General features: G+C 37.6%; 121 protein-coding genes, 4 tRNA genes, 1 other RNA gene, 3 riboswitches and 1 other annotated feature (1 of these 130 running past the window's edge). Of the genes, 23 read left to right on the top strand and 103 right to left on the bottom strand.

Annotation, left to right across the window (positions count from 1 at the left end; all coding sequences use genetic code 11):
- Nucleotides 1–126 precede the first annotated feature (126 nt).
- The 3 genes from QSJ81_RS18480 to QSJ81_RS18470 all read right to left on the bottom strand — a co-directional run bounded on the left by QSJ81_RS18480 (nucleotide 127) and on the right by QSJ81_RS18470 (nucleotide 1,371).
- Complete coding sequence (locus tag QSJ81_RS18480; protein WP_285718807.1) at nucleotides 127–549, bottom strand: helix-turn-helix transcriptional regulator; 423 nt, start codon at nucleotides 547–549, stop codon at nucleotides 127–129.
- Nucleotides 550–637: 88 nt separating this feature from the next.
- On the bottom strand, nucleotides 638–946 hold the full coding sequence (locus QSJ81_RS18475) for a LysM peptidoglycan-binding domain-containing protein (RefSeq protein ID WP_285718806.1): 309 nt from the start codon (nucleotides 944–946) through the stop codon (nucleotides 638–640).
- A 248-nt stretch (nucleotides 947–1,194) separates the two neighbouring features.
- Complete coding sequence (locus QSJ81_RS18470; RefSeq protein ID WP_285718805.1) at nucleotides 1,195–1,371, bottom strand: hypothetical protein; 177 nt, start codon at nucleotides 1,369–1,371, stop codon at nucleotides 1,195–1,197.
- A 222-nt stretch (nucleotides 1,372–1,593) separates the two neighbouring features.
- Here QSJ81_RS18470 and QSJ81_RS18465 point away from each other — a divergent pair, with 222 nt between their 5' ends.
- Together QSJ81_RS18465 and QSJ81_RS18460 are read left to right on the top strand one after the other, a co-directional pair.
- Nucleotides 1,594–1,788 (top strand): hypothetical protein, encoded by a 195-nt coding sequence (locus QSJ81_RS18465; RefSeq protein ID WP_285718804.1) that lies wholly within the window; start codon nucleotides 1,594–1,596, stop codon nucleotides 1,786–1,788.
- 13 nt (nucleotides 1,789–1,801) lie between these two features.
- Complete coding sequence (locus QSJ81_RS18460) at nucleotides 1,802–2,110, top strand: hypothetical protein (RefSeq protein ID WP_285718803.1); 309 nt, start codon at nucleotides 1,802–1,804, stop codon at nucleotides 2,108–2,110.
- 285 nt (nucleotides 2,111–2,395) lie between these two features.
- Here QSJ81_RS18460 and QSJ81_RS18455 read toward each other — a convergent pair whose 3' ends face one another.
- Both QSJ81_RS18455 and QSJ81_RS18450 read right to left on the bottom strand, forming a co-directional pair.
- Complete coding sequence (locus QSJ81_RS18455; RefSeq protein WP_285718802.1) at nucleotides 2,396–2,587, bottom strand: hypothetical protein; 192 nt, start codon at nucleotides 2,585–2,587, stop codon at nucleotides 2,396–2,398.
- 42 nt (nucleotides 2,588–2,629) lie between these two features.
- Entirely contained in the window at nucleotides 2,630–2,848 is a 219-nt protein-coding gene (locus tag QSJ81_RS18450; RefSeq protein WP_285718801.1) for a helix-turn-helix domain-containing protein, read from the bottom strand.
- Between the two features lie 316 nt (nucleotides 2,849–3,164).
- Here QSJ81_RS18450 and QSJ81_RS18445 point away from each other — a divergent pair, with 316 nt between their 5' ends.
- Both QSJ81_RS18445 and QSJ81_RS18440 read left to right on the top strand, forming a co-directional pair.
- On the top strand, nucleotides 3,165–3,749 hold the full coding sequence (locus QSJ81_RS18445; RefSeq protein WP_285718800.1) for a helix-turn-helix domain-containing protein: 585 nt from the start codon (nucleotides 3,165–3,167) through the stop codon (nucleotides 3,747–3,749).
- Between the two features lie 45 nt (nucleotides 3,750–3,794).
- Complete coding sequence (locus QSJ81_RS18440; protein ID WP_285718799.1) at nucleotides 3,795–5,249, top strand: recombinase family protein; 1,455 nt, start codon at nucleotides 3,795–3,797, stop codon at nucleotides 5,247–5,249.
- Here the strand turns inward: QSJ81_RS18440 and QSJ81_RS18435 are convergent.
- From QSJ81_RS18435 to QSJ81_RS18420, 4 genes are all read right to left on the bottom strand, one after another.
- Nucleotides 5,194–5,397 (bottom strand): sigma factor-like helix-turn-helix DNA-binding protein, encoded by a 204-nt coding sequence (locus QSJ81_RS18435; protein ID WP_502929668.1) that lies wholly within the window; start codon nucleotides 5,395–5,397, stop codon nucleotides 5,194–5,196. The two genes, QSJ81_RS18440 and QSJ81_RS18435, sit on opposite strands and share 56 nt — an antisense overlap.
- A 287-nt stretch (nucleotides 5,398–5,684) precedes the next feature.
- The gene (locus QSJ81_RS18430; RefSeq protein ID WP_285718797.1) at nucleotides 5,685–6,143 is read right to left on the bottom strand and encodes a ferritin-like domain-containing protein; all 459 of its coding nucleotides are present in this window, start codon (nucleotides 6,141–6,143) and stop codon (nucleotides 5,685–5,687) included.
- A 774-nt stretch (nucleotides 6,144–6,917) separates the two neighbouring features.
- Nucleotides 6,918–7,097: a hypothetical protein gene (locus tag QSJ81_RS18425; RefSeq protein ID WP_285718796.1), complete on the bottom strand. Its 180-nt coding sequence runs from the start codon at nucleotides 7,095–7,097 to the stop codon at nucleotides 6,918–6,920.
- Nucleotides 7,098–7,386: 289 nt separating this feature from the next.
- On the bottom strand, nucleotides 7,387–7,962 hold the full coding sequence (locus QSJ81_RS18420) for a hypothetical protein (RefSeq protein ID WP_285718795.1): 576 nt from the start codon (nucleotides 7,960–7,962) through the stop codon (nucleotides 7,387–7,389).
- 375 nt (nucleotides 7,963–8,337) lie between these two features.
- On the opposite strand from QSJ81_RS18420, the gene QSJ81_RS18415 reads away from it, so the two are divergent.
- The 6 genes from QSJ81_RS18415 to QSJ81_RS18390 all read left to right on the top strand — a co-directional run bounded on the left by QSJ81_RS18415 (nucleotide 8,338) and on the right by QSJ81_RS18390 (nucleotide 11,693).
- Nucleotides 8,338–8,460 carry a hypothetical protein gene (locus QSJ81_RS18415; RefSeq protein WP_285718794.1) on the top strand — a complete coding sequence of 41 codons (123 nt, stop codon included), beginning with the start codon at nucleotides 8,338–8,340 and terminating at the stop codon, nucleotides 8,458–8,460.
- A gap of 519 nt (nucleotides 8,461–8,979) precedes the next feature.
- A complete protein-coding gene (locus tag QSJ81_RS18410; RefSeq protein ID WP_285718793.1) occupies nucleotides 8,980–9,516 on the top strand; it encodes a hypothetical protein in 537 nt (178 codons plus the stop codon).
- A gap of 42 nt (nucleotides 9,517–9,558) precedes the next feature.
- Nucleotides 9,559–10,032: a CBO0543 family protein gene (locus QSJ81_RS18405; RefSeq protein WP_285718792.1), complete on the top strand. Its 474-nt coding sequence runs from the start codon at nucleotides 9,559–9,561 to the stop codon at nucleotides 10,030–10,032.
- Between the two features lie 235 nt (nucleotides 10,033–10,267).
- Complete coding sequence (locus QSJ81_RS18400; protein ID WP_285718791.1) at nucleotides 10,268–10,573, top strand: hypothetical protein; 306 nt, start codon at nucleotides 10,268–10,270, stop codon at nucleotides 10,571–10,573.
- A gap of 304 nt (nucleotides 10,574–10,877) precedes the next feature.
- A complete protein-coding gene (locus QSJ81_RS18395; RefSeq protein WP_285718790.1) occupies nucleotides 10,878–11,264 on the top strand; it encodes a hypothetical protein in 387 nt (128 codons plus the stop codon).
- Nucleotides 11,265–11,522: 258 nt separating this feature from the next.
- A complete protein-coding gene (locus QSJ81_RS18390) occupies nucleotides 11,523–11,693 on the top strand; it encodes a hypothetical protein (protein WP_285718789.1) in 171 nt (56 codons plus the stop codon).
- Nucleotides 11,694–11,847: 154 nt separating this feature from the next.
- On the opposite strand, the gene QSJ81_RS18385 is transcribed toward QSJ81_RS18390, so the two are convergent.
- The gene (locus tag QSJ81_RS18385) at nucleotides 11,848–12,021 is read right to left on the bottom strand and encodes a single-stranded DNA-binding protein (protein ID WP_502929669.1); all 174 of its coding nucleotides are present in this window, start codon (nucleotides 12,019–12,021) and stop codon (nucleotides 11,848–11,850) included.
- Nucleotides 12,022–12,232: 211 nt separating this feature from the next.
- Here QSJ81_RS18385 and QSJ81_RS18380 point away from each other — a divergent pair, with 211 nt between their 5' ends.
- Nucleotides 12,233–12,877 carry a CBO0543 family protein gene (locus QSJ81_RS18380; RefSeq protein WP_285718788.1) on the top strand — a complete coding sequence of 215 codons (645 nt, stop codon included), beginning with the start codon at nucleotides 12,233–12,235 and terminating at the stop codon, nucleotides 12,875–12,877.
- A 270-nt stretch (nucleotides 12,878–13,147) separates the two neighbouring features.
- On the opposite strand, the gene QSJ81_RS18375 is transcribed toward QSJ81_RS18380, so the two are convergent.
- Nucleotides 13,148–13,330 (bottom strand): hypothetical protein, encoded by a 183-nt coding sequence (locus QSJ81_RS18375; RefSeq protein ID WP_285718787.1) that lies wholly within the window; start codon nucleotides 13,328–13,330, stop codon nucleotides 13,148–13,150.
- Between the two features lie 588 nt (nucleotides 13,331–13,918).
- On the opposite strand from QSJ81_RS18375, the gene QSJ81_RS18370 reads away from it, so the two are divergent.
- Complete coding sequence (locus QSJ81_RS18370) at nucleotides 13,919–14,137, top strand: hypothetical protein (RefSeq protein WP_285718786.1); 219 nt, start codon at nucleotides 13,919–13,921, stop codon at nucleotides 14,135–14,137.
- A 178-nt stretch (nucleotides 14,138–14,315) separates the two neighbouring features.
- Here the strand turns inward: QSJ81_RS18370 and QSJ81_RS18365 are convergent, their stop codons facing one another.
- Nucleotides 14,316–15,170 (bottom strand): AraC family transcriptional regulator, encoded by an 855-nt coding sequence (locus QSJ81_RS18365; protein ID WP_285718785.1) that lies wholly within the window; start codon nucleotides 15,168–15,170, stop codon nucleotides 14,316–14,318.
- 293 nt (nucleotides 15,171–15,463) lie between these two features.
- On the opposite strand from QSJ81_RS18365, the gene QSJ81_RS18360 reads away from it, so the two are divergent.
- A complete protein-coding gene (locus QSJ81_RS18360; protein WP_285718784.1) occupies nucleotides 15,464–16,447 on the top strand; it encodes a tetratricopeptide repeat protein in 984 nt (327 codons plus the stop codon).
- 282 nt (nucleotides 16,448–16,729) lie between these two features.
- Here QSJ81_RS18360 and QSJ81_RS18355 read toward each other — a convergent pair whose 3' ends face one another.
- Nucleotides 16,730–17,884, bottom strand: a complete 1,155-nt coding sequence (locus QSJ81_RS18355; RefSeq protein WP_285718783.1) for an HD domain-containing phosphohydrolase — start codon at nucleotides 17,882–17,884, stop codon at nucleotides 16,730–16,732.
- Between the two features lie 366 nt (nucleotides 17,885–18,250).
- Nucleotides 18,251–18,336: riboswitch (cyclic di-GMP riboswitch) on the bottom strand.
- Nucleotides 18,337–18,666: 330 nt separating this feature from the next.
- Here QSJ81_RS18355 and QSJ81_RS18350 point away from each other — a divergent pair.
- Nucleotides 18,667–20,220: a recombinase family protein gene (locus QSJ81_RS18350; RefSeq protein ID WP_285718782.1), complete on the top strand. Its 1,554-nt coding sequence runs from the start codon at nucleotides 18,667–18,669 to the stop codon at nucleotides 20,218–20,220.
- Here QSJ81_RS18350 and QSJ81_RS18345 read toward each other — a convergent pair.
- Complete coding sequence (locus QSJ81_RS18345; RefSeq protein ID WP_285718781.1) at nucleotides 20,181–20,693, bottom strand: sigma-70 family RNA polymerase sigma factor; 513 nt, start codon at nucleotides 20,691–20,693, stop codon at nucleotides 20,181–20,183. The genes QSJ81_RS18350 and QSJ81_RS18345 overlap by 40 nt on opposite strands.
- A 359-nt stretch (nucleotides 20,694–21,052) precedes the next feature.
- Nucleotides 21,053–21,622, bottom strand: coding sequence for a spore protease YyaC (gene yyaC / locus QSJ81_RS18340; RefSeq protein ID WP_285718780.1), 570 nt, complete (start codon nucleotides 21,620–21,622; stop codon nucleotides 21,053–21,055).
- 218 nt (nucleotides 21,623–21,840) lie between these two features.
- Here yyaC and QSJ81_RS18335 point away from each other — a divergent pair, with 218 nt between their 5' ends.
- The gene (locus QSJ81_RS18335; protein WP_285718779.1) at nucleotides 21,841–22,770 is read left to right on the top strand and encodes a Na/Pi cotransporter family protein; all 930 of its coding nucleotides are present in this window, start codon (nucleotides 21,841–21,843) and stop codon (nucleotides 22,768–22,770) included.
- On the opposite strand, the gene QSJ81_RS18330 is transcribed toward QSJ81_RS18335, so the two are convergent.
- The 27 genes from QSJ81_RS18330 to QSJ81_RS18200 form a co-directional block, all read right to left on the bottom strand.
- On the bottom strand, nucleotides 22,747–23,598 hold the full coding sequence (locus QSJ81_RS18330; RefSeq protein ID WP_285718778.1) for a metal ABC transporter permease: 852 nt from the start codon (nucleotides 23,596–23,598) through the stop codon (nucleotides 22,747–22,749). The two genes, QSJ81_RS18335 and QSJ81_RS18330, sit on opposite strands and share 24 nt — an antisense overlap.
- Nucleotides 23,599–23,607: 9 nt before the next feature.
- Nucleotides 23,608–24,333: a metal ABC transporter ATP-binding protein gene (locus tag QSJ81_RS18325; protein ID WP_285718777.1), complete on the bottom strand. Its 726-nt coding sequence runs from the start codon at nucleotides 24,331–24,333 to the stop codon at nucleotides 23,608–23,610.
- A gap of 12 nt (nucleotides 24,334–24,345) precedes the next feature.
- Nucleotides 24,346–24,855, bottom strand: coding sequence for a Fur family transcriptional regulator (locus tag QSJ81_RS18320; protein WP_285718776.1), 510 nt, complete (start codon nucleotides 24,853–24,855; stop codon nucleotides 24,346–24,348).
- Nucleotides 24,856–24,870: 15 nt separating this feature from the next.
- Nucleotides 24,871–26,586 carry an ABC transporter ATP-binding protein gene (locus tag QSJ81_RS18315; RefSeq protein WP_285718775.1) on the bottom strand — a complete coding sequence of 572 codons (1,716 nt, stop codon included), beginning with the start codon at nucleotides 26,584–26,586 and terminating at the stop codon, nucleotides 24,871–24,873.
- A 246-nt stretch (nucleotides 26,587–26,832) separates the two neighbouring features.
- Entirely contained in the window at nucleotides 26,833–27,501 is a 669-nt protein-coding gene (locus tag QSJ81_RS18310) for a C40 family peptidase (protein ID WP_285718774.1), read from the bottom strand.
- Nucleotides 27,502–27,505: 4 nt separating this feature from the next.
- Nucleotides 27,506–27,651, bottom strand: a riboswitch (cyclic di-AMP (ydaO/yuaA leader).
- A gap of 126 nt (nucleotides 27,652–27,777) precedes the next feature.
- Nucleotides 27,778–28,716, bottom strand: coding sequence for a glycosyltransferase family 2 protein (locus QSJ81_RS18305; protein WP_285718773.1), 939 nt, complete (start codon nucleotides 28,714–28,716; stop codon nucleotides 27,778–27,780).
- 146 nt (nucleotides 28,717–28,862) lie between these two features.
- Nucleotides 28,863–29,225 carry a chorismate mutase gene (gene aroH, locus QSJ81_RS18300; protein ID WP_285718772.1) on the bottom strand — a complete coding sequence of 121 codons (363 nt, stop codon included), beginning with the start codon at nucleotides 29,223–29,225 and terminating at the stop codon, nucleotides 28,863–28,865.
- Between the two features lie 84 nt (nucleotides 29,226–29,309).
- Nucleotides 29,310–29,612: a hypothetical protein gene (locus QSJ81_RS18295; protein WP_285718771.1), complete on the bottom strand. Its 303-nt coding sequence runs from the start codon at nucleotides 29,610–29,612 to the stop codon at nucleotides 29,310–29,312.
- Nucleotides 29,613–29,713: 101 nt separating this feature from the next.
- Nucleotides 29,714–29,869, bottom strand: coding sequence for a DUF1540 domain-containing protein (locus QSJ81_RS18290; protein ID WP_071842018.1), 156 nt, complete (start codon nucleotides 29,867–29,869; stop codon nucleotides 29,714–29,716).
- A gap of 126 nt (nucleotides 29,870–29,995) precedes the next feature.
- Complete coding sequence (locus QSJ81_RS18285) at nucleotides 29,996–30,367, bottom strand: hydrogenase expression/formation C-terminal domain-containing protein (protein ID WP_285718770.1); 372 nt, start codon at nucleotides 30,365–30,367, stop codon at nucleotides 29,996–29,998.
- On the bottom strand, nucleotides 30,360–30,845 hold the full coding sequence (locus tag QSJ81_RS18280) for a HyaD/HybD family hydrogenase maturation endopeptidase (protein WP_285718769.1): 486 nt from the start codon (nucleotides 30,843–30,845) through the stop codon (nucleotides 30,360–30,362). Before QSJ81_RS18280 ends, QSJ81_RS18285 begins: the two co-directional genes overlap by 8 nt.
- A complete protein-coding gene (gene cybH, locus QSJ81_RS18275) occupies nucleotides 30,842–31,543 on the bottom strand; it encodes a Ni/Fe-hydrogenase, b-type cytochrome subunit (protein WP_038671511.1) in 702 nt (233 codons plus the stop codon). Before cybH ends, QSJ81_RS18280 begins: the two co-directional genes overlap by 4 nt.
- A gap of 24 nt (nucleotides 31,544–31,567) precedes the next feature.
- A complete protein-coding gene (locus QSJ81_RS18270; protein ID WP_285718768.1) occupies nucleotides 31,568–33,466 on the bottom strand; it encodes a nickel-dependent hydrogenase large subunit in 1,899 nt (632 codons plus the stop codon).
- 21 nt (nucleotides 33,467–33,487) lie between these two features.
- Nucleotides 33,488–34,588, bottom strand: a complete 1,101-nt coding sequence (locus QSJ81_RS18265) for a hydrogenase small subunit (protein ID WP_285718767.1) — start codon at nucleotides 34,586–34,588, stop codon at nucleotides 33,488–33,490.
- A gap of 70 nt (nucleotides 34,589–34,658) precedes the next feature.
- On the bottom strand, nucleotides 34,659–35,657 hold the full coding sequence (gene nirJ2 / locus QSJ81_RS18260) for a putative heme d1 biosynthesis radical SAM protein NirJ2 (RefSeq protein WP_285718766.1): 999 nt from the start codon (nucleotides 35,655–35,657) through the stop codon (nucleotides 34,659–34,661).
- Between the two features lie 90 nt (nucleotides 35,658–35,747).
- Nucleotides 35,748–35,906: a twin-arginine translocase TatA/TatE family subunit gene (locus tag QSJ81_RS18255; protein WP_071842019.1), complete on the bottom strand. Its 159-nt coding sequence runs from the start codon at nucleotides 35,904–35,906 to the stop codon at nucleotides 35,748–35,750.
- Between the two features lie 122 nt (nucleotides 35,907–36,028).
- Nucleotides 36,029–36,352, bottom strand: a complete 324-nt coding sequence (gene trxA / locus QSJ81_RS18250) for a thioredoxin (RefSeq protein ID WP_038671518.1) — start codon at nucleotides 36,350–36,352, stop codon at nucleotides 36,029–36,031.
- Nucleotides 36,353–36,598: 246 nt separating this feature from the next.
- Nucleotides 36,599–36,952, bottom strand: an RNA gene (gene rnpB / locus QSJ81_RS18245) — RNase P RNA component class A.
- Between the two features lie 83 nt (nucleotides 36,953–37,035).
- Nucleotides 37,036–38,154 (bottom strand): Nif3-like dinuclear metal center hexameric protein, encoded by a 1,119-nt coding sequence (locus QSJ81_RS18240; RefSeq protein WP_285718765.1) that lies wholly within the window; start codon nucleotides 38,152–38,154, stop codon nucleotides 37,036–37,038.
- On the bottom strand, nucleotides 38,145–38,834 hold the full coding sequence (locus tag QSJ81_RS18235; protein WP_285718764.1) for a tRNA (adenine(22)-N(1))-methyltransferase: 690 nt from the start codon (nucleotides 38,832–38,834) through the stop codon (nucleotides 38,145–38,147). Before QSJ81_RS18235 ends, QSJ81_RS18240 begins: the two co-directional genes overlap by 10 nt.
- Nucleotides 38,835–39,155: 321 nt before the next feature.
- Nucleotides 39,156–39,231, bottom strand: a tRNA-Val gene (locus QSJ81_RS18230).
- 4 nt (nucleotides 39,232–39,235) lie between these two features.
- Nucleotides 39,236–39,310, bottom strand: a tRNA-Glu gene (locus QSJ81_RS18225).
- A 19-nt stretch (nucleotides 39,311–39,329) separates the two neighbouring features.
- Nucleotides 39,330–39,404, bottom strand: a tRNA-Ile gene (locus QSJ81_RS18220).
- 54 nt (nucleotides 39,405–39,458) lie between these two features.
- Nucleotides 39,459–39,534 (bottom strand) — tRNA-Asn (locus tag QSJ81_RS18215).
- Between the two features lie 92 nt (nucleotides 39,535–39,626).
- Complete coding sequence (gene rpoD / locus QSJ81_RS18210) at nucleotides 39,627–40,760, bottom strand: RNA polymerase sigma factor RpoD (RefSeq protein ID WP_038671523.1); 1,134 nt, start codon at nucleotides 40,758–40,760, stop codon at nucleotides 39,627–39,629.
- Nucleotides 40,761–40,795: 35 nt separating this feature from the next.
- The gene (gene dnaG, locus QSJ81_RS18205) at nucleotides 40,796–42,607 is read right to left on the bottom strand and encodes a DNA primase (protein WP_285718763.1); all 1,812 of its coding nucleotides are present in this window, start codon (nucleotides 42,605–42,607) and stop codon (nucleotides 40,796–40,798) included.
- A 497-nt stretch (nucleotides 42,608–43,104) separates the two neighbouring features.
- Nucleotides 43,105–44,100, bottom strand: a complete 996-nt coding sequence (locus QSJ81_RS18200; RefSeq protein ID WP_285718762.1) for a deoxyguanosinetriphosphate triphosphohydrolase — start codon at nucleotides 44,098–44,100, stop codon at nucleotides 43,105–43,107.
- Nucleotides 44,101–44,305: 205 nt separating this feature from the next.
- Between QSJ81_RS18200 and QSJ81_RS18195 the strand changes: the two genes are divergently transcribed.
- The gene (locus QSJ81_RS18195) at nucleotides 44,306–44,782 is read left to right on the top strand and encodes an LptA/OstA family protein (RefSeq protein WP_285718761.1); all 477 of its coding nucleotides are present in this window, start codon (nucleotides 44,306–44,308) and stop codon (nucleotides 44,780–44,782) included.
- A gap of 38 nt (nucleotides 44,783–44,820) precedes the next feature.
- On the opposite strand, the gene QSJ81_RS18190 is transcribed toward QSJ81_RS18195, so the two are convergent.
- The 35 genes from QSJ81_RS18190 to gpr form a co-directional block, all read right to left on the bottom strand.
- Nucleotides 44,821–45,648 carry a pyruvate, water dikinase regulatory protein gene (locus QSJ81_RS18190; protein ID WP_285718884.1) on the bottom strand — a complete coding sequence of 276 codons (828 nt, stop codon included), beginning with the start codon at nucleotides 45,646–45,648 and terminating at the stop codon, nucleotides 44,821–44,823.
- Nucleotides 45,649–45,899: 251 nt separating this feature from the next.
- A complete protein-coding gene (gene glyS / locus QSJ81_RS18185) occupies nucleotides 45,900–47,963 on the bottom strand; it encodes a glycine--tRNA ligase subunit beta (protein WP_285718760.1) in 2,064 nt (687 codons plus the stop codon).
- 2 nt (nucleotides 47,964–47,965) lie between these two features.
- Nucleotides 47,966–48,841 carry a glycine--tRNA ligase subunit alpha gene (gene glyQ, locus QSJ81_RS18180; RefSeq protein ID WP_038671535.1) on the bottom strand — a complete coding sequence of 292 codons (876 nt, stop codon included), beginning with the start codon at nucleotides 48,839–48,841 and terminating at the stop codon, nucleotides 47,966–47,968.
- A 339-nt stretch (nucleotides 48,842–49,180) separates the two neighbouring features.
- A complete protein-coding gene (locus QSJ81_RS18175) occupies nucleotides 49,181–49,636 on the bottom strand; it encodes a DUF4342 domain-containing protein (RefSeq protein ID WP_285718759.1) in 456 nt (151 codons plus the stop codon).
- 112 nt (nucleotides 49,637–49,748) lie between these two features.
- Complete coding sequence (gene recO, locus QSJ81_RS18170; protein ID WP_285718758.1) at nucleotides 49,749–50,501, bottom strand: DNA repair protein RecO; 753 nt, start codon at nucleotides 50,499–50,501, stop codon at nucleotides 49,749–49,751.
- Between the two features lie 108 nt (nucleotides 50,502–50,609).
- A complete protein-coding gene (locus QSJ81_RS18165; protein WP_084159831.1) occupies nucleotides 50,610–50,741 on the bottom strand; it encodes a YqzL family protein in 132 nt (43 codons plus the stop codon).
- A gap of 89 nt (nucleotides 50,742–50,830) precedes the next feature.
- Nucleotides 50,831–52,219, bottom strand: coding sequence for a hemolysin family protein (locus QSJ81_RS18160; RefSeq protein ID WP_285718757.1), 1,389 nt, complete (start codon nucleotides 52,217–52,219; stop codon nucleotides 50,831–50,833).
- Nucleotides 52,220–52,482: 263 nt separating this feature from the next.
- Nucleotides 52,483–53,379 (bottom strand): GTPase Era, encoded by an 897-nt coding sequence (gene era / locus QSJ81_RS18155; RefSeq protein WP_285718756.1) that lies wholly within the window; start codon nucleotides 53,377–53,379, stop codon nucleotides 52,483–52,485.
- Complete coding sequence (locus QSJ81_RS18150; protein ID WP_285718755.1) at nucleotides 53,379–53,774, bottom strand: cytidine deaminase; 396 nt, start codon at nucleotides 53,772–53,774, stop codon at nucleotides 53,379–53,381. The genes era and QSJ81_RS18150 overlap by 1 nt, the downstream gene beginning before the upstream one ends.
- Before the next feature lie 13 nt (nucleotides 53,775–53,787).
- Nucleotides 53,788–54,129, bottom strand: a complete 342-nt coding sequence (locus tag QSJ81_RS18145; RefSeq protein WP_285718754.1) for a diacylglycerol kinase family protein — start codon at nucleotides 54,127–54,129, stop codon at nucleotides 53,788–53,790.
- A gap of 17 nt (nucleotides 54,130–54,146) precedes the next feature.
- A complete protein-coding gene (gene ybeY / locus QSJ81_RS18140; protein WP_285718883.1) occupies nucleotides 54,147–54,581 on the bottom strand; it encodes an rRNA maturation RNase YbeY in 435 nt (144 codons plus the stop codon).
- Nucleotides 54,532–56,715, bottom strand: a complete 2,184-nt coding sequence (locus QSJ81_RS18135) for an HD family phosphohydrolase (protein ID WP_285718753.1) — start codon at nucleotides 56,713–56,715, stop codon at nucleotides 54,532–54,534. Before QSJ81_RS18135 ends, ybeY begins: the two co-directional genes overlap by 50 nt.
- An 18-nt stretch (nucleotides 56,716–56,733) precedes the next feature.
- Nucleotides 56,734–56,913 carry a hypothetical protein gene (locus QSJ81_RS18130; RefSeq protein WP_285718752.1) on the bottom strand — a complete coding sequence of 60 codons (180 nt, stop codon included), beginning with the start codon at nucleotides 56,911–56,913 and terminating at the stop codon, nucleotides 56,734–56,736.
- A gap of 51 nt (nucleotides 56,914–56,964) precedes the next feature.
- Complete coding sequence (gene yqfD, locus QSJ81_RS18125; RefSeq protein ID WP_285718751.1) at nucleotides 56,965–58,191, bottom strand: sporulation protein YqfD; 1,227 nt, start codon at nucleotides 58,189–58,191, stop codon at nucleotides 56,965–56,967.
- Nucleotides 58,181–58,459 (bottom strand): sporulation protein YqfC, encoded by a 279-nt coding sequence (gene yqfC / locus QSJ81_RS18120; protein WP_285718750.1) that lies wholly within the window; start codon nucleotides 58,457–58,459, stop codon nucleotides 58,181–58,183. The genes yqfD and yqfC overlap by 11 nt, the downstream gene beginning before the upstream one ends.
- A gap of 199 nt (nucleotides 58,460–58,658) precedes the next feature.
- On the bottom strand, nucleotides 58,659–60,182 hold the full coding sequence (locus tag QSJ81_RS18115; protein ID WP_285718749.1) for an ATP-binding protein: 1,524 nt from the start codon (nucleotides 60,180–60,182) through the stop codon (nucleotides 58,659–58,661).
- 211 nt (nucleotides 60,183–60,393) lie between these two features.
- A complete protein-coding gene (locus QSJ81_RS18110) occupies nucleotides 60,394–60,741 on the bottom strand; it encodes a hypothetical protein (protein WP_285718748.1) in 348 nt (115 codons plus the stop codon).
- Between the two features lie 8 nt (nucleotides 60,742–60,749).
- Nucleotides 60,750–61,757 (bottom strand): flotillin-like protein FloA, encoded by a 1,008-nt coding sequence (floA, locus tag QSJ81_RS18105; protein WP_285718882.1) that lies wholly within the window; start codon nucleotides 61,755–61,757, stop codon nucleotides 60,750–60,752.
- Nucleotides 61,758–61,784: 27 nt separating this feature from the next.
- Complete coding sequence (locus QSJ81_RS18100) at nucleotides 61,785–63,065, bottom strand: NfeD family protein (protein WP_285718881.1); 1,281 nt, start codon at nucleotides 63,063–63,065, stop codon at nucleotides 61,785–61,787.
- Nucleotides 63,066–63,698: 633 nt separating this feature from the next.
- Nucleotides 63,699–64,151 carry a GatB/YqeY domain-containing protein gene (locus QSJ81_RS18095; RefSeq protein WP_285718747.1) on the bottom strand — a complete coding sequence of 151 codons (453 nt, stop codon included), beginning with the start codon at nucleotides 64,149–64,151 and terminating at the stop codon, nucleotides 63,699–63,701.
- A 31-nt stretch (nucleotides 64,152–64,182) separates the two neighbouring features.
- The gene (gene rpsU, locus QSJ81_RS18090) at nucleotides 64,183–64,356 is read right to left on the bottom strand and encodes a 30S ribosomal protein S21 (RefSeq protein WP_007936555.1); all 174 of its coding nucleotides are present in this window, start codon (nucleotides 64,354–64,356) and stop codon (nucleotides 64,183–64,185) included.
- Between the two features lie 94 nt (nucleotides 64,357–64,450).
- Nucleotides 64,451–64,798, bottom strand: a complete 348-nt coding sequence (locus QSJ81_RS18085; RefSeq protein ID WP_038671564.1) for a histidine triad nucleotide-binding protein — start codon at nucleotides 64,796–64,798, stop codon at nucleotides 64,451–64,453.
- Between the two features lie 151 nt (nucleotides 64,799–64,949).
- Nucleotides 64,950–66,257 carry a tRNA (N(6)-L-threonylcarbamoyladenosine(37)-C(2))-methylthiotransferase MtaB gene (gene mtaB / locus QSJ81_RS18080; RefSeq protein ID WP_285718746.1) on the bottom strand — a complete coding sequence of 436 codons (1,308 nt, stop codon included), beginning with the start codon at nucleotides 66,255–66,257 and terminating at the stop codon, nucleotides 64,950–64,952.
- A 2-nt stretch (nucleotides 66,258–66,259) separates the two neighbouring features.
- On the bottom strand, nucleotides 66,260–66,994 hold the full coding sequence (locus tag QSJ81_RS18075) for a 16S rRNA (uracil(1498)-N(3))-methyltransferase (protein ID WP_285718745.1): 735 nt from the start codon (nucleotides 66,992–66,994) through the stop codon (nucleotides 66,260–66,262).
- Between the two features lies 1 nt (nucleotide 66,995).
- Nucleotides 66,996–67,934 carry a 50S ribosomal protein L11 methyltransferase gene (gene prmA, locus QSJ81_RS18070; RefSeq protein WP_285718744.1) on the bottom strand — a complete coding sequence of 313 codons (939 nt, stop codon included), beginning with the start codon at nucleotides 67,932–67,934 and terminating at the stop codon, nucleotides 66,996–66,998.
- 136 nt (nucleotides 67,935–68,070) lie between these two features.
- A complete protein-coding gene (dnaJ, locus tag QSJ81_RS18065) occupies nucleotides 68,071–69,207 on the bottom strand; it encodes a molecular chaperone DnaJ (protein WP_285718743.1) in 1,137 nt (378 codons plus the stop codon).
- A 183-nt stretch (nucleotides 69,208–69,390) separates the two neighbouring features.
- Nucleotides 69,391–71,217, bottom strand: a complete 1,827-nt coding sequence (dnaK, locus tag QSJ81_RS18060; protein WP_285718742.1) for a molecular chaperone DnaK — start codon at nucleotides 71,215–71,217, stop codon at nucleotides 69,391–69,393.
- A 63-nt stretch (nucleotides 71,218–71,280) separates the two neighbouring features.
- Nucleotides 71,281–71,832 carry a nucleotide exchange factor GrpE gene (gene grpE / locus QSJ81_RS18055; RefSeq protein ID WP_502929667.1) on the bottom strand — a complete coding sequence of 184 codons (552 nt, stop codon included), beginning with the start codon at nucleotides 71,830–71,832 and terminating at the stop codon, nucleotides 71,281–71,283.
- A 35-nt stretch (nucleotides 71,833–71,867) separates the two neighbouring features.
- The gene (locus QSJ81_RS18050; protein WP_285718740.1) at nucleotides 71,868–73,433 is read right to left on the bottom strand and encodes a TCP-1/cpn60 chaperonin family protein; all 1,566 of its coding nucleotides are present in this window, start codon (nucleotides 73,431–73,433) and stop codon (nucleotides 71,868–71,870) included.
- 91 nt (nucleotides 73,434–73,524) lie between these two features.
- The gene (hrcA, locus tag QSJ81_RS18045) at nucleotides 73,525–74,553 is read right to left on the bottom strand and encodes a heat-inducible transcriptional repressor HrcA (protein ID WP_285718739.1); all 1,029 of its coding nucleotides are present in this window, start codon (nucleotides 74,551–74,553) and stop codon (nucleotides 73,525–73,527) included.
- Between the two features lie 103 nt (nucleotides 74,554–74,656).
- A complete protein-coding gene (gene hemW / locus QSJ81_RS18040; RefSeq protein ID WP_285718738.1) occupies nucleotides 74,657–75,793 on the bottom strand; it encodes a radical SAM family heme chaperone HemW in 1,137 nt (378 codons plus the stop codon).
- 16 nt (nucleotides 75,794–75,809) lie between these two features.
- The gene (gene lepA, locus QSJ81_RS18035; RefSeq protein ID WP_285718737.1) at nucleotides 75,810–77,606 is read right to left on the bottom strand and encodes a translation elongation factor 4; all 1,797 of its coding nucleotides are present in this window, start codon (nucleotides 77,604–77,606) and stop codon (nucleotides 75,810–75,812) included.
- 170 nt (nucleotides 77,607–77,776) lie between these two features.
- Nucleotides 77,777–78,193 carry a hypothetical protein gene (locus tag QSJ81_RS18030; RefSeq protein ID WP_285718736.1) on the bottom strand — a complete coding sequence of 139 codons (417 nt, stop codon included), beginning with the start codon at nucleotides 78,191–78,193 and terminating at the stop codon, nucleotides 77,777–77,779.
- A gap of 39 nt (nucleotides 78,194–78,232) precedes the next feature.
- A complete protein-coding gene (gene spoIIP, locus QSJ81_RS18025) occupies nucleotides 78,233–79,294 on the bottom strand; it encodes a stage II sporulation protein P (protein WP_285718735.1) in 1,062 nt (353 codons plus the stop codon).
- Nucleotides 79,295–79,429: 135 nt separating this feature from the next.
- Nucleotides 79,430–80,404 (bottom strand): GPR endopeptidase, encoded by a 975-nt coding sequence (gpr, locus tag QSJ81_RS18020; protein ID WP_285718734.1) that lies wholly within the window; start codon nucleotides 80,402–80,404, stop codon nucleotides 79,430–79,432.
- Nucleotides 80,405–80,626: 222 nt separating this feature from the next.
- On the opposite strand from gpr, the gene rpsT reads away from it, so the two are divergent.
- The gene (rpsT, locus tag QSJ81_RS18015; RefSeq protein ID WP_038671591.1) at nucleotides 80,627–80,893 is read left to right on the top strand and encodes a 30S ribosomal protein S20; all 267 of its coding nucleotides are present in this window, start codon (nucleotides 80,627–80,629) and stop codon (nucleotides 80,891–80,893) included.
- A 287-nt stretch (nucleotides 80,894–81,180) separates the two neighbouring features.
- On the opposite strand, the gene holA is transcribed toward rpsT, so the two are convergent.
- The 5 genes from holA to QSJ81_RS17990 all read right to left on the bottom strand — a co-directional run bounded on the left by holA (nucleotide 81,181) and on the right by QSJ81_RS17990 (nucleotide 88,346).
- Nucleotides 81,181–82,218 (bottom strand): DNA polymerase III subunit delta, encoded by a 1,038-nt coding sequence (holA, locus tag QSJ81_RS18010; RefSeq protein WP_285718733.1) that lies wholly within the window; start codon nucleotides 82,216–82,218, stop codon nucleotides 81,181–81,183.
- Nucleotides 82,219–82,354: 136 nt separating this feature from the next.
- Complete coding sequence (locus QSJ81_RS18005) at nucleotides 82,355–84,730, bottom strand: DNA internalization-related competence protein ComEC/Rec2 (RefSeq protein ID WP_285718732.1); 2,376 nt, start codon at nucleotides 84,728–84,730, stop codon at nucleotides 82,355–82,357.
- A 225-nt stretch (nucleotides 84,731–84,955) separates the two neighbouring features.
- Entirely contained in the window at nucleotides 84,956–86,314 is a 1,359-nt protein-coding gene (locus QSJ81_RS18000; RefSeq protein ID WP_285718731.1) for a VanW family protein, read from the bottom strand.
- 74 nt (nucleotides 86,315–86,388) lie between these two features.
- Complete coding sequence (locus QSJ81_RS17995; RefSeq protein ID WP_285718730.1) at nucleotides 86,389–87,168, bottom strand: PRC-barrel domain-containing protein; 780 nt, start codon at nucleotides 87,166–87,168, stop codon at nucleotides 86,389–86,391.
- 11 nt (nucleotides 87,169–87,179) lie between these two features.
- Nucleotides 87,180–88,346, bottom strand: coding sequence for a hypothetical protein (locus QSJ81_RS17990; protein WP_285718729.1), 1,167 nt, complete (start codon nucleotides 88,344–88,346; stop codon nucleotides 87,180–87,182).
- Nucleotides 88,347–88,850: 504 nt separating this feature from the next.
- On the opposite strand from QSJ81_RS17990, the gene QSJ81_RS17985 reads away from it, so the two are divergent.
- A complete protein-coding gene (locus QSJ81_RS17985) occupies nucleotides 88,851–89,711 on the top strand; it encodes a PstS family phosphate ABC transporter substrate-binding protein (protein WP_285718728.1) in 861 nt (286 codons plus the stop codon).
- A gap of 5 nt (nucleotides 89,712–89,716) precedes the next feature.
- Nucleotides 89,717–90,949 carry an ATP-binding protein gene (locus QSJ81_RS17980; RefSeq protein ID WP_285718727.1) on the top strand — a complete coding sequence of 411 codons (1,233 nt, stop codon included), beginning with the start codon at nucleotides 89,717–89,719 and terminating at the stop codon, nucleotides 90,947–90,949.
- 183 nt (nucleotides 90,950–91,132) lie between these two features.
- Here QSJ81_RS17980 and QSJ81_RS17975 read toward each other — a convergent pair whose 3' ends face one another.
- From QSJ81_RS17975 to leuS, 9 genes are all read right to left on the bottom strand, one after another.
- On the bottom strand, nucleotides 91,133–91,900 hold the full coding sequence (locus QSJ81_RS17975) for a 4-hydroxy-tetrahydrodipicolinate reductase (RefSeq protein ID WP_285718726.1): 768 nt from the start codon (nucleotides 91,898–91,900) through the stop codon (nucleotides 91,133–91,135).
- Nucleotides 91,901–92,045: 145 nt separating this feature from the next.
- Nucleotides 92,046–92,179: riboswitch (cyclic di-AMP (ydaO/yuaA leader) on the bottom strand.
- 274 nt (nucleotides 92,180–92,453) lie between these two features.
- On the bottom strand, nucleotides 92,454–92,990 hold the full coding sequence (locus QSJ81_RS17970; RefSeq protein WP_285718725.1) for a peroxiredoxin: 537 nt from the start codon (nucleotides 92,988–92,990) through the stop codon (nucleotides 92,454–92,456).
- A 117-nt stretch (nucleotides 92,991–93,107) separates the two neighbouring features.
- The gene (locus QSJ81_RS17965) at nucleotides 93,108–93,401 is read right to left on the bottom strand and encodes a hypothetical protein (protein ID WP_285718724.1); all 294 of its coding nucleotides are present in this window, start codon (nucleotides 93,399–93,401) and stop codon (nucleotides 93,108–93,110) included.
- Between the two features lie 157 nt (nucleotides 93,402–93,558).
- Entirely contained in the window at nucleotides 93,559–93,978 is a 420-nt protein-coding gene (locus tag QSJ81_RS17960; protein ID WP_285718723.1) for a hypothetical protein, read from the bottom strand.
- A gap of 94 nt (nucleotides 93,979–94,072) precedes the next feature.
- Entirely contained in the window at nucleotides 94,073–95,002 is a 930-nt protein-coding gene (locus QSJ81_RS17955) for a DMT family transporter (RefSeq protein ID WP_285718722.1), read from the bottom strand.
- Between the two features lie 108 nt (nucleotides 95,003–95,110).
- Entirely contained in the window at nucleotides 95,111–95,704 is a 594-nt protein-coding gene (locus QSJ81_RS17950; RefSeq protein WP_285718721.1) for a ComEA family DNA-binding protein, read from the bottom strand.
- A gap of 102 nt (nucleotides 95,705–95,806) precedes the next feature.
- Nucleotides 95,807–97,147, bottom strand: a complete 1,341-nt coding sequence (locus tag QSJ81_RS17945) for a nicotinate phosphoribosyltransferase (protein WP_285718720.1) — start codon at nucleotides 97,145–97,147, stop codon at nucleotides 95,807–95,809.
- A gap of 77 nt (nucleotides 97,148–97,224) precedes the next feature.
- A complete protein-coding gene (locus QSJ81_RS17940; RefSeq protein ID WP_285718719.1) occupies nucleotides 97,225–98,163 on the bottom strand; it encodes an NUDIX hydrolase in 939 nt (312 codons plus the stop codon).
- A 246-nt stretch (nucleotides 98,164–98,409) separates the two neighbouring features.
- Nucleotides 98,410–100,890: a leucine--tRNA ligase gene (leuS, locus tag QSJ81_RS17935; RefSeq protein ID WP_285718718.1), complete on the bottom strand. Its 2,481-nt coding sequence runs from the start codon at nucleotides 100,888–100,890 to the stop codon at nucleotides 98,410–98,412.
- A gap of 53 nt (nucleotides 100,891–100,943) precedes the next feature.
- Nucleotides 100,944–101,157: a binding site (T-box leader), on the bottom strand.
- A 117-nt stretch (nucleotides 101,158–101,274) separates the two neighbouring features.
- Between leuS and QSJ81_RS17930 the strand changes: the two genes are divergently transcribed.
- A complete protein-coding gene (locus QSJ81_RS17930; RefSeq protein ID WP_285718717.1) occupies nucleotides 101,275–101,670 on the top strand; it encodes a hypothetical protein in 396 nt (131 codons plus the stop codon).
- Between the two features lie 68 nt (nucleotides 101,671–101,738).
- On the opposite strand, the gene QSJ81_RS17925 is transcribed toward QSJ81_RS17930, so the two are convergent.
- Nucleotides 101,739–102,170: a hypothetical protein gene (locus QSJ81_RS17925; RefSeq protein ID WP_285718716.1), complete on the bottom strand. Its 432-nt coding sequence runs from the start codon at nucleotides 102,168–102,170 to the stop codon at nucleotides 101,739–101,741.
- 433 nt (nucleotides 102,171–102,603) lie between these two features.
- On the opposite strand from QSJ81_RS17925, the gene QSJ81_RS17920 reads away from it, so the two are divergent.
- Nucleotides 102,604–103,056 (top strand): hypothetical protein, encoded by a 453-nt coding sequence (locus QSJ81_RS17920; protein ID WP_285718715.1) that lies wholly within the window; start codon nucleotides 102,604–102,606, stop codon nucleotides 103,054–103,056.
- Nucleotides 103,057–103,090: 34 nt separating this feature from the next.
- Nucleotides 103,091–103,387: a hypothetical protein gene (locus QSJ81_RS17915; protein WP_285718714.1), complete on the top strand. Its 297-nt coding sequence runs from the start codon at nucleotides 103,091–103,093 to the stop codon at nucleotides 103,385–103,387.
- A gap of 50 nt (nucleotides 103,388–103,437) precedes the next feature.
- Here QSJ81_RS17915 and mglC read toward each other — a convergent pair whose 3' ends face one another.
- The 8 genes from mglC to QSJ81_RS17875 form a co-directional block, all read right to left on the bottom strand.
- Nucleotides 103,438–104,451: a galactose/methyl galactoside ABC transporter permease MglC gene (mglC, locus tag QSJ81_RS17910; protein WP_285718713.1), complete on the bottom strand. Its 1,014-nt coding sequence runs from the start codon at nucleotides 104,449–104,451 to the stop codon at nucleotides 103,438–103,440.
- A 20-nt stretch (nucleotides 104,452–104,471) separates the two neighbouring features.
- Nucleotides 104,472–105,989, bottom strand: coding sequence for a sugar ABC transporter ATP-binding protein (locus QSJ81_RS17905; protein WP_285718712.1), 1,518 nt, complete (start codon nucleotides 105,987–105,989; stop codon nucleotides 104,472–104,474).
- Nucleotides 105,990–106,120: 131 nt separating this feature from the next.
- The gene (locus QSJ81_RS17900) at nucleotides 106,121–107,149 is read right to left on the bottom strand and encodes a galactose ABC transporter substrate-binding protein (protein WP_285718711.1); all 1,029 of its coding nucleotides are present in this window, start codon (nucleotides 107,147–107,149) and stop codon (nucleotides 106,121–106,123) included.
- Nucleotides 107,150–107,272: 123 nt separating this feature from the next.
- Nucleotides 107,273–108,484 (bottom strand): ROK family transcriptional regulator, encoded by a 1,212-nt coding sequence (locus QSJ81_RS17895; protein ID WP_285718710.1) that lies wholly within the window; start codon nucleotides 108,482–108,484, stop codon nucleotides 107,273–107,275.
- A 179-nt stretch (nucleotides 108,485–108,663) separates the two neighbouring features.
- Entirely contained in the window at nucleotides 108,664–109,839 is a 1,176-nt protein-coding gene (locus tag QSJ81_RS17890) for a galactokinase (RefSeq protein WP_285718709.1), read from the bottom strand.
- A 229-nt stretch (nucleotides 109,840–110,068) separates the two neighbouring features.
- On the bottom strand, nucleotides 110,069–111,064 hold the full coding sequence (mgrA, locus tag QSJ81_RS17885) for an L-glyceraldehyde 3-phosphate reductase (protein ID WP_285718708.1): 996 nt from the start codon (nucleotides 111,062–111,064) through the stop codon (nucleotides 110,069–110,071).
- A gap of 27 nt (nucleotides 111,065–111,091) precedes the next feature.
- Entirely contained in the window at nucleotides 111,092–111,802 is a 711-nt protein-coding gene (locus QSJ81_RS17880; RefSeq protein ID WP_285718707.1) for a cytochrome c biogenesis CcdA family protein, read from the bottom strand.
- An 11-nt stretch (nucleotides 111,803–111,813) separates the two neighbouring features.
- Nucleotides 111,814–112,338 (bottom strand): TlpA family protein disulfide reductase, encoded by a 525-nt coding sequence (locus tag QSJ81_RS17875; RefSeq protein WP_285718706.1) that lies wholly within the window; start codon nucleotides 112,336–112,338, stop codon nucleotides 111,814–111,816.
- A 111-nt stretch (nucleotides 112,339–112,449) separates the two neighbouring features.
- Here QSJ81_RS17875 and lgt point away from each other — a divergent pair, with 111 nt between their 5' ends.
- A complete protein-coding gene (gene lgt, locus QSJ81_RS17870) occupies nucleotides 112,450–113,244 on the top strand; it encodes a prolipoprotein diacylglyceryl transferase (RefSeq protein ID WP_285718705.1) in 795 nt (264 codons plus the stop codon).
- A 131-nt stretch (nucleotides 113,245–113,375) separates the two neighbouring features.
- Here the strand turns inward: lgt and QSJ81_RS17865 are convergent, their stop codons facing one another.
- The 3 genes from QSJ81_RS17865 to QSJ81_RS17855 all read right to left on the bottom strand — a co-directional run.
- A complete protein-coding gene (locus QSJ81_RS17865; protein WP_285718704.1) occupies nucleotides 113,376–113,759 on the bottom strand; it encodes a RidA family protein in 384 nt (127 codons plus the stop codon).
- A gap of 105 nt (nucleotides 113,760–113,864) precedes the next feature.
- The gene (locus QSJ81_RS17860) at nucleotides 113,865–114,590 is read right to left on the bottom strand and encodes an NADH-quinone oxidoreductase subunit B family protein (protein WP_285718703.1); all 726 of its coding nucleotides are present in this window, start codon (nucleotides 114,588–114,590) and stop codon (nucleotides 113,865–113,867) included.
- A gap of 12 nt (nucleotides 114,591–114,602) precedes the next feature.
- Nucleotides 114,603–115,343, bottom strand: partial view of an NADH-quinone oxidoreductase subunit D-related protein gene (locus tag QSJ81_RS17855; protein WP_285718702.1) — the 3' portion only. Its footprint extends 765 nt past the window's final position; only the last 741 of its 1,506 coding nucleotides appear in the window; its start codon lies beyond the right edge, outside the window — the gene reads right to left on this strand; the stop codon is at nucleotides 114,603–114,605.

Below are 115,343 nucleotides of genomic sequence, written 5' to 3'. Positions count from 1 at the left end.
GTATACTACAGGTGTAAAAATTTATCTAATTCCCGAAAGCCGTCAGTCTGCAAACTGGCGGTTTTCACTTTTTTTTACCCATCCTCAATCACCAACATGATTGTCACCTCCCTTCACTGGAATGGTCTAATTAGTGGCGAATCTATTGGTTTTCCTAAACAGCGGTTGCCTTACCAGCATACCGTTGTTAGATACTGTTACCCCTGGAATAAACTTATTTCCATCCCATACCCACCCGCTAGCACTATAACTTCTTGGTCTTTGAGATAATGAACATACGGGTTTTTCCAGCCCCATTTGCTGACATACGTGTTCTGCCAACTCTTTATCTGCAATTATTTTTAACTCTGATTTGATGACTGGTGGCATCGGCTTATCAGTTTCAACATATTTGTCAGAAGCCAATTTTCTTGAAGCCCTTTTACTTCCGTAATAAACTACAGAGCCGTAACTTATTCCGGTAGCTTTTGCTATTTCATTCGTTGATTTGCCCTGAGCTTTCAATTCAGCAATTAATCTTTGCTGATCCGGGGTTACCTTCATGCACACCTTCTATTCCCTCCTATTGTTTTTAATGATTTTGTGATATAATTCAATTGATAGTTTTCCTGAGGCCGCTCTGCAAAGCGGTCTTTTTTTATTGCCAATAATTAATTTGGAGCTTATCTCCGGGGTAGATCATGCGATCCGGCCTATTAGCAAATACCGTCTCGTAATTTAGTTCTATAATCCCGTGGTAAAATTCGCGAATATCACGTGGTCCATATGTGTTCTTTGCCATATACTTTTCCGCTATAGTCCATAACGTGTCTCCCGATTGTACTATGTAAGTTTCTGTAATCAGCGTTCCTTTTGGCTCCGCGCTGCCACAACTAGCAAGGGATAAAATCAGTAGACCTACTAAAGCTACTACCATTAATGCCTTTCGTTGCCGATGCGTTAACAAATATATCACCTCCCTGTGCGGAATAATCGCCACTCCTTAACTTCATTGCATTCTGACGGTTTATTGCATGTATGAATTTGACCACAGACCAAAGCGCACTTCTTAGGTTGTCCGTCTTTGAAGCAGGATTGACAGGGGCATGGTTTCTCATGGCTCATAGATACCTCCTTAAAATTACGATTACCACTGACCAAAATATCAGACCCAATATTAATCCATTCATTATCCCTCGCGCTGGCCTTAAATCATCATTCATACACATACCTCACAGCCAATCTATGGACCATAACCATCTTGCCGTAAATCATTCTTTTAAAACAACTGCGATCATCTCTACATAGTGGCTTCGAATTATCATCATCTTCAGTGGTTGTCCAATTTACAGTGTCTTCGTTAATTGACTTGCCACATCGAGCGCAAATCATTTTTACTCGCTTCCTTCGCATCGTTTACCCATTTCAACCAAATCTTCTACCGTGATAATTTTGCGGGTATAAGGGAATCTTGCGTTGAAATCAGCGTCACATATTACAGCAATTGCATTTCTCAATATCTGCTCTACAGAGTCCATATTTTCACCTCACAATTTTTATTTACAGGAAATTAATGGTTTTCGTCGAAGTACGCCTCAAAGGGAGGTGATCTAGATGAAAAAAGTTTATGCTAATTTGTTAGGAACATGGATTGATATTACTGAAACTGGAACACTTCATAATCGCAATCCGTTAACCTACGTTGACGAAGAAATAACGGAAATGTTCAAATATGATTACATTAACGTAGGCTATAATAATAAAAACTATCGAATTCATCCTATGTTAATTCAAGTAGTTACTGAGTAGTGGAGGTATCGCTTTGTTTAAAACTAGAAATCCTGGTAAAAAGATTAAAGAAGTTTTGTTAAAACTTGGTGATAAATACACCATTAGAATCATTGACTTTGAAAATTGTATTTATTTAAAACTTAAAAACGGTTATTATTTTGAAGTTAGTGGTTTAGATAATGCAAAGAAATCATTTAACGCCACCCTTTACATATGGGATGATTCCATTAAGAAAATCGTTGAAACAATATCTAATATCACTTCTTTTGATATGTTGAAAGACTGTCTAGAAGTGGCTGAGGAGAAATACCTAAAGCTTCAAAATTCAGTCGAACAGTAGATAAAATCAAAGTTATTTGTTGTTTAGTAATTCCACAATAATACAGATTGGCAAAAGCTTGTAATTGTTCTTCATTATCTGTAAGTGGAATAAAATGATTTAATTTTTCGCCACTACTGGTAGTGGCGGTTTCTTTTTGCATTGACAATTTTTATTCACATCCTGCGTATAATTTTCGATTCATGGGCATACTCTATACTGGGGAAGTGTTTTTGCTTTTCGCAACTGAGATCAAAAAAAATTGAACTTACTTTTCTTCGCTTGTCCACTTTCTAAGCAGCCGGATTATCCGGCTGGATAAGAACTGACCCTTTCGTTGTACTTTTGGTTTAAATACTCAACATAATTAAAGTTAGGATCAACATTTTTAGTCCTTTTTGCTCCCATTGGAATTAATACTGCATCAAGTTTAGCTTCATGTTCTTTAGAAGGATAAGTATGCCATTCCCCATCCCAGAACCAACCTAGAAAAGCCATTAATCATCCCCTCCTAGTTATACTTATGCTGGCAATGGCAATCTATTGATTGATAATATTTAAATCCTCTTGACTATCTTTAAATAAAGAATCTATGGATACGCCAAAGTATTGTGCCACTTTTAAGACCTTAGATATTGACGGATCGTTTATATCCCATTTGTACATAGAACCTTTACTAAATCCGAGTTCCTTTTCTAATTTAGGAATTGTTGTATTTTTACTAGGACATAAATTTTGAATGTTATTGAGTAAGGACATTAATGCAACCCTCCTCCCCTTACGACATTTTCATTAAAGCGTCAACTACCGATTCGTTACATTAAACCCTCCTTATTTCATTGTTAAATTTCACAAAAACCTTGACAAATGACTGAAAATATTCTAATATTAAATGCATAGCAAATAAATCGTTACACAACGATTTCTCTAAAGGGTTCGCCAAAACCCTCTGGTTTTTTATTGCCTTTTGTCGTGATTTCTGTCGTTAAGGTTATTATAGTGTTAAATTTGCAGTTAGTCAATAGTGAATTGTTAAATTTAACAATAATAATCTTCAACCCAAAGGAGAGTTTGCATGTCAATAGTTGAAAATATGCAGTGTGCATGTAGGAAAAACGGTATAACAATTCCTGAAGTCGAGAAAGAATTAGGATTCGGCAAGGGATCTATGTATAAATGGGACAAAAATCTTCCGGCCTTTGATAAAATTCAAAAAGTAGCCAATTACCTTAAAGTAACTACTGATTATTTGGTTTATGGCCACAATCGAAGTCTTCTCGCTTCTACCTTACGTGTAATAATGAACGGGAGAACACTTGAAAAATATTCTAATGACACAGGTGTTGCAATTGCTGAATTAGCTTATTTGCTTGAGGAAATAGCCGAACAGCGGCCATCTATTGAAATTATTGAAAAAATTATAAAAGATAATCCACTTTCTTTTATGTTTACTGCCGAAGATATTTATAAACACGCTGGTTACGACGTACCGGAGAAATATAGAGATCAACCACACTTACCTGCCCCATCAACTTGTCAAAGCACTGAGATCGACCAAGACGAAGAAAAACTTTTAAAAATATTTAAAACACTTTCCAATAAAAATAAAGCTGCCCTTCTTCTTCGCGCCTATGAACTAGAAGAAGAACAAAACAAATAAGCCAGCACCTAAAAGGTACTGGCTAAAATATTTTGAGGTGGTAACATGTCTTATATCCCTTATAGTAATGAGCGCATCATTGCAATTTATGTTAGAGTGTCAACCGAAGAACAAGCAAAAAGTGGTTACTCCTTAGCTGATCAATTAAGGCGTTGCAAAGAAAAAGCAGGTTGTACCATTGTTAATGAATATATTGATGATGGATATTCAGGAGAATTTATGGAACGCCCCGCTCTTGATGAACTACGAAATGATCTGCACAAGGGGTTAATAAAAACAGTTATTGTTTATGATCTTGATCGATTATCTAGAGAGACAGATCACCTTCTTATTCTAGTAAAAGAAATAGAAAAACGAGCTGAATTAATATTTGTAACGAATGAATATGCTAAAACCCCCGCTGGGGAGTTGTTTATGACTATACATGCCGCCATGGCTAAATACGAAAAAGAAACAATAAAAAGCCGTACAATGCGCGGGAAACGTCAAAAAGCTTTATCAGGAAAACTTGTTTTTAATGATAAGGCTTATGGATACAATTTTAACAATGAAAAATCAATGTATGAAGTAAATTTAAAAGAAGCAGAAATAGTTAGGCTAATGTTTAATACTTATATTGATAGAAATTATGGAGTTCGTTCTTTAGCTTTCGAATTAAAAGCTATGGGAATAACCAATAGACTTGGTAAACCATTTACGATTAGCAATATTCATAGGATATTATCAAATGAAATGTATGCTGGAACTAAGTGGTCATTTAAGTATTATGAAAAAAAAGTCGGACAGTATAAGTCAGAAAGAACAATTCGTGATCAATCGGAATGGATACCTATTAGCGTCCCAGTTATTGTTGATGTAGAAATTTGGATGAAAGTTCAAGCTATGCTTAAACAAAATATGAATTTTTCTAAACGTAACACAAAACGAGAGTATTTACTTCGAGGAATAATCCGTTGTGGTAGTTGTGGATATTCAATGATTGGCTCACGAAAATTAATAAAAGACAAAGAATATTTATATTATACGTGTCCATCAAAAATGGAAAAGCGCGAATGTCACAATGGTACAGTTCGCGCAGATAAACTAGATAGTAATGTTTGGACATATATTGAAAATTGGTCAGCTGATGGTCACGATCTTAACAATTTAGTAACTATCAATTCACCCACTGATAACGGTATGATTACTAAAATAAGAGAGCAAATAAATGAACTAAACGAATCCAAATCGGAAATTTTGTATTTAATAAGAAAAAGGAAAATAACCATTGAAGAAGCTGATAATGATATTGATATTATTAATAAAGAATTAAATATAGCAAATGATACCCTAAATAAATTAACTAAAGTTGAACATCCTAAAACCACTGTAACACATCTAGATATATTAAATGCCGATACATTTGAAAAACGCAGAAAAGTTATACTGAGCTTAAATATATACATTAAAGCCATACGTACAGGTTGGAAGCCTGAAAATATAGATTGGGGATTTGAATAAAGTTTGTTGTTTGCGTCTCTTGTTTCTCAATTCTTGAGACATACGAACGAGAAATTCCTAACATTCTTGCAATGTCTCTTTGGGTCTTACGGTTACCATTTGGCATGCCAAACCTCATCTCTAGAACCCACTTTTCTCTACTACTCAAGCGATTTATTTGCTTATTTAATCGTTCATGTTCACATTGAGTTTCAACAGCCTCAGCTACTACATCAGGTGCAGTGCCTAATACATCAATTAACGTTATTTCATTTCCTTCACAAGTTTATCTGTAACGAATTTAATAAATTTTAAAATCTTGATTCTTATTTAATTTATTCCAACTTCAAGACGCAACATTATAGTACCACAAAATAAAAAAGCCCGCCTTACCAATTAAGGTAAGACGGACTCGGCATTTAAGCCATAGGAGCTTCAACAATTACCTACTCTTTACTAATCACAACATGCACATCTATTCATATTGTAAAGAAAGTTCCACTTTATTGAATGTTTCATTTCATCTGTGATTATTTCAAATAGCATATCTCTATGCCTTTGTGAGCATAAACCAAACATAATTTTCCTATAAAGTTCTACTGCCTTTAGCTCCCCGAATAAAGCCATTTCAATTGCGTTACAGTAGCTCTCTGGTCGCTCGAATTCTTCTCCTTGCTGTTTACAAGGTTGTTCACAAGTTATTTCTTCATAAATTGCTCGAAACATTTCAAAATGCTTAATCTCATCATTTCTGATACTTTCAATAATTTTACATTGTTTTCTATCAGGTACAATCTGTAACAAATATTGATAAAACATCCGGTCATGGGTTTCATCACCTAATGCTTCAATAATAAGACCTAGAGAACATTGAACAAGTTTAGGATCACAACAGAACTCAGTATTGCCGTACATCGCTGAATCCCCCCTTCAATTAACATATTCACTATACATTATTCAAAACAACGTATAAAAGTGACTTTATTGAACTTACTTTGTCAACCCTATAATAAAAGAAGAGCCTCGCCTTACCAATTAAGGTAAGAAGGGCTAAAATGTCCCAGTACTCTATTTATATATTGCTCAATATTTTTTCATAGGCAAGTACTCCCTAGGCATTTATGCCTAGAGCGTTATTATATACGTTTGGTACTTTAAGGTTTTGTGAATGAAAAGCAAGTAACAGTTGTTGGAAAAACAAAAAAACGCTCCCGAAGGAGCAGTTATCTATGGATAAAACGCGAGTTCTGGGAAAAGTGCGAGTGGAGAAGTTGCAAGTAAAAGTTCTGGGAAGAACACGAAACCAGGTTGTGGAGGATCGTCACTATTATTAAAGTTCGGTTTATCACCGCAATAAGGGCATACACCATGAAAGAAGTAATAATTGAATTCGCAATCGCACCATAAGCATACCTTATATAATCTAGTAAAATAAACTTCATATAATTTTAAGGTTAAAGTATAGGTATTGATGCAGTTTTTAGTGGACTTTGAGAAGTACCAATTTGGTACACCAGAATAGTAATCCACAAGGATGCCTCCCATATTGATTTTTAATCTATTATATGTAAACTTCCAACCGTCCGCCACAAAAAAGGCATAAAAAAAAACATCACCCTACCAATTAAGGTAAGATGACGCTTGGCTATATACCAGTATGGCAGATGGTTAACTGCGCTATACTGATAGTTAGCTTAAAGATGCAGGATCTATATAAATTCCCAAAGAAGCTTCATACAATACTAAAGCAGCTAAAGCTATCACGAATAAAATATAGCCACCAATTACAACTTTATCACTAATCTCTGTATCATTACTTTCTTTACCTGTGGGGTCACAGTATCCGTTATGACAATATGTATTCGCCATTATAATCATTCCCTCCGGCCAATATCTTATCTTTGAGCTTAATATATACTTTTTGATAATCGTTGTCAATTAGAAAATATATTCCGTTAAAAGGAACAATTGTGTTAATTATAAATATTAAATATTGCCGAAATTGTTTGTAAATAAAACAAACCCGCCCACCAATTTAGGTAGCACGGGGTTTGTTGTAGATAATCACTATGCTTTCCTATAATGTTTTAAAACTTAAATCCTATCCCAACATAAGCGGCCGATTGACTACCAGCTAACTGATAAGCATTTATTTTACCTAGACTGCCAGTGTATCCAGCGGCAGAACCTTACCTTTAGTAAACATCGCACCAACAGTAAGCACATTATGACGTGTGAGGTCAATTGTAGGTATTTCAGCTTGTATTTTTATTGTACTGGTTTGTTTTAAATCCAACATACTTTTATCAAAAATATATTGTTCATCGTCTGTTTTTGTAAATTTGCCAACTTTCCCATTCACTTGATAAACAAAATCTGGCTTACCAATATCAAACTTTCCATCTAATTTCGTAGATGCTGCACCAGGTGTATTTTTATCAACTGTCGAGACTGGTACTTCTCGAACTTCACTTGGTAAGTACACTGTTTCCCCTGGAACATAAGCAATTTTAGTATCAGTTACCGTTTTCACCGTCTCCTTAATTACAGGAGGCTTATTTTTTTCTATCGCGAGGGCTTGCCTATCACCCTCCCCTAAAACATGGCATATGGTATAGCCTGTAACAATACCAACAACAAACGAGCTTACAGCAACAATGATCATGTTTTTAATCGTATATTTTCCAGTTCCTAATTTTGAATTAATCAAATTTAATAATTCTTCTTCAGACATATTACACCCCACTCACAAAATCAGTAATCCCCCCTAGTAATAACTTCTGTAAACTGGTCACGCTTTGCTTCATCATATGCATTAGAAGTGAAGGCTGTTTCTATTAAGACTATTTGTATTTCGTAATACTGCGAAAATTATTTGGCTTTTCCCCAGGGACCAACTCCCATTGCCAAGTTTAATCATCTTTTGATTTAATACATTAAGAGGATGGTATTACAGCACATACCTCACTCGTAACTAAAATAGTAACAGCCACCGGCTTGTTTCATCCAGTGGCTGTTTAAATAATTCTATTAATTTCCATCTCAAATATATTCACCTCCCGAATTTAACAATCATACAATGTGCTATAAATATAAAGGAGGAATACATATGGGCTTCGGTGGTTTTGGAGGCGGTCGTCATGGCTTTGGGCATTCTGGTTGTATTATTATTATAATTATCCTTTTGTTATTTTTCTGCTGCAATGAAGAAGACTCTTCCACTTGTTGTTAAAACCCTAAACTAATCCACTAAAACTTCAACCTCTTGCCAACCACGCTTACGGTAAGCGTGGTTTGTTTTTATTTAAGAAAATCGTGCCGTGATTGAGACGTTTCAACATATAGCCCTTATGGCCACTCAATATAACCTTAATATTTTTTCTTATTATATATCCGATAATATACAATGCATATAAGTAAGGTTAAACTAACAAAATAAATCTTTATGGTTACAATAGACAATTCTATACCCTCCACTTAATATTCTTTACTATTAAGTATCTTATTATTTTATTAAATTTACCTTTAGTTAGTATAAAAATCACCCGTAATTTCGCATGTGGCTCGCTGTTCGTTCATAAAAGAAAATCCTATTCGGCCGGTCAGTTAATTGTCTTTTAAAATGCATAACCTTTATAACTCGCTCCTTGGGGTATACTGGTTGCAGAATCCATATCGATCCCCCCCTGTATATAATCAAAATGATAAGTTAAAACTAATTTATATTAAATAGTGATTGGAAGTGACTCTTTTGAGTACTAATGTTATTATGTGGTCAATGTTTTTCATTCCTTGGTTATCTCTCTTTTTCCTGAGGAAAGAAGAGGTAAAGCATTGGATGCCTGTTTCCATGTTTGCCATAGTCTTGACTACTATAATTCACGACGTAGGTACTACATTAGGATTTTGGGCCACTCGGGTATCAGTATTTCCTTTTTATCAATTGTTTCCTTACTACTTCGGTACTATGCCAGTATTAACAATATGGATTTTTAAGTTCACCTATGGAGATTTTGGGAAGTATTTAATCTCCAATACAATTCTAGACATTGGGTTTAATTTTTTTCTGCTAAATTACTTTTTACCTAGTATAGGTGTATTCGAGTTTAACCTATTGCCCTTTCTATCATTGCCAATCACTTTAATCCATGCAGTAGTAATTTACGGCTATCAAATGTGGCAGGATGATGTTCTCTTTGATGCTAGGCATATTATCGCTAATAATATACAACCTGCTGCAGCAAAACCTCCTTCTAATCATCAACAAGAGGATGAGGATCTCGACTAGAAAATTTTATTGTTTCTATTTCCCTAGTAAGGAGCAATTTACATGACCTTCTTCTATGTCCGTTTTGTATTATCTTGGGTTTGTTGGGTATTATTTGCTGATAAAAAACGTTGGAAAGAAATATTCCCCGTTTGTATTTTTGCATCATTTTTGAGTTTAATTGCAGACCAAATTGTCTATTTCTATATAACTTATTGGGAGTATTACGGATTTGAGCCTACTATTATAAGAAATCTTATGGATGATTTTGGGGTTTATATGGTTGTTACTTATCTTTTTATTCAGTGGCTGCCTCAAAAACAGACATTCATTCGTATGTTTTCTTATTGGTTTGCTTGGGCCGCCTTAGCTATTACTATAGAATATGTCCATTTGATAACTGGACACATGGCACATTATAACGGATGGTCCTTATGGCATTCTTATGTATCTGATTGGATATTGTATTGGATTTTTTATCAGTATCATAAGATTTTTCAACTAGAAAAATTATCTAAAAAGTGCAATCTCATCTAAGAAAAGAATGATTCTATGACGATAGATGGAAAGGGTCTTCTTTATTTTTTTGGATAGTAACGACGTTGAGTATATTCTTATTTATTCCTAAAGATAAGGTTCGCTTAGCATGTCAATTCTCATTTCCTCAGGAACTAATCTCATAGCATTTCCGATATTTTCCGACAAATTAGTGCACTTTTTCGTAAAATGCGATATAATGTACCTTAAAAAAAGACTGAGAGGTAAAATATAAATGGATATTTCACATTTTGAACATACATACAAAGAAAAAGCTAAAAAAATGTTAATCGCATATGACATATCAAATAAAAACTTCGCCGACTTTATAACAATTAAAAATGTACTTGAAAACGAATTAGGTTGTGTTCCTATCCAACAATCTTCATGGGTTGGGAATATTCAGCAAGAACCAGAAGAAGTTGTTAACAAATTATTAAACACGGTAGAATCTAGTCATATTATAGAAATCAAGAATCGCCTTTTTGTTGGATTACTTTCAGATAATGCAACTTGGTATAATGAACAATGCAACCTTTAAATGTTTAAAATAGCATTCTCCCAATTTAAGCTCTCTCTTTAGAGAGCTTTCTTTTTTATCATCCCGTCTAAAAGTAGCCAGCTTACCCTTACTCGTTATACTTACATTGACTATCACATCCGATTTTGAGTCTAATACTAGTTTCAAGGTTAAATAAAGAATAAACGTAACATGTTGCTATCACCATACATAAAATATACCAAACCTAAAAATATTGGAGGTATAATAATGGGATCCTACAAATCAAGAGGTAACTGTATGACTGGATGTGATTGTATGCCAAGTTGTGAGCCTATGCCTATGTGTGAACCCATGCCTAGGTGTGAAAGAAGGTGTATTGGAACCCATACCACAATGCACAGAATTTATCAGAACTGTTCTTATGAAATCTGCAAAGTCTGTTCTTGCTGCGGCAACGAATATGATGAACGCCGTTATGAGAAATGTCCAATGTGTGGCGCACCAACTTACGGCGCTGTTTCAATGGATGCTCCTATGGACGATCCCCCTCGATTTGGAGGGTTCAGCAGATTTGGTCGATTCGGTGGTTTTGGTGATTTTGGCAGACGCAGATTTAGTGGGTTTGGTGACTTTGATGACTTCGGTAGACGTAGATTTGGATTTTTCCCATTCTTCCCATTTTTCCCATTCTTCCCTTTCCGTCACTTTCGACGGTTTTGACAAAGAATAATTTATTTAAGGTCGTTGGAACCTAATGTTTCAACTAGATGACTACTGGAAAAATCACCAAAAATGTAATCATCTTACGCGGCTTTAAACTTGGCTGTTCTTTTAGAGCAGCCATTTTAAATTTATACCACTCTTATTTCAATTTCTGCCAAAACAACTCCACGTTATTTTCCTAGTTCACACTGTATAAAAATGAATAGGTGAATATGCCTTACATTTAATAAAAAACTAGGGGAAAACTATATTAGGAGGTGATTTTATGGATAAAAAAACTATAATTGATGGCTCATACACACGTTATAGAATGCCTAGTGAAGGAGGTCTTGCAAAGGACCTAGTAAATGGTGATATTGAAAAAGAAGTATCTAAAAAAACGAGTCCTAAAAGTGTTACAGAATCCTACGTCTTCGAACATAATTCTGTCGAGTGATTGTAATAAGGTCAGTCTTATGACTGGCCTTTTAATTATTTAAATTCCGCCCTTACATTTTACTTACCACGTCCCCGCCACATAAGCCTTTTTGCTTTCTTACTGCTCCGCTGCCGAGGCTGCATCAGCAGCACGCCTTTTTTGTCCATCCTTTTCAAATACCTGATTTGTAACCGCCTTCTACTAGGACCCGACACCTCTTAGTAAGATTATTACCACAAACTTCGCCTAGTTTTTCCCAGGAAATAACAGGTATGAAGTCAGCTATTTTGCAATCTCCATAGCCTGTATTTACTGCTACGGTGAAACTAGAAACTGCCTTACCTATTTGGGTATATCATACTTCTGGATCACGGATTAAGCGACAGACTATATCTTTTGTACATAAACACATGCTTCCCTACAAATTAATCAAATGCGTCAGAGTTACCCAACACTCAGTTTTTAGATATTGCAAGTTATTATATTGTTCGCTATTTCTCAAATCCCAGAATTACATTGCAACTATTGGATAAAATAAAGTACAAGGAGGCTAGGACATGACAAATCCCGAACTGATAGCTGCAACCAAAGGTGCTCTATGGAACGAACTTTATACATCCTGGATAACCACAGAACTTTTTTCTTTTACATGGTGGTTTACTGTACTATTTCTTATTACCAGTTATTTCGTTTGGTGGAAACTACTTGATAAATCAAGACTAGTAGAACTGCTCTTATTCGGCTCACTACTAGCAGTGATGTCGGCTGTTATTGACACGGTTGCTGATAACTTATTACTTTGGCAGTACTTAGTGAGGATTTTCCCCTTTACACCTGGCTTTTTCCCATATCATTTGACACTTGCCCCCATCGTCCTTATGGTTGTCTACCAGTATGCGAATACTTGGTCTAAATATCTTATTGGCACAGTGTTCGCAGGAACTATCTATTGTTTTGTTATTGCCCCTCTATTCGTTGCCATAGGTGAGGTACGACTCTTAAACTGGAATCATGGTTATACCTTTATTACCTTTATAACCCGTGCCATGATAGCTCGATGGATAGTTCTTCTTTGCAAACAAATTCAATATACATATGAAGGGCAATCGGAATCTTCGCACCGATTTATTCCAATCTTTCAACCTACAGCAAAACCTATGGCCGACAAGAAAGATGATAAAGAAGATCGGCCTGATAAATGAATAAAGGATAGATTATAAACACCTTATTGACCGCCAATTATATGGCGTGTTCTTTCAACACCTTTCATGTGATAATTTATATAAGCGGACAATATTCTTTACGTTCTCATCCCCACTTGCCGATCCACTGAACGGACATTCTTTTTTAAAATTGATAGTATCGTTAAATAAAGATTTCTTTACCGATTGGATTTATGATACGGAAGCGAATATTTTCAAATTGCCCCCACTGCACTGCTTGTACATAATTTAAGTACCGGAATTACCCGGCTACTCATACTCTGCATTAATCCTCAGGCGTTCCTCAACTGACAGTGAGTTCCAGGCATTCCAGGCATGATGATAAAACTCACGAAGTATCTTTTCCTTCTCCGCTTCTGACATGGGAGGAGGAGCAACTATATGAACGACAGTATTGCCTAGATGATATGTTGCATCATATTTCCGTTCCATAGAACCATCACCTCAACTATATATATGAGGATGATCCCGGGGGACGACCCTAGAAACTGGTCTTTATGATCACTCCTTTAGATTTTTTTTAGTTTATGTTTATATCCACTAATATTTCTTCGCCGTCTTAGCCAGTACGAAATCGGCAGCGGATTGTACGACTTGGGAACTAGCGGAAAACTTTAATATCACAGAAGAGTTTGCGACTTTTCGGAACGGAAAAATATCATGATGCAGCAAAAAGACACAGCACTATTCCATTACTAGGATGAATGGGCTATGTCTTTTATAATATGTTTTTACAAACGTTTGCCTTTGCTTATATTACCCTTTATCTAATCTACTCTCTGCAATACCTACCATAAGACTCACGTAGATGGTTCTGTTGAGTAATTTTTTACTTTTAATAACTTCTCTATATTCATATTGGGAACAGCAATCTGTCCATATCTAGAAATTACCAGTTTTCCCATCTCGAAAAGCAGGGCTGTATTTTGCTAGGTCTGGAGAAACTAAAGAATGGAGGTAATATCTTGGTAGAACTTCTTAAAAATCTAGAGTAAGCGATGCAAAAAAGGAGGAATCCTTATGTCCCAAAATCATATTAAATACGGCGGTGTAGGGTTTAATGCCAAAGTACCAACAACAAAGATAAATCGCTTCGTCAATAACCTGCCTGAGGCGAAAAAACAATCCTTATTTCAAGTAGCGGAAGAACTACAATCAGCAGGAATGATCGAAGAAACTAAAAATTTCACTCATAAGCATAATAAAGGTATCGACTACTTTGTTGAAGAATTCAAATAGCTTCCCGTAAGCCAAGAGATTCCTCTGAGTTTCACCTCTTTAGATAGATAAACAGCACCACTGTCTAAAGGGGTGTTTCATCTCACTAAGAATAAAGCCTCTAACCCCAGTTTCCTAAAATAAAGAGAATCTCATAAACAAAAAAACTCCTACCAACTTAGCAGGAGTTTTTTCGCTATTACTTCTTGATAGGAATCCAAATCTCACATCTGTAATCCGGAGAGTATATATCACCTTTAGGATAGACCTCAAGCTCTGGTGCACAATCATGTTGATATCCTGCAGCAGGCAACCACTCTGTAAATATCCTTCGAGTAAGATCCTGGATCGCTTCAGGCAGTGCTCCGACTGATTCAAATATAGCCCAGGTTGCTGCTGGTATCGTTGTCGAAATATATCCACTGGGAAGAGTTTCTTTGATGTTCTCAATTGCTATCATATAATTAAATTCATCTTTATACTTACCAAAATCCTTACATATACCTAACACGCCACGTTCACCGGCTCTTGAGTAAATCCACTCGTATGATCCATCGTTTATACAATCGTTCCAAAATTGAGGCACCTGTTTGAAATTTTCTCCGTCTACCATAGTTATCCTTCGTTGTTTACCTACTACTATAAAGCTTTCTTTCTCAACAATCTTATAATCCATATTTTTATCTCCTTTTATTGAAATGTGAAAGGAGAGCTTAGGATATGCCTTGAGATTCGCTCCCGGCTCGCGCGCAGCCGAAGGGCTTATTCCATGCATTTTCCCAAAAGCTTTTGTGAATGCTTCAGGCGTCTCATAGCCATACTTATAAGCCACATTAATGATCTTTTCGCCAGATACAATATCCTGAGCAGCAAGTGTGAGCCTTCTTCTGCGTATATATTCAGCTATTGTAATACCAGTAATCATGTGATACATACGCTGAAAGTGAAACGTGGAGGATAAGGCGATTTTCGCCACCTTCTCAATGTCAAGCTTTTCAGTAATGTTATCCTCCAGATACTCTACTGCCTTATTCATTGCATCAAGCCAATTCATCAATCCACCCCTCTCTATTTCTATATTAAATACTTTCTGCTTATCTGTCCTGTCTTTAAATGCTTTCTGATGACAGGTTTGAAAAAACGCTTCTTAACTTCTTTTCCCTAAAAACAAATAAACTCCTACTATAGATTAGAAGGAGTTTTTCTTTAGTATAAATAACAAAGATCCGCGTATCATTGCTAAAGGTGAACTATTTCAAAACTTCTAACTCTAATTTTTACTGCACTACAGTAGGACTTTTTTCCTTTTTATGGAATATTACTATTAAATTAACTTGGAGGTGTTTTATGTTTAATTTTAAATCTGCGACGTTCATCATAGCAATTGTCTTACTTCTTATATCACCAACTGCTTTCGCTACTAGTAGTCAAGACGTTACCCTATTATTAAACCTCGGTAATCAACAACTAAATGACAAACAATACGATGATTCAATCGCTACCTTCTCCCAACTTCTAGAACTCGATTCCACTAATCCAACAGCCTACAATCAACGCGGTTTTGCATATCTAAGAAAAAATAATTATTCCTTAGCCATTAACGATTTTACTAAAGCTATCGAGCTCAATCCACAATATTACCAAGCCTTTGCCCACCGCGGTACGGCTTATTCTCTCGTTGGTCAAAATGAACTGGCACTCACCGATTACGCAACCTCAATTCGGCTTAATCCTGGGTATCCTGTACCATATTTTTCACGCGGCAATTTTTATGTTTATTTAAAGAAATATGACTTAGCAATTGACGACTTTACCAAACTTATCGAAATTACACCAATTTCGATATCGTATTTATATCGGGCTAGGGTCTACTATTTTGAAACTAAACAATATGAACTTGCTCTCGCAGATGTGAATAAAGCAATCGAACTCGACCCTCGAAACATTCGTGCCTATGAAATTCGGAGCTTGGTTAATGGCCGACTAAAGAATTATGATCAAGACATATCCGATTGTTCAACAATTCTTGAACTTGATCCCTCCAACTTTGGGGCTCTAATTAACCGTAGCAACGCTTACGGCCTATTGGGCCAATATGACAATTCCATTACGGACTCTCTAAAAGCCATTCAACTTAACGATAAGATATTAATGGCTCATTTCAATTTGGCCCAAGGATATGAACTTAGCGGACAAAAAGAGGCCGCCCTGAAAGAATACCAAATTTCTCTCAATATTCTCCAATACTATCCCTCTCTTTACACTACAGAACGTCAAAAGGCTCAATCCCGACTAAACGGCGAGTGGAATACTTACAATGAATGGTTATAATTACTGAGAGTTTAAACGGCAACTGGGATTAACTATACTGAGTGGATTTAGTCTCAAATAAGATTTTCCTCACTCTCACAACTACTCTGACATACTCCACTCTAGGCAAAGGTTGAGGCCATTTTTCCGCCGTTACAAAAAATAAATTCCATGTCCCATAAAAAATAACTCCTGCCGACTTGGCAGGAGTTATTTTTTTAGAGGTGATATGGCTCTGCATACCACTTATAATGGCTCTTTAAAGAGTATTTCAAATATACTGGCCTAGTCCGTTAAGTAATGTTAGCTAATTTGTTTTGCCTTTTCCTTGTATACTAGCTCTAGCAATGCATCGACTACTCTTGGATCGAATTGTTGTTTCTTTCCTGCTTGTATTATGCCTAACGCTTGTTTGGGTCTCATTGCCTTACGATATACTCGATCAGAGGTAAGTGCCTCAAAAACGTCCGCAACGGTGAGAATTCTGGCAATCATAGATATCTCCTCATTCTTCTTACCGTTAGGATATCCTTCTCCGTTATAGTGTTCGTGATGGTCTCGAATGGCCTCGCTAACTTTTTGTAGTTGCTTGATATTCTTAATTGCATCGTACCCGATCTGAGGGTGACGCTGTATTATCGAAAACTCAAAATCCGTTAGGCGTCCCGGTTTGTTTAGAATTGATTCAGGTATCCCTATTTTTCCAATGTCATGTAGAATTGCTGCGATACTCAGTTCTTTGAGGTCCTTGTCATTTAATTCCATGATTTTACCAATGGATAAGGCTATACTTTGTACGTTGATACAATGGGCACCTGTTGACGGGTCTCTACTTTCAATAAGGTGGGCCATCGAGGTTACAATATCCATGAGAATCTCTAGATTTTCTCTCTCCAAAGCTACTTCTTGTGTCATATCTATTACTATCTCATAAAGATACTCAATATTTCCATATCGGTCTTTAATCGGAATAACTGTCTGTTTTCCGTATTTTTGTTTACCACCTACCTCGTATGTAAGCTGGGTGCCGCATTCTGGTTTTCCGGATATCAACGCTTTCTGCACAAGGCAATCATAACAAATATCTCCATTTCCTAACACGTCATAACACTTTTTTCCTTTTATGTCACGAGAATGGAAGCCTGTAACTTTACTTACTAATTCGTTCACATCAATAATAGTGAAGTCTTTCTCCAGAGTCATTACAGCGCCCGGCATATACTTAAATAGCGATTTCATCGCATCAGAAGATGCCAGGCTCTCAGGTTGAGTATCCTTCGTTGTTTTTCGATACTCTAAAAAAATAGCATAAGCAATGAACATAAGTAGCAGGAAGCTTACGCTAGGTTGTAATATGAAAAAATTAATCCCTTGGTACTCCGTTAATTCATGTTTAATAGTGCTGAGAATATTAAATGAGATCCCCATAAAACATACTAGCACTGCTATTTTTTTCACCTAATTCCATCACTACCCTTCTCAATCTAGGCTTATGAGTAACAACCTGACAATCATAGTCTCAAGGTCTTAGACCTAGTTCTTATTTATTTCAGCTTTGTTCTCACCAGATTTTCGAACTTTTAAATTCCCCATATTTTATAGATTGGCAAAAGCGAATTTTCTTATTTTTTCTTGGAAATACATAAATCAATATCATGAGTATTAAACTTAAAAAGAATATAGTTATCGGCATTATAAGTTCTTCCAATATAATCACCTCCGCTTTAATTTCTCCCAAGCTAGATTTCATCCCTATGTTCACTCCAGAAAAAACATAGCACTCATCTATACAGACAAGTGCTATTAATTACAATTCATAATCAAATTGGCAACCTGGCAGTCATAGACAATCCGTCCGTAGACCCATGGCTTTGCGTCCCTATCTTTCGACAAGTTTGCTAATATTCTATTCATCAATATCCTTTAATGTATTATTTTGGAATATTATACGTTTTATTGTACCAGTATTCAAATATTTGTCAATGTTTTTTTTAGGACCAATATCCCCAGCAACAGGACATTGGTACTACACATTAAAGGGGTCCACTTTGCAAGGCAGTTCGCTACTAACCATTTTTCGTCCTTAGAGATGATATGGTTCTCCTTAATTAATCGTAAACGCCCCCTATCTGCAACTCTGCAAACAAAATCTTTATAAGCTTTGAAGGATTTTTTCGATTATAATATAAAGTGAATGCTAAATATGTTTGAAGAGATATCACAGCAAGGAAGGTGCTAATGTGAGCAACCAGAATCATAAAGACCTAGAGCCTTCTTGTTTCTATCTCCGTAAATCAAGAGAAGATCAGGAAGCAGAATCCAGAGGTGAAGGCGAAACTCTCGCTAAGCATAAAAAAGCATTATTTAAAACAGCTAAATTATATGGTGTAAATATTTCTAAAGTCTTTGAAGAAGTTGTGTCAGGTGAGAGTATCATCCATCGGCCTGAGATGTTGAGCCTTTTAAAGGAAATTGAAGAAGGAAAATGGAAGTCTGTTTTTTGTATGGATATTGATCGTCTTGGTCGTGGCAAAATGCAAGATCAAGGTTTAATTATAGAAACTTTTAAACAAGCAAAAACTAAGATCGTAACTCCACGTAAAATATATGATTTAAACGATGAATGGGACGAAGAATATACTGAGTTTGAATCCTTCATGGCACGCAAAGAGTTGAAGATCATCACCAGACGCTTACAAAGCGGCCGAATTAGATCCTTGGAAGATGGTAACTACCTTGGCACCGTACCGCCATATGGATACCTAATTGATAAAAAAGACCGCAAGAGATACTTAATTAAGAACCCAGAACAAAGTGAGCCTACGACTTTAATTTGGAAGTTATACAGGATGAACATGGGAACCAATAAGATAGCCAATGAACTGAATGACATGGGATATCTATCTTATACGGGTAAGAAATGGTCTGCCTCATCGATTTTAGCGATTTTAAAGAATCCTGCCTACGCTGGTGTCAATGCATGGAAGAAAGTAGCTTCTAAAAAATCTACCACTCGCATTGGCAGAGAAACAAAATTGCGCCCCAAGGAAGAACAGATTTGGATTTACGATTGTCACGAACCTTATGTCACTCTTGAAGAATTTGAGCAGGTGCAACAAATGCTGTCAAAAAAATATCACCCACCCTATCAGCTTATTAACGGCATTACCAATCCCCTAGCTGGATTAATTAAATGCGATATATGCGGCGGTTCAATGATCTATCGCCCTTATCAGCATCAACAGTACCCTCACCTTATGTGCTATAATCGGCATTGTAGTAATAAAAGCTGCCGCTTTGAATATGTGGAGCAGAAAATAGTAGAGAGCCTGCAGCTATGGCTTAACGAATATCGAGCTCAGTGGGATAATTTTAAGGCTAGTGAACAGGATAATACCATTGACCTCAAAGAGAAAGTATATAAAAACCTCAAAAAGGAATTAAAAGAATTAGAGCTGCAAAAAGACAATTTACATGACTTATTAGAAAAAGGGATTTATAATGCTGATACCTACCTAGAAAGATCAGCAAAAATATCTGAGAAAATTGCTAATACACAAAAAAATATCGACAAGACAGAATTTGCCTTGTCGAATGAGATTCAACATGAGAAAGCTAAAAAGGATATTATTCCTAAGGTTCAACACGTTTTAGAAGTCTATGAAAAATCCAATAACCCTACTGAGAAAAATAATATGTTAAAGTCAGTGCTAGAAAATGTCACCTATCGCAAGGAAAAATGGCAAAAAGGCGATCAATTTACACTAGTGATAAATCCCCGTTTACCCCAGTAATTACGTGGCTTCAATGCCCAATACAGATAAGAATATGATGTAAATTCATTTCCTTCCTTATCCACCCCAATAGGATCGTATAAGCTAACTTCAGCACGCGTGCGACGTGTACTTCTAAGATGCATTAAAATTTCATTTTCAATACATCTAGCTGCGTAGGTTGCTAAGCGAATTTTTTTCGCTACATCAAAAGTATTAATCGCTTTTATTAGCCCGATTGTGCCGATTGAAATTAAATCATCAATATCTTCACCCGTATTATCAAATTTTTTAACAATGTGTGCTACTAATCTTAGATTTCTCTCGATTAATATGCTTTTCGCATTTTCATCTCCGTTTTTTAGCCGTTCCAAGTATATTTGTTCTTCCTTTTCTGAAAGAGGTAAGGGAAAAGTATTATTGGTTACGTAAGAAACCAGTAGGGAAAGGCCATTCACAATAGAGACTGCTAATGCCGCAAAAAAAGACACCACAACATTCACCCCCGCAAATCACTTGCTTCATTGTATGGTATAACATCTCTTCATGTGCCTGTTAATTTTTGTATATCATAGATCTTTTTGAAAATCCCCTTAAACTTCCAATTCTTACTCGTATTTTTTCCTCTCGTTCAATGAATGTATAACTCTACTGAATTCAGATATTGATGAAAGAGTACTGACTTTTTTAATAATAGACTTGCGTCTTTCTAGCACGTAGCATATAATCGCAAAAGGAGAGTGATATCATGGAACAATATGCTGGTGATTTCCAACTACTAATTGCCTGTATTCTTATTCTGGTCTACGTAATATGGGAAAGATTATTTCCAGATTGATAAGTTTTCCATAAGTTAAACTGCATCATAATCCGTAACGTAATTAATCACATCACTTATCACCTTACCAATGCAATTACTAAGTTTTATAACAATCGATAATGAGGCACTCTGTAAATCTAAATATCCCATATAGCCTCCCGCGTTTACTACACCAATAATCGAAATGGTGCCGATATAAGGTAATTTATTGCCAACAGCAATACCAGCCTCTATACCTCCCTCCCATATTTCCATATTGCCAATTTCATTATTTTTACCTAAACATGCGTCAACAGCAATAATAATAGGCTGATGATGCTTTTTTTCTATACTCTGAATTACTTCTACTAAATTTCCTGCATGAACAGGATTATCCAAGCTACCATAAACAATGCTTTTTGTGTTTTCTAGCAAATAAGAGCCCACTAAGGGACCAAGAGCGTCGCCAATATATCTATCCGATCCAATACATAAAATAATGATTTTTCTATTATTCAGTTCTTTCTGTTGTTTTAATAAATACAATAAATACGGATGCATTTTGTTATAAGCCACAGCATCATTTATATTAGTAACTAATTTTTCAGCGACAATCTTCTTCATTTTATGATCTCCTTTTATAATATTACCAATAATATCTATGCACCCTTCCTACAAAGAATACTTGATTCTGTCGAAGCACCTTGCTCCTAGCCAACCCATACTGCACCAAAAAACCGCCTTGCAATATTTGCAAAGGCGGTTTCCTATAAAAATTCTTTGTTTTAGAATCATAGCTAGTAACATACATTATATTGCAACTTGAAGATGGAGGTAATGCAATGTATGTTATGCTACTATTGAGTCTAATCGGTACCACACTGTTATTGGGTGGTATTTACTTCATGCGTCTTGGTCTACAAAAACTATTATGGACTAAATTACAATCACTCTTAAGCCAACTAACTAAAACTCCTTTGCGTGGTTTATTTGTAGGTATGTTTGCCGCTGCGATTATGCAAAGCAGTACTGCAGTTTCATTATTAACTATAGGCTTGGTCCATGCAGAGTATTTATCTTTTTATCAAGGCTTAGGGATTATTCTAGGAGCAAATATTGGCACATGTTCCACAGTACAATTGATGACTATCACAATACCAGAGCAAGTTATCTTACCATTATTTCTATTTACTTTATTACTTACAATCATATTTAAAAAACTTCGCTACCTGGGTATGGCAGCTTCAGGATTACTTAGTATGTTTATTGGCATGAGTATTTTATCAGAAGCCTTAAGCAGTCTTTCAGAATTTACAACTGTTGTTAGTTATTTGCTTGCCGCCAAAGAAAATTGTATTTATGGAATCTTTGGTGGAATGATCATTACTCTTTTATTTCAATCTAGCAGCGCCGCCACAGGTGTATTAATGGTCCTGGCTAACGACGGGATTATCGATCTAACAACAGCTACTTATGTAGTCTACGGCAACAATATTGGATCCTGTTTATCTTCCATTATTGTAGCATTAACAGCATCTTTATCAGCTAAACGTCTCGCTGCAGCCCATATCCTTCTTAATGTATTAGGTGTTTTTATTTTCTTACCATTTACAAATTTACTAGTGAAAATAGCCACCTATCTCACAGCAGACTTTGCTGGACAGGTGGCCATAGTACATACACTATTTAATATTATTTCTTCTGTGGCTGTATTACCAATACTACGCCAATACGCAAATCTAGTTATGTTATTGGTTCCCAAAAGAAGATGAAGTACCTACATCTTGTCTTTCCTTCCGATTCATACTCATTCTTACAATCGATATAAAAATATATTCCAAAACGGCAGTCATTACAATGGTACCACCGGGAGCAATATCCAAATAAAAAGAAGATGTTAGACCAATGAGTACAGATATTATAGAAAATACTACTGCCCATCCCATGGTAGCCTTAAATCCCACTCTGAGCAGATGAGCTGTTGCCACGGGTATTATCATTAACGCACTGACAAGTAAGATACCAACTATCGTCATGCCAACGACAACGACTAAAGCTGTCAATATGCTAAACAGCATATTAATCATTCCCGTATTAATCCCTGCAACCTTTGCAATATCTTCATCTAAGGCCATTAACACAAGCTTATCAAATAAAAAATAAACAATAGCTAATACTAGAGTTCCAGAACAAGCTATTGTTATCACATCAACAAGAGATACGGTAATAATACTCCCAAACAAAAAGCTTAATAATCCAGAACTGGGCATACGAGTCATCGTACTAAAAATAATAGCCATAGCCGCGCCCGCATAAAAGAATATTGCTAATCCCATATCAGCAAATTCCATATGGCGCCTACGAACTAGTTCAATCCCCACTGCACCCGCTATGGTCATAATCAAAGCTCCAACTACTGGATATAATCCTACCATATAGCCGCCTGTTACACCAGCAAAAGCAATATGTCCTAAGCCATCACCAATTAGAGATTGACGACGCACCACTACAAAACTTCCGATAAGTGGGCAAACAATCCCCGTTATGAGACCTGCCAATAGTGCCCTTTGAATAAAATCATACTGAAAAAATTCCATCATTTCACCTCATCACCCTGTATAATACCACAAATGCCGAGCCTGAGCATGAGTAGCTTCAAACTCTTCACTACTACCATAGAAACATAGTTTTCGATTGATACATGCTACTTTATTAGCCCATGATACCGCTTTTTCAATATCATGAGAAACCATAACTACTGTAATACCTAGATTTTTATTTAAAGTACCTAAGAGCTCGTAGATTTTTGCACTTGCTTCATAATCAATTCCGCTAGTGGGTTCATCTAATAATAGTAACTCTGGATTCGCTGCCAAAGCCATTGCCACCATAACCCTCTGTTGCTGCCCGCCTGAAAGCTCACCAATACGCCGATCGCGTAAGTTCTCTGCCCCCACCAACTCTAACATATGGCTAGTAATGTGCTTGGCAGCCTGATGATTATTCCGAGTAGCTGCTGAACCTAACGTTAATCCCAGTGCTACGACCTCTTTCACAGTTGCTGGAAATCCCATTATATTCTTTCCATAATTTTGCGGTACATAACCAATTAAGCCATGTCCTTTTGCGGTAAGTAAATCTTTTCCACCGATACTTACCTCTCCACGGTTGGGTTTTAAAAGTCCGGCTGTAACTCTAAGCATCGTACTTTTACCAGCTCCGTTTGGACCAACTACAGCAACAAAATCCCCTTTTGAAACCGTTAGAGATATATTTTCTAACGCAACCGTATTATTATAAGAAAAATTAATATCTACTAGTTTTACTTCACACATTTTCTATTCTCCTCACAGACTTTTACAATCCGTACATAGACCTAGTAATTCAACATTATGACGAATTAATTCATATCCATTCATCCTGAGCATTTCAATAAATTCTTGATTAATTGGACAATAATCAATACAAACCGCCTGCCCACACTTTACACAAACAACATGATGATGGTGATTGGCGTGAGCCAATTCATATCGTGTACTCTCTTTTCCCGTTCCGGAAATTGGTATAAGAATCCCCATCTCTGTTAACATACTAATATTTCGATAAATTGTGTCTAGCCCAATGTCGCTATATTCTTGACGCACTAAATTCCAGATTTCAGCTGCCGTTAACAATCCTGCCGTATGTACAATTTTTTCTATAATAACGCGCCGCTGAGGCGTAATTCGAAATCCTTTGTCTTTTAATTGTTTCATTACTTCATATATCATTTTATATTTTTCCTTTAAATAAGTAATAACATTCTTATTAGCAACATAAAAATAAGTAAAGAGTGCAAAGCCCTTGGCGAGTATCACTACCCGCCCTACTTTTTATGCCTGCAGCTCTTCATTAAATACGGCCTTAGCATACACTCCGCCTCGTTCTATAAGTTCTGCGTGTGTTCCTGCTTCTGTAATTCTGCCATTCATTAAACAAATCACTTTATCTGAATCTAATAAACTAGACAATCGATGGGTAATTAGAAACGTTGTACGATTTTCACTAACTTTGCGTATGGACTCCATAACCAATTTCTCAGCCTCTGTATCAAGAGCTGCTGTTGGTTCATCCAATAATAAAATTGGTGGTTCAACAATAATGGCACGAGCAATTGCAATACGCTGCCGCTGTCCCCCGGATACATTATTACCCAATTCACCAACAATATAATCATAACCACCAGGCAAATTCATTATAAAATCATGGGCATTCGCTAATTTTGCTGCTTTTTTTACTTCATCGAAGGTAGCATTTGGTCGTCCATATCGAATGTTCTCTAAAATACTTATATTAAATAAAATCGGTTGTTGTTGAATAAATCCGATCTGTTTACGTAAAAAACTCATCTTTATCTCTTTTATATTAAGATCATCCAATAAAATAACCCCGGAAATAGGATCATAAAAACGTAGGAGCAAATTCGCAAAAGATGATTTTCCGGCACCACTTGGTCCTACAATGGCCACCATATCACCTGGACGTATTATAAAATTAATTCCCCTTAAGGTCCCTAGTTCTGGGAGATATTCAAAATTTACATCTCTAAATTCAACCTTTCCCATAACGTTATCAATTTCTTGTTTTCCGTCAAACACTACCTTCGTTTCTCTTTCCAAACTACTAACCCTTTGCCAAGCAACAATGCCTAACTTCATACTAGAAACAGCTTCACTAATCTTTCTGATAGGCGTTGGAATATTAATAATATATACCAAAAAAGCAAACATGCCGCCTATGGTTAACTTATCATTAATTACTTCTCGACCACCATACCATATAATTCCCGTCAGGCCGATGGACGCTAGGAATTCTACTAAAGCAATTAAAATAGCCCTTAATCGCTGTACTTTAATAAAATCACCAGCTGCCTTACGCATATGCAAGCAAAATTTTTGTGATTCATACTCTTCTCGCACATAGCTTTGTACCACTTTTATCGATAATAATGCCTGATGCAATATGCTAGTCACTTCACCCAAAGTTTCTTCTACCAATTTGCCTAATCCACTAATTTTTTCATTAAAAAAGCTAGTAGCAAGAATAATAAAGGGCAAAGTAGCAAAGGTCACTAATGCCAGTTGCCAATCAAAGTAAATCATAATCATTAGGATAGCAATTAAATTAAGTGACTCCACTAACAAATCAGGTACCGCTACCGAAACAGATTGTTGAATTAGCCCTAGGTCATTCGTAAATAAAGAAATAATTTCGCCAGTTGGGGTATTAACAAAATATGCATAATCTAATTGTTGTAATCGTTCAAACATTCGCTGTCGCAGTTTCGCCAACATCAGATTACCCGCTTTGGCTATCTTTTGTCCATAAATATAAGAAAATATCCCCCGTAATAAATATAATCCAATGACACCTGCTATAATCAGATGTAAAAATTCCTCATCCCCACCAATTAATGCATCATCAATTAAAAACTTTATAACTAAGGGGGCCAATAAACCTGCAATACTGGCAATGATAAAGCATATCAATGCCAACAATACCATCGCCCAATGCGGTACTATAAATTTTTTCCAATATAATTTAAACATACAAGCCTCCGTGCTTAATAGAGGCAACTCTCTGGTGCCCAATTATACAAATGCTTATTTACTATTAAAATAAAAAGCCTTTAGTATAGTATAACTTATTTAATGATAAATATATATAAGATAAACATATAAAAACTAGGCCTCCCACCAAAGTATTGCACCGGCAGAGCCTAGTTTGGTTATATTGTGTTCCTGTAATACTAAAAATAAAAGCAAGGAGGCGTACTAGCCTCCCCCTACACTGCATTATAGCACCCGACGCGCTCCTAGGTAACGTGCTCCCCAGTAACCACTATCCAATCGATCAATTACTACTCCGCGACTTGAAGTAGCGCTAATAAACTGCCCATTGCCCACATAAATACCAGAATGGGAAGCACCAGCTTCATAGGTAGTAAAAAACACAGTGTCTCCTGGTTGTAGGCGACTGTAGGATACAGGTTGCCCAACTTCATACTGTTCATCAGCAGCTCTTGGCAAATAAACACCAGCTTGCGCGAATACATAGCGAGTAAAACCCGAACAATCAAAACCATTCGGTGTAGTCCCACCAAAAACATAAGGTACACCTTGATAACGCAATGCTGTCTGTATTACCCGCCTAGTTGCAGCACTAGAACTATCACGACTAACTGACATCTCTCTGCCCATGATCGCACGGTATGTTTGCATACCAATCACTCCATCAGCGTCTAGACCTCTGTCTCTTTGAAAGTTTTTTACTGCCTTAACTGTTACTTCACCAAAATCCCCATCTGGGCTACCAGCATTATACCCAAGTGCATTTAATTGTGCTTGAATACTAGCTATGTCATCACCCTGATCGCCTTGATGGTAAGCAGCTGCCGCGCAGGTTATGGTTCCTGCACTAACTAAAAATAGCAACAACACCACGACTCGAAAAAATTTAGTCAATATACATACCCCTCTCACTAGCCTCCGAGGTTAGCTGACGGGTTAGGGTTGAGATCCCCCTACCTCTAGGCAAATAAAACTCAGCCAAAAGGTTTCACCCCAAAACTTTGGTTCCCCCGGTCCTGTGCATTGATTAGGCTTTTATAAAACTGCACATTTTTTACTATTCGCTTTTTAAGTGAATATTCCTGCCATACATCTCATTATTTTACAATTAATATTCTCTTTTACAAGTTTGGTATGAATTATCCACTTTTAGCAAAATCATAATTTCATTTATTCTTTTTGTTGTTGCTTCAATTCTACACGCAACAAATACAAGGGACGTTGCTTTACTTCTTCAAATATGCGCCCTACATATTCCCCAATAATACCTAGCCCTAACAATTGTAATCCACCTAAGAATAATATACTTGCAGAAATAGTCGCCCACCCTGGTACTGCCTCTAGAGTAAACAACTTAATATATACAACATGCATTGTCACAGCAAAACTAATCAGCGCAAATAACAATCCCATAAAAAAGGCAAAACGTAAAGGTAATTTAGAATAAGCAGTAATTCCATCAAGAGCAAAATGCATCATTTTTCGCAGAGAGAATTTAGATGTACCAGCAAAACGTTTCGGCGCAACAAACTCTACCAATGCTTGCCGATAACCGATTGCTCCGATCATACCCCGAATAAAGCGAGCCCTTTCTTTGTAACGGCGAAAACTTTGTACAACAGCTTTATCTAATAAACGAAAATCCGAGCCACCTTCTTGAATATGCACTTTAGACATAGCATTAATTAACTTATAAAATAGACCAGAAGTAACAGACTTAAACCAGGAAACTCCTTCGGTACTAATTCTTATCGTTTGAACTACCTCAAATCCCTCTTCCCATTTTGCCAAAAGAACTGGCAACATTTCAGGTGGATGTTGCATATCTCCATCCATTGTAATAACTCCATCGCCATCAGCATGATCAAGACCACAAGTCAAAGCTAATTGATGTCCATAATTTCGCGCCATAATCAATCCTCTAACCCTGCTGTCTTGCTGCGATATTTTCTCTAATAGCAGGGGTGTCGCATCACTTGAACCATCATCGACAAAAAGTAATTCAAACTTATAAGGTAATGACTCCATATGTTTACAAACTTCCTGGTAAAAAAATTCAATATTCTCTTCTTCATTATATACAGGTACAACAATCGAGATGAATTTCATTATTTTCTCCTCTATTCCTAACTTGTCCTAACTTTATTATGATCATTCATAAAAGTAAGCCTTTGCCTCCCATAGCAAAGGCTTACTTTTAATTATTATTATAAGCCTATAGATTAAACTTATAATAATGCAATTAAAAGACAAGTCTATTTTTCTTTATTAATATCTTGCCGCAATACTACTGCGCCTCTTAAATATAAATGACTAATCGCTTTCTGTGGCAAATCGGTATTTAACAATATAAGTACACGAATACAGTGCGCTACCCCATTTGGGCTATCAATTTCCTGCGTACCGAACAAAGGTACTTCTGTCCATCCTAAATTCCTTGCAGCTATAGCAGGAAACGCCGAATTAACATCTGGAGTCGAGCTGAAAATTACAGCCCCAATATCTTCTATGTCGATTTTATTTGCCTCAACCAGAGCTGATAGAAGCTCCATTACGTTGCTAATAATCTCAGTTGACTCATTTTTCTCCACCGTAGTGGCACCTCGGATACCACGCACCAACCTTATCATCCTCTCTTGCTACTATTCTAGTAAATAATTCGTTATTCGCCACGTGATATCCTCTATCCTTTTAGAAAATCATCAGGATTTATTACAATAACAAGCTCCACACTGGTGGCATATCCACCATCCGCACCGAGGACAAATTGAATTAGATTCATTTAGCACGATATATTTGCCTTCATTATAATCCTTCCAACAAAAAACACTGCCTAAATCTTTATACAGTAACACTTCATAAGCATCCGCCCACGTTTTTTGATTATCTAAAGCAAATAGTACTTCATTATGCCCTGTACTGTTATTCTTACGATACTCCTCTATTTTGATTTTTTCCTGTTTATCATCCCGTATCACAACAACATATAAATTCTTAATATCCATACTCCCACCCCCATAAATATATATGGCTGCCTAGAAGTATGTATACCAAAAGGAATATAAAATCAGCATAGCCGAATTTTATATTCCCTCTAAAACTTTCTTTACTTTTGATAAAAAGTTTTACAGTTTGTTTGTTCACTTTGATTAGCGGCTTTACCACCACCATCTACATTGACCTCAATTGCAGAAGCATCACAATGTTCACCATTTCTCCAATATTTACAATTTGATACAGTACATTTTACACCTGATAGCATGTGCATTCACCTCCCTTTTTTCAAATTTAGTATGTAGACTTTTCTTTCTCTTTATCCATTGAAACTAGGAATATATAACAAAAATACTGAATGAGAAGGCTCCTAACTACCTTCTCATTCAGTATTTTACGCTAACTTTAGTGTTAATTTTTGCAACCCTATATTTATATCTTCAATTTGTGCAGAAGCTACTTGAGGATAATTGCCGATTTCGATCGTCTCAAGTATAGGGTTTTTTGTCTGATCATAAAATACACCGTACCATATTCCTGCTATACCACTTTCCATCCACTCCGCTGGTTCAGCAGTATCAGACAAGTGGACGGTAATACTCCCGAGACCGAGAAAATCTCGAATTTCTTGACGCTCATCATCAGTAAGAGACATCTTATTAATAAAGACACTCCATGTTTCACCAGTCAACGTAAAGCGTTTTAATGCCTCGTTTATCTCAAACAAGACTGCCTTACTCTTTTGCGATAATACTGCTTCATTCATGAATTTTCCCAACCTCTACCTGCCAATCTTTCAATACTTGCAATATCTCTTTTACTACATTATCCATTGTTTCTGCTACTATAGGTGTTAATTCTAGTCCAATATCAATCGCAAATGGTTGTACTCCCATTATCATGATTTCCTTAGCAGGTTTTTCTAATACTTCCATTATTGCGAGTACATCTTGAATACCAAGTTCATGCATCGATACTTTCTCTTTAAAGTATGCCTTAACTTCGTCATTTTCAAACCGATAAAAAGATCCGGGTGGTAATTGCCCTGACACAGCATCAATTAAAATTAAATTATCTGTTCCAACTAAAAAACGTAACAACTCCATACCTAGCGTACCGCCATCTAATACCTGTACGTTGGGAGGAAAGGAGTAGTGGCTAAGCAAACGTTCCACTACTCTTACACCAAACCCTTCATCCTGCATCAAAATGTTTCCTACCCCTAAAACCGTGATTTGCTTCATTCTTTTAGATCTCCTATATCATCCGGCTCTTTATCATAAAACTTAACTCCTGAAAACATTGCAGATATCTCACCATATTTTTCACTCATGTCAGCCCTTGTCGCCATATATACATGGATAATGACAAATAAAACAATCATCCACGCTACGTAATGATGAATTAGATGCACAGTATATTCATCAATTAATAAATGGTTGATAGGTCCAAACAACTTAGCAAGTCCGCTATTAGGATTAACTTGTGCATACATAGCAAATCCTGTAAAGGCTTCTAAAAAAATCATACCATACACGCCACCATATCCTGACCTGGCCATTGAATTTCTTAGGTATGGTCTATGAGCAGAACGCATAAAGCCATAATGCAGGCCCATATCAAGCATTCCTGTCCAAAATAGTTTCGTCCAAGGTTTCGGTAGCATACGATCACCTTTATGTATGATAAATCCATAAATCCGTAAAATAAAGGATGCCATTAATATGTACGCCGCAGAAAAATGAATGAATCGAATTGTAGACATCGATGCCCAGTTACTAATAGCAAACGTTGGTTCTACACCTTGGCTACCAATATAAAAAGGATTACCAATATATAGACCCGTAACAAACAGAACTAAAATAGCCCCCGCCATTATCCAATGAAAAATTCTCGTCCAAATTGTAAATACATAATAAACAGTTACTACACGAGTCTTCATTATACTCCTCCTTACCTACCATTCCTAGGCCTTCAAATAAGGATCACTATGTACAACTGCCAATTGACGACCTGAAGTATCATACAAGTGAGTAGCACAAGCTAAACAAGGATCAAAAGCATGTATTGCTTTTAAAATTTCAAGAGGCTTATCAGCAATCCTTACTTTAGTATCCATCATAGTAGCTTCATAAGGTCCATAACCAGACTTACTATCCCGTGGACAAGCATTCCAAGTAGATGGTACAACTGCCTGATAATTAGCGATTTTGCCATCTTTAATAACTACCCAATGGCTAAGACCACCACGAGGCGCTTCATGAAGGCCTACGCCCTTTGCTTCCTTAGGCCACATCGTAGGTTCCCATTTTTCCATATTTGCAACAGAAGTATCGCCAGCTTTAATATTATTTACTAGTTTATCAAAGTAATACTTGCTGAGATATGCCATGACTTGCGCTTCTAGTCCTCGTACTGCCGTACGACCAACAGTTGATAACATCCACTTTTCTGGTGCTATATTTAACACCTTTGAGACTCCATCTATTTGGTCAACCATCATTTTTTCAACCCAAGTCGGCTCTTTAATGATTCCTTGCTTTACTTTCGTGTATACTATAATATAACGCGAAAGAGGTCCTACTTCGGCCATCTTGCCTTTCCATTTTGGGGTCTTAATCCACGAATATTTGCCATTCTCATCAAGGTATTTCCAATCAGTTTTCGTTCCCTCTTTTGGTGCAGTGTACTCAGGTTTAGTCACACCACTCCACGGGTGCAAATCTATATCCTTTTCAGGATAATTGTACCAGGAGTGCTCAACACCTTCCGTTAATACTTCTGGATCCACTAAGTCTTTCGCTTCAAAAGTATGAAACACGGCTTTATCAACACCTTGAGAAAACTGTTCTACAACGCCATCAGAGCGCAGCAATAAATTCTTATGAAAATCACCATTTGAAGTTCCAGAATAGGTCTCTTCTGGATAGTCTCCAAAACCAAGAACCCTCTCTTTAGCTAAGCCACCGCCGTCAACATAACCCTTTTTAACGTATAACTCTCCAATTGCTAGTACATCGGGCACATAAAAAGAACTAGCAAGACTGATTGCCAGATTGATTGACGTATCCACAGCTGCCAAACGTTCTGTATTAATCGGTGCATTCATGTCATTCATCGAAATAGAGCACGGCATCCCCCCAACCACATAATGAGGATGAGGATTTTTTCCACCAAAGACGACATGGGAAATAACAATTTCACGTTGTTTATCAAGCATATTTAAATAATGGGATACTGCCATTAAATGTACCTCTGGCGGTACTACATCATAATCAGGGTGATCCCACCACTGAGCAGAGAAGATCCCTAATTGACCACTATCCACAATTTTTTTCACTTTATCTTGTATACTCTTAAAATAAGCAGTGGTAGCCTTAGGGAATTCTTTAGGATATGCACTAGTGTCAAATTCAACTGGACCTTTTAGGCCTAAATCATATTTTTCTAACACTGTATTTTGTAAAGCTGCGGTAGCTGCTGGATCTGCTTTAAGAGCAGCAACAGGACTAATCCAATCCAAAGCATGTAAATGATAAAAATGTACAATATGATCATGTACCATTTGTGTCGTTGCAATAATGTTTCGGATATAGTTCGCATTTTTAGGAATTTGGATCCCTAATGCATCTTCTACTGCCCGCAAGCAACCTAATGCGTGAACAGTAGTGCAAACGCCACAAATTCTTTGCGCAAAAAGCCATGCATCTCGAGGATCACGACCTTTTAAAATTAGTTCAATACCACGCCAGGCTGTGCCACTAGATAATGCATCTTGTACCTTGCCTGTAGTTTCATCAACCGTAACTTCTAATCGTAAATGCCCTTCAATACGATTTACAGGATCAACAACAACACGTTTCACAAAACATCCTCCTCATTTCTTCTATTCATTATCATTATCTCGTTCATTATTGTCATCCTTATGATGTCTTCTATGTTGAATAGCAGAAAGAGCACCATGAGCAATTACACCAGCTGTAAGGGCGCCTGCCGCAACCAAGCCAACTTTATCCGCATTCGCAATGACATTAGGAACAGGAATGTTAGGCATACGTTCATAAAACGGATCATTATCCCAGAAGTTATTAGAAGCACAAGCTACGCAGGGGGCTCCAGATTGAATCGGGTAAGAAAGCCCATTCCACCATCGCATGTTACCACAAGAATTATAAGCTTCCGGTCCGCGACACCCAACCTTATATAAACACCAACCAGCCTTACTGCCTGCATCATCAAACTTCTCGACAAACATACCCGAATCAAAAAAGGGACGACGATAACAAGTATCATGAATCCGATTGCCAAAAAATTGTTTAGGACGGCCTTTGCTGTCCAAAGGAGGAATTTGTCCAAATAGGGTATAATGCATGATCACACCTGTGATAACTTCTGGGATCGGCGGACAGCCTGGTACCTTTATAATTGTCTTGCCACTAATTACATCACTGACGGAAACAGATTTAGTAGGGTTTGGTTTAGCAGCTTGAATTCCTCCCCAAGCCGCACAAGAGCCAACTTCAATGATTGCAGCAGCACCTTTTGCTACTTCTCTAAGATTATGTACAAAGGGTTTACCACCTACCATACAAGAAGTACCATCATCATTTAATGGAACTGCACCTTCAATTGCAAGTAAATACTTTCCATTATACTTCTTCATAACTTCTTGTAGGTGTTGTTCTAACGGTTCACCTGCAGCAGCAGCTAATACGTCCATATATTCCATGGAAATCATGTTTAATAGGACATCAGAGGCCAAAGGTGTCTGTGAGCGAATAAAAGCCTCATCACACCCTGTACACTCATGTCCATGTAGCCAAATGACAGGCACTAGGGGCTGTTTCTCAGCTGCAGATACCACTTCTGAAATCATCATTGGCGATAATCCTAAAATTCCTGTAACTGTGACACAGGTTTTCAAAAAACTACGCCGACTTACATTTTTCTTTTGGAATAAATCCCACATTGACTCCAAATTATCCATAATTAACCTCCCATCTTATTACAAAAGGACTTAGCTTATGCCAAGTCCATAAGAACGCAGAAAGTGAGCCTTATTTTTTTACTTCTCTAACTCCACGATTACACCATGGCTCTTCTGCCATATAATCTCCATCATAATAGTAATAAGCGCGAGCCCGGCAGCCACCACAAATACCATCATAGCCACAAGTTCCACAGCCGCCTTTTAATGTTTCGTGCCGTAATTTATTAAACATTTCACTATCTCGCCAAAGGATATCAAAATCAGTTTCACGAACATTTCCGATCTTAATCGGCAAATAAGGACAAGCTTGTACGTCACCGTTTGGCAGAATTACACAATAACCAGTACCCGCTAAACAGCCACGCGTAAATCGCATTGGTATATTACGTTCCTTAGCTATACGCATAAATTGAGGCGCACAGGTAGGTTTAAGTTCAATTGGTACCTCTTTTTGTTTCTCTAATATGCGTGTTAGCACTGCTTCATATTGCTCTGTTTTTAGTGTAGTATCTTCAATATCTTTTCCCCTGCCTGTGGGCACTAAGAAAAAGATATGATGAGCCATAGCTCCTATTTTGACCGCTAAATCAGTAATATCAGTAACTTCCTTTTCATTCCACGTAGTTATTGTTGTGTGAATTTGAAAGGGAAGCCCCACCTTCTTACAAGCCATCATTGCAGCAATTGTTTTATCCCAAGCACCTTCCGACTGCCGAAACTTGTCATGAATGTTTTTATCAGTGCTATCTAGACTAATCCCCGCTGCTCCAAGTCCAGCCTCTTTTAGTTTAATAGCTACTTCTTCAGTAATTAGAATTCCATTCGTACCAAGTACAGGCCTTAGGCCAATACTTTTAGCGTAGCGAATTAATTCGTAAATATCAGATCGCATTAATGGTTCGCCGCCACTTAAAATAATAATTTTAAAACCAGCGCGAGCCATTTCGTCTAATAATTTCTTACCTTCTTCCGTACTTAATTCATCTGTTCTTTTCGTTCCTGCATCACGATAACAATGAACACAGCTAATATTACAGGCCTGAGTAGTATTCCATGAAATGATCATATAGAACTCCTTCCGGGTTTGCTAATCTAAGTTACTACATTACTTGCTATAAAAAACAGACTTCCATTCTCTAGTTAATAATGACCTATCCTAGGATTTGCGATTATCGTCCTCATTGGTAACAGCCGTTTTGAAATTACTAATTCCCTTACCTATTGCCTTACCAATCTCCGGTAGTTTAGCTGGTCCAAATACAACTAAGGCAATTGCCAAAATAACCACTAATTCAGACATACTAAAATTAAACATGACCAACCCCCTTTATACTCATATTATCGCAAATTAATAGCCGTTAGACAATATAAATTTCTAAAATATAGAATAACATTAAAGGAAAGGCTTAGCCACGGCTAAGCCTTTCCTTATTAATTTTATATAACCTTATCGATAGCATCCATTAAATCTTTACGTGGACGATATCCTACAATGCGCTCGACCTCTACACCATCTTTAAATAATAATAAGGTTGGGATTCCCATCACATTATAGTTACTAGCAAGTTGTTGCTGCTCATCAACATTTACTTTCATAACTACTGCTTTTCCTTCATATTCTTGCCCTACAGCTTCTAATTCAGGGGCAACCATTTTACATGGCCCACACCAGGAAGCCCAAAAATCCACTAGTACAGGTTTATCCTTCTGCGATATTTTTTCTTTAAATTCATTTTCATCGGCAATATTCAATACGCTCATTATAAAACCTCCTACTTTTTATGATTCTTATTATTAACTATTGTTTAGATTTTAAATCATGCTTATTTGCTAGCTTATTTACATTTTAGAAAACATTTAATTAAAAGTCAATAGTTAGTAGATATTTAAACTCATTTTACTATTTATAGTATGTAATAACAATTATCAATTCAATCAATAAGGCTTTCCTGACATAAGACAAAAACCCTCTACATTCTAAGAATATAGAGGGTTTATTTACATAAGGCTGTGAGTGATCAATAAGCCGAGTTCTGTTCCGCTCACGCGGTGATGATCATCTATCTAGTCTGGCAGTTACCTGACAGCTCTAGCGACGCAACCCGGAAGGTTCAGCGGGCAGCTTCATCCCTTCCCTATTCGGTCTTGCTCCAGGTGGGGTTTACCTAGCCAGCCAGTCACCTGACTGCTGGTGCGCTCTTACCGCACCGTTCCATCCTTACCAGCATAAGCTGGCGGTTTACATTTCTATGGCACTTTCCCTAAGGTCGCCCTCGCTGGACGTTATCCAGCACCCTGCCCTATGGAGCTCGGACTTTCCTCGTATGCTTTATGGGCATCCGCGATCATCTTTCCTACTCACAACAACATTTCAATATCGACTGAGATAATATCATATCATAAATTATTTGTTAAGTCAATGAATTTTTGCGGTTAATTATTTTTTAATATCGTTGTAGAATATTTTTGTTGATTTTATCAACCTCGACAATAACCGACCATTTACCTTGATCGGCACAGGAAGTGAGAAATTCCTTTACATGAGACAATATAGGTTGCTCCGTGGCAAAATGGCCCGCATCAACAATACCAATACCACTTACTATAGCATTCTGGGCTTCATGGTATTTTACATCTCCGGTTACTAATACATCGGCTCCAGCAAATACCGCTTTATGCAATAGCCCAGCACCAGCACCCCCACATACGGCTACCTTCTTTATCAACTTATCACATGCTCCTGCTATATTTACAGAATCTACTCCTAATGATTTTTTCACCCGATCCGCAAAATCTGAAAACAACATAGGTATTTCGAGCTTACCTATACGACCTAATCCAAATTCTTTACCTGAATTCATTAGTTGATATAAATCATACGCAACTTCCTCATAGGGATGGGCTTTAATCATCGCTTTAATTACCCTACGACTAATTTTTTCGGGCATAACTGTTTCAATGCGGCTTTCTTCAACAGATTCTAACTTGCCATTATTACCAATGAATGGTTTTGCATCTTCTAAAGGTAAAAAAGTACCTATACCATTTGCCGAAAATGTGCAGTTACTATATTTTCCAATATGCCCAGCCCCAGCCGCTGCTAACGCTTCTCGCACCACTTCTACATGAGTTTGCGGCACAAACACTACTAATTTGCATAACTTTTCAGTGGAGTTTACTGCTAAGGGTTCAATATCCTGCAAACCTAAACAGGCAGCTAAAGCATCATTAACGCCCCCCTCCGCTGAATCAAGATTAGTATGAGCTGCGTAGACCCCTATATTTGCCTTAATCAGACTAGATAAAACTTGCCCTTGCGGCAAATCTGTTCGTATTGATGTAATGCTTTTGAATATAAGAGGGTGATGAGCAATGATGAGATCTACATTATCGAGTATCGCTTGCTCTACAACCTCCTTCGTAACATCTAAGGTAATTAGTATCTTATGGATTGTTTGGGATGGGCTCCCAACTAATAAACCTACATTATCCCAACTTTCAGCTAAATGCCTTGGCGCTAACTTATCCATTGCATCCATAATTACTTGACATTTTACAGACATCGCCGTTTAGCCTCCAATTGTTGTAATCTTTCGGTATATTCATGATACTTTTGGCTCTTTTTTGCATTATCACTGAGTGACATCTCCTGTAAGACGCGTTTAGTCTGAGCAATGAGTTGATCAATGTGTACAGATAGAAGTTCCGGTTTATCTCTCCACAGTTTTTCCCCAATGTCGTACATAATAGGTTCACAACTAGTTGCCCTCCCTGGTTCGGCCACAACTATTTCGTACAATCGCCCTTCCTCTTGGACCAATCTTTCGTCAACAACATCCCATTGGTTTTCATTTAACCAACGTCTCACAGTATTCGCAGCCACCATAGGCTGCAAAATTAAACGTTTAAGCGACTTAGTAACTTCAGGCTTTCCTGTTAGTATCTCAATAATTGTCTGACCACCCATACCAGCAATAATAACAACATCCACTTCTTCTGGAGAAAGCACTGTTATTCCATCACCTAAACGGACAGAAATTCGGTGCGTAAGCCCGAGGGCATCTACATGTTCTTTTGCTGCCTTCCAAGGCCCCAGATGAACGTCACCAGCTATTGCTGAAGTAACAATATGCCCTTGCACTAATTCAATAGGTAAATAAGCATGATCAGTACCAATATCTGCCACACGCGATCCCTCCGGCACCAATTCCGCCAACGCAGCTAATCTTCCAACAAGCTTCAATGCATTACACCTCATCCTTTATTTTCTTTCTGTTATTATACAAAAATAACTTACAACTAATCAATAAACAAACATTTCAACGACTAAAATAAAAAAGCACACAAAGGATCATAAACGACAGTCAATCCCTTTGTGCAGCAATACAATATTCTTCCTTAGTAGTTGGAGCACATACTTATAAAAAAAGACTTGGCTTGTACCAAGTCATAAAGCTGCAGGCAAAAGCCTTAGTTACTTTACTTAGAATCGAAAAAATTGTAATAAGTTCTCTAATCCGTAAAAAAATGCAAAGCATATGCTGCTTTGCATTTCATTTTTAAATGGTGGGCGATGACAGGATCGAACTGCCGACATCCTGCTTGTAAGGCAGGCGCTCTCCCAGCTGAGCTAATCGCCCATTATGGTGACCCGTGGGGGAATCGAACCCCCGTTATCGCCGTGAAAGGGCGGTGTCTTAACCGCTTGACCAACGGGCCTTTATTGCGTAATATAAAATGGTGGGCCCACCTGGGATCGAACCAGGGACCAGCCGGTTATGAGCCGGCTGCTCTACCGCTGAGCTATAGGCCCTAGAGATATTAAAACAGGTTTTCCAAGGAAAGCCTGTTTGTAATCCATATAAGATGGCTCCTTGAGTAGGACTCGAACCTACGACCGATCGGTTAACAGCCGATTGCTCTACCAACTGAGCTATCAAGGAATGTCGTCAACATTGACAATTATAATACAATTTCAACATTACGTCAACAACTTTTTTTCATATTATAAGATTTTTATATTTTTTTTAGTTTTTTACTCTAAAAAGTCTTTTAATTTTTTGCTACGGCTAGGATGACGTAGTTTTCTGAGGGCTTTCGCCTCAATTTGTCGAATACGTTCACGGGTAACACCAAAGTGTTGTCCTACTTCTTCTAATGTGCGAGCCCGTCCATCATCTAAACCAAATCGCAGTCTAAGAACCTTTTCTTCTCGTGGAGTAAGAGTTTCTAATACCTCTTCTAACTGCTCCTTTAAAAGCATGAAAGAAGCTGCCTCAGCTGGTGCTGGTGCATCCTGATCCTCAATAAAATCTCCTAAATGAGAGTCTTCTTCTTCACCAATTGGCGTTTCTAAAGATACTGGTTCTTGAGCAATTTTCATAATCTCTCTTACACGCTCAACACTAATATCCATCTCTTTTGCAATCTCTTCAGGTTGAGGCTCACGCCCTAATTCCTGTAGTAATTGTCTAGATACACGAATCAATTTATTAATAGTCTCTACCATATGCACAGGAATACGAATCGTCCGCGCCTGATCGGCTATTGCACGAGTAATTGCTTGACGAATCCACCAGGTAGCATACGTACTAAATTTGTAACCTTTATTATAATCAAATTTTTCAACAGCTTTGATTAGTCCAAGGTTACCTTCTTGAATTAAATCTAAAAATAACATACCACGCCCAACATAACGTTTAGCAATACTAACTACAAGCCGCAAATTGGCTTCTGCCAAACGTCTTTTGGCTTCTTCATCACCTTGCTCCATGCGCTGTGCCAGTTTAATTTCTTCGTCAGCCGTCAGTAAAGGTACTCTTCCAATTTCCTTAAGATACATGCGAACGGGGTCGTCAATACTAATCCCCTCTGGAATAGTTAAATCAATATCAACTTCTTCAGGAGTTACTTCTTCTACCTCTACAACATCAGGCTCATCTGCTCTTTCAGTATCATCCGGAAGTTCATCAACTATTTCAATTCCCTTACTAGAAAAGACCTCATATATCTCTTCAATTTCATCAGGAGATAAATCTTCACTTTGGAGAGTATCCATGATTTCACTATAAGTTAGCACGCCACCCTGTTTTTTCCCTTTGTTCACTAATTTAGTTACATATTCACTCGAAATTGTCTTTTTTTCTGTCATTTTACTCCCCTCCTCCATTGGCCACTCCAATCAAGGCGTAGTTTTTTTTTTGATTAAACACAATGTAATTTATTAATTTCATCTTTTATTCGTTGACTTTCTGCTAATGCCTGCAGAAAACCACTATCCCCCAGACGTTCTAATTCATCAGCCCTTAATCGGGACTGTTCATACAATAACTTTAAGTTTGTTAGGCGCATATTTTTTATACAATCATCAACCATTTTTATACTATCACTATCATTGTATTGTATATCGATTAACATAATATGGGATAATTCCGCATTTGCTGTCTCACTTAGCATCATCGTCCAAGCAGTATCCGTAATATCTTTTCCCATATTATACTCTTTAAATATTAATTCGATTATTTCACGCCTGTGCTCTCCCTGTATTTCTGTAACAGAAAGTTCTTTTTCAATATATGGTATAAGGGAGCTATCTCCACACATCAAGCGAATAAGATGTTTTTCGGCCTGCTCTATCGCAATCGATGGTTTTCTCGTAACCAATATATTAGATATATTCTTTCCTACATTTACATTTTTATCCTTTTTATTTTGAAACAAATATTTACGAACTTCACTACGTATTGCACTTTCGTCAATTGCCAACATCTGAGATATACGCGCAATATGCGTGTTCACCTCTACAGCATTGTCCGCCGAAGCTAACACTGGAACTATTTTTGCTACTACGGCAACTTTACCTTCTAAACTACTATAATCTGTATTATCAAAAGCCTGCTTGATTTGATACTCCAAAACATCATTAGCTTCCTTAATCAATGTCTTAAAAGCTTTAGCACCATGCTTACGGATAAATTCATCGGGATCTTTTCCATCAGGGATTAATACCACTCTCACATTTGCTCCCATACTGCGCAGAATTGTCAAAGCTCTGACCGTAGCATTTTGACCAGCCGTATCACTATCATAAGCAAAACATATTTCATTTGCATTGCGAAGTAATAACTTTGCTTGTTCTGGAGAAAAAGCTGTTCCTAATGAGGCTACTACATTTTTTATGCCATATGCATGGGCAGTAATAGCATCCATATAGCCTTCTACTACGATGGCTTGCCCAGATTCTTTTATAAACTTATGAGCAGCATGAAAACCAAACAAAATATATCTTTTGTTAAAAACAGGGGTCTCTGGTGAATTTAGATATTTAGGCTGGCTATCATCAATCACTCTTCCACCAAAACCAACTACCCGACCACGTACATCAGAAATAGGAAACATAATGCGATTACGAAACCGATCATAAACACCATCACCAGAATTTCGTTCCACAATTAAACCAGCTTTTAGCATAATATCCTGCTCTATACCCCGTTCTAAGAAGGCATGCAATAATTTATCCCAAGCTGGGGGAGCAAAACCAATTTTAAAACTTTCAATAACTTCATTTGTAACTCCACGGGATTCTAGATATTCTTTTGCTTGCTTCCCATAGACTGTCTTTGTCAAACAAGCATAAAAAAACTCCCTAGCTAATTCATTAGCACGGTATAATTTAGTATGTTCCCGCTCCCTTGCCAGCTCTTGTGGTGTTTTGTTCTTTTCTGGCAAAGGAATATTCATTTTTTGAGCCAACATTTTCACCGCATCAAAGAAACTAACGTTTTCAATTTTCATCAAAAAATTGAATACATTACCACCGCTTTGACAACCGAAACAATAAAAAAATCCTTTTTCAGGTGTTACAGAAAATGACGGAGTATTCTCATGATGAAATGGACAGCAGCCCCAATAATTTTTTCCTTTTTTTTTCAAAGGAACATAATCTGATAGAATACTTACAATGTCACTTTCAGAACGTAATCTATCAATAAACTCATCATAAACCGCATCTTTCATAACTTCACCCTTAACCTACCCTATAGCAATTGTGGCTTTTTCTTCCGACTAGATACCATTACAGCAAATCCATACTATTAACCTATTTGTCATATTTTCGCTATTTTTTCTCATTTTCCTGCTAATAATAGCATATCCAATCTAATTAAAAGAAAATCTAATTTTGATTTTGTGATTTATTTCTACATAAATTCCCATAATCCTTCTAGAATATAAATATACAGTTATACTTACTATCTTATACTAGAGATAATCGGATTCTACTTAGCTTTTAATCCACCAATTTATTTATTAAATTCTTTCATAAACAATAGTATTCAAGATAACTTATAAATATCCTCTTTTGCCTATTGACAACACTTATATTATTTGATAATAAATTTAAAGTATGCCTCGACACATTACATTCTAAAAATTTATGTGTTTTTTTTAAATAAAAGGTAATCGAACTATCCGCCGATTACCTTTCTATTACTAGATTCATCTTATTATGCGATTTACCGAGCAATCCATTTTGAAGGTATAAATAATTCTTCAAATAAATGAACAGCATATATATCCGTCAAACCAGCTATATAATCAACAATGGTTGCTTCTAGCCCCCAATTTTCTTCTCGTTCTAAGAATTCCTGAGGTAAATTTTCTGGGTGAAGAGTAAAGTACTCGTAGAGTTTATGAATGATATATTTTGCTTTCTTACGATCAGATTCTAACTCCGCAGAATGGTAAACTTTTTGAAACATGAACTCACGAAATTCTTCCATTGCATTTTTAACTTTTGCAGACAATTTTATTTCATTATAGCCATCTGAATTCTTAATCATATCAGATACCATAACAGTAATCATATTCGAAGGATTTGTACCTAATATGTGAGCAACCTTTTCCGGTAAATCAACAGCTTTAATCATACCTGCACGAATACCATCGTCATAATCATGGCACAGATAAGCAATACGATCGCCAATACGGACAATATTACCTTCTAAGGTAAATGGTTTATTTGCACCTGTATGATTTAAAATTCCATCCTTTACCTCCAGTGTTAAATTTAACCCCTTTCCACTACGTTCAAGATGCTCTACAACTCTTAAACTTTGTTCATTATGATTATAATGTCCAATTAAATCACGTAGAGCGTACTCACCAACATGTCCAAATGGGGTATGTCCTACATCATGCCCTAAAGCAATTGCTTCTGTTAAATCCTCATTCAGCATTAGCCCTCTGGCAATTGTCCGAGATATTTGTGATACTTCTAAACTATGAGTCATGCGCATGCGATAATGATCGCCAGGAGAAATGTATACTTGTGTTTTATGTTTTAAACGTCTAAAAGACTTACTATGAATAATTCGGTCACGATCACGTTGAAAAGCGGTACGAAATTCACAAGCTTCTTCTTCTTTTTCTCTCATTGCATCCCTACTCTTACTTGCAAAAGCTGATAGCATCTTATGTTCTTGCTCTTCAATACGTTCGCGTATGTTCATAATATCGCCCTCCATTTTACAAATAATCTATTATATGGAATACTACCTTCTCTCCTTGTGACCTACTTCCATTATCCATTTTATTCTTATAATCATTTCATCATACCATCCATTTATCCCTCCATTTTTCTCTACATTTCTGTTATAATAAAAAAAGATCTATTTCTCAGCTTGCTAGCTATTCTAAAAACGAAAGGAAGTTACTATGAAAACTAAAGTTTTCCTACTCACATTGCTCCTTATGTTACTTTTTGCAGGCACTACTTTAGCTGCCAAACCAACCATCACAGCGGACCAACAATATTTTGATATTAATACAGGTTTATATGTATTAAACGGAAATGTTTACATAGAACTAAAAAACCGTATTATTACTGCTGGTCAAGCTAAAGTAAATATGGCTTCCTTAGAAGTTTGGGGAACTGGTGGCATAACAGTTAGCCAAGACGACATCTCCTTTACCGCTGATAAGGTATATGTATATGGCAGTCAAGATCATGCTGTCGTCGAAGGAAATGTGGTGTTCTCCCGTGAAAATCTTAAGGTTACTGCCAATCAAGTGGACTATAACTGGCGAGATAAAAATGCCGTATTTAGCGGCAATGTACAAATTAGACAAAATGACAGCCTCCTGACTACGGATACCGCAAGATATAATATAGCTACAAATACCTTTCTATAAGTAAAAAAACTCCAGCTCTTTTGCTGGAGTTTTTTTACTTATGAACAGAATTCGTTCCCATAGACAGCTGACTGTTTTTTTTTGCAAACAAGTTCCATAATTTTATTTGCAGTTTCTTCAATCGCCTTGTTTGATACATCAATAATCGGGCATTTCAACTTATACATGATACTTTTAGCGTATTCAACTTCCTCTGTGATTCGCTGGGAATCAGCATAACAGGACGCAGGATCGAGTCCCATGGATCGTAATCTTTCTGCACGAATGTTATTAAGCTTAATAGGATCGATAATTAGCCCTACAATACGCTCTGCAGGAATTTCAAATAGCTCTTTAGGTGGTGCTACTTCAGGAACCATTGGTACATTAGCCACCTTTAGCTCCTTATGGGCTAGATACATACTAAGGGGAGTCTTAGACGTGCGTGAAACTCCAACCAATACAACATCTGCCTTTAAGATACCACAAGGATTTTTACCATCATCATATTTTACCGCAAACTCAATCGCTGCAACACGTTTAAAATAAGCTTGATCTAGTGTATGAATTAGCCCAGGCTTTAATTGAGGATGGAGCCCCGACACATGCTGCACCGCATTTATCATAGGTCCCATAATATCTATGGTTGGAATACCATGACGCTTCGCTTGAGACAGCAACGCCTTCCTAAGTTCAGGGCCTACGATTGTATGGCAAATAACACTTGTATTATTTGCTGCTTCCTCAAGGATTCGTTCAATTTGATCAGTACTTTTAATATAAGGAATACGAATAATTTCAAAAGATCCAACTTGAAACTGACTGGCCGTTGCTCTAGCTATCATTTCCGCTGTTTCTCCAATAGAATCAGATAAAGCATAAATTATAGATGGTTTAGCTATGACACTTACCTCCTTGTATACAACAACTATTTATTGCAACTTTCGCTATATTTAATATCAATATATATACCTCAATATGTATCTAACTATAATGGCTCGACAAATACTATATTGTGTATTATACGCTAAAATCATACAAAATCCTCTTTCTAAAACCTTTGAGAGCACCTAGAAAGTAACCATTATTACAGCAAAATAAGCCTGTACAAATGTACAGGCTTATTTTCACTCGTTTATTATAAAGCAACGATTTTACTCAAATCTGCCATCTTTGTACTAAGCCCCATAATCGCTTTTAGTAATGCTAAACGATTATTTCGCACTTGCAAATCTTCAACCATGACCATTACCACACTAAAAAAAGCATCAATTGGCTGAGTCATATTAATCATAATCCCAATAACACCAGCATAATCTTTCGCTTCTGTCATTTTGCAAACCTCTTGACGAGCCAATTTGCATGCATGGTATAAAGCACGTTCTTCGTCAACCACAAATAGATTTTCTTCAATCAGTTCAACCGGTGCATTTTTAGCTAAATTACCAACACGGGTAAAAGCCTGTACAGCTTTTTGCATTTCACTGCTGCAACCATCAGTAGCCATCGCTTTAGCCCTTAGCCAAGTATCATAAATATCATCCACTCCGACTGCCATAACCGCATCAATCAGATCATAACGAATATTTTCATCCGATAAAACATTTTTAATCCTGAGTCGGAAAAACTCCTGTATTTCAGCTAGCAAATCCGCTTGTCGTTTATCATCATTAATACGTAGTAAATCCATTGCCTTAACCAGCATAGCATGTAAAGATACATGATATTTGCCATCAATTAAGATGTTAACAATTCCTAGTGCCTGACGCCGTAAGGCATACGGATCTTGGGATCCTGTTGGTATTAAGCCTCGACTAAAGGTTGCCACAATATTATCAAGCTTATCAGCAATACTAATAACTCGTCCTGCAACACTCTCTGGTAATACATCGCCAGCAAAACGCGGTAAATAATGTTCAAATATAGCCTGAGCCACTTCTGGCTGCTCTTTATTTAATAACGCATATTCTCGTCCCATGGTACCTTGTAATTCAGTAAACTCACAAACCATACCCGTAACAAGATCCGTCTTTGCTAAGGTAGCACCTCTTTCAATTATAGGATGCAAATCATCAGTAGCCCCAACTGATTCGGCAATATTAATCGAAAGCTCTCTAACACGTATTGTTTTATCATAGATTGTGCCCAAGCCTTCTTGAAAAACAATCGTCTTTAGTTTGTCTAATCGATCAATTAATTTAACTTTCTTGTCTTCTTCAAAAAAGAACTGAGCATCAGATAACCTCGCTTTAAGCACCCTCTCATTACCATGACGAACAATATCAATATGTTCAGATCCACCATTACGAACAGTAATAAATACAGGTAGAAGTTTCCCTTCTTTGGAGATTACAGGGAAATAACGTTGATGCTCACGCATAGGAGTAATTACAGCCTCTGGAGGCAGTGACAAATACTTATCTTCAAATTGTCCGTACAGGGCTGTCGGATATTCTACAAGATATACTACTTCTTCTAGCAAATCTTCATCAATCGCAGCAGTACCGCCTTGATTAAGAGCAATTTTTTCCACTTGTTCACGAATCACCTTACGACGTACATCTTGATCAACCATAACATAGTTTTTATGTAATGCTTCAAAATAATCATCAACAGAATGAATGACTATTTCTCCTTTACTTAAGAATCGATGCCCACGAGTAACATTACTTGTGGATACTTCTGCAACGGTAAAAGGAATAACCTCATTACCAAAAAGCGCCACCATCCAACGAATAGGGCGAACAAATTTCTTATCTAGATTAGCCCAACGCATATTTTTAGGAAAATTAAGGCTATCAATAATACTAGTTAACATAGCTGGTAGTAACTCTTTTACTTGCTTGCCTACTTCATGCACCATAGCATAAACATATCCATCTTTTACAACTAATTGAGTTGCATCTACCCCTTGCCCACGTGCAAACCCTTGAGCAGCTTTTGTAGGAGCACCATTATTATCAAAGGCGATCTTTATAGAAGGACCCTTATTTTCACTATTTTTATCAGCCTGCTCCTCCACCATATTACGTATAATCAAGGCCATGCGGCGAGGTGTACCGACAACTTTAATTTCACCATACCCAATTCTGAGCTCATCTAATTTACTTTTAGTAACACTTTCTAATTGCCGCAAAGCCCCTGGCATAAACCTGGCAGGAATTTCTTCTGTACCAATTTCGAATAATAAATCTTTTGCCATAATTATTTAACCTCCTTGAGCAACGGAAAACCTAATTTTTCACGCTGTTCTAAATACCCTTGTGCACAGAGCCTTGCCATATTACGTACCCTTCCAATAAAACCTGTACGTTCGCTAACACTAATAGCACCACGAGCATCCAATAAATTAAAAGTATGAGAGCATTTTAACACATAATCATAAGCTGGCAGTACAAAACCAGACTCAATAATACGAATGGCTTCTTTTTCATACATATCAAAAAGCTGGAATAATAAGTTAACATCGGCTATTTCAAAGTTGTAGTGGGATTGCTCTACTTCATTACGGTGAAATACATCGCCATAAGTAACACCATTTACCCATTCTAATTCATACACGTTTTCTTTCCCTTGTATGTACATAGCCAAGCGCTCCAAACCATAGGTAATTTCTACGGATACAGGTTTAACATCAATACTACCGACTTGTTGAAAATAAGTAAACTGAGTGATTTCCATACCATCAAGCCATACTTCCCAACCAAGTCCCCAAGCTCCAAGAGTTGGAGATTCCCAGTTATCTTCTACAAAACGAATATCATGTTGGCTAGGATCAATCCCCAAACGAACTAAACTCTCTAAATATAATTCTTGAATGTTAGCTGGCGAAGGTTTCATAATAACCTGGTATTGATGATGTTGCAGTAAACGATTAGGATTTTCTCCATAGCGACCATCAGCAGGACGACGTGATGGCTCCACATAAGCTACATTCCAAGGCTCAGGGCCTAAAGCCCTAAGGAAGGTAGCTGGGTTCATGGTACCTGCCCCCTTCTCCACGTCATAAGGTTGCATTAAAATGCAATTTTGTTCAGCCCAGAAATTCTGAAGTGTTAAAATCATCTCTTGAAAAGTCAATTATAATAGCCTCCCTCAATATTAAATAAAATAAAAACCCCTTCATCCACAGTAACATATCGTTACAGGGACGAGAGGTTTAATCCCGCGGTTCCACCCTGATTGACCATATAATATATGATCCACCTTATACTATAGCAAGCTTTACTCTCCTAAAAAGAATCTATTAATCCAATTTTAGAATTTCCTCTTGCAGCTTGGGAATGCCCTTCACCTTTTAAATGGCTAGGCTTTCACTCTCCCTAGCTCGCTATAACTATAGGCTACTATTTTCCCGCATTGCCGTAATTTAGTTAAAATCATAACAAACCTAACTTTATTTGTCAATGCTTATAGCAGCTAAATTCCACTATTATTGTGATGATTTTGTTTTTGCTCATTTACACTTTTATCATCTGAAACTTCTGTCTCAGTTGTACTGCCATCATTACGAACTACTTCAATACTACAACGCTTAAACATTGCTACTAATACGCCAAGTGCAGCAATCTGTGGCAATACTACAGCACCAATTGCCCCCAGTGCTACAGGAATTTCGACAACAGTACGTCCCTCACTCTTGATACTGATCTTATTCACATTGCCTTCATGAAGCAATTCTTTTACCTTATCAATCACATCGCTTGAATTCACAGAAAAGCTGTCTGTCCATTTTGTATTTTTCTTATCGTCAAGTTCAATTAAGGCCTCAAGTAAATTCCCTTGATTTCTTTCCAAAGCCTCTTTCGCCTCTTTGTAAGATATGCCAGTACGCTCCCGTAGGATGTCAATGTTCTCCAATGTTATTTCTTCCATTATTATACCCTCCTATCCACATTTTTCTTATTATCTCCCATTACAATCCTAGTTATTCGATAAACAACACCAATTCTATCTTACCGTCCACATAATTTTTAAAATGCTTTACTCATGTTCCGCTTTGCATTACTCCGGACACTTGTTTTATAAAGTTCATAGACTTTAAAGGTTTGTCCAAGCAATGAGTTAAATATTCCATAAGTATTCTTTCAGTTTGCATTAAAACGGTACCACTTACAGTAAACTCAACAGGGTTTTTCCAATCAATATGTAATAAACAAGTGATAAAATTATAAATTTTATCACTCACTTCTAGAAGGTCGTTATGATTGCAAGTAGCACAAACGCAGCCCCCGTTGGTTAAGCTAAAATAACCAGGCAAGGTTAATACTTGTCCACAACTAACACATTCTTTAAATTCAGGGTAGTAACCCATGATAAACAATAATTGCCAAGCCCAAGCCAGTGCCACCATACGAGGATTACGTAAGCTAAGTATGATAAGCACTTCTACTAATAAATCAAAAACTTGAGGTTCTGGCTGCCTCTCAGGACAAAGTTCTGCAACTAATTCGGCTATAAAAGTACCATATGCCATACAATTAAAATCTTCTTGCACATGCCGAAAAGAATGTTTTATTTCACACTGCTTAACAGAATCATAATTTTTCCCTGCCGCCAATCTTACATCGAGATGTGTAAATAGCTGCATTCCCCCAGCCAAAGGACTCTTTGGGCGTCTAGCCCCGTTGGCAAACGCCGTAATTTTTCCATACTCACGAGAAAATAAAGTTACCATTTTATCAGCCTCGCCCCAGTCACGCGTGGCCACTAAAATGGCTTCTGTTTGATATTGTGCCATATTTCCCTCAATTACCCTACTTAAGAATTAAAAATTATGTAAGGGGCGGCACATAGTAGCTCACCCCTATTGCGATTTGAAGAACTATCATATTCAATACAAGGACAATTAAAGTCCTACATTGCTATCTGGCGGTGTTTCAAGTTGATCTTTAGATTCAGTGCATGAACGATACATCAAATATGCCCCAATATGTCCGGTACTTTGGAAAACTTCCCACATTAAATCCCGTAACAACACTTGACATCATCCCTTCGCACATATTTTTATACGACCATCAAAGATTCTCGCCTAATAACCTCCCTCCTAGAATATCTAGTTCTATATATCTAAGCTTCGCTTTCTTCCTCTGGTGGAAGAGGTAAAGCTTTAACCCTAACAACACGAAAACCAGTTACCTGCAGTACACTGAAACTATATTCACCAATATTTACTTCATCACCAATCTCTGGGCGGCGCCCTAATAAACCAAATATATAACCGCCAATTGTGTCCTCTTCATGATCATCTAAACGTATATCTAATAATTCAGCCACATCGTCAAACAGAACCCGGCCATCAAACTCATACGTATTATCAGGCAAACGTTGAATTTCTGGTTGAATGATGTCATCATGTTCATCCTGAATATCACCAACAATCTCTTCAATGACATCTTCTAATGCAACTAATCCAGCTGTACCACCATATTCATCTACTACTACTGCTAGGTGGATTCGTTTGCGGCGCATCATTTGTAGTAACTTAGCAACGGACATTCCCTCAGGAATAACTAGTATTTCCCTCATAATTGTCTTTAAATCTTTTTCTTCCGCATTACACAAATCAAAGTCCATTAAATCTCGCAGATGAATCATACCCACAATGTGGTCTTTATCTTCAAAACATAAAGGAAAACGAGTATGGTGCGCTTCGCGAACCACCTTTAGATTTTCCTCATAAGAATCGTCTGCAAACAAACAAACCATATCCTGACGTGGTACCATAACCTCACGGGCTAAGCGATCAGCAAAATCAAATACATTATCAATAAGTTCACTTTCCATTTGATTTAGGATTCCACCCCGATGACTTGCACTAACAATCATTCTTAACTCTTCTTCTGAATGAGCTAATTCAGTTTCATTAGGTGCTTGCATCCCCATTACGGCTAACAAAGCTTTTGCCGCGCGGTTAAACAATATAATAATGGGATAGCCCATTTTATGAAAAACATATAAAGGCCATACACAAAACAATGCCATGCTTTCGGCTCTTTGAATTGCCATCGATTTTGGAACCAGTTCACCTACAACAATATGCAAGAAGGTAATAATGATAAATCCAATTCCAATACTAATGGTACTTAATAACCAAGTAGATCCTGGAAAATAATCATACAATATAGGTTCTAATAACGAAGAAATTGCTGGCTCTCCGAGCCAACCTAAGGCTAGTGATGCTAAGGTAATACCTAACTGAGTCGCCCCAAGATAAGTATCAAAAGAAGATACCACTTTAAGAGCCAGCTCTGCTCGACTATTTCCTTGCTGAACTAGCTCTTCTAAACGAGTCTTACGAATCTTTACTAGAGAAAATTCTGCGAGTACAAAAAATCCATTTAATAAAACGAGTAATAAGGCTCCAAATAATTTAAATAAGTCATATAAAGGCGAATCGAAAATAGCGCATCTCTCCCCAAAATCTGTTACCGTATCAAATTCATTACTATATAACAAACAATGCCCTTAAACATGGGCCTTAAATTTCTTTAAAATTTTCTTTAGCGGACAATAGACATTATTGTCCTTTTTCTCTACCATGACTTCACTGCAAATTTATTATGTCCCAGTTTGGCATAATAAATGAAAACAACCGTCCTAAAAATTTATTTTTACCCCTCTTTACAAATGATACCACCCGAAGACGCTTCGGTCAACAAAGAATGGCTATCGCTAAGCGATAGCCATTCAAAAAATTGGAATTATGTTAAGCTTTCAGGTTATTCATAACCAAAGGTACGTAAACTTCCTTCTTTATTACGCCAATCCTTTTTCACTTTTACCCAAAGATCTAGGTATATTTTAGAACCTAACAAGTTTTCAATATCAGCCCTTGCCAATCGTCCCACGTCTTTTAGCAGCTGCCCTTTGGCACCAATCACAATACCTTTCTGAGATTCCCTTTCAACATAAACAACAGCCCGAATATACAAATCTTCATTGGCTCTAGTTGTTATTTCTTCTATATCTACAGCAATGGAATGGGGAATTTCGTCTCGCGTAGCATGAAGAACTTTTTCACGAATGAGTTCTGCAATGACCAAACGTTCCGGTTGATCAGTAATCATATCTTCAGGATAATATTGAGGCCCTGGCTCTAAATATTTCTTAACTTCACTAACTAAACCATCTAAATTAGTATGCTCCATAGCGGATATTGGCACTACACCAGCAAATTTATAACAAGCAGAATATTTTTGTATAATTGGCAGTAATTTGGCCTTTTCAATTTTATCAATTTTATTTACTACCAGTATAACAGGAGTCTGAATGGCATTTAGTAACTCTAATATATATTTTTCACCGCCACCAATATCTTCTGTAGCATCCACAACAAAAAAGATAACATCTACTTCACGCAGTGTATTTTCTGCTGCTTTTTGCATATATTCACCTAACTTATGTTTAGGCTTATGTATACCAGGTGTATCAATGAACAAAATCTGTGCATCATCTAAGGTAAGCACACACATAATTTTATTCCGAGTGGTCTGGGGTTTATCAGACATAATAACTACTTTTTGTCCAATCAAACTATTAATTAAGGTTGATTTTCCTACATTTGGTCTGCCAATAACTGAAACGAATCCTGATTTATGATCTTTCTTAACTTCCATTATTCTTGTTCTCCTGACAAATGTTTTTTTTCGAATGAATAGGGTAATAAGTCTTTTAATGTTGCAACATATTCTTCGCCCTGTAAATTGCACATAATTACTTTTTCAATGTCAAATTCAGCCATTACTTGTCTACATGCACCACAAGGTGCTACAGGCTTGATCGTATCGGCTACAACGGCGATAGTCACTAATTCCCTTTCGCCTTCGGAAATAGCTTTAAATATGGCCGTCCGCTCCGCACAATTACATAGTCCATAAGAAGCATTTTCAACATTACAGCCCGTATAAATCTTACCTTCTTTTGTTATCACCGCGGCCCCTACCTTAAATTTGGAATAAGGCACATAAGCATGTTCACGGCTATCCTTTGCGGCTTTTATTATGTTTTCCATAAGCCCCCTCCTCCTAATTCCATATTCTATAAAAGAAGAGCATATAACCAACTAGTAATGAAACGATTGCCGTAATCAGAACAGCACCAGCAGCTACATCTTTAGCAATTTTTGCCATTGGGTGAAATTCTGGGGATATCATGTCTACTATCGTTTCCACCGCTGTATTCACCATTTCAGCGACCAATACACTTGATACCGTTATTACTAGTATAAGCGCTTCATGTTTTGTTAGTTTCGACCACCAAGCTAACAAGGCTACTAAGATCATTGCTCCAAGATGAATTTTCATATTGCGCTCATGTCGAGCGCAATATAATATACCTCTAAAAGCATTTCTAAAGGCGCATAACATATTTCCCTTTCTCATCACTACACACGAGTAATACCTAAGAAAGATAAAACATATTCCTCTTCTTGACGCATCTCTTTTTTATCCTCTTCCGACATATGATCATATCCTAGCAAATGTAGAATGCCGTGTACTGTTAAATAAGCTAGCTCACGTTCTAGGCTATGACCATATTCTTCAGCCTGGCGAGTAGCCGTCTCTAAAGAAATTATAATATCCCCTAACAAGACCTCTTCTGGTCCATCTATCATCAGAGGCTCCTCACCCTCATTTAGGGCAAAAGACAATACATCTGTAGAACAATCCTTATCTCTATACTGGCGATTTAAAACTCGTATATATTCGTCATCAGCTAACACAAGACTAACTTCAGTATGGGGCTCGATGCCATAGGCCTCAGCAGCTTTATTTAGTACTGCAATCACTATCTGCTCCATTTGAGGTGTTACTATCATCTTTTCCTGAACATTGCTTATTGCTACTTCCATTTTTTGTTTTTCTCCTTTCCAATTCCTTTAATGTTTCTGGGTATTCAATTCGAGTATGAAACATACTGGAAAGAACTCTAATAAATACGTCACCTATTACGTTTAAATCCTTTAATGTTACATTGCATTCATCTAGTTGCCCGTCATGCAAACGCTCACGAATAATCTTACGAACTGTGGCCTCAATCCGATTTACATTTGGTTTACCAATGGATCGCACGGCCGCCTCGCAAGCATCAGCTAACATAATAAGAGCCGCCTCTTTACTTTGGGGACGAGGCCCCTCATAGCGAAAATCAGCCTCAATAATACATTCACTATGTTCATTTTCAGTAGCCCTTTTATAAAAATAAGAGACTAACATCGTACCATGATGCTGTTGAACAATATCAACAATTACCTGAGGTAATTTGTAATCGCGACATAAATCAACCCCGTCTTTAATATGCGAAGTGACAATTAAGGTACTTAAGGAAGGTGCTATTTTGTCATGAGGATTTTCATTTACCACTTGATTTTCCACAAAGAAGTAAGGTCTTTTTATCTTTCCAATATCATGGTAATAAGCTCCAACTCTGACGGTAACAGGATCCGCATCTATCGATCCTGCGGCTGTCTCAGCTAAATTTCCTACCAGAACGCTATGATGATACGTTCCAGGAGCATCTAAAAGCAACCTTTGTAATAGAGGATGGTTTGGCTGAGCTAAATCTAATAATTTAAGAGGCGTAGTAATATTAAAAGCATTTTCTAAATAAGGAAGTAGCCCAGTCGTAATAACAGAGGCTCCAATCCCACTCAGAACACCCTGTACACCTTGCATTAAAATTTGAGAATTATTTAGTTGCTCGATAAAACCAGTAGAAGCAATCACTAAAAAATTTATACCAGCAATCCAAATTCCCGTTCTTGTCAAGCTATATCCATGAGCCATTTTCGAAACACTATAAACACCAATTAAACTACCAATTAACACTGTAGACACCGCTCTTAAATCATGTTCCACAATAATGCCAAAAAGCAAGGACAAGGCTATGCTAATGACTAGTCCGAGACGAGTATCTATCAAAATAGCAACAAGAAGAGCTCCTGCAGCAATAGGTGCTGAAAAGTCAGAATAGTAATGTGCAGCTTTACCTAATAGCAATGTTACTAACATAATCAACCCTAGTAACACTAAATACAAATCGTTTTCATAAATTGGATAAGCAAACTTATACATATATCCTAGAATAATTAGCATAGTCGTTAAAACAAAAATAGCCAGTCCAAAAATACGCATTTCATTTACATGCCCTTTAGACAATCCTAATTCTTCCATAGCGTGAATTTGTTCTGCAGTAACAAAATCTCCACGTCTGACCATAACCTGTCCCTTTTTTACCGTTTCACGAACAGGCTCAATGCTAGCCATAGCAGACTGCTTGCGTTTATCTGTTTCACGCACGTTTAATATAAGAGTTGGTCGTAGTAACGCTTGCCCAATGCCAGCAACTACAGTTTCAGTAGTCTTCCCTAATCCCATTTCTTCCGTTTCGATAACAATATGTTTCCTTGCTATATCCAAATCGTCATCCCGAATTCCACGCTGAAAGAATTTACGTAGAATCGCTTTCGACTGTTCTTCCGCATTTGCCATCGCTTTTTCATCAAGAGCGATTAATCCCTGAATGACACTATTAGGTAGGGGAACTGGTAAAACTTTCTGCAATTTTTCTATTTTTTGTTCTGTTGATTCTAATGTTTTGTTAGAAGTGGCCATTCGCGCTTCACTAAAAATCATACTAATACTTTCTTCAGCTTTAGTAATAACAGCAATATCCAAATCATATACGTTAGCTACGCTAGCTAACACTTCATCTTCAAATTTTTTCGTTTTAATTAGGTCTACATAGGCAACAGTTCTTGGCGCAATGACATCACGGTCACTAACTTGTCCTACTTCAAAAGAGACTTTTTCTGAAATAAAATCAGATGATAAGATAATCATAAATAAGAGAAAAAATGCTAGGCCTAATACAATCCTTCGTGCAATTGGCCTTGCATATACACTTGTCGGCTGGGCAAAAATCTCTCGTAACTTATTATTTAAAGATATCACTTATTTCAACTCCATCATTTAGAAGCATGCATTCACATGCAACCAGAATGTTAACTCATTTTTGTGGTAATAAATAACAATATCAGTTTTCCCCATTCCCCAGCGTCCTATTCTTGGCGGTATATCTACTACGTTAAGCGGCAATTCATTAATAAAAGAAGAAAGGGCTAGTAAGATACGTTTTGCTATATACTGCAAAACGTGAGCCCTTCCAACATCTTAGCAATGAATCAACAACAATGTACTCATTCACTGTATATTACTATCATACTTTGTGGTTATATTGACAATTTCTCCAATGTCTTCTACGGTTTCGACACTTACTTTAACACGTACCAGATTTTTCTCAGGCATTTGCAATACTTCAATATTCCTTGATAGCACATGCGCTGTTTCGGGAATCAAAGATTGTAATGCTGTCAAAGCTTTAATTTTTCCTTGCTCTTTTGCTTCTTCTATACCAATCTCAACTTTCTTGGACTTCAATTCATGATATGTACTTATAATAGATTCGACAGCAAGATCATGATTCCTCCACCAAGATAGCTTTTTATTGAAAACCTCAACTTCAACTAATCTTTCTGGTTTTTCTTCAACTTTTTTTAATAAGAATTCCTGTTGCCCTATTCGTAAGGCTACACCAATCTCTTGTTGTCCTGTTCGTTCATAAATTGTTGTAACCAACTCCGATTCTCCATAACTTTCGTACCATACACGGGCTTTTATAATTCCATTTGCCCTAATCAATTGAGGGGGGACTTTGGCAGTTTCCGGCATATCCACTGGGCCTTCGTAACTAATTCCTTTTATTAATAAATCCCCTTTTTTAACGGTATCTCCCTTTTTAACAATACTTTGACCCGTTAATGGAATAATTTCCGTAATAACACCATCTTTTTGTGCAACTATATTGGCAGGCGCCTTGTCTTGGGTTTTTTGCATTGTTTTTTCCACCACTTCTACTACTGCATGTATACCTGTAAAACTAATTCCTACCCAAGCAACTTCCGGTATTGTCACTGCTATTTGATTTTCAATCTGCTTTATTGGAATGGTATCTTTAAGCACGCCTGGCTTTAATCCACTTTCGTATACGATTTCTCTAATTCGCTGAACAGGGATAGATTTAGCACCTGTAATGTCAATAAACCAAATATATGAGACTAGAGTATTTAAAACAAGCAAACATACTGCAGCACCAATAACCATCATTTTCCTTCTTTTTACCTTTCTTGTCAAAAAAGGCAAGCCTGAATAACCAACCACTTTTATCTGATTTTTGCTTTGACGTACTAATGGTCGAATTGAAAAAAAATGTTCTAAGCTCATACAAACAAAAAGACCCTTACTATTTTTAGTCAATCCCCATAATGGAATATTTTGTATCACACATAAATTAATAAATTTCTCTGGCATAGCCCCGCTAACTTTAATCTTAACAGTACCACTTATATATTGGAACATATTACGTATCATACTTGACTTCCCCCACCGTGCCCTCAACTAAAATTTGTTCGATTTGTAAATTACTTAATACTAAACTTTTACCATGAATAATAAGCTCACCCTGTTCCAAATTTATACGTACTAACGAGGGAGTGTACTCAATAATCCCTTTATGATTTTCTACAAGTAGCTGTTTATTACCCAACATTGTTATACGGGGTAAATCCAGCACAATATCTTGGGGAATCTCTAAAATGCCAGCTAATCGTTGTAAATGCCTATTTTTATTATATTGCACAGTACCCCCTCCTCCATATAAAATATATGCCAAACATTGACCTTTAGTACGAAAATACCCAAAAAGCAAATAAGAAAAGACTTGGCTTCCACCAAGTCCTTGGACGCAGGCAGAAGCCTTAGTCCTTCTTACTTGGAATCAAGAAAGTGTTATACTTTCTTGATTCCGCAAAAAAGACGTGGAAAAAATTCCACGTCTTTTAGACAACTGAAATAGGTGATACATAATCCATCTCTCTCTGTTGTAAGAAATCTTCAAATTTGTGAACCTTTACAGGAGCTGCAAACCGCATGTAATTTGTTGCAACTATCATTTCACCACAATCTAAGTTCTTTATTTCATTGCGCTGTTGCAAAATATCTTTCCGACACATAGCTTCTAATTTGCTTCGATCCGCCTTAGATGCTAAGCCAAGGATAAATAAGGTATTTAGTTGAGACAACACCTTATCAGCCAACAACCGAGGTTGCTGATCCACTACACACATTCCTAAATTAAACTTTCGTGCTTCGCTTACTAAACGCGAAAATACATTATTACTACTATTCTCTTTCTTACCTAAGAATCTATGAGCTTCTTCTAAAACAATTAGTACTGGTTTTATCAAACTACGCTCTAAGTCTGTCTTGCTAGCGTAATTTGTTAATAACTTTTTAGATAGCAAGGTAGATAAGGCTTGTTCGCCTACGGCTGAGACATTTTTTAATTCAACAAGAACGACCTTCCCTTGCTCTAATTGGGAGATGATGTCAGCTACCACAGTAGCTTCTTGCTCATTTACATGAAGCTCCTGCTCTAAATTCCAGCAAATACTTTTAATTTTTCCAATGGTTCTAGGATGAAATTTTTGTCCCGTACAACCAGCGACCTCATCAATAATATCCTTCGCATCGTACTTAAGCACATAACGCATCCAGTCATCTTGCCAGACCGATGAAAGTTTATAGATTGCATCAAGTTGTGGTTCAGTAAAAGTTGCACAAGCAGTAATATCTTCTGGACCAACTTCTGAAAAATTAACTGTAATTGTTTTACCATACTCTTTTACATCTGTATGGTAAACGCATAAACGGTCCTTCGAAGCCGGGTGGGAAGATAAATCTTTGTAATACTCATTATGCACATCAAAAATCAACAGACCATAATTACCACTATCAATCACGGAACTGGCTAATACTTTAACAACATTACTTTTCCCTGATCCAGTGGTACCAAATATTCCAATATGCTCTGTAATGGCTTTTGATCCATAAATACCTACGGGCATATTTAATACCCCTCGACCACTCTTTAAGTATCCTATTTCCAAGTCGCCTTTTATTTCAGATAAGAGACTTGTATCTTCTGCATTCAATGTACGTATCTGACAAAAAAAGTCTGGGCATGTTTTGGGATTTAATAATTGTCCTTTATCATTCACATAACATAGCTGCTCAGCTAGGCCTATTTTAACTGTATGATTGCCTCCCATATAGAAATCTAGTTCTTCTTGATTCTCAACTTGTCCATTTTCATCCAATTTGCTCATTAAATAACCAACGCCATTTAAACCTGACCAGCGAGACTTGACTTTAAAGTCATAGGCTCGAATATAAAATTTATCCTTATTTGTACCTTCTACTACTAAAATATCACCAAAATCAACGTCCTGATTTGGCGCAACAACGAATTCTATTGACGTACCCTTTGCATAGGTTAATCTTCCTTTATACTCTGTTTCCATAGATTACGCCTCCCTTTATTTTATTAAGTTGGCAATCTCCTCTACTTCTTGAATTAGTAGTACTTTTTTAATTATCTTTCATTCCATGCATAGATAATTTATTTATTATTACTTATGTTGTGCTAAAAAACAAAAAAAAATAACAGGGTTTATTTACCCTGTTATTTTCTTTCTATTTCAAATCAATAATTTTTATCTTTATTGTTCAGACTTATTTAAATTTCCCTTTAAATGGTCTATACGCCCGTGGAGGTTGTAATATCTCGGCAAAAATCACACCATTTTGGATGACACTCTCACTTAGCTTTCCCTCCCAAGGGGATAATTCTTTCTCTATATTATTTACAAGCTCATTTTTATCAGTTACATTAGAGGATATTTGAGAACTATGTGCATGGGGTGTATCCATCAGTAAACTTTCTTCATACTCATTCTCCATAGGAGGTAACACTTGTTCTACAGATACCTTGCTTACTTTTTTTGGCTTTATGTAATGCCGCCATAAAGGAGGAATTAAGTACATAGCCGCAATTAATGCTAAAGGTAATAAATTATCCATAGTATCACCTATTTCCTTGGTTCTTCAATCTTATTTGAAGAAGGAGGTATTGCAGGTCCAGACTTACTAATTGTTTCCCGCATTTGAGTATCTGCCATAATATTGTTCATATTATAATAATCCATAACCCCAATACGGCCTTCTGTTAATGCTACAGAAAGTGCGTGAGGAATTTGAGCTTGGGCTTCTACCACCTTGGCCTGCATTTCCTGAGTATATGCTTTCATTTCTTGTTCATTGGCAACAGCCATAGCCCTACGTTCTTCCGCTTTCGCTTGTGCAATTCGCTTTTCCGCCTCTGCTTGGTCGGTCAATAATTCAGCACCAATATTACGTCCCACGTCCACATCAGCAATATCAATGGATAATATTTCAAACGCCGTACCTGCATCGAGGCCTTTTGCTAATACAGTGCGTGAAATATGATCAGGATTAGCTAATACGTCTTTATGATCATGGGATGAGCCAACTGTCGTAATGATTCCCTCACCTACTCTAGCTAAGACAGTTGCTTCTCCAGCACCGCCTACCAAACGATCAATATTGGCTCGCACCGTCACTCTTGCCTTAACCTTTAGCTCAATGCCATTTTTTGCTACAGCCGCAACGATTGGTGTCTCAATGACTTTAGGATTAACACTCATTTGCACGGCTTCCAATACATTTCTTCCTGCCAAATCAATAGCGGCAGCTCGTGCAAAAGGTAAGGGAATTTCAGCCCGATGGGCAGCAATTAAAGCATCAACCACACGGTCTACATTACCACCAGCTAAATAATGGGCTTCTAATTGATTAACATTTACGTCGAGCCCCGCTTTGTTTGCCTTAATTAACGGCAAAACGATATTTGCTGGAGGAACACGCCTTAGCCTCATACCAACCAATGTGATAATACCAACTCTCACCCCTGCAGCAATGGCTGAAATCCATAATCCAAGGGGGACAAAATGCAAAAATATACTAATACCAATAACAACCAATAGTACTAAAAACAAGGGACCAATCATACTAATCATGTTTAACATATTCATTTCCTCCTTTATTTAGACACGTCTTACAAGAATTCTGCTGCCGTTACAACTCACCACCTTTACCCGAACTCCTGGTTCAATATACTGACCTTCCGAAATAACATCTAGGTGGACACCTTCGATATCAACCATACCAGCAGGCCTTAGTAAAGTTATAACTACACCCTCTTTCCCGATATAGCTAGTATAATCTGCACTGCTGCTAAAACCATGCTCCTTTGTCTCTGCATCCGCAAGTGTCAGCTTAGTCCATAATTTACTTGTTGGTAAATATTTAAGTACTACAAGAAATATAATGATCGCTACAATTAAACTCATTGATAATGTGGCTAAAGCCGATCCATTCCCTCCTAGAGTAAGAAAAAGACTAACTAAAATACAGCTTGCACCGCTAATACCCCAAAAACCAAAACCAGGCACAAATAATTCTATTAAAATAAGTAAGGCTCCACTGATGAACAAAATAAGTTCAAGCCATCCAGCAAGGCCCGTCAACCATTGGCTGCCAAAGAACAACAATGCGGCAACTAGACCAGTAAAGGCCGCTACCCCCAATCCTGCTGTTTTAATTTCTGTAAATACAGCCAAAAATATTACAGATAACAAGAGTGACTTTACTGTAGGGTCGGATAACCAACCTGCAAATCTTTCTGACCAGCCAATCTGATATTCCCTTCTTTCATTCTCTGCTAACCCATAGTATGATAAAACCTCCTCCCTATCAGCAGCTATAAAATCAGCATAACCAACTTCTTTCGCCTGGTAATCTGTCAGAGCTAAAATTTGTCCTGGTTCCGCATAACCGGGAAAACCAACAGTTTTATCAACCATAGCTTCTGCTACCTTAACATTACGCCCACTTTTATTGGCGGTAGCGGCAAACTCGGCTTTTAGAGCAGCAACCGTTTTTTCGGTTGTCGGTATTGGCTCTGCAGCACCAATGCTCCCTCCGGGCGCGATCGCAATATGTTTATGAGAAATAGCAATCAGTGCCCCCGCTGACCAAGCCCTATTTTTTATATAACAAATAGTCTCAATTGGTGTCTGGCTTATCATATCACGAATCTTAACAGCAGAATCAACTAAACCACCAAAAGTATCAATTTCAATCATGATCGCCTTGGCGTCGAGACTTTCAGCTTCAGCCATTGCACGGTGTACTAGAGCAACTTGACTATTATCAATCTCTCCTTTTATCTGTATAAAAACGACTGGCTGCGCCCCAGCCACTAGTGGATAGTGGCCATAAAATAAAATTCCAAGAAACATACTTAACACAATTTTTATTAGCATACGTTTCACGCAAATCACCTCCAAATTTATTACTTATTTTTTCGACAAACCTCTTGACTTGTCGAAGCTTGTATGTTAATGTCTAATTGTAAGTATTAAGTGACATAAATTATACTTTAATTATACTCTACATTTGTATTATATGTTGTAACATTCATACTATATATTTAAACTATTTTACTAGGACTTATTATAATTTTTCTAGTTAAACTTTGCAAAACATATAGCTTCTTTTTAGTAATAACTATAACAAATAGGAAACAACAATCATTCTACTATTTGCATTAACTTTTTTTAAAACATAGATATTTTCGCACTCGATAAAATTACTAATTATGCTTCACTTAACTACATCAAAATAAGACAAGCTTAAGCTTGTCTTATTTTTTTTAATTTTATAGATCTTAGTCGCACTTATCCAGGGACTTAGCCGCTCTTAACTCCCACTTATATAAGTGAGCCTTGGATTCAAAAATCCTTAGAGCGAACTTACTTCGAGTTTTATAGACTGTTATCCTAACCAGAGGGCAGGATATTATAGGCTGTTAACGAGATGAAGATGGGTCTTAGAGCGGTTTAGTCATCGGATAAAATTAAAATCCGGTACTTATTTAAAATAAGTACCGGATTAACTCATTGATTTAGCAACTCACGTACAATGGTATTGACTAACTTTCCATCAGCACGTCCCTTAACTTTCGGCATAAGTACAGCCATCACTTTACCCATATCTTTAGGGCTAACAGCTTTGGCTTCCACTACAGCCTGCTCCACTAAAGTGCGAACTTCAGCTTCACTTAGTTGTTCCGGTAAGTAATTCATCAAGATAGCAACCTCTTGTTCAAGGTTTTCAACCAAATCTGGGCGATTACCTTTTTTGAACTCTTCAATTGAATCTCGACGCATTTTTACTTCCTTGGCAACAACATCTAAAACCCCATCATCAGAAAGCTCTTGTTTACTGTCAATCTCGACATTCTTTATGTTAGCACGTACCATACGTATAACAGAAAGGCGCAACTTACCTGCCTCTTTGTTCTTCATGGCCTGCTTCATATCTTCTGTCAATCTTTCTTTCAAAGACATATAAAAACCTCCGAAACTTGGAAAATCCTAACTAAAACTTACGTTTACGCGCTGCTTCGGATTTTTTCTTGCGCTTTACGCTAGGTTTTTCATAATGTTCGCGCTTCCTTATTTCAGCAAGAGTGCCGGCTTTTTGACAAGTACGTTTAAATCTGCGGAGTGCACTATCAATTGTTTCATTTTTTCCAACTTTAACTTCTGACATCTGATATCCCTCCCTCCACTGGACCGATATGGGAAGTGTATTTCTTCTACATACACCTAGAAATTATACACGATAAAGGTAAGCATTGTCAATATCAACCTGGTGGCCAAGTCATTGCCCTACCACCTAACAAGTGCCAGTGCAAATGATGAACCGTTTGCCCACCATTCTCCTTCGTATTTACGACCAAACGGAATCCATCTTCATCGATTCCTAATTTAGACGCAATCTTTGGTATGGTTGATAAGATATGACCCATTAGTGAAACATCTTCAGACGCCAGTTCTAGAAGATTAGCAATATGCTTTTTTGGAATTACTAACACATGGACAGGAGCAACGGGATTAATATCAGGAAAAACAATCATATGTTCATCCTCGTATATTGCCGTTACAGGTATCTCATTGGCCGCAATTTTGCAAAAAATACATTCCTGTGGCATACTACAACACCTCCCTTCTTCTGTTCACTACGAAGTAGCACGTCTGAAACACTAATAGGATAATATACTTTGTTTATATGTATCTGATCCTATAAAATGATTCTGCCTTTTTTATAGATATCCTGCTATAAAATAAATAAATTTCAAAAAGTTACTGTACTATTTCGCCCCACAGGCCATCCTGATACGTTTTTAGCAATAAAACTTTGTAGATTTTGCCTTGCATATTTTTATTTCCATTCACATATACCCTAATATAATTACCAGTTAGTCCATCAATTATTGCAGAATCTTTTTGGTTTTCTATCTCGAATAAAACATCTAATTGTTTATTTAAAAATTGCTCCTGAAACTCTACAGCTTTTCGGTCTGCCAGTTCCTGCATTTTGTTTACTCGATATTTTTTTTCGTCTTCACTTACCTGCTCACTAAATTGAGCTGCTGGCGTACCACTGCGACGAGAATAGGGGAAAATATGCATTCGCGAAAAATTCATTTTCTCTACAAACTGTAAAGCATTCTCAAACATTTCTCTTGTTTCTCCAGGAAAGCCAACAATAATATCTGTTGATATCCCGATACTCGGAATTGACATCTTAATATTATTAATAAGTTGTCGATATTCAGCCAAGTTATAATGCCGGTTCATAGACTTAAGAATTGTATCATCACCAGCTTGCAAAGGCAAATGCAAGTGATCGCATAATCTATCATCATACTGCATAATGGTAATCAGCTCATCGGATATTTCAATAGACTCTAAAGAACCTAGGCGAAGACGAGTAAGGCCGTCTCTACTAAGCACTGCCTTTACTGCATCCACTAATGTAATATTATCCTCCATACCACGGCCATAGGCGCCTAGATGAATACCTGTTAAGACAATTTCCTTAAAACCTGCCCCAATTAATTTTTCACTCTCGGTAATAATACTCTCTAATGGACGGGACCTTAACGGTCCACGAGCATAGGGAATAATACAATATGTACAAAAATTAGTACAACCTTCTTGAATTTTCAAAAAAGCCCTTGTACGACCTGGTGTATCAAATAATGGGATATCTTCAAAATGCTCTGCATTCATAATATTCGTCACTACATTAACTGGAGAAATGGAATTCACAGCTTCCTCCACCAGATCTACAATGCGATGCCGATCTTGCGTACCGACAATTACTCTCACACCTTCAATGGCTTCAATCTCTTCTGGAGATACTTGAGCATAACAACCAGCCACAGCCACTACAGCCTTGTCATTAAGGCGTATCGCTCTGCGAATAATTTGTCTAGATTTTTTCTCACCCAAATGGGTAACGGAGCAAGTATTAATCACGTAAACATCAGCAACTTGATCAAAAGGAAGAATTTCATAACCTCGTTGTTTAAAAAGTCCTTCCATTACTTCTGTTTCAAATTGATTTACTTTACATCCTAAGGTAGTAAATGCAACTCGTGGCACAATTAACCCCCCAAATCACCATACTCATACATAATCATTGCCACTCCCGCTAATGATGCCGTTTCAGTGCGCAAAATACGTGGCCCTAACGTAACAATCGAAGCACCTTGCTCTTGACATTGGGCAACCTCTTTAGCACTAAAACCACCTTCGGGTCCAACCAACAAAAGGTAGGAAGCAGCGGGCTTCTCCATCAATGCTTGCTTTAAGCCTTGGGATGTTCGTCCTTCATATAACATAATGATAGCCACATCGGAAGGAAGGTTGGCAAAAAGATCTGCTAACCCCTGGATAGGTTCTACAGTAGGCACAATGGTACGACCACATTGCTTTGCTGCTTCTACGGAAAGCTTTTGCCACCTATCTCGGCGAGAAAGTTTCTTAGCTGGATCATACTGGACAACCGAGTGCTCCATTTGTATTGGATATACCGCTTTTACTCCAAGCTCTACGGCCTTTTGTACGATGTAATCCATCTTGTCACTCTTTGGCAATCCCTGAGCTAAGTAAACATTTACAGGTGCTTCCTTTTGTTCTACGATTCCGTCTTGGAGCAGTAGTTTTACTTGTTCAGAAGCAAGTTCTTCTATCACGGCAGTACCAGCCAATCCATCAGGAGCCACCACTATGATCTTGTCACCAACTTGTAGCCGAAGCACTCGACAAATATGATGAGCATCCTGACCATGTATGAACATTTCTGCCGCTAATGGCGTAGCAATAAAAAAGCGACGCACCCTAACAGCCTCCCTTACGGGCTATGACCGCCACCCAGCCACCTTCTTCGATCACTTTATCAACAAGTAAATTATGTTCTAACATGACAGCAGCAACATCACTTAATCGCTCACTAATAATACCGCTGGCAATAAAAATACCATTTTCTTTTAAACGTGCTGGAATATCAACAATTAATTTAATAACTACATCTGCAATAATATTGGCAATTACAATATCAGCTTTACCTGTGACGCCTGTCAACAAATCTCCTTGGGCTACTTTTACAACATGTTCGACTTGATTAATTGCAACATTTTCAGCAGCTACCCTAACTGCAACACTGTCTAAATCCACGGCTTGCACACTAGCAGCACCTAACTTAGCCGCGGCTATGGATAAAATACCTGAACCTGTCCCCACATCAAAAACAAGACACCCAGGTTTAACGACTTCTTCTAGGGCACGACAGCACATTGCAGTCGTCTGATGGGTACCTGTACCAAAGGCCATACCTGGGTCTAATTCGATTACTAGATCATCAGAGGCGGCTTTATACTCTTCCCAAGATGGTTTTATTACAATATATTGACCCACTTTGATAGGATGAAAGAACTCTTTCCATGAGGACGCCCAGTCTTCTTCCTGTACTTCACGGCACCGCATATCCCCTATTCCTTTGTCCATACCACGAGAGGAAATCTGCTGAAATTCCTCTTCAAAATTACGCAACTTTTCATCTAATTGGTCATCAACAGGCAAATACGCTTTAACGGTTACAATTTCTGTATTACTTTCTTGCTCAATATCAGAATAATCCCATACACCTGATGTTAGGTATGAATTCACAAGCTCAGGATCTTCAATGACCACACCACTTGAACCTAATTCATGAAAAATATTGGCCACCGTTTCGGCAGCCTCGTGTGTAGTCTGAATACTTATTTCAGCCCATTTCATACCAATCGCCCCTTTTCCTCTTCTATCAAGGAAATATCCCATCCGAAAACGTTAAGTTCGGGCATGGCAATATCTCCATAGCCTATTATAAACTACCAATATACAAAAATTTGTATATTGGTAGTTTATTTATTTCCTATACCCCAAATACATCCTTCACTTTTTTGAAAAAATTCTTTTGCTCAGGATTAATATTCTCACCACTAGCTTTCCCAAATTCTTGTAAAAGTTCTCGTTGTTTTTCATTTAATTTTTGTGGTGTGACTACTTTGACCCTGACATGCTGATCACCACGACCATTTCCCCTTAAATGAGGAATCCCTTTTTCGCGTAAGCGGAAAATAGTACCTGATTGAGTTCCTTCGGTAATTTTCAGTTTCACTTTGCCATCTAGTGTGGGAACCTCAATTTCATCCCCTAATGTAGCCTGAACGAAGCTGATCGGAACTTCGCAGATCACTTCACTACCTTCCCGTGTAAACAGTTTGTGAGATTTTACAAAAATATAAACATACAAGTCACCAGGAGGGCCACCACGTAGTCCAGCTTCTCCTTCATGACTAACTCTAAGTCTTGAACCATTATCTACACCAGCTGGAATTTTGACTTTAATTTTGCGTTTTACACGAGTTTTACCTTGTCCATGACACTCTTTGCATGGCGTCTGTACAATTTTACCCTCTCCATGACAACGGTCACACACCCTGGTATTTATCATACGGCCAAACGGTGTATTTTGGGCCACTTGAATTTGACCGGTCCCTTTACACTGACCACAAGTTTCAGCATGGGTTCCAGGTGCAGCACCTGACCCGTTACATTTTTTACAATCTTCTGTTCTTGGAATCTGTATTTCTGTTTCTACCCCAAAAGCAGCTTGTTCGAAAGTAATTTCCATGTCATACCTAAGGTCAGATCCTTTTTCAGGCCCTGGTTGACGTCCACCAAAACCAGACTGTCCACCGAAAAACATGTCAAAAATATCGTTAAATCCACCGCCGCCGCCAAATCCACCAAAGCCGCCGCCACCACCACCGGCACCGCCTTCAAAAGCAGCATGACCAAATTGGTCATATTGCGCCCGACGCTCACTATTTGATAAAACTTCATATGCTTCATTTACTTCTTTAAATTGTTCTTCCGCTTCTTTAGTATTATCACGATTTACGTCAGGATGGTACTTACGGGCCATCTTACGAAAAGCCTTTTTTATTTCATCATCAGACGCACCTTTACTTACGCCTAACACTTCATAGTAGTCGCGTTTACTCACTTTACACCATCCTAAAAACTTTTTAGTTACAACTATAAAAAAACAATTGAACCACAAAAACACGATGTCACAATCGTGTCAGTGTGTTTTATAGTTATTACCGCTATCAATTATATAGTATTTGGCAGGGAAAGCAACCTATCCCTGCCAAATATCAGTGATTTTTCTTATGCCAGCTAGTACCTATTTCTTGTCTTCATCGACAACTTTGTACTCAGCGTCCACTACTTTTTCATCCTTGCCGGCCTCAGGTGCTTGTTGTCCTGCAGCTTCTTGTTCCTTATTATAAACAGCAGAGGTCATTTCATATAATGGTTTTGTTAATTCTTCAGTATCTGCTTTAATTTTTTCTGTATCCGTACCTTTAAGGCTTTCTTTCAATGTATCCGCTGCCTTTTGTACTTTTGCTAGTAATTCTTTGTCTTCTACTTTATCGCCCATATCTTTAATGGTTTTTTCAGCTTGATAGACCAAAGAGTCGGCATTATTGCGAACTTCTACTTCTTCCTTACGGGTTTTATCTTCCGCTGCGTGGGCCTCTGCTTCTTTTACCATGCGTTCAATATCCTCTTTGCTCATACCACCTGAAGAGGTAATAGTAATTTTTTGTTCTTTACCAGTACCCAAATCCTTGGCAGATACATGCACAATACCGTTGGCATCAATATCAAAAGAAACTTCGATGCGTGGCACACCCCGTTGTGCTGGTGGAATATCTTTAAGTTCAAAACGACCTAATGTTTTATTATAGGAAGCCATTTCTCTTTCCCCTTGTAGAACATGAATGTCTACAGATGGTTGGTTATCAGCGGCAGTAGAGAATACTTGGCTCTTAGATGTAGGAATTGTAGTGTTACGCTCAATTATTTTAGTGAATACGCCACCTAAAGTTTCAATCCCTAAGGACAATGGAGTAACATCGAGCAATAATACATCTTTTACTTCGCCTACTAGTACACCTGCCTGAATTGCAGCACCTACAGCTACACACTCATCAGGATTTACGCCACGGTGAGGCTCTTTACCTAAGAAGCTTTTAATTGCTTCTTGTACTGCAGGAATACGAGTAGATCCACCTACAAGAATTACTTTTTCAATATCTTTAGGAGACAATCCAGCATCACTCATGGCTTGACGAGTTGGCCCCATAGTTGATTCTACTAGATCAGCAGTTAACTCATCAAATTTAGCTCTTGTTAAGTTTACATCTAAATGTTTAGGACCAGTTTGGTCTGCTGTAATAAATGGTAGATTAATATTTGTTGTTAACACACCAGAAAGTTCAATTTTGGCTTTTTCAGCAGCTTCACGTAGACGTTGTTCTGCCATACGGTCTTTTGATAAATCAATACCGTTTTCCTTTTTGAATTCAGCTATTAACCATTTCATAACGCGTTCATCAAAGTCATCCCCGCCCAAACGGTTATTACCATTTGTAGCTTTTACTTCGAATACACCTTCACCAAGTTCTAAGATAGATACGTCAAACGTACCACCACCCAAGTCAAAAACAAGTATAGTATGATCGTTTCCTTTATCAATACCGTAGGCTAATGCTGCGGCTGTTGGTTCATTAATAATACGTAACACTTCTAGACCAGCAATTGTTCCAGCATCTTTTGTCGCTTGACGTTGGCTGTCATTATAATAGGCAGGTACAGTAATAACAGCTTGGGTTACCGTTTGACCTAAATAAGCTTCTGCATCGGCCTTTAATTTTTGTAAAATCATTGCAGAAATTTCTTGTGGAGTATATGATTTATCATCAATTTTTACTTTATGGTCAGTCCCCATATATCTTTTAATTGAACTGATTGTACGTTCTGGATTGGATACAGCTTGACGTTTTGCTAATTGACCAACTAAACGTTCATCTGTTTTTGAAAAACCCACTACAGAAGGAGTAATTCTATTTCCTTCGGCATTCGCAATAACAACAGGTTCCCCACCTTCCATTACTGCTACACATGAATTTGTTGTACCAAGATCTATACCAATTACTTTTGCCATTATGTATTCCTCCTTGAAATATGTAAATTTTTATTTTTAAATGAAGCTTCTATTAAGTAACTTCTAATTACTTACTACCTTTACCATACTAGGTCTTATTACTTTACCTCGTACAGCGTAACCCTTTTGCAATTCTTCAACAATAGTACCATCTGGTTGTTCAGCGTCTTCTACTCGCATTACAGCTTCATGCTGCTGAGGATCAAAAGCCTTACCAACTGCCTCAACTGTTGTCAAACCACTTTTTTCTAAGACTTGTGCCAATTGACGATAAATCATCTCCACTCCAGAAAGCATCTTATCCGCATCCTGAGTAGCAATACTGCCTAAGGCTCGTTCAAAATTATCAATCACAGGCAACAACTCTAAGATAACATTCTGCGCTACAATATTTGATAACTCTTCCTTTTCTTGACGAGTCCGTCTTCGAAAATTATCAAAGTCAGCCTGTAATCGCTTATAGCGATCGTTGGCTTCTTCTAAAAGACGTTCTTTACCAAGAAGTTCCGCTTCTAGTGATGTACCATCGGCATCTTCTATCACTTCTACTGTCGGTTCCGATGTTACAGCGTTATCTTCAACTTCTTGCTCTAATTTTTCTTTTGTTTCACTCAAATATATCACCCCATATATAAAATTCCATTGTTTTTTTAGTTCTTGCCAGCAAGATTAGCTGTTTTGCTGTTCTCTTCTTTTTTCTTAATAATTGTATCTATACGCAAAATAGCTACTGCCACTTCTCCAGCTGCTTTGATTGCATGTAGTTTCACAGTTGCTGGATCCACGACTCCAATGTCCAGCATGTTAACGATTTCACCAGTATCACAATCTATACCTAATGAGTCTTTTTTTTGATTTGCATGGGCTGCAATAACCTCTTCTACTTTTTCTAGCGGATTGTAACCAGCATTTTCTACGATTTGCGCTAAGGGCCTTCGTAAAGCTTGGGTTACACAATCGACGCCATATGCCGCCATACCTTTTACGGCTTCTCGCGAGGCATTAATCTCACGGCTAATGGCAACCTCAATGGAGCCACCACCAGGAACATAACCGCCTTTAATGGCAGCTTGCACACTAGAAGCTGCATCTTTGGCAATACGTTGTCTCTCACCTACGACTTCTTCTGTTGCAGCACCTACCAGAATAGTCGCCATTGGCTTACCAGCGCCACCTAAAATACGAATATGTTTTAATTTTTCATCCTCATGTACCCTTGCTGCTACGCCTAAATAAGCAGCGATATCGTTACAATCTTTTTTAAGACCTGTGCGTTTTATCATTCGGGCACCCACATGTTCAGCGGCACGTCGTAATTCCTCCGCAGCCACTCGCTGAATCACCATAATACCAGAATCAGTAAGTATTTCCTCAGCAATATCATGAACACCTCTGTCTACCAAAACGACCTTAACACCAAGCTCCACGATTTTATGTATATTATTTTTAAATTCATTTTGCAGTTCAAGATAACGTTTAAACCCAAGTTCGGTACGAAGGGCTTCATCCCCTATTTCTTCAGGTTCTAAAGCATCATCAATAACTAACACTTTTATCTGACTTACTTCTAGGGGCATCTCTGTTGTCATTCTTTTTTTATCAATAATAACACCCATGAATACTTCGTTCTCGGCACCTTCTTGAGATAGGATAATGTCTGCTAATTTAAAATTACTTTCGCATAATTTTTCAATCCCTATAAGGCCTGCAGCTCGAATCACTAGTTCAGCAATATCTTTATATTCACGCCCAGCAATCATGGCAATATTAAGTAACACAGGATCATGTAAGTCATGAATTTGGTGGGCTCGTTGTTTTATTCCTTCTAATGCTAGGGTAATACCGTGCTTAATGCCTTCAATAACTCGAGCAATGGGTACACCTCTTACTACTTGGTTTACCCCTTCCCCCACCAAGCCGCCAGCCATAATCGTTGCTGTCGTTGTACCGTCTCCTACTTCAGCTTGCTGGGCTCTAGCTATATTAATCAGCATCTTAGCGGCTGGATGATCTACATCCATTTTTTCTAGGATGGTAACACCATCATTTGTAATAATTACTTCACCAAAAGAACCAAGCAGCATGGTATCGAGCCCTTTAGGACCAATTGTTCCCTCAACAGCTGCCGTTACAACACGAATCGCATTGGCATTTGTCATAAGGGCTGCCAGCCGTTCATCCGCTTCAGAACCATTACCAGCTTTATTTAGCTTCATTCCTGGTTCCTCCCAATTACAGTTATATTATATGTATGATAGAGTTAGCAATACCTTATTATGGTGAAAAGTTATTTCTAACTCTATCGTTTTATACTTTATATTTTTTCAGTACTTCACCTAAATGATTATGCATAAACTCTAACACTGACATCACTTTCCCATAATCCATTCTTGTTGGACCTAACACAGCTACAGTTCCAACTACCTGCCCATCAATACGATAGGTAGCCTGCACCATGCTGCAGTCTTGAATGCCACTATATTTATTTTCATCACCAATTGTAACAATAACGCCATCATTTCTTTGATTCTGCAAGATATTTGCTAAGAGTTGCTCTTCTTCTAACATATCCAGAAATGATTTTACTTTGTCGATGTTCTTAAATTCGGGCTGGCTTAACAATTGCGTCGTACCACCAAGATACAACCGCTCGTTTTTTTCCACCACTAAAGCCTTTTTTAAGATCCCCATGGCAGTTTCAAATAAATCCACGTCTACTAACATATCATTTTGGATATCTCTCAAAATAGATGCTTCAATATTGTCAAAAGACAAACCAGATAAACGCCGATTGATATGTTCTGCAATACGTTGTAAATCATTAAAAGAAAGACCTTTCGGTATATCTATTACCTTATTTTCGACAAAGCCTGTGTCAGTTACGACTACTAAAATAGTACGACAATCATCAAATGGTAGGAACTTTAGGTATTTAAAAGCACACTGTGATACCTGAGGCACCAAGACTAACGAAATGTTACTAGTAATTTTCGATAAGATTTTCGCAGTTTCCTGAAAAACTTCCTCAACGTGACGAGTTTTTTCCTGATACCAGTTTTTTATTAATGCGATTTCTTTATCTGACATTTGGGTTGGTTCTAATAAAGAATCTACATAAAAGCGATAACCTTTAGCAGAAGGGATTCGTCCTGATGAAGTATGGAGTTGTTCAATATAACCTAATAGTTCAAGATCAGCCATTTCATTTCGAATAGTTGCTGGGCTAACACCCAAATCATGCTTTCTAGCAATCGTACGTGAACCAATAGGCTCTGCGGTGGAAATATAGTCATCAACAATCGCTTGGAGAATACTACGTTTTCTCTTATCTAACATACAAGCTCCACCTCCTATTGTTAGCACTCTACACTGTAGAGTGCTAACGCCTATTAAAAAAATACCACTCCTACGCTCGATTGTCAAGATATAATAATCAGTTTTACTCAGGTAAAAATGCACGAAATACTACGTTGCCATACTTCATGCCTATTGTTGTTAAATATATCTGATTTTCTTCTACTACAATCAACTTTTGTCTTGTTAGTTTTTCAAGGACATCTTGGTACTGCTCCATAAAGTTATACGGAAAATATTCGTCAAACTCATTCATCGATAATCCTTGTACTGTACGCAATGCTAAAAATACATATTCAGCCATAGCCACTTCTATAGCTGGTGTCTCTCGGTCTTTAATTGGCGATTTCCCCATTGAAAGACATGTTATATATTGAGATACATCACTTACATTAGAAACCCGCTCTTTGTACAAAAAAGAATGCGCTGCTGCGCCTACCCCCACGTAAGGCTGATATTGCCAATATTTTAAATTATGACGACACTCAAAGCCAACTTTCGCAAAGTTCGATATTTCATACCTCATAAATCCACTTCTTGGCAAAAATTCCGTTGTATATTGATACATGTCCTCATCAATTTCTTCATCTGGCAGCATAAGTTTTCCTCGCTTTTGCATTGCCGCAAAAGGTGTCCCCTCTTCTACCTTCAATCCATAAGCCGATATATGGGTAACATTAAGCTTAATTGCTTGACGTACACTAGCCTCTAAGTCCAAAAGAGATTGTCCTGGTAGTCCATACATTAAGTCAATATTAATATTTTCAAATCCTGCATTTTGTGCTTCCTGTATTGCTTGCATTGCTTCTTGTCCACAATGTATTCTACCAATTGACTGTAGTAGTTCATCAGAAAAGCTTTGCACACCAAAACTAATTCGATTCACACCACTTGCCCTTAAGGCCCGTAGTTTATTTTGATCAACTGTACCAGGATTCGCTTCTATACTTATTTCAGCGTTTTTATCAATAATAAAGGAACTGTGTACACATTCTAATATCTTCCGTAAGGAATCCGTTGCTAATACAGTAGGCGTGCCACCGCCAATATATATTGTATCAATAACATCCCCAGATAAAACACCGCCCTTGCCAGAAATTTCCTGGCACAAGGCGGCAACATAGGGCTGATATAAATGGGTCAAATTGGCCTCAGATGGAAAATCACAGTATAAACACTTTTGCTGACAAAAAGGAATGTGAATATATAGACCCATTTTCATTATCCTAATCACCTTTTTAATCAATCTTTAATATGGCCATAAAGGCTTCTTGCGGCACTTCCACACTACCTACCTGTTTCATGCGCTTTTTACCTTCTTTTTGTTTTTCCAATAATTTTCGCTTACGGCTAATATCGCCACCATAACATTTTGCTAATACATCCTTACGCATTGCTCTTACAGTTTCCCGCGCAACTACCTTATTGCCAATAGCTGCTTGAATTGGAATTTCAAACATTTGTCTGGGAATAATTCCCCTTAATTTTTCTACCAATATACGTCCTCGATAGGTTGCCTTATCTCTGTGTACAATGATGGATAATGCATCAACAGGTTCACTGTTGAGCAAGATATCAAGTTTGACAAGCAAGGATTGTCGATAACCAATTAATTCATAGTCTAAAGAGGCATATCCGCGAGTAGCTGATTTTAAACGATCAAAATAATCATAAATAATCTCACTCAAAGGTAAATGATAGGTGAGCATGACCCTAGTTGTATCTAGGTATTTCATATCCTTGAATTCGCCACGTTTTTCTTGGGACAACTCCATAACTACACCTACATAGTCATTTGGAACAATCACCATAGCTTTAACATAAGGTTCTTCAATATGTTCAATTTCTTGGGGAGTTGGTAATTTGGAAGGGTTTTCGATTTCAAAAATTTCCCCATCTGTCTTGAACACTTTGTAGATAACACTCGGTGCTGTCGTAATCAAGGTAATACTATATTCCCTCTCCAAGCGTTCCTGTATGACTTCCATATGCAAAAGCCCTAAGAAACCGCAACGGAAACCGAACCCTAAAGCGCTAGAAGTCTCAGGTTCAAATACCAGCGATGCGTCATTCAGCTTTAATTTTTCCAGAGCATCGCGAAGCAAATCATATTCAGAACTATCTACCGGGTACAAACCACAATAGACCATAGGCGTAACCTTACGATAACCTGGTAAAGCCTCCGCAACAGGACGCTCAGCATCAGTGATCGTGTCACCAACTCGAACATCTTTAACATTTTTAATACTACCTGCCACAAAACCAACATGACCCGGAGCCAGTTCACTAACATTGGTCATAGCCGGTCTAAAAACGCCTACCTCTGTCACTTCAACGATTTTATTGGTAGCCATCATTTTCATTTTCATACCAGGTCTAATTATGCCGTTTATAACCCTTACATAGGCAATAACTCCTTTATAAGCATCAAAATGGGAATCAAAAATAAGTGCACATAATGGCTCTTCCACCGTGCCAGTCGGTGGTGGAATCTTCTTTACAATTGCCTCTAGTACTTCTTCAATACCAATACCTGATTTTGCACTTGTTAACACAGCATCAGAAGTATCAAGACCAATTACATCTTCGACTTCTTGTTTCACTCTCTCTGGATCAGCACTTGGTAGATCAATTTTATTAATAACTGTAATGATTTCTAAATCATTATCTAACGCTAAATACACGTTGGCCAAGGTTTGTGCTTCAATCCCCTGAGCAGCATCTACAATCAAGAGCGCTCCTTCACAAGCTGCCAAACTGCGTGACACCTCATAAGTAAAGTCAACGTGCCCTGGTGTGTCGATGAGATTTAACATGTAAGTCTCACCATCTTTTGCCGTGTATTCTAACCTTACAGACTGTGCTTTAATGGTAATACCACGTTCCCGTTCAAGATCCATATTATCCAGAACCTGGGCTTCCATTTGCCTGGAAGATAGAGTGCCTGTATACTCAATCAACCGATCGGCTAGAGTAGATTTTCCATGATCTATATGAGCAATTATCGAGAAATTGCGGATATTCTTCGTCTTCATATAGGCCTCCTCTCGAAATCAATAGCATAATTACTGCTCTTGATTATATCACTTGGGACCTAACACCTGCAAGTATTACCTGAATTGTTGCTATAAACATTTATAGTTAGGAAGCCGCTTTGATAAAGGCGGCTTCCTTTTACTAGGAGACAACTATAATATATGCAAGATTAGAACTTGATGTGAGCTAATTCTTTCTTAATTTTTTGCCATCCCGCTACTATGTATGTTTCTACTTCTCTGCTTTCTAGGCTTAGCCATGCGATACCTTTTCGGCAATCAAAGTATATATATTTAGGAATTGCTAACGTATAATATGGTGTCTTTATTCGTAAGTTGTTCTCTTGATTCGTGATCTCTGCTACTTTATACATTGCGCTTACCTTATAACTGGTCCCCAATACCTCTAAATTGTAAACTCCCTCACTACTACGATTCATATTAAAGACATAAGCCTGATTCTCTCTCTCTGTTAAGCTATTTAACTGTTGTTCTGTAGCAGTTATACCTAATATAATCGCTACAACTAAAATTAATAAGCCACGTCCAATAACCATGGTATCGTTATAAGCTAAGCGGCAAAACATATCCTCACCTCTATTCTTACATGAGGAACAATTGGATTGCTATTGTTTGTTGCTCTCCTCAATAATTTCTGCCAATATATCACCAAACATTTCAATTCCACGCTCTGCTTCCTCTTTACTACTTTCCTGGCACCCTATTTCGATTAATAATGCCCGTGGGTGAAGATGTTGATTATAACGCCAATTTTCCATCTGAATTCCACGGGAAAGACCTGGATAACGTTGATTCAACTTGGCATCAATTAATTTAGCAAAGGCATGATTTTGTTGCCAATGGGGCTGTACTAAATCCTGTTGCCCTACACAAACGATGATCTTGATTTTTGCGACCTCTACACCATTTACAGTCGCTGTATAATTTTCTCGTTTATCGGCATCACGATGAATATCAAAAAGCATCTGAATGGACGGGTTTTCAGCTAACATCTTCCTCACAGTAACTTCTGAAGCATCATAAGCTTTCATAAAACTAGGGTAATCATGAATTGTAGTATTTTGTAGTGTGGAAATACCATAAGTACCCAATCTTTTTGTTAAGGCTTCTCCCACGTCTACAATATCTCCCCGCTGACCACCTGGCTTGTGCGCTGCTCCAGAACTAGGAATGAAGGACTCTGCTGTGTGAGTATAATATAACCCTACCAAAGGCTTGCCACTTGGCAAACTGTTTTTTGTTTCAAATTTTGGAAAATTAGGCAGACTCATCGCACTTACTGTTTGTGGCCCTGCTTTAAATTTTGCTAATATAGGAATTTCAGCCTGAAAGATAGATCTCATATCCTTAATATCTACACCGATAAAAAATAACAATGTCTCTCTGACGACTTGCTGTATACTAACTTCATTTTTTATGGTAACTGGATTTTTCAACTCTGTAGCAGTATTTAATCCTGGAACTCCCGAAAATAATATATCACGCCATTGTGGCACTCTATACTGTTTTTGTTGTATTGAACTACTGGCACTCACTGCTAAAGCTTCTTCAGATATCCCAAGATGAGGCCATATTGCTACACATAACAAAAATAACAATAAAAGAATTACTGCTATCCTTTTAGATGACTTATACTTTTTTCTATGGCGAGCGCGTCTTGTTAACATCCTTTCCTCCCACTGACATCTATGCTAAGAATAACAGCAAGCACAGGTTGTCACACTTTTTTGTTTACATACAATGTATATGCTTTGGAGGAGAAGGATAGTACTGATTACGATATAAGAAAACAATGAATCATCTTAACCATGTAAATAGGTATGTATGTTTTCATAGTCAATATGCGGGTGCATAGCTTGGTTGATCCCCCCAGCTAAAACGACGGCAATATCATCAATGAAACGATCTACTTCCTTAGGGGTAACCATTAAATCGCCCAACACTTCAGGTAGAACTTGGCCGACAATTGTACGGCGATCTGTATCTGATAAATGCTCCATACTTTTAAAATAACGTGCAAAAGGAGCATGTTCTTGCAATGTATTAATCGTATCCATCGCAATCGTAGAGGCATGAACAACAGTAGGTACTCCAATGGCAATAACAGGCACGCCTAAAGATTCCTTCGTTAATCCAAAACGTTTATTTCCTACACCTGAGCCAGGACTGATGCCTGTATTTGCCAACTGGACTGTAGTAATCACTCTGCGAGTAGAAGCCGCTGCCAATGCATCAATGGCAATAACTAAATTCGGTTTTATTTTACTAACTAGTCCTTGTACAATTTCCACCGTTTCCATCCCCGTAATACCCAAAACACCTGGTGCTATGGCACAAACTGATCGCACCCCACCCTTAAGTTCAGGTGATAACATTTCCTGCAAATGACGAGTCACTACTATTTTATCAATTGCTCTAGGTCCTAAGGCATCAGGTGTAATATTCCAATTTCCTAGACCGATAACCAATACAGTAGCATTTTCTCCCAAGTCCGCCATGTCAACCAGTTCTTTCGCTAAGAGTTTCATAATCTTTTGCTGTAAAGGAGTATTTTTATAACGAAGCCCCTGAGCTTCAATAGTCACATAAGTCCCTTTTCCTTTACCCATTATTTTCTCCGCCTCGGGAGTCGTAATATTAACCTTAGTAATAATAACTTCCTCATCCTCTGCCGTTTCCACTAGAACACCTGGAATATCTTCACTAACTTCTTTAGTTAACATCTCCCGCACTTCTAGTGCTAAGTCAGTACGACTGCTTCCTGTGAAATGGCTCACCCTTATCACTCCTTATTTATAAAATCAAGGTTATATTACCCTAAATTAATAATAGCTATACAAATCAATACCAGCCTTCACAAACCTTGCCCTATTAGGGCAACATAACTACTCTAAAGAATTCCCAACTTATAGTCATAAATTTATTAAATGTTACTTGCATTTTCCATAATCACATGCTAAGATACTATAGGTAACATGCTCTTTAAGGAGGTGAATCACTTGCCAAACATTAAATCATCTGAACGTAGCGTAAAAACCGATGCTGAGCGACGTGCTAGAAACTTTGCGGTGAGATCAACCATTAGAACTGTATCTCGCAAAGTAGTTGAGTCCGTAGCTGCTGGTAAAAACGATGAGGCGAAAGCCCTTCTAATTAATGCTAGCAAAACGATTGACAAGGCAGCCAGCAAAGGTGTTGTTCATAAAAATGCCGCGGCCCGCAAGAAATCGAGATTAGCTCGTAAACTTAATGCCTTAGCTAAGTAATTAAGAAAAAAGCCCCTGTTCATTACGTAATGAACAGGGGCTTTTGCGTTTTATTTAACTATTTATCCGTTGACTAAACCGCGCTAAGATTCCCATCTCGTTAACAGCCTGTAATATCCTGCCCTCTGATTAGGATAACAGTCTGTAAAACTCGAAGTAAGTTCGCTCTAAGGATTTGCGAATCTAAGGCTCACTTATATAAGTGGGAGTTTAAGAGCAGCTAAGTCCCTGGATAAGAAGGGCTAAGATTCAGATGGAGTTTAAACAGCATCTGAATCAAGTCTTCTTTATCTACAAAGGGCAATAATAATTTGTTCAATTACGGAATGATTGGCTCTACCTGATTTTAAGTCATAATCCGCTGTTGCCAAAGCTAAGGTCGCTTCTTTCAAAGCCTCTAACCTAAAATTCTGACTCTGTTTTAGCATCTTTTCACCAATGAAGGGCATTACACCAAGTTTTTCTGAAATTTCTTTAGTGCTACGTCCATCTTTTTCCATCTCTCTAGCTTGCCACATAAGACGCACTTGACGTGCAAGTAAAGATAATAATTTAAGAGGATGTTCTCCTGATTTAACCTGTTCTCCCAGCAATTGAAGTGCTTTTCCTAATTGCTTCTGGCTAACCGCATCAATCATAGAAAAGATTGATATTTCTGGAATGGAAGACATGATTTCCACTAAATCACGATGACTAATCACGCTTTTCCCTTCTGTAAACAGAGCTACCTTCTCCAATTCATTCTCTAAAAAACCCAAAGATACTTGAGGCATGATACTAATAACTCCCAAGAAGTATTCCATCGCGTCAGAGGCCATTCTTCTATTTAGTTCATTAAGCTTCGGTAGAAGCCACCCTCTTACGTCTTTCCCTTTTAAATTAGCAACCTCTACGGCGGCTCCATGCTTTTCTATTATCTTAAAAAGTTTTCGGCGTTTATCCACTTTATCCGTTGTGGAAAGAATAACATGTGTGTAATCTGGCATATTGCTAATAACGTTTAGCAGACGCTCATCCAACTTATCCCCTGTTTCGGCTTGTTCATTACTTCCTGTTTTTCTTGGACGAAACAAGGAGGTACCACGCACAACAATAACATTTTTTCCACCCATAAATGGAACTGTTTCGATTAAAGCGATAAACTCATTTATGGTAGGATCCTTTTCTAAATGCAAAAGGTTCATCTCTATTTCCTCAGGTGCCAGTACGGCCTTAATAACTGCCTGTTCAATTTGTCTAATAAAATAAGTTTCTTCACCATGCAAAAGATATATTGATTTTACTTGCCCTTTTTTAATTTCTTCTAAAACTGCTGCATAACTCATAACGTCCCCCTATTGCAATCGAATTACTTTATATATTGAAGACTTGACTCATAGATTCTTTAACTCCTTGAATCAATCTTACTTATCTAGAATTTAGCTCTGCCCCACTTATATAAGATGGAACTCTTATAGCAGGTTAGTCAGAAGATAAAAAAGTATCCACTTCCATTTTTGTACCGTTTGTATTAAATACGATAGCCCCTTGCTTATCTGTACGATATATTGTACTATGTTGTGCTTCTAAACGTCGAATGGTATCGCCGTGAGGATGCCCGAAAGAATTATTATTTCCTACAGAAATAACTGCATACTTAGGCGCTACAGCTTGCAAAAATTCCACTGTTGAGGAAGTTCTCGCCCCATGATGACCTACCTTAAGTACCGTACTGGAAATATCCTTATTACTTTGTAGCATTTGTTCCTCACCATGGGCTGGAAGATCACCCGTAAATAAGAAACTATACTTCCCGTAACTTGCTCGTACTACACTTGAAACCTCATTTCCGCTCTGTCCATTCATTCCAGTATCAGCATGTAACACCTCAATAACAACGCCATCAAGTTCTATCCTCTGTCCTTCGTAAGTAGCGATGATAACGCTACTGCGAGGTATAACATGCAATAAATTAACAACTGCTTGTGTATATTTTTCCTGTGATAACATAATATTTTTCACCGGAATTTCTCTCGCTATCCCCGCTGCTCCACCAGCATGATCTTGGTGACCATGAGTCAAAAAAAGATAATCAAGCCCTTGTATTCCATAATGCCTCAAGTAAGGTAAAACAACGCGGTAGCCAATATCAAACTCTACAGTTTCTCCCATCGTGCCGCCAGTATCCACTAGAATTGCCCGCCCATGGGGCGTAACGATCAGAGCAGCATCACCTTGACCCACATCAATAAAATGAACCGCTACAGGGCGAGGATAGACCGTATAGCCTATTATACACGAAACAAGAAATAATAAGACAACTGCACTTTTTTGAGGCCATCTTTTAATCGTCTCTCTTAAGGATAACACATTTTTCGGTTTATACCCATACATCCAGCATAGCAATCCATAATAAAGTATACTACCAAAAACCCCAATAGACGGTACATATAACTTAGCAGCAGGCATTGCAGCCAACCATTTCGTTAATTGAAGAACGAGTCCAATTAGCAAACTGCAGATAACCATACTTACATTCCCTACAAACCCTATCAGCAAACCACTAAAAGCACCAAACAGCCCTAGTATCAGAATACCTTCAATAATAGGAACAATGATCAAATTCGCTATAAAAGAGCTAAGGGAGAAACTATTAAAATACCAAGCAATAAAGGGTAATACTCCTACCTGGGCTGAAATGGTGATGGCTAAGGGGCTGGCAAGACAAAGCGGCAAAAAACGCAATTTACTCACAGTCTTAGCATGTAAGAAAACCAATCCGGCCGTTGAAGCAAAAGATAACTGGAAACTCAAATCATAAATCAGAGCCGGCTGATAAATCAACATACCAAGCACAGATAAACACAATGCCACTGCAGCATCCTTTTCTCGTTCAAGACATACCGCCCCTAATCCAATCAAGCCCATAATGAGAGAACGCAATACTGGAGGGGTTAGTCCACAAAAGACCGCATATAAAGCAATAAAAAAAGCTGAAAATAAAGGTACTATTTTATTGGCAAACATAAACCCTTTGAATGCATTATTACCTAATACAGTAATAATCCCTGCCACCAAAGCAATATGAGATCCTGACACAGACAGAATGTGTACAATTCCTGTTGTTGAAAAATCAGCTACAATCTCACGCGGAATCCCCCCATATCCGCCAAATAAAATTCCTGCTAGAATTGCTTCATGACTTTCAGGCATTACCTTTTTTATATTTTCGATTATGTTTTCTCGCCATGTCATCGCTACCTGTTTCCATGAGTAACTATTATCTACAATGCTTATTTCCTTCCCGTAAACAGACATCCTCCCTCGAATACCTTGTAATTGTGCCGCGGCAACACTATCGTATTGACCTGGATTATTATAGCCATGCAGCATAATAATTTCGCCATTTACTTGCACCATATTTCCTTGCTGGAAGATTTTTTCTTTGTTAGATTGCCTACTAGAAACAGACAATCTCCCTGTGGCAACCACTGACTGCTTCTCCCTTTGCACTTTATTTGTTTCTATTATATATCTAACTTTATTTATTTCTTCCTCTAAAGCAGTTACCTGGGGTGTTTCCACAATAGTACCATATACCGTTACTTTTTTTCCTGTAAAGTGGCTGATATCCGCCGGACCTAAGGCATCATCATGAATAAAGCGTAACATGCCAATGATAAAAAATAATAAAACAATTAACCAGACTGTCTGCTTTTGTGAATATATTTGTTTGATCAAAAGAATGCTTGTAACAAAGCTACTAGCATATAAAAAGGGTAATAGCCATGAAAATGATTCAGCACACCATATACCTGCGGCAAAAGCAGCTGTAATAAGTACAACTAAGTTAGGCATAGTTATTACCCCTCATCAATTTTTCTTTCCTATTAACTATGTCTCCATGAATTAGTGCCTACCTTTGTTTATAAAACTATGATTTACCATTAAATACAAAATCCCTGCATGAATCCTTGTAAATTATCCCTGTAATAAACAAAAATCACTATTTGTCCGAATGACAAATAGTGATTTAATATTACCCGTAATGTTTCTGTAAATGACTAAAATAGTATGAGATTTTTATTTATTTGCTCCAGAAGCCTTCGTCCCAATTCGGATGACTTGATCTACTGGCGAAAATTCATCTGTAGCGATAAACTCACGATCAATTTCCTTTCCCTTATAATGCTTGACTCGGTATGTAGTCACTTGGAAACCTTTTAGGCCCTCCTCTTCAATTACCTCTTTGCCGATCTCAAGTTTTGGATCTTGTTTTATAATAGTGTTAGGTTCTAGCACCCTTTTATCAGTTGCTACTATTTGAATATCTGGTGGATTTTCACTCCGTCTGCCAAAAATCGTAATGTTAACTGTATTGCCCAGTACTTCCGAAAGTATATAGATGTTAGATTGTGAAGTATTTTTGAATTTAAAATCTAATAAATTATCTGCTACAGTAGCATCCCGCCCAATAGGAACATAGCTAGGCGGCCTAAAATGCGACGTACGTTCCTCAACCGCCATATCTGCTAATAGAATCGCATTATACAATGTACTACTAACCTGACACACACCACCACCAAAATCAGGCAGTAGCTTACCATTGATGAATACTGGTGCTTCTTTGTAACCATACTGCGCTAAGCGCAAACCAACGTAGGTATTAAAGGAAAAAAAATCACCACTTTTTACAAGAACACCATTAATGTTTTGGGCGGCAATAAGAATGTTCTCACTACGATTTTTATCAGAAGAATCAAATTGAGTACTATAAGAAGCAAGAACTCCATTAATATCTCCTAGGTCTCTGGCAATGATCTTCGGCTGGATTTCATTCACTGCTAGCGATAAGGTTAGGGGCAGTCCTGAATTTAACCGATTAGCAATTTCAGTGCTAGTCCTTACTATATCAACCTTTTTACCAACAATCTCCGGCAATATTTCCACTATATTATTAGTATAACGCAGTATAGAACTCTGCGCCTCACAGTCAATATTTCCAGCTATGCTAATTAATACATCATTCAGTTTATCCTTATTATATGAGGGCGTAATCGGTATCATATGGCCTTGAATAAGTGCAAAATATCTTTCCTGGAGCCGACGAATCATACTTCCTTGACGCCCCACGGCGTAAGCTTGCTTAGCTAGCAATTCAGCATCGATGGTTAGATCAATTTCAGCTGCGGTCACTGACCATCTATTGTTATAAACTAAGTTAAGTACAGATTGCTGAGTCTTTTCCCTATAAGCATCATTAATTTTTCTCTCAGCCTGATCAATGGACAAACCGCCCACATCAATATCCCCAACTCTTACTCCATTATAGATGTCACCAGTCATCATGTAGACAACATTTGTAGCTACAAAACCAACGAGGCTAAATACCACAATTATGTTAAAAAATATTATAAATTTAGTAATTCGTTTCGATTTCACAGGCTGCACAACACCGCACCTTTCTAAGTAAAAAGTATAATAATGAGAGGCCCCAAAAAAAGGAGCCTCTTATTTTAAATATTCATTGATAGTTCAACAAGTTTACCAGCGTTTTGTGCTTCTTGAATAACTTCCTTAGTAATTTCACCGCCTTGTTCAACAATTACAACACCGTTATCAGCTTCAATTCGACGAGTGGCTTTTTTCCCTAGTAAATATGCCCGTTGTTTTTCTTCAAATTTCTTGACCGAATCGTCACTAGACTCTACCACAACCGGTTGTGGCACTTCTTCCACAACTGGATTTGTAGTGTTATTAGTAATTGGTGTTGGTCCTGGATTAATAGTAACTGTTTCAGCCTGAACTATAGGATCTGGGGTAACACTGCTTTTGTCGTCAGAAATGATCAAAATCTCTTTACCAAAGGTGCGAATGCGTTGTCCCTGTATCTGATCAACTTCTCCATTCGGCCCTTCAATTTGACAACTACCTATTTTACCACTTTCATCTACACTATATTCAGATACTCGTCCCTGAAAACCACCAAGTTGCGTTAGCACTTTAGCCCCAATCACCTTAACATTAGCGTCAAGTAGTTTTTCAATTTCTTGGTCATGGGCAATAGGAAGGATGCTAGAACTATTTTCAACAGTGACAGCATTATCTCCAACACCAATAACAGCTGTAAAAGGTAATAGTTTAGCACCTACTTTATACCAATTATCGTCTTCAATTACCATAGCAGCAACAGCACCTTTTGCTGCGTTGATGACAAGACATTTCACCCGCCCTAACTCGCTACCTTCAGTAAGGCTAATAACAGGCAACCCTAAAATTTCACTATTTTTTTTCACAATAATGCCTCCTAATAATTAGATACGTTAGAGAAACTGCGCCATTCACGAAATTCATCATCAATTCTTTTAAATATTTCAATCGGTATTTCACCAATCGGCAAACAAGTCAAATGATGCTCCGCTAAAGTATTTTTGATGATACGTAAATAAGCAATAGTATTAATAAAATCCTGGTCTAATCCATGATTTTCGCGGATTGCTGGTAAATTTCGACTTTCAGTTAACACTGCAATGGCATCATCATAGGAACCTTCCTTTTTTAGAAGGTTGGCCATCTCAATAACAAGGAAAGGCGCAATTTCTTTGTCTCGATGAAGTGTGAGAGCATATTTAAAGGTAGCAAGAGCGCAGGCATCATCCCCACGTTCCTTATAACTAAAAGCACATTCTAGTAAATCATCAAGAGAGTCCGAAGCCGGACCAACTTCAGACTGGCTCTTCTCAACCTCTTCGAAGGTAATATTTTTGTCATTATCCAAAACCAAAACTTTATTATCGGGCATCATCTCAGCCTTAGATACAGAGCTCGAGTCCTCCTCACAAGTGGGAAAATCATCCATTACTTCATCTATTATTTTTGGCGAGACAGCAATCTCAATATTCTCCACAATGACTTTTGCTATTGAAGATTCAACAGATGTAGTTTTTACCACATCAGGTTCTAACAGGCATTCAGATTCTAGCTGCTCTTCAACGTCTTTAGAACATTCAGCCGTTTCAGCTTCAATACTTTCACCGGCAGGACTATTGAGCAAATACAGCCTACTTGATTCCTTTGTCTCGACTCTATTGACTAGCATTGTATCAGCAACTACCCCGGCTCCGTCTTCTAGACATACCTTCTGGTAAAGATACTCAAACTCAGACAATGATCCCGGTTCAATTTCTATGATCTGACCAGGGCTAGAAATTGAGTCAAATTCTTCCTTATCATCGTAATAAACTATAAATCCAGCAAGTATGATCGCGAAGACAGCAAAAAAAGAAATTGTAGCTGCTATGCTAGTAAAATTCACTATGATGCGTGGAAGCACTAGACTGAGCAATAGGGCGCAAAATCCACACATTATAAGTGATTTTGGTCGAAGCTTGACACCAAGCACCTTATTCCCTAACGTATACATGATGATTACATTTACCGAAATAGCCACTACTGTAATTACTATGTATTTCATACAATCCCACCAGCCATTCAAAGTTCAGTGGATATATTCTAACGTCAAAAGCTTACCTATTGTAAAGTTTGCCTTATACATCCCCCGGGAATTATCTTACAATAATCTCAACCTCAATTGTTTCTCTTTATTATCGTTTTTGCCCTTTGTACCAAAGTCCTTTTTTTCAAGACTTTACTCCTGTTTTTTGTATTTTTTTGTCGAAACATCCCTTTTTTAGGCTTCATATGCCATCTGATCTCGTACTAAACGCTTTAATTTATAGATTAAGCTGTGGGACCAAATTTCTATATTACAAAAGTAGAAAAGGGACTTTCGAGCCGCCGTTTCTCGAAAATCCCTTTCTACGGTTTTAACCAGTTATCATTTTTAACTACTTTTCGTTAAAATCGATAAATCTTATCATTTTTCAATTTTTTTGACAATCTGTATGTTTTAAAGAAATGATAGGAGTTATAATGAAACACAGGGGTAACATTATAACATCAACAAGGAGGGTATATATTGAATCTAAGGCTTATTTTTATAGCCTGCTTACTTCTTATTTCAGCCCTTACCATGGGGTGTAGTGAAAAAAGTAGGAGCGTCATTACAAATACTTCCCAGTCCCAAAACACAAATACACCTTTTGTAATCGCAGGATCTGGCACGAATCTTCCTGTTACCGCTAAATTGGCAGAAGGTTATTATGCTAAAACAGGTATTAAAATTGATGTCCCTGGAAGTATCGGCTCTGATGGAGCAATCAACGCAGTAAAAAGTGGGAGCTTAGAGCTAGGACTAATCTCTAAGCATCTTACTTCTAATGAGTATACTGCAGGGTTAAAAGAAATACCTTACGCGAAAGTAGCGGTTGTTTTCGGCTCACATATAAATACACCTGATTCAACACTTTCTGACGCAGATATTATTTCAATAATAAAAGGCTCTAAAACAACCTGGTCTAATGGTACCAAAATACATGTCTTTCTAAGACAAAGTAACGACAGTTCCAACTTAGCTCTTTTTAATGTAGTTCCAGGTTATCGAGAAGCATTAATGGATGCTTCTGAACAGCAGCGCTGGCAAATCGTCTACCGTGATAGTGATATGTCCGAAGTAATCAAAGAAAATAAGGGTGCCTTTGGATTAACAGTTTCTACAGAAATCGCTAAAGAAGGTGTCAAAACAAAACCATTAGATTATAATGGCATATCTCCTACTACTGAAAATATCCGCAATGGTACCTATAAGCTGACAGAAGATCTTTCCTTTATTTACAAGGATACGCTTAGTAATCGCGCTGCTGACTTTCTGGAATACGTATTCTCAAACGAAGGACAAGAAATACTTGAAAAATGGGGCTCTAGCCCAATTAGAAGGTGATTACCATGTCAACACGCTTGCAATTTTCTCAAAACTTTTCTCATCAAATGGCTATTCTAGCTACAATAATCGGCATGGCAATCAGTTTTATGACCCCTGTTACTTATGGCATAATGGCTTGGCGGGATTTTAATGAAATTGCAGTTCGCCATACAGAAGATATTGCCCGTAAAGTAGGAAGAAGTGCCATGGATAATCCAGATTTATGGTATTACAATATAACTAAGTTTATAGAATTTATTAATGAAACAAACTATCAACATGAAATTAAATCAATTAAATCATATGATAGAAATTTGGATCTAAAATTCGAGCATGTTCTAAATGAGAAGGTTAACCTAACCTATGCTTTTCAAACACCCGTTAAATATGGTAATGAAACTTACGGATATATTGAAATTGAACAAAATATCCAGCCTCTGCTTATAACAATTACGGTTCTACTATTTTTCTTTACATTTTTAGGACTCAGTATAGGCATTCTTCTATACAGGTTTCCAGTCAATATCGTTAAACTAGCGGAAAAAGATGTCCAAAGCCATGCAGACCAAACGAAAAGACAAACTGATTTAGAAGTAGCGCGCCTTGATCGGTTAAGTCTTGTCGGTCAGATGGCAGCTGCTATTGGACACGAAATCAGAAACCCACTAACAACAGTTAAAGGGTATTTGCAATTTCTTTCGCAAAAAACAGTTTTTGCCCCTTTTGCATCCCAATTTAACTTAATGCTTGATGAGTTAAGCCGTGCCAATAGCATTATTGCGGAATTTCTTTCTTTATCCCATGAGAAAGCGATCAACATGACTCCCTGCAGCCTAAATCAAATTATTGAAGCTTTTCAGCCACTCCTTGAGTCAGATGCCCTGCTCCACGGAATGAAACTAGATCTTGATTTGAAAAGTATACCAAATCTACTATTGGATGAAAAAGAAATAAAACAGCTGATATTAAATCTTACTAGAAATGGGTTTGAAGCAATGCAATATGGCGGCTGTTTATCAATTCGTTCCTATACTCTAGACAACTATGTTGTTCTATCCATCATTGATCAGGGGAAAGGAATTGATCCTAACTTGATTACAAAGCTGGGAACGCCTTTTTTTACTACCAAAGACACAGGTACTGGACTGGGACTTGCTGTTTGTTATAGTATCGCTCACCGCCACAAAGCCAAAATAGATTTCGTAACAAGCAAAGATGGTACAACCTTTTCAATCTTTTTCCCACAAGTGGTCTAGATAAGAAAAGTTTCTACTATAAAACAAGTAGCTAATCCTAATAAGAGCCATATCATCTTCAAAAAGAAACAGATGGAATCCGTTTTGTAGACTCCATCTGTTTTTTTACATAATATAATATTTTACTCACAATTACCATATACAGTGGCAACAATATTCCCATTATTAAAACCCATTTTCGAATTAATATACAGGGATATTCTGTCTGAACATCTCGGCAATTATATTTTCCATGCTATACATTCCTGGCGGTTGGCAAATGAGAAATTTTACTGCAAAAATAGCCCCTTGACCAAACGCTCCCCTGCTGATGCTTTCATGAGATAATCGAATGGTTTGATTTGGCATCCCGAAGATGATTTCGTGGCGCCCAACAATTCCGCCAACACGAATTGAATTTATGTGCTCTTCTACATTGAGGCTAAGAGCACTTGCAATTTTTTGTGCTGTTCCTGAAACTTCTTTTTTACCTTTAAAATGCTCCTCTACAATTTCAATATCTGCATGAGGAGCTATTTTTTGCAAAATTTGGGCTGCTACCAGTAATACGTTAATCCCCAAAGTAATATTGGGAGAATAAAGTACTGAAGTAGTATCTGAAAAGGATTTTAGTAGATCCATTTCCTCCGGTTCATATTTTGAAATTGCAGAAATAATCGGAATTCCCACTTCCGCTGCTTTACTGTATAAATGAATCCCTGTAGAATCCGAAAAATCTACAAGAGCATCTACTGGATTTTCTAAAAAGAAATCCTCATCAATGTCCTCAATAGAAAAAATCTCCCCTGCATCAAACTCATATCCTAATAGGCGACTGGCATATTTGTGATGATCCTCGTTACTTCTACGCACTACCCACGCCAGCGTAAATAAATTGTCATTGAGGAATTCATTACTGATAACTTTACCTGTTTTCCCAAAGCCAAAAACACCAATCTTGATTTTCTCCAAAAAAACTCCTCCCTATAACTGTAATTTGTTATTCCGCTGCTACCCTTCATCCTGCATGAAATAGCACTTTTTACAAAACCAGTTTTTGAGAAGGAATATCAAAAAAGACCATTACTGGTCCTTTTTTTATGGCAGGACAACTAAATCCTTCTCTTTCAACGCCTACGAGGTTAGCTGACGGATTCGGGCAGAAAGAAATTCGCCCTACCTGCTTGCACAGGATTCACCCCAAAAATGGGTCCCCCGTTTCCAGTAAATGAAACTCGGCGATTACCTTAGAGAATTTAAATTTCTCTAACCATATCATACAGTTTTTTTTACTATCTTTCAATCTGTATAAAATGGGTATTAACTCTAGCGGCTTATCTATATCTACACAGATTCTGTTCTTAGGATAATCGATAAGAAAAGACTTGGCTTGTGCCAAGTCCTCGGACGCAGGCAGAAGCCTTAGTCGTTCTTACTTGGAATCAAGAAAGTGTTATACTTTCTGATTCCGTAAAAAAATAAGCAGAAAAACAAACTGTTGTTTTTCTGCTTATTTTTATCCTAATTAAAGTGTCTTTTGACCAGGCTGCCAATCAATAGGGCATAATCCGCCAGTTTGAAAAGCCTTTAATACCCGTAATATTTCATCCACACTACGTCCAACATTTAAATCGCTAACGATTTGATAACGAATTATACCTTCTGGATCAATTATAAATAACCCGCGAAGAGAAACACCTTTCTCTTCAATTAAAACGCCATAGTCTCTAGATACCTGCTTTGTGATATCAGAAGCTAGCGGATAATTCAATTCACCTAATCCGCCTTCTTCTTTTGAAGCTCTTATCCAAGCACGATGTGAATATACACTGTCAGTACTTATCCCAAGTATCTCCGCACCAATTTTATTAAATTCATCTAACCTAGAGTTAAATCCTTTGATTTCCGTTGGACAAACGAATGTAAAATCCAAAGGATAAAAGAAAAGAACAAGCCATTTTCCTTGATAATCTTCAAGCTTTACAACATGTTCCAATGTCTTAATATCCGCGGTAGTAGACATGCTAAAATCTGGGGCTTTTTGACCAACTTTGGCTGACATATAATCACTCCTATTATGTATTTAATAACAATTATTATTTACATAATATTATCAATTACTTGTTTTGTCAATCCTTTTGCAGAAGATTTAATTTTATATTTTTGTTAAATTTATCCGTTATTCTTTCTTGCCAAAATCGGTGGTCGCAAATCCTTTCGTTGGAAAAGCGCAATTTTCTGGAGCTATTTTACATCTGTCAGTACGAGCAAATCCCATACCTGCCGTACTGCAATCCAATTTACTATTATCTTCTTGAGTGATTTCATCCTGTTTACCAAAGTCAGTATTTGCAAATCCCCTAGTTGACAAACCGCAACTCTCAGAAGCGATATGATTATTTTCTGTACGTGCAAAGCCTTTACCTACGGTGCTACAATCCAATATACTTTCCTCACTATTCTTGTGATTCATATTATAATCCTCCTTCTTAATTACTAACAATTTGAGTTGAAAGCTTAAACAATGTTTATTTTACTTTATATCTGCATTTTCTCCGTTCTTTGTTAAATATATTCAACTATTTTCCACTCACTATTTTTCAATTAAAAATCTTTAGTTAAAGTTCATACTACCATAGATACAACGCATAATAAAAAGCTAACGGAATATCCGTTAGCTTTAAAAAGAGCCCGTAATGATCTACGCTACAGCCAATACCGATCATTACATACCTATACGCAATCTTTCGACTACCCACAAGCATTACACAACCGATACTGACCTTTGCTCGACTGCCACAGATACCTACCGAACCGGTCGCAATCTCTCGACAACGGCCGACCCCTATATCTTCAGCACCCATGACAGTCTTAGCTCGACCGTTATACATCCCTTTTGACCACACGACAACAGTTGGGCTGCCGTACAGCCTTACAAGACATATAACGATCTGCCCGCCGACTACTGCCGAACCTTTCGACCCGACAATAATCTTTGGCCGACCAATACCGAACCTTGTAAGATCCGGCACCAGTCTTGGCTCAACCATTACGAACCCTCTACAATAAATAGTATGGCTTAAAAAGTCAAAGGAATACCTGGGATTTATTGTGTTTTTTTAACCACATACATTGCCACTTGCTTTATGTCACTGAGCCTGCCCCTCTTGAAATAGGTTGTATTTTGTTCTGCGTTGTAATATATACACCTATTAGAGTAAGAGACATACCGATCAAATGGTATGCTGAAATTTTTTCTCCATATAGGAATACGGCAATCCACAACGCATTTATCGGCATAAGGTTAATATAAGCTGATGCCTTGGTTGCGCCAATACGTTGAATCCCCCAATTAAACAGCAAAAAGGCCACTACTGTAGCGCAAGTCGCCAGATATATTATTTCCAGCATCGTTTGGTTGGATAGGTTTAAGACTTTGCTCCATTGATCTTCTTTTATTATCGAAAGGACCAGCAACATCACTGCCCCCATCATTGTTGATACAGCAGTGACTACAGTTGTTCCGATGGTGCGGCTGACTTTTTTAACAAGCAGGGTATAAATAACCCAACTTGCAACGGAACCAAATAAATAAATTTCGCCACGACCAATAGACATCTGAGTCAATACACTTAAGTCTCCTTTACTAACAACTAAGGAAACACCTAGTAAGGATATGATTACTCCCAGCAATGTACGCCAGTTCCACGCCTCCCCCATAAAGAAGCTAGCAATACATGTTGTAAAAACTGGATTAATGACAATAATCAGGGCTGCCGTTACCGCTGAGGTATACTGTAAGCCTGTGGCAAAAAAATAGTTATAGGAAAAAACACCTGTTGCACCTAAAGCTAATAGATAAAAAAAGTTTTGTTTAATCGGCAGCCAAGTCAACTCTTTACGCCAACTGCTCCAAATGAGCATAAGTAATCCGGCAATGATAAATCGCAGGGCTGATGTCGTTAAGGGAGATAATTCCGATAAAATATGTTTCGTTGTCCCAAATGCACCGCCCCAAAATAAAGGCACTAATAAGAGAATGAGATAAGTTTTAGTGAGATTTTGTTTTTCCATATTTACACTCCTATACTGCAGAATTAATAGTGTCTGACTTTTGAACTATAAATAAATGCCCTATCGTTCCTTATCTTGAACAATAGGGCATAGTCTTTAATAGGAAAATCAGATACTTATTTTCTCTTTCATTTTCTCAAATTTGCTTGACCCAATTCCTGGGACCTTCTTTAATTCGTCAATATCTTTAAAACTACCATTGGTCTGACGATATTCTATAATACGCTCTGCTAATGCTGGCCCTACCCCAGGCAATGCATCCAATTCGTTTTTTTCTGCAGTATTAATATTAACGGTATTGCTGCCACCCACCTTACTCTTGTTTAAGCCAGCAGCTACGTTGTTACCTTGGACTATTGCCCTCTCCACTACATGAAGATGCGCACCATCTTTTACACTCTGTGCCATGTTAATTTTTGTTACATCGGCATCAGAGGTAAGACCACCAGCCATAGCAACGATATCAAAAACTCTTGCATTCTGTGAGGCTTTAAATACACCTGGGTTATGAACTGCTCCACTTATATACACAAAAATTTCACTGTTTTTTTCTTCGCTAATAGGAGCACTTTTAGCTAGGGCTTCACTAGAAGATGTCGACGCTGATATTGAACTCTTCTGCCAAAAACTATAAAAACTACCTGCTACAATTAATACCGCCAGCATCACAATAAATAATAATTTATTCCTTTGCTCAAGCACGATATCCCTCCTGTTGTAACTTGTACTAACACCTTCGACAAAATAAAGTGTTTTCCTTTTATTTACAACAAAAAGTTCAGTTATTTTCAGTAAATTTTTTATTTATTCAATCCGCTCCAAATTAGGATTTTCACACACAGACCGGCCAATCTTAGAAAGATTACGCCACTCACCATTTACTTTTATACGAACAATATCTGCCGTGAAATCATTATTGGTTTCATCAGAATTCTCCAGCAAAGATGAGCCAACTCCATAAATATCTACAGGCACATCCATCTCTTCAAATTCACGAATTTTCTTGGCGTTGAACCCTCCGGTAACACAAATTTTGATTTGTTCACACCATTCTTTAGCAATCACTATTTCTTCTGGTGTCAGATCCCATTCAGTATACACTGTATCAATTGCCTCTCGCAAGTTCCACACGAGCCTTGGTGATACCCCCATATCTTGTTGCTTATTTCCTGTGGGTACAATAGACTTATCCCGCATATTTTTAGAAGTATCAGGGCGTACTCCATATAGTTTATATTTTTCCGCTTCTTCTAGCTGTCCCGCTTTAAAGTAAGCAAGATATTTTACAAACATAGCTGCCATTACAGCTTTCGTTTCACCAACACAGTCATTATGAAAATCAACTAGCACTAGTCTAGAAACTTCTTTTGGGAAAATCCTAGAGTATTGCATCATGGTCTCTACAGTGTCTCCCATGAAACAGCAAATTGTCGCATGAGCGATAGTGCCTCCGCCCTCGCCCCCCCACCAGGTACCCTGTTCATCGGTACTGACAAAACGGCAATTCTTTTTACTGTATTTTTGATTATAAGCCTGAATTGCTATAGAATATGCATACCCATGCAAGGCTTGCATCTTATAGTGGGCAAAACGTGCAGGAAAAAACAAAATATCTTTCGCACGACTAGCAACTAGAGTGTTATATACATTCGTCGCAATACGAGTGGGTTCAGCAATAACTCCAAGTATCACTGTTTCTAGTTTTGCAAAATCTCGATAGCGACCGCGAATCCTCAGAACAGGTTGAACACTTAAAGGATCACCATCATAATAGACAAACGTACCATCTTGTACAGCCTCCACCTCTAGTTGGCTATAAGTATTTATGAATTGCCCGTCATCATTAAAGTACCCCGTACACATTTTTATAATCGCAAGAGCCTCATCTACTCCTGCCACCAAACTACAAGGTCTTCTCCGTGTAAAAAATTGCATCTCCACTTCCACATCGCCAACCGGTACGGTGGAACAATCTATTTCTTTAATATCACTATTACCAGCAAAATGATATCCTTCCTTTGCCAACGCTTCAAGCAATATTACATTGTTACTAAAATATTTATCAGAATACCAACCTCGTCGTATTTTATCTGCCTCAATTTTAAAAATTTCTGCTGCTAATCTTTCTCCATTAAATATAGCCATTTTCCTGCTCCTTTCACCTTTAAAAATCCAGACTCTGTATTTCCAATAACTTCTATGAATATTTTTCCATACGTTACTTATTCATCATTTTTTACACAAAATTCCTCATCGTCCTTTTCCGTCCATTTAGGATTAAAACGATAAAGTTTTGAAGGCCTAAAACGTTTCCCCTCAGATAACAGAGTGGTTTTTGTCAGCATTCGCTTTACTTTTTTTCTAAAATAAGCATCTGCCAATTCTCGGCTATATAATACTTCATATACTTTTTGTAATTCAGTAAGCGTAAATAATTCTGGCATCAAACTAAAGGCGATATCTGTATACATTACTTTATTTTTCATTCTATCAAGAGCATATTGAATAACTTTCGCATGGTCAAAGGCCAAGCCATTCTTATTCTCAATATAGGTGTTTTCCGTTTTAGAAATATGACCTTCTACTATTGTTTTGACCATAACATGGTCTTTTATCGTAATTTCCTCATTTTCAACTATAATCTCAAATGTCTTTTCAAGAATGTAACCATTTGCTGTTGGACTTTTTATTTTTCCGATTACCTTACTACTAACATTGAACCATCTTACATCCTCTGCGTCTTCACCGGATTTTACAATAAACTTTTCTCTATCTACTAAAGCCATATAAGATGTACTGATTACTCTACGTCGAAGATCAGGGTAGACCCGTCCCCAGGTATACAGTTGTTCCATATACACATTTTCTAGATTGGTCTCCGCCTTTAACTCCCTTACGGCAGCTTCGTCAATACTTTCTTCGTAATTTACAAACCCACCTGGCAGCGCCCATTTACCTTGCTGAGATTCACTTTCTTTCGTCGATAAGGGATCTTTTTTCTTCTTTACTAATAATATTTGCAGAACCTTGTCAGGGAGACGTCTAGGATCCTTATCTTCACCATCAATCGCACTAAAGATAACCATATCAACTGTATTAGATGATTGTATATAGGCACTTTTATCACAATCTCTAAAAAAACCATTTTTAGCATCAATCATATTTTTTACCTCCCGCTAATCATCAAAATATAAAGAGTAATTGGCGGTTTTTATTTAGGATCTTTTTGATATTATCCTTTTGATATTATCTTATTAGTATTATTATACATGTCCATTCTATCCTTGGCAATAATTTTCAGAAAACTTTCTCGAATTTAGTCATACTGTATTATTTGAGGGATTGATTTGTAATAGTAAAACCCGATCTAATAAATTAGATCGGGTTTTACTTTCTTAATTATACTTTTAACGTGCTACAATATTAACTAACTTTCCTGGTACGGCAATTACTTTTATCACTTCTTTACCTGACAGCAAAGCTTGTACTTTTTCCTCCCCTAGAACCTTCTCTTCCAATTCATTGGCATTTAAAGTAGCAGAAACAACAATCTTCTCTTTTACCTTGCCATTCATCTGTACAACAATTTCTACTTCTTCAAGTTCAATTGCTTTTTCATCAAAAACAGGCCACAACTGTTTGTGAACACTACCTTGACCAATCGTTTCACTCCACAATTCTTCTGTAATATGAGGTGCAAAAGGAGCTAATAAGCATAATAAGCTTGAAACAGTTTCCCTCACTAATCCAGGATTTAGAGATACATTCTGATCTTTAATAGTATACATGGCATTTACTAATTCCATGATAGAGCTGATAGCTGTATTAAAATTAAAACGATCGCCAATGTCTTCCGTTACCTTTTTAATTGTCCCATGCAATACACGTCTAAGATTACGTTCATCCTTAGTAAGAGTACTACTATCATACTCAGTTTCTTCCCCTGCCATGAAAGAAGCATAATGATCAATAATACGCCATAAGCGTCCTAAGAAACGATAAGAACCTTCTACTGCTTGGTCATTCCATTCTAAATCACGCTCAGGTGGTGCCGCAAATAGAATAAATAATCGGGCTGTATCCGCGCCATATTTTGCAATAATTTCCTCAGGAGATACTACATTGCCTTTTGACTTAGACATTTTAGAACCATCTTTAATAACCATACCCTGTGTTAGCAAGTTTTTGAAAGGCTCATTCACATTTATTAAACCAGCATCTTTTAATACTTTAGTAAAAAATCTTGAATACAAGAGATGCAATATAGCATGTTCAATGCCACCAATATATTGATCTACAGGTGCCCAATAGTCTGCTTTTGTAGAATCAAAAGGTGCTAACATATTCTTCGGATCTGTGTAACGCATATAATACCAAGAAGAACAAATAAAAGTGTCCATAGTATCTGTCTCACGTTTAGCAGCACCGCCACATTCAGGGCATGTGCAATTTACAAATTCTTCCACTTTAGCTAGAGGCGAAACAGAACCTGCACTGAAATTAACATTTTCCGGTAATAATACAGGTAGCTGATCTTTAGGCACAGGTACACTACCACAGCTAGGACAATTAATAAGGGGAATTGGTGCGCCCCAATACCTCTGACGCGAAACTAACCAGTCACGTAAGCGATAATTTACACGCCGTTTGCCATAACCTTGTTCTTCCAACCATTTTGCAATTGCAACCTTCCCAGCTTCACTCTTCATACCTGTAAATTGTCCGGAATTTACGATAACACCATCGCCATCATAGGCACCTGTCATAGATTCAATCGTTAGCTCTTGTCCTTCAGGCTGTATTACTAATTTTTTTGTTAATTTATATTTATTAGCGAATTGCCAATCTCGTTCGTCATGTGCTGGAACCCCCATTACTGCTCCCGTACCATATTCCACTAATACATAATTAGCTACCCAAATTGGCACTTTTTCACCAGTAAAAGGATTGACTGCATACGCCCCAGTAAACATGCCTTCCTTCTCAAATTCACTAGAAGTACGACTAATTTCGCTCATATTTCTTACTTTTTCTACAAATTGGCGAACAGCCTGTTCATTTTCTTTACCAGCAATAAGTTTCTCAACCAGTTTATGTTCAGGGGCTAATACCACATAACTTACCCCAAAAACGGTATCATGCCTAGTTGTATAGACAGCGATTTCTTCTTCAAAGTCAGCTACGGCAAAGGTAAACTCGGCCCCTTCACTGCGACCAATCCAATTTTCTTGCATAGTTTTGACTCGCTCAGGCCAGCCTTTTAATTCGCTAAGATCACTTAAGAGTCGATCTGCATATTCTGTTATTTTGAAGAACCACTGTTCTAATTCTTTTTTCACCACGACGGAATCACAGCGCCAACAGCAGCCATCAATTACCTGTTCATTTGCTAGTACCGTATTACAGTCATTACACCAATTTACCGCGGCTTTTTTCTTATAAGCAAGTCCACGTTCCACGAATAACAAGAATAACCATTGCGTCCAACGATAATAGTCAGGGTGACATGTAGCGACCTCTCTATCCCAGTCGTAGGATAGCCCTAATTCTTGTTGTTGACGGCGCATATTTGCTATATTTTCCCAAGTCCATTCTGCTGGATGAACACCATGTTTAATTGCTGCATTTTCTGCAGGCATACCAAAGGAATCCCATCCCATTGGATGAAGAACATTATAACCTTGCATGCTTTTAAATCTAGCAATTACATCACCTATGGAATAATTGCGAACATGACCCATATGTAAATTGCCCGATGGATAAGGGAACATTTCCAGAACGTAATATTCCGGGCGCTGACGATTTAGCTCTGTCTTAAAAGTATTATGCTCAGCCCAGTGCTTTTGCCATTTGGATTCAATTTCTTTAGGAACATATCTTTCATTCATTCAAAAAAGCCTCCTATTTATAAAAAAATAAAAAACCGCCCCTTGGCTAATTAGCCAGGGACGAGTTATACATACCCGCGATACCACCCTGATTGATAGCAATTGCCATCCTCTCAATGATTGTTAACGCTAATCAAGCGTTAGCCACTACCAAATTCATGGCTACTCCTCCGCAGTGAGTTCAACTTATTTGGGATTGGCTCGCATCATCCGCCAACTGTCTGCACCACAAATAAAAAGCTTACTATTCTGCCTCTTAGGACTTACACAATATTATATCCCACCCCATCTAGAAAGTCAATTAACACTATTCAGTCTATTTTTTTACCAATTGTTCTATATTCGAAAGGATTGGAATACATTTTTTCTTGGGAGGTGTATTCTGTGTATAAGTTAATCATTGGCAATATTAGAATCACTGTATCTGATGATTCGATTAGTCGCGAACAAGCTACTACCGCTGCTAGGCAATCCATTGCAGCAGCGCAAGGGCAAGGAAAAGTTTTATCCCATATTGAAATTACTAAAGGGGAAACAGGTCTCGATATAATCCCCACAGAAAAAGCAGGACATAGACAGTCGCGTAAAACCATTAAGCAAAGCATGCTAGACGGTATGCAAATAGCAATTCAAGAAAAGCTCTATCCCACTGGTACCTTTAGCAATAAAGATCTTTGGTACGATGGAGATACTGGGCAGGAATGGACTGGTAATGCAGTAAGTGATGCTAGAGATGAACTTGTGAAGGCTTTTGAAAATTGGGCTTCGACTATCAAGTAAGCCAAAGGCTTGAATTTACAAATAATATTTGATAAGGATACCTAAAAAGAAGGTATCCTTATATTTTTTTAAAAAGCCTGCCTACGTTCATTTTGCATATCTAGTGTCTGAAGAGAATTTATAGAATTTTCGCGAACCTCTTTATCTTTGTCATTTTCAATCCAATCCTTCAGTAAGGTAACCACTTGCTTCATTTCCCACTCATCCCATAATACACGTCCATATAATAAAGCAACCACTCTTCGTACTTGGGGCTGCTCAATAGCAGAAAACTCATTTATCATTAATCTTTTATATAATGTCAAAAATAAGGGGCGAACACAAGTTACTTTTTCAACCATCGTTGCAGCCTGCACCTGAATGAAAGGATCGTCATGTAATATTCCTCGTACAACTTCACCGAATAGAAGTGGATCAGCAGCCGCAATTTCGAGTAATTTTTCTAAAAGATTATTGGATTCCTCTTTATCTTCACGTAACATTTCCCATGGAATTAGCAAATTCTATTTCCTCCTCAAAAACCTTCTATTTTTATAACGTATATGCAATCTTGTAAAAAGCATATCCTTATTATAACTTGAATATTCAATAGTACTAAGATAAACTATATTTGTTGTAAGCTACAGTTTTAATTTTAATTTATTGTTCCTTATGCCATTGGACGAAACAGTGCAAAACCTAATTTTTCCCCATCATGGCCTGCATTCATAGATGTAGCTGTAAAAACATTGTCTTTTTCTTTGTAATATTCGCAGGAAATTTGCAAGTATCCTGCTTAGCACTTTTGTATTCACCATTTTTTTGTTTATCGTCAGTAAATCCTATACGTTTTTAAAAAATCCTGCAGATGACAACTAAAAACGTATGTATACAATCACGTCGAAAACAGGTATACTAGGGCATACTGATAAATGTAATAGGGAGACATAACTAATGCTATTTCGCAAGAAAAAAGTATATGAAGATATTTATAAATGGCGTCGTCATAATAATGGTACGTGCTTTTATTGTTATGAGGATAAACCAGTAGCAGTCCCATTAGTTGGGGATAAAGGAATTTGCCAAGAATGTCTTGACCATTTTAAAGTTGGACATGCTGGCACAGATCGTCATGTCATCGCCCACCTTACAAAAGGGCTTCACAGCCATGAAGAAGCCGTTGAATGGTTAAAAAAACACGGTGTAAAGCTAGCACCGAATGGATCTAACGACAAGGCCCATTTTTATATGGCAATTAATAACCTTGGAACCTTTAATCACTATCATGATATTATTTATGGCAATGCGGACCTTAGTACCGTAAGTAGCGATACAGCTAAGAAAATAATGGATAGCTACAATGATATAGAAATATTTAATGATGGCAGTATTCGCATTATTTATTAATTTGACTGTCACCAATCAATAGGAGGAATCATTCGTGGAACATATACAAGATAATACTGTTAACCCTATCATTTTATGTGAAGCCTCTTTGATTGAAGAGATGAAGTTGGCCGTAGATGCCGAGAGATTACCTACTCAGTTTACCGCATTCGATGTAAAGAAATGGATGAAAAGTGATCAGATTACGAAATCCGACGGTACTCCTTATGATGAAATATCTACTGATTTATTACTAAACTATTCTAAACATACTCCGATAACCCGAAAGAGAAAACTAAAGGTGTTATATTCTAGCTCAAACTCACGGGTATTTTCATTTAACCCATTTTAACCTAAAAAAACTGGCTGCCGAGATGGCAGTCAGTTTTTTTACAAATTTATTTATTTCTTTGTAAGATACTTCCGAATATCTACGGCAACAGCAGCTACGATAATAAGACCTTTTATAATCAGCTGCCAATAAGGATTCATACCAACAAATGTCAAACCATAATTGATAACAGTAAAAATAACTACCCCGACTAAAATACCAGGTACAGTACCAATACCCCCTGTTGTCGAAACACCACCGACAACACAAGCCGCAATGGCATCTAGTTCGTACATGTTGCCATAATTGTTTGTAGCACCACCTGTTCTTGCTGCTTCCAACACACCAGCAAATCCATAAAGCGCTCCAGCAATTGCATAAATCAAAACTAAGTTAAGACCTACATTAATACCCGAAACGGTTGCTGCATTCATATTACCACCGATGGCATACATGTTTTTCCCTAGTTTTGTTTTGTTGAAAATAACCCAAACTATAAAGGCTACTACTAATGCTATGAGAACTATGTAAGGTATCGAATAAGGACCAGTACCAAAAGACCCTGAACCAATCGTAGTAAAATCGGATCTTAATCCGCCAATTGGCTGAGATTCGTTGGGTTTCATATCAAAATAAATCGAGTTTACGCCATAAACCATTACATAAGTTCCTAACGTTGCAATAAAAGGTGGCACACTGAATTTTGCTACAATCCACCCATTTAGTAAACCAACAATAAGGCCACCGAGTATAGCAATAACAATTGGTATCCAAATTGGAAGTTGAGGTAAGTCAGGAAAAAATCTTCGAGAATAATCTGCAACTTGCAGCATAGAGCCTGATAATACTGCTGCTAAACCAACAACACGCCCTGCAGAAAGGTCGACACCTGCCGTTATCAAAACAAAACCAGCCCCAAGGGCGATAATTACCCGAGTAGAAGATTGCATTAAAATATCACGCAAGGTATTTATCGATAAAAAATTTGAATTATACACGGCAATTGCTACAATCAGCACAAGCAAAACACCATATATTGCATATTGCAATAAGAACTCATTCATTTTCTTTGTATCAAAGTTCATTTTTGGACCCTCCCTTGTGTTTACGACATGTATAATGTTGCATGACGCATGATTTCCCGCTCTGTAGCATTCTTTTGATCAATAATTCCAGTAAGCCGTCCTTCGCACATTACCATAATTCTGTCAGACATCCCTAATATCTCAGGCATTTCTGAAGAAATCATAATGATGCTCTTGCCTTGCTTAGCCAGTTCAGCAATAATCGTATAGATTTCAAACTTTGCGCCAACATCAATACCACGAGTTGGTTCATCAAGAAGCAGTATATCAGGATTCATTAGAAGCCAACGGCCTAATAAGACTTTTTGTTGGTTTCCACCTGATAAATTTTTAATTAACTCTCTAACTGAAGGCGTTTTTACTCGAAGCCTTTCAGCACTCTTAACTGCATCTTCTTTCATCTTCTGTTCATCAAGCAAGAAATAAGGTGTCTGGTAAGCATCAAGGTTAGCAATTGCCGTGTTTTCCGTTATGGGTAACACGGGGAATATGCCCGTTACTCGACGCTCCTCTGTAAGCAAGGCTATTTTATGTCTTTTTGCGTCAGCTGGTGATTTGATTTTAATCTCTTTACCATTAAGAATAAATTTTCCTGACGCTATTGCACGCAATCCAAAGATTGCCTCAATTAACTCTGTACGTTGTGCTCCTACAAGACCACCAACCCCTAATACTTCTCCTTTTCGAAGATCAAAAGTTACGTTTTTAAAGGAACGTGGATTTGGTGACGTTAGATTCTCAACTCGCAGTACAACTTCGCCAGGTACATTTGTACGTTCAGGAAAGCGTTGCGTTAGGTCACGTCCAACCATTTTAGAAATAATAAGATCCGTAGTCAACTCTGCTGCGTTCCAGGTACCAATATACTTACCATCACGCATAATGGTTACCTCATCCGATATTTGGAGAATTTCTTCCATTTTATGAGATATATAAATGATAGAAACTCCTCTTTTTCGTAGATCACGTATAATCTTAAACAGCTGCTCTACTTCAGTACCAGTCAATGAAGAGGTTGGTTCATCCATTACGATAATTTTTGAATTGAAAGATACGGCTTTAGCAATTTCTATAGACTGTATTTTAGATACGGATAAGGTTTTAACTAATGCGTTCGGATTGATGTCAATTTCAAGTTGCTCAAACAAAGCGGTTGTATCAGCATACATTTTTTTATGGTCCACGAATTGAAAAGGCCCAATACCTTTCATTGGAAAACGTCCAAGCCATACATTTTCCATAACATCCCTATGAGGGATGGGATGCAATTCCTGATGAATCATGGAAACTCCATAATTTAGGGCATCCTTAGAATTATGAATATCTAGTTTCTGTCCATTTAAAATGATTTCACCAGCATCCTGCTTGTATATCCCAAAAAGACATTTCATTAATGTAGACTTTCCTGCACCATTTTCCCCCATCAAGGCGTGAACAGTACCAGGCCTTACTTTAAGTGTCACATCATCTAGGGCCTTTACCCCAGGAAACTCTTTAGAGATATGATTCATTTCAAGTAAAAAATTTGTTTCTGTCATTTTTTAGCGCCTCTCTTTCTCTTGAAGGCTTTTACTACTTCATTAAATAGAATGGCAAGGTACAACGTGAGCTACATTGGCCCTTGCCATTTCTAACTACAGTTCTACTGAATCTTAGGTAAGTCCAAAAATTACTTAGCTTCGTTCATATTTTCTTTTGTAATTTTCTTATAATCAATCCATACATATTTACCATCAGTAATGGTATAACCAGTGTTCTCTTTTGTCGGTGTCTGACCATCAGCTAATACATTTGCAAGATTAAAAGTTGCTTTACCTTGGTTATTAGCATCGTTTAAAACTGTTCCAAACAAAGTACCTTCTTCTAAAGCTTTCAAAGCTGGAGCAGTAGCATCAACACCTACTACAGGCATATATTTTCCATCTTTAAAATATCCTTTAGCTTTCAATGCTTCAATAGCACCAAGAGCCATGTCATCATTATTTGCTAATACGACATCGATTTTTCCTTCATTTGCTGCTAAGAAAGCTGCCATTTTTTCTTGACCTTTTACACGATCCCACATAGCAGTATCTTCAGCCACTTTTTCAACCTTCATGCCAGCATCTTCGATTGCTTTAATGGCAAATTTAGTGCGCATTTCAGCATCTTGGTGACCTGGTTCACCTTTGAGCATAACATAGTGAATTACGCCATCTTTTGTAGGATGAGCTTTGAAATAGTCGACAACTAATTGTCCTTCCATAATCCCTGATTGCTCAGCTTTAGCGCCTACATAGAAAACTTTATCCCATTTTTTCATATCTTCTGGAAGAGGTTCACGGTTTAAAAATACTACAGGAATATTAGCAGCTTTTGCTTTATCAACAATTACGCCAGCTGCATTACGATCAACTGGATTAATAGCAAGTGCTTTTGCTTTTTTGTTAATAAATAAGTCAACCTTGTCATTCTGGGTAGGCTGTGAATTTTGGCTATCAACGATTTCTAATTGAGCCTTGCCTTCGGCAGCCTTAGAAATAGCACTGCGTACACCACTCATAAAGGTATCATCAAATTTGTAGATCGCAACACCAATTAAGTTCTTACCACCTTTACTTGCATCCCCAGCAGCAGGTGGTGTTGAGCTTGAACATCCAGCTACCAATGCCCCCGCTAACAACGTTGAAATCAAGAGTCCCTTCCAATTCTTTTTCACAGATTAACCCTCCTCAAATAATTTATGTGGAATATTACATATTATAAAACGTTGCGACCACCTGAATATAATGACTATAAACAGGCTACTTTAACTGTTTTATAATAATGCCACCATAGTGAACTACCGTTGTCCAAGCCATATTGACTCTGTAATCTCAGCAAACACAATGTCAGCTGCACCTTTTAGTGTATTTTCGGTAGTTGTCGTCAAAAAGCTGATTTCTAGTACACTGCTACAGCTTTCGAAGGATCTGTCTTTTACGATCTGTCTAACTATATCTTCAATATACTGGCGTCCTCTAACGATTCCACCGCCAATAATGACAATTTCAGGATTAAAAATGTTAACAAAATTCGCGATGCCAATCCCCAAATAGCGGGCTACCTTTCCTAACATACGAATTGCCAATTCATCTTTGGCATCTGCAGCCTGATAAATAGTTTCAGGAGTAACATTTGCTAAATTTCCGTCTACTAAATCGTAAATCAATGATTCTTGCCCTTCTTTTATTGCTTTGACTACCATGTCAACTAAAGCATTTTCAGAAGCTAGTGATTCTAAACATCCATAGTTACCACAACTGCATATTGGCCCAGCTACATCAATCGTAGTATGACCCACTTCACCAGCACTGTCATTTACACCTCGATAAAGTGCACCATTAAATATAATGCCACCACCAATACCATGACTGACTTTCAATAGAATCATACTATTGGCTTCTTTTACCGAGCCATAATAGTACTCACCATTACTTAATGCTTTTACATCATTTTCAATAAATGCAGGTAAACCAATTCTTTCTTCAATAATGTCCTTAAGCGGCGCATTCTTCCAACCAATATTAGGAATAAATACTGCTACTCCATCTCGTATTCGAACTGGACCTCTAACAACGACTCCTACAGCAAGTACTGGAATTTTCGCCATGTTTTGGCAGGCAATAATGATATCCATCATAATCTCAAGAACGTCTTCCGGTTTTTTCCCCTTAATACTTCTATGGTCTTCCCATTGTATTTGAAACTCAGGATCAATCACATAACCTATCATCTGTTCCGAACGAACGTAAATAATAATTACAGTAGCAAGCAAATTATTAATCTTTAATAACAAAGGCCTGCGACCACCGCTAGACTCACCAATACTATCTTCTACGATTAACCCCAAATCCAAAAGTTTGGTAGTGATATTAGTAACTGTAGGAGGGGTCAATCCTGTCATTTTCGCGATTTCCACTCTTGATATGGGGCCCTGACGACGAATCACATTCATCGTCTGCTCATCATTACTGCTGCCTATTTTAAACGTATTTGTTATGACATTTTCCACTATATCCCCTACCTTATTAGCACACCATGAGAAAACACCTTATTTTCCAGCTTTATATTATAGCCTAGGCTTCAACTCCGGTATCTCCATAATCAATCGACAAATTTCTGTGCTAGAATGTCAAAATAGTAATAAGAATTCCTAAATTTAGAATATTTTAATTATTTTTTTTACTCACATTAATTTTTAACATCTAATAATCTCACACCATCGACAATACTCGCTACATAAAAATCGGGTAATAAGCCTGTTGTTTTTTGATATTCTTGAGCTACGACAACTTTAAATTGCTCTATATTACATGTTGCTACCAAAGCAATAGCACAGCCACCAAAGCCAGCCCCCGTCATACGAGCCCCAATACACCCTTTTGCTAAAAGAGCATTCTCAACAATGCAATCCAATTCTACTCCCGTAACCTCATAATCAGTTTTTAGCGAGTTATGCGACTGGGTCATAAGATTTGCAAAGCCAACGATATCACCTTTATCTAACAGTTCAACTGCTAACCGTACCCTATTATTTTCCGATATAACATGGCTTGCTCTACGGCGCAATACATCATTTTCTACATATTTGTCTATCTCTGACATAGAAACTTGACAAAGACTTTCAACCTGCCGATGCTTCTTTATGATGTCAACTACCTGTTCGCACTCATCACGACGCTCATTATATTTGGATTCTGCTAATTCTCGTTTCTTATTTGTATTCATTATAACCAAGCTGTATTCTCCCAAAGCAAAGGGAGTATACTTATAATGTAATGTATTGCAATCCAGTAATATTGCAACGTCTTTTTTACCCATGGCCACGGCAAATTGATCCATAATACCGCAGTTAACTCCAATGAATTGATTCTCCACCTTCTGAGTAAATTTCGCAATGGCCACCTTGTCAATATCCCTCTCGCCATCAGCATAACGCAACATAAACGTTACTAATACCAGCAAGGCCGCTGAAGAAGAAAGACCCGCCCCATCAGGGAGATCGCCTGAAAATAATATATCGCAACCTTTTAATAAATGTCCATCATCTAACAGCTGTTTAATAACCCCTTTAGGATAATTAGCCCAGCCATCTTCTGGCTTATATACAATTGGTTCTGCCAAATTAATAGTAACACTTTGTGAAGCATTCGTGGATTTTAGTTGAATGAATCGATCAGCGCGAAACCGCAAGGCACCATATATCCCCAAAGATAGAGCTGCGGGAAATACATAACCACCATTATAGTCAATGTGTTCACCAATTAAATTAACCCTGCCAGGAGAAAAAAAATACTGCACTGGCCCCTGCTCGCTTCTTTCACTATATTTTTCTTTAAAGAGACCTTTAAAACGAAGAATATCCATTTTCAATCCCCTCCTGCTATCTTTCGCGAAACGTAACCTCCACATGGAAATATCATAAATGTACTATATATTTACTATTACTTTTTTAAGCATTTTATTAAGTTAAATAATGTATTCGCCTTTATTTTATAAATTCCTTTCTGAATCAAAAAATTTTTCAGTTTTTTCCATCAACTTTTTTATGATTAAAAAGAACTTGGCTTTTTTGCCAAGTTCTTGGATTTATATACTATTTACTTTTTAAAATTTCATCAATTTTCGCTAATTCTTCGGAGCTGAAATCGAGATACTGTAATGCTCCTACGCAGTCATCAATTTGACTTACCTTGCTAGCCCCAATCAAAACAGATGTCATCTGCTTCTTACGAAGCACCCAAGCCAAAGCCATTTGAGCCATGCTCTGCCCTCTTTTTTCAGCAATTTGATGTAACGACCGAACTTTAAAGAGTAATTCTTCTGTAATATCTTCTGACTTTAAAAAAACACTTTGACTCGCTACTCGAGAATCTTCCGGTATGCCATGTAGATAACGATTAGTAAGTACACCTTTTCCTAAAGGAGAAAAAGCAATACAACCAACACCAGCATCTTCCAAAACGTCTAATAATCCTTCCTCAATCCACCGATCTAACATAGAATACCGAGGCTGATGAATGAGGCAAGGTGTGCCTAACCTTTTAAGAATTGCAAATGCTTCTCGTGCTTGTTCATGCTTGTAATTGGACAAACCAACATACAGTGCTTTACCTTGGCGCACAAGTAAATCTAAGGCTCCCATTGTCTCTTCTAAAGGAGTTTCAGCATCTGGGCGGTGATGGTAAAATATATCAACATAATCAAGTCCCATTCGCTTTAAGCTTTGATCTAGGCTCGCAACAAGATATTTCTTAGAGCCAAAATCCCCATAAGGACCAGGCCACATAGTGTATCCTGCCTTCGTAGAAATAATCATTTCATCCCTATGACGTCTAAAATCATCGTGTAGAATTCTTCCAAAAGTTTCTTCAGCCGATCCAGGAGGAGGACCATAATTATTGGCAAGATCATAATGTGTAATTCCTAAATCGAACCCCCGCCGTACCATGGCTCGACTATTTTCATAAATGTTCACATCACCAAAATTGTGCCAAAGCCCCAAGGAAATTGCCGAAAGCTTTAATCCGCTATTCCCACAATAATTATACTTCATTTCATCATATCTTTCACCACGTGCTGCATATACCATCTGCCTTACCCCCTTATTTATTTTTTCTTATCCCCAGAGAAAACCAAACACCCTCTGCATTAAATCAAAATACAAAATTACACCGATAATAAGTAATACACCACCTGCTATACGGTGCAGTAAAGGCAGCCACCTAGCGATCTTTCCCATTTTAAAAAAGTAGTTTTTAATTAATACAGATACTAATAAAAAGGGCACTGAAAATCCCATTGCATAGACAAATAAGAGCAGTGCTCCTTCTTTAAGACTAGTATTCACACTGGCGTACAACAAAATCGATGCTAGAATAGGCCCTGTACAAGGAGTCCATCCTGCAGTGAAAGCAACTCCCAAAATAAACGCACCAATCGGACCTTGCAATGTATTCTTTAATAAGGGGCGGTATTCTCGTTCCAACCAACTTACTTTTAAAATCCCTAGCAAATGCATTCCCATAAGTACCATAAAAAAGGCACCTACTTGACGAATTAATTGCTGATAAACAAGAAAAACTTGTCCAAAATAGGAAGCAGTCGCACCCATCACAACAAAGACTAAAATAAATCCGCAAAAAAAGCAACTGGCATGTAAAAGAAAATGCCAATTATCCCCTTCCTTGCTTTCCACCCCTGTTTCCTGCCTACCTGCACCAGTTAAAAAGGCAGTATAGGTAGGCAAAACAGGTATTACACATGGTGATAGAAAGGAAAGAAAACCTGCGATAAACGCAGTGAGTAAGCTAACATGATTTTGGTCCATTTCCTAATCTCCTACATACTGTTTATGACACCATCTAATTCATTCATGGTCATAGCACCTGATTGTCGATGCTTTATAATTCCGTTTTTATCAATAATAATCGTAGTAGGGATCGCAGCAACTTGAAATTGCTTGGCCACAATACCATCTTTATCTAATAAGACAGGCATAGTGTATTTACTTTTATTCATGAATTCACTTACTTTTCCATTAGACTCTTGCAGATTAATTGCATAAAAATTTATTTTCTGCTGATTTTTCTTGGCAAATAGATCTAACTCAGGCATTTCTTCCTGACAAGGTGGGCACCATGTAGCCCAAAAGTTAATTACCGTAATTTTGCCAGGCTGCCCTACCGTAACCTTATCACCTTCCAAACTAGTAAGAGTAAATACTGGAGAGTTTTTCCCCACCCTTACACCAATATTAGATGACGCCTGTGGTTTTTGAACCTCTGGTTCAGAGTTTTTTACATATAAGAATCCTACAACTACTAGAGCAATTCCTACTATAACTGCGAAAAGTTTTCTACCCACGTTATCACCTCCAGTTACCTCTATTATTTCTTTGTTTGTTTAATAACCATATTTTGTTATACTATAGATACTATCAAAATACTACGTTTATTTTATTACTAGGAGGCATATATGCACCAATATCTTTTCTTTATCGGAGATTTCCCAATCAGGGCCTATGGATTAATCCTGAGCCTGAGCATCATTTTAGCTACAGGTACAGCCTACTTTTTAGCGAAACAAGATGGCCGTTGGCATGATCATGTTGTTGATATAGGCATTTATGGAGGCTTATCCGGAATTGTTGGCGCCCGCTTATGGGACGTCTTCTTCTTCGACTGGGGCTACTACCAAAACCATCTATTAGAAATTCCCTTTGTATGGCAAGGAGGAATGGCGATTCAAGGCGGCATCCTCCTAGGATTTATTGCGGGTTACATCTATACCAAACGCCATAATATTGATACTTGGGCATTTGCTGACATTGTAGCTCCGGCTATTATCATGGGACAATCCATCGGACGTATGGCAAACTTACTAAATGGCGATGCATTTGGTCATCCGACAGGCGGTCCTTTTGGTATTATTTACCCGGCAACCACTTTGGCCTATCAAGTATATGGAAACCAGCCCCTTTGGCCTGCCGAAGTTTGGGAAGGGCAAATTGATATTATTATTTTTGTCTTGCTCTTACTATTTCGCACTACCAATCATGCTAAAGGCCAAGTATTCATCCTCTATACTATTTTATACTCCATTGCACGCTTTTTCTTAGAATTCTTGCGCGGTGATTATGGCACATTACTTTGGGGCTTAAAGTCAGCCCAATTGACGAGTTTAGCCATTATATTGATCGGCAGTGCTTTCTTTATATGGTGTGGTGTTAAGAAAAATCAGCCCCCCAAAAAAAGTAAAGGTAAAAGATAATTATTATCATTTATTCTATACTATCTAACGAAATTGTCAATCTCAGACAATACTATTTTCTAAGAAATACGGCCTCAAAACCATTTGGTTTTGAGGCCGTATTTCTTTATGAAGTCAACGCGATTTTTATATTATTTTTCGTACACAGCGATCAATTCAATTTCTACGCTTACATCCCGTGGTAATCTAGCTACTTGTACACAAGCACGTGCTGGCGGTTCACTTTTGAAATACTCAGCATAAATCTTGTTCATGGCAGCGAAATCTTCCATATCCTTTAAGAAGACACCGGTTTTCACTACATTATCAAAACCTAAACCTTCTTTTTCTAAAATAGCCTTTAAGTTGTTAAGCACTTGATACGTTTGAGATTCAATCCCACCATAAACAATTTGTCCTGTCATTGGATCTAAAGGTATTTGTCCTGAAACAAATAAAAAACCATTCGCCTTAATAGCCTGCGAGTAAGGGCCAATGGCCTGGGGCGCAAAATCCGTATTCACTACTGTCTTCATAATAGAGCCTCCCTTGGCATTTTTTCATCCATTATATTATTTTCGTTACTCAAGAAAAAAATCCTGTAAATTTCCATAAAAATCTATACTTTTTGAAATAATTACCTATAGTTTATCCATGGCTAGCAATAGCCCATATAAAAGAGCCTGGGGGCGAGGTGGACAGCCAGGTACATAAATATCAACAGGCAGCACTTTATCAACCGCCCCGCACATCGCATAACTACTACCAAAAACCTGGCCACTAGCCGCGCAGGCTCCAACTGCCATAACCAGATTAGGGGTCGGCATAGCTTCATATGTCATTAATAGCGCTTGCTTTAAATTCCGTGTCACCACACCTGTCACCATAAGCATATCTGCATGTCTTGGTGAAGCTACAAAATCAATTCCGTACTGTTGCAGGTCATAAAAGGGGTTGCTCAAAGCATTCATCTCAAAATCACAAGCATTACAAGAACCCGCATCCACATGTCTGATATGCAAGGAGCGACCAAATATAGACTGAATCTTTCTACCTAATAGTGTACCTATATTTGCCGTGATGCTAGAACAGGTGGCTAATTTATACTTGCTCGTATACTTTAGCTGCTCTGCTTCACAGCTTTCTACACACCGGCCGCAAAATATGCAAGCCTTATGATCAATTGTCAAAGAGCCAGCTTGTTCACGAATGGCTTTTGTCGGGCAACTAGTAATGCATCGGCGGCAATTTTTACATTCACCCTTTTCTATAGTGATTTGGCCACGAAAACGAACTGGGACTTTTCCCTTATCATAATCCTCCGTTACAATACCAGTGGACATAATTTTTTTTAATATATGTATCATTTTCTACCACCCCTAACGATCCAAACATGCATAGCATAATTCAAAACTCTTATTAATGAGTGGAAAATCTGGAATAATATTACCAGGTGCAGCTATAACTACTGCCGGCCAATTCGGATAGGAGGCTGACCTAATAAAATGACGATATATTGTATTATTTTCGCCTATCATGATCCAGTGAAAATTACTCCCCCGTGCCGATTCACTCCAGCCTATCCCACTGCTATAAGGTGTAATCTTTGGTAACGAAATACTAAGTCCTTTTGGTATATCGGGCATATAATCCAGAACTTGCTTAATTATTTCTATCGATTGCTCTACTTCTTCTTTCCTAACCCATAAACGAGCTGCTACATCCCCCTGACTATATATTGGTACTTTGAAATCTAAATCATTATATAATGAATAGCTATAGTCTCTTCTCATATCTATATCAATTCCCGAAGCTCTTGCGGCCACACCAACTGCACCTAAATCAGAGGCAGCTTTACGAGTCAGTATACCTGTATTTTCGACTCTGTCTAAAAAGGCACTGTTATCCTTTAATAATCCAATTAAATCCTTAAATTCTCCACTTAACTGCTCTAAGGTGTTTCGTATATCCCAAGCTAAATCTGTTGTTAATTCCATACTCACACCACCAGGTATTATCATACCTCTCAGAAAGCGATTACCGGTAATTCTTTCATTCAGCCTCATTAATATTTCCTTTAACCTAGATCCATGACTAATTCCTACAGCAAAACCTACTCC

The sequence above is a fragment of the Pelosinus sp. IPA-1 genome (assembly GCF_030269905.1).
Lineage (GTDB): Bacteria > Bacillota > Negativicutes > DSM-13327 > DSM-13327 > Pelosinus.
Note: the sequence above shows the minus strand (reverse complement) of the source record. Positions and strands in the feature narration are given on the sequence as shown.

What these genes read in the sequence shown, in the direction of transcription:
- QSJ81_RS18470 (WP_285718805.1), bottom strand. Translation starts at nt 1,371, where the DNA reads ATGATTTGCGCTCGATGTGGCAAGTCAATTAACGAAGACACTGTAAAT.
- QSJ81_RS18465 (WP_285718804.1), top strand. Translation starts at nt 1,594, where the DNA reads ATGAAAAAAGTTTATGCTAATTTGTTAGGAACATGGATTGATATTACT.
- QSJ81_RS18455 (WP_285718802.1), bottom strand. Translation starts at nt 2,587, where the DNA reads ATGGCTTTTCTAGGTTGGTTCTGGGATGGGGAATGGCATACTTATCCT.
- QSJ81_RS18450 (WP_285718801.1), bottom strand. Translation starts at nt 2,848, where the DNA reads ATGTCCTTACTCAATAACATTCAAAATTTATGTCCTAGTAAAAATACA.
- QSJ81_RS18445 (WP_285718800.1), top strand. Translation starts at nt 3,165, where the DNA reads ATGTCAATAGTTGAAAATATGCAGTGTGCATGTAGGAAAAACGGTATA.
- QSJ81_RS18440 (WP_285718799.1), top strand. Translation starts at nt 3,795, where the DNA reads ATGTCTTATATCCCTTATAGTAATGAGCGCATCATTGCAATTTATGTT.
- QSJ81_RS18430 (WP_285718797.1), bottom strand. Translation starts at nt 6,143, where the DNA reads ATGTACGGCAATACTGAGTTCTGTTGTGATCCTAAACTTGTTCAATGT.
- QSJ81_RS18425 (WP_285718796.1), bottom strand. Translation starts at nt 7,097, where the DNA reads ATGGCGAATACATATTGTCATAACGGATACTGTGACCCCACAGGTAAA.
- QSJ81_RS18420 (WP_285718795.1), bottom strand. Translation starts at nt 7,962, where the DNA reads ATGTCTGAAGAAGAATTATTAAATTTGATTAATTCAAAATTAGGAACT.
- QSJ81_RS18415 (WP_285718794.1), top strand. Translation starts at nt 8,338, where the DNA reads ATGGGCTTCGGTGGTTTTGGAGGCGGTCGTCATGGCTTTGGGCATTCT.
- QSJ81_RS18405 (WP_285718792.1), top strand. Translation starts at nt 9,559, where the DNA reads ATGACCTTCTTCTATGTCCGTTTTGTATTATCTTGGGTTTGTTGGGTA.
- QSJ81_RS18400 (WP_285718791.1), top strand. Translation starts at nt 10,268, where the DNA reads ATGGATATTTCACATTTTGAACATACATACAAAGAAAAAGCTAAAAAA.
- QSJ81_RS18390 (WP_285718789.1), top strand. Translation starts at nt 11,523, where the DNA reads ATGGATAAAAAAACTATAATTGATGGCTCATACACACGTTATAGAATG.
- QSJ81_RS18380 (WP_285718788.1), top strand. Translation starts at nt 12,233, where the DNA reads ATGACAAATCCCGAACTGATAGCTGCAACCAAAGGTGCTCTATGGAAC.
- QSJ81_RS18375 (WP_285718787.1), bottom strand. Translation starts at nt 13,330, where the DNA reads ATGGAACGGAAATATGATGCAACATATCATCTAGGCAATACTGTCGTT.
- QSJ81_RS18370 (WP_285718786.1), top strand. Translation starts at nt 13,919, where the DNA reads ATGTCCCAAAATCATATTAAATACGGCGGTGTAGGGTTTAATGCCAAA.
- QSJ81_RS18365 (WP_285718785.1), bottom strand. Translation starts at nt 15,170, where the DNA reads ATGAATTGGCTTGATGCAATGAATAAGGCAGTAGAGTATCTGGAGGAT.
- QSJ81_RS18360 (WP_285718784.1), top strand. Translation starts at nt 15,464, where the DNA reads ATGTTTAATTTTAAATCTGCGACGTTCATCATAGCAATTGTCTTACTT.
- yyaC (WP_285718780.1), bottom strand. Translation starts at nt 21,622, where the DNA reads ATGAAGAAGATTGTCGCTGAAAAATTAGTTACTAATATAAATGATGCT.
- QSJ81_RS18335 (WP_285718779.1), top strand. Translation starts at nt 21,841, where the DNA reads ATGTATGTTATGCTACTATTGAGTCTAATCGGTACCACACTGTTATTG.
- QSJ81_RS18330 (WP_285718778.1), bottom strand. Translation starts at nt 23,598, where the DNA reads ATGATGGAATTTTTTCAGTATGATTTTATTCAAAGGGCACTATTGGCA.
- QSJ81_RS18325 (WP_285718777.1), bottom strand. Translation starts at nt 24,333, where the DNA reads ATGTGTGAAGTAAAACTAGTAGATATTAATTTTTCTTATAATAATACG.
- QSJ81_RS18315 (WP_285718775.1), bottom strand. Translation starts at nt 26,586, where the DNA reads ATGTTTAAATTATATTGGAAAAAATTTATAGTACCGCATTGGGCGATG.
- QSJ81_RS18305 (WP_285718773.1), bottom strand. Translation starts at nt 28,716, where the DNA reads ATGAAATTCATCTCGATTGTTGTACCTGTATATAATGAAGAAGAGAAT.
- QSJ81_RS18295 (WP_285718771.1), bottom strand. Translation starts at nt 29,612, where the DNA reads ATGGATATTAAGAATTTATATGTTGTTGTGATACGGGATGATAAACAG.
- QSJ81_RS18290 (WP_071842018.1), bottom strand. Translation starts at nt 29,869, where the DNA reads ATGCTATCAGGTGTAAAATGTACTGTATCAAATTGTAAATATTGGAGA.
- QSJ81_RS18285 (WP_285718770.1), bottom strand. Translation starts at nt 30,367, where the DNA reads ATGAATGAAGCAGTATTATCGCAAAAGAGTAAGGCAGTCTTGTTTGAG.
- QSJ81_RS18280 (WP_285718769.1), bottom strand. Translation starts at nt 30,845, where the DNA reads ATGAAGCAAATCACGGTTTTAGGGGTAGGAAACATTTTGATGCAGGAT.
- cybH (WP_038671511.1), bottom strand. Translation starts at nt 31,543, where the DNA reads ATGAAGACTCGTGTAGTAACTGTTTATTATGTATTTACAATTTGGACG.
- QSJ81_RS18265 (WP_285718767.1), bottom strand. Translation starts at nt 34,588, where the DNA reads ATGGATAATTTGGAGTCAATGTGGGATTTATTCCAAAAGAAAAATGTA.
- nirJ2 (WP_285718766.1), bottom strand. Translation starts at nt 35,657, where the DNA reads ATGATCATTTCATGGAATACTACTCAGGCCTGTAATATTAGCTGTGTT.
- QSJ81_RS18255 (WP_071842019.1), bottom strand. Translation starts at nt 35,906, where the DNA reads ATGTTTAATTTTAGTATGTCTGAATTAGTGGTTATTTTGGCAATTGCC.
- trxA (WP_038671518.1), bottom strand. Translation starts at nt 36,352, where the DNA reads ATGAGCGTATTGAATATTGCCGATGAAAATGAATTTAAAGAAAAAATA.
- QSJ81_RS18240 (WP_285718765.1), bottom strand. Translation starts at nt 38,154, where the DNA reads ATGTCTGTAAAATGTCAAGTAATTATGGATGCAATGGATAAGTTAGCG.
- rpoD (WP_038671523.1), bottom strand. Translation starts at nt 40,760, where the DNA reads ATGGAGGAGGGGAGTAAAATGACAGAAAAAAAGACAATTTCGAGTGAA.
- dnaG (WP_285718763.1), bottom strand. Translation starts at nt 42,607, where the DNA reads ATGAAAGATGCGGTTTATGATGAGTTTATTGATAGATTACGTTCTGAA.
- QSJ81_RS18200 (WP_285718762.1), bottom strand. Translation starts at nt 44,100, where the DNA reads ATGAACATACGCGAACGTATTGAAGAGCAAGAACATAAGATGCTATCA.
- QSJ81_RS18195 (WP_285718761.1), top strand. Translation starts at nt 44,306, where the DNA reads ATGAAAACTAAAGTTTTCCTACTCACATTGCTCCTTATGTTACTTTTT.
- glyS (WP_285718760.1), bottom strand. Translation starts at nt 47,963, where the DNA reads ATGGCAAAAGATTTATTATTCGAAATTGGTACAGAAGAAATTCCTGCC.
- QSJ81_RS18175 (WP_285718759.1), bottom strand. Translation starts at nt 49,636, where the DNA reads ATGGAAGAAATAACATTGGAGAACATTGACATCCTACGGGAGCGTACT.
- recO (WP_285718758.1), bottom strand. Translation starts at nt 50,501, where the DNA reads ATGGCACAATATCAAACAGAAGCCATTTTAGTGGCCACGCGTGACTGG.
- era (WP_285718756.1), bottom strand. Translation starts at nt 53,379, where the DNA reads ATGGAAGTTAAGAAAGATCATAAATCAGGATTCGTTTCAGTTATTGGC.
- QSJ81_RS18150 (WP_285718755.1), bottom strand. Translation starts at nt 53,774, where the DNA reads ATGGAAAACATAATAAAAGCCGCAAAGGATAGCCGTGAACATGCTTAT.
- QSJ81_RS18145 (WP_285718754.1), bottom strand. Translation starts at nt 54,129, where the DNA reads ATGTTATGCGCCTTTAGAAATGCTTTTAGAGGTATATTATATTGCGCT.
- ybeY (WP_285718883.1), bottom strand. Translation starts at nt 54,581, where the DNA reads ATGATAGTAACACCTCAAATGGAGCAGATAGTGATTGCAGTACTAAAT.
- yqfD (WP_285718751.1), bottom strand. Translation starts at nt 58,191, where the DNA reads ATGATACGTAATATGTTCCAATATATAAGTGGTACTGTTAAGATTAAA.
- QSJ81_RS18115 (WP_285718749.1), bottom strand. Translation starts at nt 60,182, where the DNA reads ATGGAAACAGAGTATAAAGGAAGATTAACCTATGCAAAGGGTACGTCA.
- QSJ81_RS18110 (WP_285718748.1), bottom strand. Translation starts at nt 60,741, where the DNA reads ATGGATAATTTATTACCTTTAGCATTAATTGCGGCTATGTACTTAATT.
- floA (WP_285718882.1), bottom strand. Translation starts at nt 61,757, where the DNA reads ATGATTAGTATGATTGGTCCCTTGTTTTTAGTACTATTGGTTGTTATT.
- QSJ81_RS18100 (WP_285718881.1), bottom strand. Translation starts at nt 63,065, where the DNA reads ATGCTAATAAAAATTGTGTTAAGTATGTTTCTTGGAATTTTATTTTAT.
- QSJ81_RS18095 (WP_285718747.1), bottom strand. Translation starts at nt 64,151, where the DNA reads ATGTCTTTGAAAGAAAGATTGACAGAAGATATGAAGCAGGCCATGAAG.
- rpsU (WP_007936555.1), bottom strand. Translation starts at nt 64,356, where the DNA reads ATGTCAGAAGTTAAAGTTGGAAAAAATGAAACAATTGATAGTGCACTC.
- QSJ81_RS18085 (WP_038671564.1), bottom strand. Translation starts at nt 64,798, where the DNA reads ATGCCACAGGAATGTATTTTTTGCAAAATTGCGGCCAATGAGATACCT.
- prmA (WP_285718744.1), bottom strand. Translation starts at nt 67,934, where the DNA reads ATGAAATGGGCTGAAATAAGTATTCAGACTACACACGAGGCTGCCGAA.
- dnaK (WP_285718742.1), bottom strand. Translation starts at nt 71,217, where the DNA reads ATGGCAAAAGTAATTGGTATAGATCTTGGTACAACAAATTCATGTGTA.
- QSJ81_RS18050 (WP_285718740.1), bottom strand. Translation starts at nt 73,433, where the DNA reads ATGAAGCTAAATAAAGCTGGTAATGGTTCTGAAGCGGATGAACGGCTG.
- hrcA (WP_285718739.1), bottom strand. Translation starts at nt 74,553, where the DNA reads ATGTTAGATAAGAGAAAACGTAGTATTCTCCAAGCGATTGTTGATGAC.
- hemW (WP_285718738.1), bottom strand. Translation starts at nt 75,793, where the DNA reads ATGAAAATGGGTCTATATATTCACATTCCTTTTTGTCAGCAAAAGTGT.
- lepA (WP_285718737.1), bottom strand. Translation starts at nt 77,606, where the DNA reads ATGAAGACGAAGAATATCCGCAATTTCTCGATAATTGCTCATATAGAT.
- QSJ81_RS18030 (WP_285718736.1), bottom strand. Translation starts at nt 78,193, where the DNA reads ATGTTTTGCCGCTTAGCTTATAACGATACCATGGTTATTGGACGTGGC.
- spoIIP (WP_285718735.1), bottom strand. Translation starts at nt 79,294, where the DNA reads ATGTTAACAAGACGCGCTCGCCATAGAAAAAAGTATAAGTCATCTAAA.
- holA (WP_285718733.1), bottom strand. Translation starts at nt 82,218, where the DNA reads ATGAGTTATGCAGCAGTTTTAGAAGAAATTAAAAAAGGGCAAGTAAAA.
- QSJ81_RS18005 (WP_285718732.1), bottom strand. Translation starts at nt 84,730, where the DNA reads ATGCCTAACTTAGTTGTACTTATTACAGCTGCTTTTGCCGCAGGTATA.
- QSJ81_RS17990 (WP_285718729.1), bottom strand. Translation starts at nt 88,346, where the DNA reads ATGAAATACATAGTAATTACAGTAGTGGCTATTTCGGTAAATGTAATC.
- QSJ81_RS17980 (WP_285718727.1), top strand. Translation starts at nt 89,717, where the DNA reads ATGTCAACACGCTTGCAATTTTCTCAAAACTTTTCTCATCAAATGGCT.
- QSJ81_RS17970 (WP_285718725.1), bottom strand. Translation starts at nt 92,990, where the DNA reads ATGTCAGCCAAAGTTGGTCAAAAAGCCCCAGATTTTAGCATGTCTACT.
- QSJ81_RS17965 (WP_285718724.1), bottom strand. Translation starts at nt 93,401, where the DNA reads ATGAATCACAAGAATAGTGAGGAAAGTATATTGGATTGTAGCACCGTA.
- QSJ81_RS17960 (WP_285718723.1), bottom strand. Translation starts at nt 93,978, where the DNA reads ATGGTTGAGCCAAGACTGGTGCCGGATCTTACAAGGTTCGGTATTGGT.
- QSJ81_RS17955 (WP_285718722.1), bottom strand. Translation starts at nt 95,002, where the DNA reads ATGGAAAAACAAAATCTCACTAAAACTTATCTCATTCTCTTATTAGTG.
- QSJ81_RS17945 (WP_285718720.1), bottom strand. Translation starts at nt 97,147, where the DNA reads ATGGCTATATTTAATGGAGAAAGATTAGCAGCAGAAATTTTTAAAATT.
- QSJ81_RS17940 (WP_285718719.1), bottom strand. Translation starts at nt 98,163, where the DNA reads ATGATTGATGCTAAAAATGGTTTTTTTAGAGATTGTGATAAAAGTGCC.
- leuS (WP_285718718.1), bottom strand. Translation starts at nt 100,890, where the DNA reads ATGAATGAAAGATATGTTCCTAAAGAAATTGAATCCAAATGGCAAAAG.
- QSJ81_RS17920 (WP_285718715.1), top strand. Translation starts at nt 102,604, where the DNA reads ATGCTATTTCGCAAGAAAAAAGTATATGAAGATATTTATAAATGGCGT.
- mglC (WP_285718713.1), bottom strand. Translation starts at nt 104,451, where the DNA reads ATGAACTTTGATACAAAGAAAATGAATGAGTTCTTATTGCAATATGCA.
- QSJ81_RS17905 (WP_285718712.1), bottom strand. Translation starts at nt 105,989, where the DNA reads ATGACAGAAACAAATTTTTTACTTGAAATGAATCATATCTCTAAAGAG.
- QSJ81_RS17890 (WP_285718709.1), bottom strand. Translation starts at nt 109,839, where the DNA reads ATGGATATTCTTCGTTTTAAAGGTCTCTTTAAAGAAAAATATAGTGAA.
- mgrA (WP_285718708.1), bottom strand. Translation starts at nt 111,064, where the DNA reads ATGGTATATGCAGCACGTGGTGAAAGATATGATGAAATGAAGTATAAT.
- QSJ81_RS17880 (WP_285718707.1), bottom strand. Translation starts at nt 111,802, where the DNA reads ATGGACCAAAATCATGTTAGCTTACTCACTGCGTTTATCGCAGGTTTT.
- lgt (WP_285718705.1), top strand. Translation starts at nt 112,450, where the DNA reads ATGCACCAATATCTTTTCTTTATCGGAGATTTCCCAATCAGGGCCTAT.
- QSJ81_RS17865 (WP_285718704.1), bottom strand. Translation starts at nt 113,759, where the DNA reads ATGAAGACAGTAGTGAATACGGATTTTGCGCCCCAGGCCATTGGCCCT.
- QSJ81_RS17860 (WP_285718703.1), bottom strand. Translation starts at nt 114,590, where the DNA reads ATGATACATATATTAAAAAAAATTATGTCCACTGGTATTGTAACGGAG.